A 114,527-nucleotide genomic window follows, 5' to 3' on the forward strand; every position below is an offset into this window, starting at 1 on the left:
CGCGCCGGCCGGGGGCGCGCGGCCCCGGGGGGGGGGCCTCGCGCCTCCCCCGCCCGCCCGCGCCCCCCGATCAGAGCCGGTAGCCCGGCGACGCTCGGCGACGCTCAGCCGCGCTCGGCGACGCTCAGCCGGGCGAGCGCGTGCGGTTGGACCAGGCCGGGCAGCAGCAGCGTCCAGAGGTCGGCCAGCCGCTGGATCAGGTCCTGCCGGTCGGTCAGCACCTGGGAGCTCAGCTGGATGCCGGTGACGGCCCCGGTGATCACCCCGGAGGCCGCGGTCAGGTCGATCCCCGGGTGGAGCTCGCCGGCCTCCTGGGCGCGCGCCAGCAGCTCGCGGACCATGTCCATCCAGCCCTGGTAGGCCGCGAGCTGCGGCTGGGTGAAGCTGCCGTGCTCGATGGTCAGCCGGATGCTGCCGCGCACCAGCGGGTCGGTCTGGAGCGCGCGGGCGAAGGCGTACGCGAGGTCGATCAGGTTCTGCACCGGGCTGTCCGAGGCCGGTGACCAGCCGGAGATGAAGATGCCCTGGCCCTCGATGACGGCGAGCGCCAGCTCCTCCTTGGAGCGGAAGTGGAAGTACAGCGCGCCCTTGGTGACGCCGGCGCGGTCCAGGATCTCGGACATGGTGGCGGCGGCGTAGCCCCGCTCGTCGAACACCTCGGCCGCCGCGAGGAGTACCGCCTGGCGGGTCGCCAGCGCGCGGGCCTGCCTGGCCATCGCAGCCTCCCTGGAAAGTTCTGGTCTCGGCAGCGGCCGATCCTACGGGGGCGGACCTGGTGGCGGACGCATGCCGTCCAGTACGCATCCTACCGAGCCCGCCGCGGGCCCTTCCGGCCCCGGCCGACCACGCGGTGGCGCCGCCGGCCCGGCCCCGGGCGAACGCCGACGGCCGGCCACCCGGGTGGGGTGACCGGCCGTCGGCTCGGGCCGTGGACCGTCAGGCGGCCTGCTGCCAGCTGAACGGCGAGTAGTACGCCGGGCGGCGCTCCAGGCGCTGCCAGCTGGCGATCGGCTCGACCGGTGCGGCGGCTGCGGCCTGCTGCGCGACGGCTGCGCGCGCGGCGAGGACGGCGGTCAGGGCGGCGAGTTCCTCGTCGGTGAGACTGCCGCGGACGATGCGGACGAGGGGTTCGGCGGAAGCGGTCATGTCCTGGTTTCTCCCCCGGTTGCTGTGGTCTGAGGTGGGTGCCGGTACGGAAGGCTGCGGTGCGCGCGTGCGGTGGAGCCGCTCCGCTACATCGGCGGGTTGCCGTGCTTGCGGCTGGGCAGGTCGGCGTGCTTGGTGCGGAGCATGGCCAGGGCGGAGGCGATCACCTGGCGGGTCTCGGCGGGGTCGATGACGTCGTCCACGAGGCCGCGCTCGGCCGCGTAGTACGGGTGCATCAGCTCGTTCTTGTATTCCTTGATCTTCTGGGCGCGCATGGCGTCCGGGTCCTCGGCGGCGTTGATCTCGCGGCGGAAGATGACGTTGGCGGCGCCCTCGGCACCCATCACGGCGATCTCGTTGGTCGGCCAGGCGTAGGACAGGTCGGCGCCGATGGAGCGGGAGTCCATCACGATGTAGGCACCGCCGTAGGCCTTGCGCAGGATGAGCGAGATGCGCGGCACGGTGGCGTTGCAGTACGCGTAGAGCAGCTTGGCGCCGTGGCGGATGATGCCGCCGTGCTCCTGGTCGACGCCGGGCAGGAAGCCGGGGACGTCGAGGAGGGTGACCAGCGGGATGTTGAAGGCGTCGCACATCTGCACGAAGCGGGCGGCCTTCTCGCTGGCGTTGATGTCCAGGACGCCGGCCAGCGACTGCGGCTGGTTGGCGATGATGCCGACGACGTGGCCGTCGACGCGGGCGAGCACGCACAGGACGTTGGTGGCCCAGCGCTCGTGGACCTCCAGGTACTCGCCGTGGTCGACGATCTCCTCGATGACCTTGCGCATGTCGTACGGGCGGTTGCCGTCGGCGGGCACCAGGTCCAGCAGGCTGTCGTTGCGGCGCTCGACCGGGTCGTCGCTGACGACGGAGGGCGGCATCTCGCGGTTGTTCTGCGGGAGCAGCGACAGGAGGTAGCGGACCTCCTCGATGCAGGACTGCTCGTCGTCGTAGACGAAGTGGGAGACGCCGGAGACGCCGGCGTGGACGTCCGCGCCGCCGAGGCCGTTCTGGGTGATCTTCTCGCCGGTCACCGCCTGGACGACGTCGGGGCCGGTGATGAACATCTGCGAGGTCTCGCGGACCATGAAGACGAAGTCGGTCAGCGCGGGGGAGTACGCGGCGCCGCCGGCGCACGGGCCGAGCATCACCGAGATCTGCGGGATGACGCCGGAGGCCTTGGTGTTGCGCTGGAAGATGCCTCCGTAACCGGCCAGGGCGGTGACGCCCTCCTGGATGCGGGCGCCGGCGCCGTCGTTCAGCGAGACCAGCGGGGCGCCGGCCGCGATGGCCATGTCCATGATCTTGTGGATCTTCTGCGCGTGGGCCTCGCCCAGCGCGCCGCCGAAGATCCGGAAGTCGTGCGCGTAGGTGAACACGGTGCGCCCGTGCACGGTGCCCCAGCCGACGATCACGCCGTCGGTGTGCGGCTTCTTGGCCTCCAGGCCGAAGCCCTGGGCGCGGTGCCGGCGCAGCGGCTCGACCTCCTGGAAGGAGCCCTCGTCCAGCAGCAGCTCGATGCGCTCGCGGGCGGTCAGCTTGCCCTTGGCGTGCTGGGCCTCGGTGGCCTTGTCGCTGGGGCCGCGGCGGACCTTCTCGCGCAGCTCGTGCAACTCGGCGACCCGTCCGCGGGCGTCGGCCGGAATCTCGGGAACCTCGCCGTCGACCGGCGCCTCATGCACAACCGTCATCTCGAACCACTCCAAGGGTGAGGGAACTGTCCGACAGCCAACGTCTGCTGTGCCCCCGGCTGCGAATCACTTTCTTCACTTATGACTGTACGAGGGGCCGTGCGCTGGTTTCGGCGTCGATTCCGTACAAGGTCGGGTTCGTTTAGCTGTCAGGCCTGCACAGAAGCGGTCGGTGTGGTCACTGAGCGCTCGGTGTTCGCTTGGATACCGGGGGTTGTCGAACAGATGATGGTCCGATGATCTGAGCATGAATAAAAGCGCAGGTCAGGGCCGTCTCCCGGTACTGTAAGTCGGTCCTCTTGTGGCGCGCTCAAGGTCCGCTCAAGCCCGGCTGTCGGGGGCCCGCCGCCGGGGTGAGGGGGTCGCGAGTCGTAGGGAAGCGCCAAAAACACCGCAGCCCACCCCGTGTGCTGGGGGTGGGCTGTCCGGGCGAGCGTGCGGACCTGCCGCGATCAGCTCTTCCTGCCGTCCTCGGGTTCGTCGCGGTCGCGCAGATCCCGCTCGCGGCGACGGAGATCGGCCTCCCACTGCTTGAGCATGTCCTCGTGATCTTTGTCGTTCTTCTTCAACGAGGCGAGGAACTCGGGGTCGTCGTCGGGGGCCAGCGGGCGTCCGCCGGGGCGGCCGGGGCGGTCGTCGGCCGGGTACCCGGTGCGGGCCCCGGCGGACGCGGCCCGCAGGAAGCCGCGCTGCTTGCCGGCGATCAGCCAGGCGATCGGGCCCAGTGGCGGGAAGAGCAGCACGATCAGCACCCAGACCACCTTGGGCAGGTGCTTCACCTCGTCCTCGGGGGTGGTCAGACAGTCCACGAACGCCCAGACCCAGAGCGCGAGCGGAAGGATGATGGTCAGAAGAATCCTCGGCACGGCTGGGATCTCCCCCCGGGCGACGGCGGCGGCGGGCGCCTACCAGGGGCCCTTGACCGAGCCAGGTTATCGGGTGGCGGATACTGACAGGCATGGCATACGACGATCTCCGCTCGTTTCTCCGCGCCCTCGACCGCGAGGGTGACCTCAAGCGCATCAAGGCCGAGGTGGACCCGCACCTGGAGATCGGCGAGATCGTCGACCGGGTGCAGAAGGCCAAGGGCCCGGCGCTGCTCTTCGAGAACGTCAAGGGCTCGTCGATGCCGCTGGCGATGAACGTCTTCGGCACCGAGCGGCGGCTGGCCAAGGCGCTCGGCCTCAAGGGCCCGGACGACATCTCAGAGAAGATCGCCGGCCTGCTCAAGCCCGAGCTGCCGCAGGGCTTCACCGGCTTCCGGGACGCCTTCGGCAAGCTCGCCTCGATGGCGCACGTCCCGCCCCGGCACGTGAAGTCCGGCGACGCCCCCGTGCAGGAGGTCGTGCTCACCGGCGACGACGTCAACCTGGACGAGCTGCCCGCCCTCTTCACCTGGCCGCTGGACGGCGGCTCCTTCTTCAACCTGGGCCTGACCCACACCAAGGACCCGGACAGCGGCATCCGCAACCTGGGCCTCTACCGGCTCCAGCGGCACGACCGCCGCACCATCGGCATGCACTGGCAGATCCACAAGGACAGCCGCAACCACTACGCCGTCGCGGCCAGGCGCGGCGAGCGCCTCCCGGTCGCGATCGCCTTCGGTTGCCCGCCCGCCGTCACCTACGCGGCCACCGCGCCGCTGCCCGGGGACATCGACGAGTACCTCTTCGCCGGCTTCATCGCCGGGGAGCGGGTCCGGATGGTCGACTGCAAGACCGTGCCGCTCCAGGTCCCGGCCGACGCCGAGGTGGTCCTGGAGGGCTGGCTGGAGCCCGGCGAGATGCTGCCCGAGGGCCCGTTCGGCGACCACACCGGCTTCTACACCCCGCAGGAGCCGTTCCCGGCGCTGAAGATCGACTGCGTGACGATGCGCCGCCGGCCGATCCTCCAGTCCATCGTGGTCGGCCGCCCGCCGACGGAGGACGGCCCGCTGGGCAAGTTCACCGAGCGCTTCTTCCTGCCGCTGCTGAAGATCATCATCCCGGACATCGTCGACTACGACCTGCCCGAGGCCGGCGGCTTCCACAACTGCGTGATCGTCTCGATCGACAAGAAGTACCCCAAGCACGCCCAGAAGACGATGCACGCGATCTGGGGCGCGCACATGATGTCGCTGACCAAGCTGATCATCGTGGTGGACTCCGACTGCGACGTGCACGACTACCAGGAAGTCGCCTGGCGGGCCTTCGGCAACGTCGACTACAGCCGCGACCTCACCGTCGTCGAGGGCCCGGTCGACCACCTCGACCACGCCTCGTACCAGCAGTTCTGGGGCGGCAAGGCCGGCATCGACGCGACCCGCAAGCTGCCCGAGGAGGGCTACACCCGGGACGGCGGCTGGCCCGAGATGGTGTCCTCGGACCCGGCCACGGCCGCCCTGGTGTCGCGCCGCTGGAAGGAGTACGGACTGTGAGCACGGCCGCCGTCGAGACCCCCGGGCGCACGAAGGCCTTCCTGCGCCTGGTGATGATCGAGCACTCGGTCTTCGCCCTGCCCTTCGCCTACATCGCCGCGCTGTCCGCGATGTTCCTCGCGGACGGGCGGGTGCACTGGGGCGAACTGTTCATCGTCACGGTCTGCATGGTCGGGCTGCGCACCTTCGCGATGGCCGCGAACCGGATCATCGACCGCGAGATCGACGCCCGGAACGCGCGGACCGCCACGCGCGAACTCGTCACCGGCGCGGTCTCGTTGAGGACCGCGTACGTCGGCTCGGCCGTCGCGCTGGTGGTCTTCCTCGGCGCGGCCGCGATGCTCAACCCGCTCTGCCTGGCGCTCGCGCCGGTGGCCGTGGTGCCGATGGTCGTCTACCCGTACGGCAAGCGGTTCACCGACTTCCCGCAGGCGATCCTCGGCCTGGCCCAGGCGATGGGCCCGGTCGGCGCCTGGCTCGCGGTGACGGGCAGCTGGTCCTGGGACGCGGTGGTGCTGGGCGTGGCCGTCGGCATCTGGATCGGCGGGTTCGACCTGGTCTACGCCTGCCAGGACGTCGAGTCCGACCGCGAGCACGGAGTGCGCTCGGTGCCGGCGCGGTTCGGGGTGCCGGCGGCGATCCGGGGCGCGCGCGTGTGCCACGTCCTGACGACGCTCCTGCTGGGCTGGTTCGCGGTCCTGACGGACGCCGGGGTGGCGTTCTGGATCGGCCTGGCGGTCGTCGCGGGCGCGTTCGTCTACGAGCACACCATCGTGAAGCCGAACGACCTCTCGAAGCTCAACCGGGCGTTCTTCCAGACGAACGGCTTCGTGGGGATCTCGCTCTTCTTCTTCGCCCTGGTGGACCTGCTCGTCCGCGGGCTCGGGATCTGATCCCGGAGGCCGGTCGAGCGAGCGACCGGGGCGGCAGGCGGACGGCCGTGCCGCCCCGGCCGCTCGGTCGACCGGGGCGGCACGCGTCCCGTCCGGGGCGGTCTCAGCCGTGCAGGAAGCCCTCCAGCGACGCCGCCAGGGCCACCGGGGCCTCGTACATCGGGTAGTGCCCGCTGCCGGCGAGCTCCTCCAACTCGGCGTTGGGGTAGTGGCCGAGGAAGGTGCCGCGCATCACCTCGGCGGTGAGGGCGAGGTCGTGCTCGCCGACGATCACCTTCACCGGCACCGGGTTGCCGTCGATCCGGGGCCGCAGGTCGGCCGTCGTCCAGTCGCGGACGTAGCCGCCGAAGGCCTCGGGGGTGGACAGCCGCAGGGACTGGTCGACCATGCGGTCGAGCCAGACCCGGCCGGCCCGCTGGCCCGTCACCAGGTCCAGGATCGCGAAGCGCTTCTCCCGGTCCTCGGCGGCGCCGTGGAACAGCGCCTCGCCGGCCTCGTCCAGCTGGTACGGCCCGGCGGGCACCGGGGCCAGCCCGACGAGCTTGCGCACCCGCAGCGGCGCCTCGGCGAGCACCTGCTGGGCCGCCTTGCCGCCCATCGAGTGGCCGACCAGCGAGAAGCGGTCCCAGCCGAGCTGGTCGGCCAGGGCGAGCGCGTCGGCGGCGATCTCGGCGAGCGTGTACGCGCCGGGGACGTCCTTGCGCCGCCCGTAGCCGCGGTAGTCGAGGAAGGCGTAGCCGAACGCGTCGCCGTCGAGGTAGTCGAGGAACGGGCCCCAGCCCGCGCTGGTGCCGAACCAGTCGTGCAGGACCAGGACGTGGTGGTCTCCGGTGCCGACCAGGTGGTGAGGGATCGTCATGCCAACGGTCGTTCCCCGCGATCCGCCCGCCCGAACGGACGGTTCGCGGGGAGCGGTCGGCCCGCTACGCCTCGGTGACGAGGGCCTTGTACTGGGCCGCCGAGAGCAGGTCCTTCAGTTCGTCGGCCTTGGTCACGGTGAGCTCGATGATCCAGCCGTCGCCGTACGCGTCGCCGTTGAGCACCTCGGGTTCGTCGCTCAGCTCCGTGTTGATCGCGGCGACCGTCCCGGACAGCGGCGCGTAGAGCTCGCTCACCGACTTGACCGACTCCACCGTGCCGAAGACCTGGCCGGCTTCGAGCTTGTCGCCCACTGAGGGGAGTTCGACGAAGACGAGGTCGCCGAGCTGCTTCTGGGCGTAGTCGGTGATGCCGACGCGGGCCCGGTCCTTCCCCACCGTCTCCACCCACTCGTGGTCGCTGGTGTACTTGAGGTTCGTCGGGATGGTGCTCATGGCGGCCTCCGGGGAGTCGGCATCGGAGCTGACGGGTCGACAGGTCCGAGGAGGAGCCTGCTACAGCCGCCGCCCCTGCGCCGCCAAGCTCACCCGATCGGGTGAAATCAGGCGTCGCGCCGGGCGAAGGCCGGGGCGTGCTCGGGGAGCGGACCGAGGGCGATCGGGCGGGACAGCGCCTGCCGGAAGCCGGGGGCGAAGCGGGCCGGCGGCACGGCGGCTCCGGAAGGGGGCGCGACGACGGGTCGGCCGGCGCCCGTCAGCCCATCAGGAGCAGCCGGTCGCCGACCCGCAGGCGGCCAGGGGCGGCGACCTCGGCGAGGGCGTCGAGCAGGCCGTCGTGGGCGTGCACGACGGCCTTGAGGATCTCCGGCGCGTGCGGCAGCCCGGGCTGCGGGGCGCCGGTCATCGCGCAGCGCTCGCTGGACGCGACGAAGGAGAGCCGGGCGCTGCCGGGGGCCTCGCCGGACGCCTGGCGGCCGAGCCAGGCGTCCTCGACGAACGGCGGGGTGCCGGGCGGGGTGCGCAGCACGATGTTGGGGCGGAACCGGCGCTCGTCGACCACGGCGAACGGGACGGCCTCGCGGACCCAGTCCAGGGTGGCGGTGCTGAGCACGCTGACCGGCAGCCGGTCGAAGTGGGAGACGGCGTCCTCGCGGGCGAGTTCGACGTCCTCGCGCTGGAGGTAGGCGCGCAGGAAGGGGTTCGGGCGGTCGACCGGGCGGCCGAGCGGGTCGAACAGTTCGGGCCCGTCGATCCGGTGGCCGAGCCGGGCGGAGAGGCGGAGCAGTCCGTCCATCCGGCGGAAGCGGCGGGTGTTCTTGCCCGAGCCGAGCTTGCCGGCCGCGTCGCGGACGGCGTAGAGGCGGTCGCCGGCCAGGCCGCGCTCGTCCACCTCGACGGAGTCGAGCCGCTCGCCGCCGGCGGATTTCACGGGGTAGCGCCAGAGTCGCTCGATCACTCCGATGATCTCAGCCATGGCGGGAAAGCGTACTGGCGTTGACGGGGGATGGTCTAGACCAAGTACCGCAAGGGTTACCGCCCGGTCAGCCCAGCCGGGCCACCGCCCGCACCGGCGCGCCGTCCGCCGCGACCAGCCGCAGCGGGAACAGCGAGACCTCCACCGGCAGACCGGCCTCCTGGGCGGCCAGCAGCGGCCGCAGGTCGGTCAGGTTCTCGGCGATCACCCCGCCGCCGGACGCCCCCAGCAGCACCCGGTGCGCGGCGAGCGAGGGCTCGTCGGCGGTGCCGTGGTCGTGCTCGTCGGTGAGGTCGGCGAGCAGGGCGGCCACCGCGGGATCGCCCGGGCCCGGGTCGGGGGTCGGGTCGACGCTGAGCGCGTCCACCCCGACCGTCCGCACCCCGGCGGCGACGATCGCCTCGGCGGCGGCCGGGGTCAGGCTCGGGTGGGCGAGGTAGGCGTCGGTGCCCCAGTGCCGGGCCCAGCCGGTGGCCAGCAGCAGGACGGTGCCCTCGGCGGCCCGCTCCAGTGCGGGCGCCAGCAGCTCGGGGGTGACGGCCGTCCGGGGCTCCAGCCCGCGCAGGTCGGCGACCACGGCCGGGCCGGTGAACCGCTCCAGCGGCAGCCCGTCCAGGGTCGGCCAGGTGACGTCCACGTGGTACGGCGCGTCCACGTGCGTCCCGGACTGCGAGCCGAGGTGCAGGGCCAGCACGTTCACCCCGGCGGTGGCCGTGGTGAGCGCGGGCTCCAGCAGGACGGCCGGATCGCCGGGGTAGACCGGCATCGCGGTGGTCACCTGATGGGTGAGGTCGACGAGGGTCGCTGCCATGCGCCCATCCTCCCAGCCCCCGCCCACCCCGTGGACCCCCCGGTTCCCGGCGCCACCCGGCCCGCCGCGAGGGCCCTGGTGAGCGGAGCGGACGGAGCCGGATAGAAATGCCCCATGGGAACTGCGAAACGTCAGCCGTGGGTGGTCGGGGTCTCGGGGGCGTCGGGAACGCCGTACGCGGCCTCGGTGATCCGTGCGCTGCTGGCCGCCGGCGAGGCGGTGGACCTGATCGTCAGCCGCGCCGCCCGGCTCACCATCCTGGACGAGACCGGCATCTCCTTCCGGGACGCCCACTGGCGCGCCGACCTCGCCGCCTGGCTCGGGAGCGACCGGGGGCTGGACGACGTCCGCTACTGGCCCGCCGGGGACTTCGCGGCCGGCCCGTCCAGCGGCTCGTACCCGGCCAAGGGCATGCTCGTGGTGCCCGCGACCACCGGCGCGGTGGCCGGGATCGCGCTCGGCCTGAGCAAGGACCTGCTGCAGCGCGTCGCCAGCGTCACCCTCAAGGAGCGCCGTCCGCTCGTCGTCTGCGTGCGCGAGACACCACTCAACGGGGTGACGTTGAAGCACTTGGTGGAGCTCGACGCACAGGGGGCGGTCGTGCTGCCCGCCGCACCCGGTTTCTACGCCGGCGGCTCCACCGTGCGCGAACTCGTGGATTTCGTGGCCGGACGGGTGCTGGACGCCGTCGACGTGCCGCATTCCCTGTACCTGCGCTGGGAAGGGGAGTTGGGGGCGGCCGCCCGCAAGACGGCCGACGGCGAGGGCACTGCGGCTGAGGGGGAGTAAGGAGACCGAGGGCGGGAGAGTATGTTCTCTGCGATATCCGGGTCTTTCGGCGCGAGGCGCCTTTGAATCCGGATAATGATCTGTGGGTCTGGAGAGGTTCGGAAGGACGCGGACGGTATATGGACACGGTGGACAGACAACTCATCCAGGCGCTCCGGGAGAACGGCCGCGCGTCCTACGCCGAGTTGGGCCGCCTGGTCGGGCTCTCCGGCCCGAGCGTCACGGACCGGATCAACCGCCTGGAGCAGGCCGGGGTCATCACCGGCTACCGGGCGACGGTCAACCCGGCCTCGCTCGGCTTCGGTGTCACGGCCCTGATCGGCCTTCAACTCACCGACGCGGCGGACCACGAGGACGTCGCGTTCCGGCTGAAGGACCTCAACGAGGTCGAGGACTGCTGGTTCATCGCCGGCGACGACTCCTACATGCTCAAGGTCAGGGTGGCCGACGTGGCCGGCTTGGAATCGGTGGTCAAGCGGATCTCGGGCACGAAGGGCGTGGCCAGGACCCGCACCACCGTCGTACTCTCCACGAAGTGGGAGAACCGGGTGAGTGAACTTCCTCCTGTAGGAGAGTGACGCATGGCACTGGTCGGACTGGAGGAGCTGCGCGCGGCTCGGCAGCGGATCGCCGGGGTCGCCGTGCGCACCCCGCTGGTTCCCGCCCCCTGGGCGGCCGAGGGGGAGCGGCGGCTCTGGCTGAAGCCCGAGAACCTCCAGCCGACCGGGGCCTTCAAGACCCGCGGCGCCTACAACCGGCTCGCCGCGCTCACCGAGGACGAGCGTGCCCGGGGCGTGGTCGCCCAGTCCAGCGGCAACCATGCGCAGGCGGTGGCGTACGCGGCCAGGACGCTCGGCATCAAGGCCGTGATCGTGATGCCGGACACCTCGCCCGCGGTGAAGGTCGAGGCCACCCGCTCGTTCGGCGCCGAGGTGATCCTGGTCGCGCCGCAGGAGCGGGACACCCTGCCCGCCGAGCTGGCCGAGCGGCACGGCTACGTCTGGGTCCCCCCGTACGACGATCCGTTCATCATCGCGGGGCAGGGCACGGTCGGCCTGGAGATCGCCGAGGACGCCCCCGCCGAGCTGGACACCGTCCTGGTGCCGGTCAGCGGCGGCGGCCTGATCGGCGGCACGGCGGCCGCGCTCAAGCTCACCCGCCCCGGCATCCGGGTGATCGGCGTGGAGCCCGAGCTGGCCGCCGACGCCCGGGCCAGCCTGCGGGCCGGCCGCCTGGTCGAGTGGCCGGTCGCCGACACCTACCGGACCATCGCGGACGGGCTGCGCACCCCGTCGCTCGGCGTGCTGCCGTTCGAGCACGTCACCGCCTACGTGGACGACATCGTCACCGTCACCGAGGACGAGATCCGGGCCACCGTGGCCGTGCTGGCCCGACGCGGCCGGCTGGTCGCCGAGCCCTCCGGGGCGGTCGCCCCGGCCGCCTACTTCCACCGCGCCGCCGAGACCGGGGGCCAGGTGGTGGCGGCCGTGGTCAGCGGCGGCAACGTCGACCCGACACTGCTCGCCGAGCTGCTCCGGGCATAGGCGTAACCTCGTTCCGGCAAGGAAACGAATGTCGGAGGAGGCGGGGCACCGCATGGACGCAGGGCTCAAGCGCGAGCTGGAGGCGAAGGTCTACGCGGGTGAGCGGCTGACCCGCGAGGACGGGATCGCGCTCTACGAGAGCGACGACCTGGCCTGGCTGGGCGGGCTGGCCCACCACGTGCGGACGAGGAAGAACGGCGACGTCGTCCACTTCAACGTCAACCGCCACCTCAACATGACCAACGTGTGCAACGCGTCCTGCGCGTACTGCTCGTTCCAGCGCAAGCCGGGCGAGAAGGACGCGTACACGATGCGCATCGAGGAGGCCGTCCGCCTCGCCAAGGCGATGGAGAGCGAGTCCCTCACCGAGCTGCACATCGTGAACGGCCTGCACCCGACCCTGCCGTGGCGCTACTACCCGCGCTCGCTGCGGGAGCTGAAGGCGGCACTGCCGAACGTCTCGCTGAAGGCCTTCACCGCCACCGAGATCCACTGGTTCGAGAAGATCAGCGGCCTGTCCGCCGACGAGATCATGGACGAGCTGATCGACGCCGGCCTGGAGTCGCTGACCGGCGGCGGCGCGGAGATCTTCGACTGGGAGGTCCGCCAGCACATCGTCGACCACGACACCCACTGGGAGGACTGGTCGCGGATCCACCGCCTCGCGCACAGCAAGGGCCTCAAGACGCCCGCCACCATGCTGTACGGCCACATCGAGGAGCCCCGCCACCGGGTGGACCACGTGCTGCGGCTGCGCGAGCTCCAGGACGAGACCGGCGGCTTCCAGGTCTTCATCCCGCTGCGCTACCAGCACGACTTCCACGACTCCAAGGACGGCGTCGTGCGCAACAGGCTGATGGCCCGTACCGAGATGGCCACCGGCGCCGAGGCGCTGAAGACCTTCGCGGTCTCCCGGCTGCTCTTCGACAACGTCCCGCACGTCAAGGTCTTCTGGGTGATGCACGGCGTCACCACCGCCCAGCTGGCGCTCAGCCACGGCGCGGACGACATGGACGGCTCGGTGGTCGAGTACAAGATCACCCACGACGCGGACAACTTCGGCACGCCGAACAAGCTCGGCCGTGACGACCTGCTCGGGCTGATCCGCGACGCCGGCTTCCGCCCGGTGGAGCGCAACACCCGCTACGAGGTCATCCGCGAGTACGAAGGCCCGGACCCGATGCGCCGTGAGTCCCCGCAGGCGATGCGCCTCTGACCCGCTCCACCCGCGCGGATCCACCCGCCGCCCCGGCCGATCGAAGGCCGGGGCGGCGGTTGTCTTCACGGCCTCCGCACGGGGCCCGGGTTTACCAACGGGTGCGGCGTTTGGCAGGATCGAAGGCATGTCCGGTTCTGATCGTGCCACCGCGTACCCGCCGCACCAGCCGTCGCAGGAGCCGGTCGACCTGATGCCACACCAGCAGGACGAGGGCTTCCAGCCGTACCGGCAGCCGGTCCGGCAAGAGGACCACGGCCAGTACCAGCCGTACGGCCAGGCGTCTGACGGGTACTACGAGACGTACGACCAGCCGTACCCGCAGTACCAGCCGTACCAGGCCGAGCCCGTCGCCGAGCCGCTCTCCGAGTCCGTCTACTACGAGGCGGAGCCCGCTGCCGCGCCCGTCCACCACGAGCCCGTCGCCTACGAGCCGGTCCAGCACGAGCCCGTCCACCACGAGCCCGTCGCCTACGAGCCGCTCGCCTATGAGCCCGAGCCCGTCGTGCTCGCCGTCGCGCCCGTCGCTCCCGCGCCGGGTCCCCGGGCGGCCGCCCGGGGACGGCGGCGCAAGGCCAAGCAGAAACGTCACGGCAAGGCCATGATGGCCGGCACCGCGCTGCTGGTCGCCGCCACCGCCGGCTGGTACGCCGTCGGCCAGGACGACGCCAAGCCCGGCATCGCCGCCGCCGACGGCCCAGGGCCGGAGGGCGTCAGCAAGCCCGACCAGCCCGCCCCGGCCCCCGCGGCCGTCCAGGCCGCCTCCAACCGGCAGGCCGCCGCCCCGGCCGCGGACCGCAGCCAGACCCGCGCGGACGGCTCGGTCGCCGCGATACCCGGCCTCGGCGCGACCTTCACCGCGAAGATCCCCGCCGAGACCACCCAGGTCGTGGTCGCCTCCGGCCAGGACAAGAACACCGACAAGAACACCGTCACCCTCTGGACCCGCACCCCCGAGGGCCGCTGGCTGGCCGGCGAGACCTGGCAGGGCCACAACGGCAAGAACGGCTGGACCACCGACCACAACGAGGGCGACCTGCGCAGCCCGATCGGAGTCTTCGGCCTCACCGACGCGGGCGGCCGCAAGGCGGACCCGGGCAGCAAGCTCCCGTACGACAAGGACCCGAGCTTCGTGGTCTCCGGCACGGGCTTCTTCGGCGACCAGCTGGAGGGCTCCTTCGACTACGTGGTCGCGATCAACTACAACCGCGTCGCCGGCAAGTCCCCGCTCGACCCGCGCCGCCCGATGGGCCCCAAGAAGGGCGGCGGCATCTGGCTCCACGTGGACCACGACGGCCCGACCCACGGCTGCGTGTCGATCCCCGAGGACAAGATGGCCCAGTTGATCCGCACCCTGGACCCGGCGGCCCACCCGGTCATCGTGATGGGCGACGCACCCACTCTGGCCGCCTGACCTCGGCGTACGCGGAACCCGGGCGCCGCAAGGGCCCTTGTGGACCTCCTACAGATCGAGAGGGCGGATCCTGTCACCGGTCATGCCATGCTGACCAGCGGGTAACCCGGTTCCATGGCAGTATGAGCGGTTCGCGCATTGTGGCACTCGGCCACTACCAGCCCCCCAAGGTCCTCACCAACGACGACCTGGCGGCGCTGGTCGACACGGACGACGAGTGGATCCGCACCCGCGTGGGCATCCGCACCCGGCACGTCGCCGAGGACGAGACCCTGGTCGACCTCGCCACCGAGGCCGCCCAGAAGGCGCTCGCCAACAGCGGCCGGACGGCGGCCGAGGTCGACCTCGTGGTGGTCGCCACCTGCACCGCGATCGAGCGCAGCCCCAACACCGCCGCGGCCGTCGCCGCCCGGCTGGGCGTGCGCTCGCCCGCCGCGTACGACATCAACACGGTCTGCTCCGGCTTCTCGTACGCCCTGGCCACCGCCGACCACGCGATCCGGGCCGGCGCGGCCCGCCGCGCCGTGGTGATCGGCGCCGAGCGGATGTCCGACACCCTCGACTGGACCGACCGCTCCACCTGCGTGATCTTCGGCGACGGCGCGGGCGCCGCGGTGGTCGAGGCCCAGGAGGACGGTGCCGAGCCCGGCATCGGACCGGTGGTCTGGGGCTCGGAGCCGGAGCGGGGCGACGCCGTGGTGATCACCGGCTGGGACCCGGTGATCAGCCAGCAGGGCCAGTCGGTCTTCCGCTGGGCCACCACCCAGCTCGCCCCGCTGGCCCGCCAGGCCTGCGAGCGGGCCGGGATCGACCCGTCCGAGCTGAAGGGCTTCGTCCCGCACCAGGCCAACCTGCGGATCATCGACGCGATCGCCGGCAAGCTGGGCCTCGGCGAGGACGCGGTGGTGGCCCGGGACGTGGTCCACTCCGGCAACACCTCGGCCGCCTCGATCCCGCTCGCCTTCTCCAAGCTGGTCGAGCGCGGCGAGCTCTCGCCCGGCGACCCGGTCCTGCTCTTCGGCTTCGGCGGCGGCCTGGCCTACGCCGGCCAGGTGGTGCGCTGCCCCTGACGCCATGGCCCCGTGAGGCCGCCCGGATGCGCCGCGGCGCATCCGGACCCGAACACGCCGTGGGCGGGCACCCTGTCGCGGGTGCCCGCCCACCGGCATGTCTGGCGCGCGTGGGGTACGTCGGCGGACCTCCCCCGAGGACACGGCCGTCGTCCGCCGTACCCCGGACAGGAGGCCGGGGCTGCGCGCGGAGCGGATGGTGGATCGGAGAACGGTCCTACTTGGGCGCCTTCTTGCCGGTGACGCCCAGGTACACCAGGGGAGCGAGGTTGGGCTTGAGATCCTTGACCTTGACGCCCCAGGAGGTGAAGGCCTTCTGGTGCTCGGCCGCCGAGGCGAGCAGCGAGACCAGGGCCCCGGCCACGGCGTTCGGGTCGAGCGACTTGTCGGCCTGGCCCTTCGCCTGGAGTTCCCTGACGGCCTCGGCGAGCGGCTTGGCGACCGCGTTGAGGACCGTCATGCGGATCTTGAAGAACCGCTTGTCCCCTTCGGCGGCACCGAGCGTGACCACTCGGAGAATGGCGTCGTTCTTGCGCCAGAAGGCGAGGAATCCGTCGACCAGTTCTTCCGAAGTGGTCGGTCCGGACTTCCCTGCCCAGGACTTTCCGGCCACCAGCTCTTTGAGCTGGTCGGCGTCCTTGGCCATTTCCTCGGCGATTTCGAGGACAGCGCCCTCGACATCCGGGAAGTACTGGTAGAAGGTCGCGGGGGAGGTACCCGCCATACGGGCGACGTCGATGACCTTGACGTCCCGATAGGGCGACGTGCTGAGCATCTCGCGGAGGCAATCGAGCAGCTTCTGCCGCGTCTCCTGTCCGCGTCGCCCGGCGACGCGACCGTCGACGGTGCGAACTTGTCCTGTCATGCCGTCAGCTTACCGTGGCAAGATCTTGGCGCGATTCGGTGATGCGACTATTACTCCGCACGGGGGGTCGGTTATAGCGTCATGAACCGCTTCGGACGGATATTCACCGGGCCTCGAAGCCCCTGTTGAAGCCCCCCCGTGTGCTTTTGACCTCACAGCGTGACGGCGAGTCCGCTGAGGGGTGGTCGGGTGACAGAGCGTGACGATGGCCGAGGATCGCGGGGTCGTCCGGAAGTGGACGGTCCGCGGCTCCGCGCGCAAGCCGCCCCGGAGCGGGCGTCAGGATCCGGCCGTTCCGTCCTCGCTGGTCAGGGGCCTGTCCGGGGCGCCGTGCGGGCCCGAACGGCGCGTTCCGGCGGGTGGGGGAGGTTGGATATGCGTGGGGCGGCATTGGAGAATCGGGTCCGGCACCACGCGGCGGGTGCGGACAACGGGGAGGTGGCAGCGGAGTGGACCAGCTGACGGCGCACGATCCGAGGCGGATCGGGCCCTTCGAGGTGCTGGGGCGGCTCGGCGCGGGTGGGATGGGGCTGGTCTACCTGGCGCGTTCCGCGTCGGGGCGGCGGGTCGCCATCAAGACCGTGCGGGGTGAGCTGGCCGAGGACGAGCTGTTCCGGGTCCGCTTCGCCCGTGAGATCGAGGCGGCCAAGACGGTCGGCGGCTTCTACACCGCGGCCGTGGTGGACGCCGACGCGGACGCCCGGGTGCCCTGGCTGGCCACCGCGTACATCCCGGCCCCCTCGCTGGAGGACCTGGTCGAGGAGTGCGGCCCGCTGCCGGTGGAGGCCACCCGCTGGCTGGTCGCCGGCATCGCGGAGGCCCTCCAGTCCATCCACGCGGCCGGGCTGATCCACCGCGACCTCAAGCCCTCCAACGTCCTGGTGGTCGAGGACGGCCCGAAGGTGATCGACTTCGGCATCGCCGCCGGCGTGTCCAGCACCCGGCTCACCATGACCAACGTCGCGGTCGGCACGCCCGCCTACATGTCCCCCGAGCAGGCCAGGGACAGCCGGACCGTCAGGGGCGCCAGCGACGTCTTCTCGCTGGGCTCGCTGATGGTCTTCTGCGCCACCGGGCACCCGCCCTACCGGGGCACCAACCCGGTCGAGACGGTGTTCCAGCTGCTGCGCGAGGAACCGGACCTGACCGGCATGCCGCCCGAGCTGATGGACCTGGTCCGCGCGTGCATGCAGCAGGCCCCCGAGCGCCGGCCCACGCCGGCGCAGATCCAGACCGAGCTGGCCCCGCACCTCTTCTCCCGGGACGACGCCTCCGGCGAGGCCGGGGACTGGCTGCCGGTCGACGCGCTGGAGCTGATCGAGCGCAAGCGGGGCCGCCGCCCGGCCGCCCCGCCGCCGCGCCCGCCGGCCGCGCCGCCCCAGCCGCCCCCGCACCCGCAGGTGCCGCCCCCGCACCTCCCGCCGCAGCACCCGGCACCGGCCGACCCGCGCACCAACCCGGGCGGGCGGCACGCGCAGCCGCCGGCCGGGCCGGTGCACAGCCTGCCGCGGCCGGGCCAGGCCTCCGAGGCCGAGATCCCGACCGCGAAGGTCGCCTACCCGAACCGGCACCGGGCGCCGACCGGCGGCTCCGTCGAGGTGCAGCTGTCCGGCGCCTCGGTGCGGATAGGTCCGGGGCCCCGGGCCGAGTACGAGCAGCCGGGCCCGAACACCGCCCCGGCCACGACGGACTGGGTCCGCCGGGCCCCCACCCCGCCGCCCCCGCCGGTCGCCCGCTGGCGTCCCTGGCGGTTCCGGATGTCCAACGACGTCTGGGGCACCCCGGTGGTCGCCGACGGCACGCTCTTCGTCTCCAGCTTCGAGGTGCACGCGCTGGACGTCGCCTCCGGCGAGCGCCGCTACAAGACGCGGGACGTCGCCTGGGCGCTCGCGGTGGACGCCGGCCGGGTGCACGCCGCGGACGGCCCCCACCTGTACACGGTGGACGCCGCGGACGGCGCCGAGCGCTGGCGCACCTCGCTGGACGGCTGGGTGTACTCGCTCTCCGCCGCCGAGGGCGTGCTCTGCTGCGGGATCAGGGGCGGCGGCGTCCAGCTCCGCTCGGCCGCCAACGGCGCCGAGCTGTGGCGCGCCGACGACGCCCAGCAGGACTACGAGAACCCCCAGTCGGGACCGGTCCTGGTGGGCGGCGCCGCCTACTACTACGGCGGCGGGCGGCTGCGCTGCGTCGACCCGCGGGGCGCGGGCCTGCGCTGGTCCTTCCAGGTCGGCGAGGACGTGCCCTCGCACCCGGTCGAGCGCGGCGGCGTGCTGTACGTGTCGGCCGGCACCCGGGTGTACGCGCTGGACGCGGCCAGCGGGGCCGAGCGCTGGCGCTTCGAGGCCCCGGTGGTGCTGTTCACCCCGCCCGCCCTGGACGCCGACGCGGTCTACGTGGCCGACTACCTGGGCACGGTCTACGCGCTGGACGCGGCCACCGGCCTGGACCGCTGGCGCGGGGTCACCGGCCGCCGCCAGGGCGCCGACCCGGTGGTGGTCTCGGACGGCATGGTGCTGGTCGGCAACGGCGAGGTGCTGTACGCCTTCGAGGCGGCCACCGGCCGTGAGCGCTGGCGCTACACCGCCCGCGGCGAGATCGTCGGCTCCCCGGCGGTGGCCGACGGCCTGGTCCACCTGGGCAGCCGGGACCACTCGCTGCACACCCTGGACCTGGCGAGCGGTCAGCTGCGCTGGGAGCTCGGCACCAAGGGCGAGCTCACCGGCTCGCCGGTGGCGGTCGGCGGCCGGGTCTTCGTCGGCTCCAAGGACCGCTGCGTGTACGCGCTGGACGCCTTCTACGGAACGGCGGTGCCCGCCCGCTGACGCGCGGGGCGGACACCGCCGGTCGGCCGGGTCGGGCCGGATCAGGCCTTGCGGGCCCCGGGGTGGCGGCTGCACCAGCCGTCCCACGCGGAGGAGACCATCTCCGTCACGTCGTGACGGGCGGTCCAGCCCAGCTCCCGGTGGATCAGGTCGGCGGAGGCCACCACCCGGGCCGGGTCGCCGGGGCGGCGCGGGGTCACCTCGGCGGCGGTGTCGTAGCCGGTGACCTTGCCGATCACCGCCAGCATCTCCTTGACGCTGACGCCCTCGCCGCGGCCGATGTTCAGCACCAGGGAGGTCGCGCCGGCCGGGTCGGCGGCCATCCGCTTGGCGGCCGCCACGTGCGCCGAGGCGATGTCGGAGACGTGGATGAAGTCGCGGACGCAGGTGCCGTCCGGGGTCTGGTAGTCGTCGCCGAAGATCCGCGGGGCCTCGCCGGCGGTGAGCCGCTCGAAGACCATCGGGATCAGGTTGAACACCCCGGCGTCGGAGAGCTCGGGGGAGGCGGCGCCGGCCACGTTGAAGTAGCGCAGGGCCACGGTGGACATGCCGTGGGCCTTGCCGGCCGCGGCGACCAGCCACTCGCCGGCCAGCTTGGTCTCGCCGTACGGGCTCATCGGGGCGCAGGGCGTGGACTCGGTGACCAGGTCGACGTCCGGCATGCCGTAGACCGCGGCGGAGGAGGAGAAGAGGAAACGCTTCACCCCGCCCTCGGCGGCGGCCTCCAGGACGGTCTGGAGGCCGATCATGTTCTCGCGGTAGTACAGGAACGGCTGCTCGACGGACTCGCCGACCTGCTTCTTGGCGGCGAAGTGCAGGATGCCCTCGACGCCGTGCTCGCGGATCGCGGCGTCCAGGGCGGCGCGGTCCAGGGTGGAGCCCTCGATCAGGGGGACGCCGGCCGGGAGCCGGGAGGCGTCGCCGGTGCTGAGGTCGTCCAGGACGGCGACGCGCTCCCCGGCGTCGAGCAGCTGTCGGACGACGTGTCCGCCGATGTATCCGGCACCGCCGGTGATCAACCAAGTCATGGCCCGAATCCTAGGCGCTCGGATTCGATCGCCACGTTCGGGCGAGTCGGAACAACAAAGCGGACAAAACGGTGAAAAGCTGACAAGGATTTCCGTGCGTTCATGACTGCGCCCGCTCGGCGCGGTGACGAATCGGAGGCAGCCAGGTGCGCCGTCACAAGGAACACGCCAGCCCCCTGCCCGCCGGACCGCGGCCGATCGGGCCGTGGGCGCGGGGCTGGCGGCTGCCGGGAGTCGTCGCGATGGCGCTGGTGGCCGTGCTGGCGCCGGCCGGGTGCAGCAGCGGCTCGTCCTCCTCGTCCACCCTCGCCGCCACCGCCTCGCCCCCGGCGACCGCCTCGCCCCCGGCCGCCTCGACGAACGGCGCGACCCAGTTGCAGGAGGCCTACCAGGCGGTGATCGCCAACGTGCTGCCCTCCGTGGTGCAGATCACCACCGGAGACAGCCTCGGGTCCGGGATCGTCTACGACGACAAGGGCGACATCGTCACCAACGCCCACGTGGTCGGCACCGCGACCGGCTTCACGGTGACCCTCGCCAACAGCACCACGGCGCTGGACGCCGGCCTGGTCGCCAGCTACCCCGACTCCGACCTCGCGGTGATCCGGCTGAAGAACCCGCCGAGCGGTCTCAAACCGGCCAGCTTCGGCGATTCGAGCAAGGTCCAGATCGGCCAGATCACCCTTGCCATGGGCAGCCCGCTGGGCCTGTCCGGCAGCGTCACCCAGGGCATCGTCTCGGCCATCGGGCGGACCGTCTCCGAGCCCCAGGCGCCGGGGTCGCCGGGCGCCACGATCAGCAACATGGTGCAGACCTCGGCGGCGATCAACCCGGGCAACAGCGGTGGCGCGCTGGCCGACCTGGACAGCAAGGTGATCGGGATCAACACGCTCGCCGCGACCGAGCCGCAGACCAACGGCGCGGCCGCCCCCGGCATCGGCTTCGCCATCCCGGCGAGCACCATCACCAACATCGCCGACCAGCTGATCAAGCAGGGCAAGGTCACCAACTCCGGCCGGGCCGCGCTCGGCATCACCGCCCGGACCAGCTTCAACCAGCAGTTCCAGCCCACCGGTGCGGTCATCGTGGCGGTCACCCCGGGCGGCGCGGCCGCCTCGGCGGGGCTCCAGGTCGGGGACGTCATCACCAAGATCGGCGACACCCAGGTGGACTCGCTGAACGCGCTCACCACCGCGCTCGCCGCGCTCAGCCCGGGCAGCAAGACCACCGTCACGTACATCCGGAACGGCGAGACCAGGACCGCCGCCGTCACCCTCGGCGAACTGGCACTCGCCCGGACCTCGCCCTGAGCCCCGGTACGGGGACACCGGGCCGCACGCCGCGCAAGGGTTCAGCGGGCCGGGTGCCGTACCGGACCGGCGCCGGGACCCCAGTCTCTGCCACGACGGGGTCCCGGCGCCTTGCCGTGTTCCGGGGGAGGGGCGGTCAGCGGCGGGCGGTGCGGGTGCGCCAGGGCAGCTCGACGGTGACGGTGGTCGGCCCGCCCTCGGGGCTCTCCACCAGGAAGACCCCGTCCACCGCGCGGATCCGCTCGGCCAGTCCGGCCAGTCCACTGCCCGGGTAGGGGGCCGCGCCGCCCTTGCCGTCGTCCTGGACCAGCACCATCAGCTGGTCGTCCGAGCGCCAGACCTCGACCGAGGCGGAGCGGGCGCCGGCGTGCTTGGAGACGTTGGTCAGCAGCTCGCTGACGGTGAAGTAGGCGATGCCCTCGACCGCCGAGTCCGGGCGCTCGGGCTGCCCGTCCGCGCCGGCCAGGTCGACGTTCACCCGGACCCCGCCGGGGACGGTGCAGCGGGCGGCGACCGAGGACAGCGCGGCGTCCAGACCGCGGTCGGTGAGCACCGCCGGGTGGATGCCGCGGGCCAGGTCGCGCAGCTCCTGGAGGGCCAGCTTCACCTCGCCGTGGGCGTTGTCGACCATCCTGGTGGCGGCCGCCATGTCGTCCTCGCTCTCCACCTCGCGCAGCCGCTCCTTGGCCATGCCGAGGTCCATCGCCAGCGCGACCAGCCGGGCCTGGGCGCCGTCGTGCAGGTCGCGCTCGATCCGGCGCAGGTCGGCGGCGGCGGTGTCGACCACGGTGCCGCGGTCGTCCTCCAGCTCGCGCACCCGCTCGGCCAGGGCGCCCGGGAAGAGCAGCGACTCGATCAGGATGCGGTCGACCGCCACCAGCCCGCGGACCACCCAGGGCAGCACCGGCCAGAGCACGATCACCGAGACCAGGGTCAGCGCGAAGCTGAGCACGCCCCACGGCAGCATCAGCACGTTGTAGAGCGCCGAGCGCCAGTTCAGCAGGTCGGTGAGCTGGGCGATGGTGTAGCCGACCATCCCCGGGCGGCGCGGCTTCACCGGCTCCGGCTCGTCGATCCCGGAGCCGTACGCCACCCGGGCCCGCTGCCGGCCCAGCGCGCCCAGGGAGCGGGAGACGGCCAGGCCACCGGCCAGCAGTGGCAGGCCGATCACGGTGATCGACAGTCCCAGGCCGACCGCCAGGGTGGTCACCGCCAGCACGAAGCCGAAGATGCCGAGCGGCAGGTTGAGCAGCAGCCGGCCGACCTGGTGCCACATCCTCGTGCCGTACAGCGGCGGACGCTCCATCCGAGCGTCCTGCTCCTTGATGGCGTCCACGGCGCGGTGCAGCGGCTTCATCCGGATCTACCGTCCCTCTTCGTCGTGCGGGTGGACCAAGCTTCCCGAACGCCGGGCGGTGCAGGCCATGGGGGTGATACATCTTCCCGGCCGGGGGTTAACCCCACCCCGGGCGGGGGTGCCGGAGGTCCGCCGGGGTGTCCGGCGGTCGTCTTGCCAAGCGGGCAGGGTTCGGGCGGAGCGCGGCGGTCCCCTTAGACTCACGCTTTGGCCATGGTTGGGTCCGTGAGAGCAAACGTCGTAGAACTGTCCTGAGGGCGGATTCACGGCCGAGGTGGAGGCGAAGGCATGGAGGGGAAGCACGCGGCTGCCGTCGCGGCCGACCCGGCGGTCGGCAGCGGCTACTTCGACGCGTACGCCGCGATGGGCCTGCTGGCCGTCGTCGGGGTGCTCTTCGTCGCCGTGGCGTTCACCGCCAACCGGCTGCTGCGACCCGTGGTGTACTCGCCCGAGAAGCTCCTCGCCTACGAGTGCGGGGTGGACCCGGTGGGCGAGGACTGGGCGCACACCCAGATCCGCTACTACGTGTACGCCTTCCTGTACGTGATCTTCGCGGTGGACGCGATCTACCTGTTCCCCTGGGCGACCGTCTTCGCCTCCGCCGGGTACGGCGCCGGAACGCTGATCGAGATGTTCCTGTTCATCGGCTTCCTCGCGGTCGGGCTGCTGTACGCCTGGAAGAAGGGTGTTCTGGAATGGACGTGACGCACTCCCACTCCCACGGCGGCGCGCAGGGCGGTCCCGTCCCGCTCGGGCTGCCGGACCCGGCGCGCCCCGGCGCCGTCGAGCGCCGCGGCATAGGCCCGCTGGCCCGGCTCGCGCCGGACCCGGTCAAGGTGGTGCTCAACTGGGGGCGCCGCTACAGCCTCTGGTGCTTCAACTTCGGGCTGGCCTGCTGCGCGATCGAGTTCATCGCCGCGTCCATGGCCAAGCACGACTTCATCCGGATGGGTGTCATCCCGTTCGCACCCGGCCCCCGTCAGGCTGATCTGATGATCGTCTCCGGGACCGTCACCGACAAGATGGCGCCCGCCGTCAAGCGCCTCTACGAGCAGATGCCCGAGCCGAAGTACGTCATCTCCTTCGGCGCCTGCTCCAACTCCGGCGGCCCCTACTGGGACTCGTACTCGGTCACCAAGGGCGTGGACCAGATCATCCCGGTGGACGTCTACGTGCCCGGCTGCCCGCCGCGGCCGGAGGCGCTGCTCCAGGGCATCCTCAAGCTCCAGGAGAAGATCGCCGCCGAGTCCCTGCCGGACCGCTACACCACGCCCGCGGCGGCGCTGCGCCGCCCGCTGGTGGCCGGGCCGCAGGCCGCTTCCGGGGCCGGCACTCCGGCCGCGGGAGCCGGCCCTTCGACCGAGGGAGGGGCCTCGTGACTTCCGCCGAGCAGTACGCGGCGTCGGTCGGGGAGTGGGCGACCGGCGCCGAGGCGTACGGGCTGACCACCGTCGACGTCCCGGCCGAGCACTGGATCGAGGCGCTCACCAACGCCCGCGACGTCCTGGGCCTGGGCTTCTTCGACTGGCTGAGCGCCGTCGACGAGCTCGCCGACGGCTTCTGCGTGGTCGCGCACCTGGCCGCCGTCGAGGCTCCGGGCGTGCGGCACCTCGCGCTGCGCACCCGGCTGCCGCGCGACGGGGCGGCGCTGCCGACCGCCGTCGGGGTGTACGCGGGTGCCGCCTGGCACGAGCGCGAGACCCACGAGATGTTCGGCATCGACTTCCCCGGGCACCCCCACCTCGTCACCCTGCTGCTGCCGGACGGCTTCGAGGGGCACCCGCTGCGCAAGGAGTTCGTGCTCGCGGCCCGGGTCGCCAAGGACTGGCCGGGCGCCAAGGAGCCGGGCGAGTCCGACCACGGCGGCGGGCCGGCCCGGCGCAAGATGCAGCCGGCCGGTGTGCCGGACCCGAACGAGTGGGGGCCGCTCAAGGGCACCCTGCCGCCGGTCGCCGAACGGCCCGCGCGCGGTGCGCGGGCGGCGGGTGCGGCGGCGCGGACGCCCCGGGCGGCCGCCGGTGCCGGTGCTGCCGGTGCTGCCGCCGAGGGCGGTGCTCCGGTGCGGGCGGACCGGCCGCGGCGGACCAGGTCGGTGTCGGAGGGGTCGGCGAGCCAGGCGGCCGCCGAGGCCCCAGCGGCGGTTCCGGCCGAAGGCGGCGCTCCGGTGCGGGCGGACCGGCCGCGGCGGACCAGGTCGGCCTCCGAGGGATCGGCCAGCCAGGCGGTGGGCCAGGGGACCGACCAGCCGGCCGCCGAGCCGACGGCCGGGCCCGCGGCTCCGGTACGGCCCCGGCCCTCCGACGCGCCCCGGTCCGCGGACGCGCCCTGGCACAACCCGGTGCCCGCCCACGACGAGAAGCCTTCGGACGGGAAGCCGTCCGAGGAGAAGCCGTCCGAGGAGAAGCCGTCCGAGGAGAAGCCGTCCGAGGAGAAGCCGTCGGGCGAGCCGGCCGGGCGGCAGGACGAGACCTCGGCCGGAGCGGCCGACCAGGACGGAGACGGCGCGTGAACCTGCTCGACACGGTGCTGCGCTGCGTCGCCACCCTCGTCGTCTTCCTGGTCTTCCCGCTGGTCATCGGCCAGACCGAGCACAAGGTCATGGCGCACATGCAGGGCCGGCTCGGCCCGATGTACGCGGGCGGCTTCCACGGCTGGGCGCAGCTCGTCGCCGACGGCGTGAAGTTCGCGCAGAAGGAGGACATCGTCCCGGCCGGGGCGGACCGCCGGATCTTCCAGCTGGCGCCCGCCGTCTCGCTGCTGCCGTACCTCTTCGTGCTGCTGGCGATCCCGGTCGGCCCGGACGGCTTCGTCGGCCAGGCGGTCGACGCCGGCCTGTTCTTCGTGCTGGCCGTGATGGGCGTCGGCGTGATCGGCAAGCTGATGGCCGGCTGGGCCTCGGCGAACAAGTTCTCGCTGCTCGGCGCGCTGCGCACGGCCGCCCAGCTGATGTCGTACGAGCTGCCGATGGTGCTGGCGGCGGCCTCGGTGGCGATGGCCGCCGGCACGCTGTCGCTGCCCGGGATCGTGGACGCCTGGGAGTGGTACTGGCTGCCCTGGCAGATCATCGGCGCGTTCGTGTTCTTCACGGCCGGTCTGGCCGAACTCCAGCGGCCGCCGTTCGACATGCCGGTCGCCGACTCGGAGATCATCTTCGGCGCGTACACCGAGTACACCGGCCTGCGGTTCGCCCTGTTCCTGCTGTCCGAGTACGCGGGCATCCTGGTGGTGTCCGCGCTGACCGCGGTGCTCTTCCTGGGCGGCTGGCACGGACCGCTGCCGGACCAGCTCGGCTGGCTCTGGATGATCCTCAAGACCTTCGCGCTGGCCTTCGTGGTCATCTGGCTGCGGGTCACCTACCCGCGTCTGCGCGAGGACCAGCTGATGCGCTTCGCGTGGACGGTGCTGATCCCGCTCGCGCTGGTCCAGCTGGCCCTCACCGGCATCATCAAGGTGGCGATCTCATGAGTTTTCCCGGTGTCGGGCTCGCGAAGGGCCTGGCCGTGACGCTGCGGACGATGACGAGGAAGAGCGTCACCGCGCAGTACCCCGACGTGCAGCCGGTGCTGCCGCCGCGTTCGCGCGGCGTCATCGCGCTGCTGGAGGAGAACTGCACGGTCTGCATGCTCTGCGCGCGCGAGTGCCCGGACTGGTGCATCTACATCGACTCCCACAAGGAGACGCTGCCGGCCGCCGAGCCGAACGCCCGGGCCCGCACCCGCAACGTGCTGGACCGGTTCGCCATCGACTTCTCGCTCTGCATGTACTGCGGGATCTGCATCGAGGTCTGCCCGTTCGACGCGCTGTTCTGGTCGCCGGAGTTCGAGTATGCGGAGACCGACATCCACGAGCTGACCCACGAGCGGGAGAAGCTCCGCGAGTGGATGTGGACCGTTCCCGCGCCGCCGGCGCTGGACCCGGCGGCCGAGGAGCCCAAGGAGATCGCCACCGCGCGCAAGGCGGCGGACAAGCTGGCGGCCGCTGCCGCGGCGGCCGCCGCGGCAGCGGCTACCGAGGAGAAGGGTGACGACGCGTGATCGGTGCCACCACGCTTCTCGCGGCGACCGGCTCCCTGGAGCCGGCCGCCCGTTCGTTCCTGTCCCCGACCGGTCAGGAGATCGTCTTCCTACTGGTCGGCATCGCCGTGCTCGGCTCGGCCGTGGTCTCGGTGACCACCAGGCAGCTGGTGCACGCCGCGCTCTGGCTGGTGGTCGCGCTCGGCGGGCTGGCGGTGGAGTTCCTGCTGCTCACGGCCGAGTTCATCGCCTGGGTGCAGGTGCTGATCTACCTCGGCTCGGTGGTCGTCCTGGTGCTGTTCGGGCTGATGCTCACCAAGGCGCCGATCGGGCGCTCGCCGGACGCCGACTCCAAGAACCGCTGGGTGGCGCTGGTCGTGGCGCTGGCCTCGGCCGGGACGCTGGTCACGCTGGTGGTCGACGCCTTCCGGACCTCCTGGATCGACCTCGGCCAGGGCGGCGGCTCGGCCGCCGTCACCGGGGCCAGCCTTTTCCGGCACTGGGTGCTGCCCTTCGAGGCGCTGTCCGTGCTGCTGCTGGCGGCGCTGGTCGGCGCGATCGTGCTGTCCCGCGGCGCCAAGCGGCGGGTGCCGGCGCCCCGGGCGGGCAAGCTGCGCGCCGGGCGGCCGGTCGGGTCCAACGGGACGGTCGCCGCGACGGCGCCGAAGCCGGTTCCGGCGGCCGCCGAGCCGGTGACCGCCGAGCCTTCGACCGCCGAGCAGCCGACGGCCGCGCAGCCGACCGCCGAGCCGTCGACCTCTGAGCAGGAGGGCTGATGCACCTCGCCTACCCCGCCGTCCTCGCCGCGCTGCTGTTCAGCGTCGGCGTGTACGGCGTGCTCGCCCGGCGCAACGCCGTCCTGGTGCTGATGTCCGTCGAGCTGATGCTCAACGCCGTCAACCTCAACCTGGTCGCCTTCGACGCCTGGCTGCGGGACTCGCTGCACGCCGGGCAGGCGCTCACCCTGTTCACCATCACCGTCGCCGCCGCCGAGATCGGGCTGGGACTCGCCATCGTCCTGCTGCTGTTCCGGGCCCGGGGCACCGCGGACATCGACCGGGCCACCGCGCTCGGCGACCCGGCCGAGGCGCTCGCCGTCGAGGAGACGCCGGTCGACGCCGAGGCGCCGGTCGGAGCCGAGGCACTGAAGGGCCGGGCCGCCGCATGAACCTCGCCCTGCCCGTACTCGTTCCGGCGCTGCCCGCGCTCGGCGCCGCCGCGACCCTGGCCGTCGGCAAGAAGGCGCCCGGGCTGGCCCGGCCGCTGGCGATCGTCCCGGTCGCCGTCTCGGCGGTGCTCGCCCTGGTGGTCGCCCTCCAGCTCGGCACCGGCCAGACGCTGGACGCCGCCACCCGGCTCACCCCGACCGGTGGCCCGGACATCGCGCTCGCGCTCCACCTGGACGGCTTCAGCTCGCTGATCTCGGTGCTGGTCGGCTTGGTCGCCACCTGCGTCCAGGTCTACTCGACCGCGTACCTCAAGAAGGACCCGCGCTACCCCTCGTACGCGGCGCTGGTCTCGCTGTTCACCGCGGCGATGTTCCTGGTGGTCTACTCGGGCGACCTGATCGTGCTGCTGGTCGGCTGGGAGGTCATGGGCCTGTGCTCGTACTTCCTGATCGGCCACCACTGGGAGACCGCGGACGCCCGCTCGGCCTCGCTGAAGGCCTTCCTGGTCACCAAGCTCGGTGACGTGCCGTTCCTGTTCGGGATCTTCCTGCTCGGCGCGGACGCCGGCAGCTTCCGCGTCCCGGACGTGCTGGCGGCCGCGACGGAGGGCCGGCTCGGCCACCCCACGCTGACCGCTCTGCTGCTGCTCGCCGGCGTGGCCGGCAAGAGCGCGCAGTTCCCGCTGCACACCTGGCTCCCGGACGCGATGGCCGGCCCGACCCCGGTCTCCGCGCTGATCCACGCCGCCACCATGGTCGCGGCCGGCATCTACCTGGTCGCCCGGCTGCTGCCGGTGTTCCTGCTGTCGGGCGCGGCGCTGGTCGTGCTCGCGGTGATGGCCGCCGTGACGATGATCGGCTCGGCGCTCTGCGCGCTCGCCCAGGACGACCTCAAGCGGGTGCTCGCCTACTCCACCGTCGGCCAGCTCGGCTACATGGCCGGCGCGCTGGCCAGCGGGGACCGCGAGGCCTCGGTCTTCCACCTGGTCAGCCACGGCGCGTTCAAGGCGCTGCTCTTCCTGGCCGCCGGTGTGGTGATCCACGCCGCGCACACCAACTCGATCTCCGCGATGTCCCGCATCCCGGGGCTGCGCAAGCGGGTGCCGGACGCCTACTGGACGATGGGCATCGCGCTGGTCGCCCTGGTCGGGCTGCCGCCGTTCTCCGGCTTCTTCAGCAAGGAGGCGGTGCTGACCGCCGCCGAGCACGCCGCCAAGGGCGAAGCGCTGACCAACGGGCTCGGCCCGGCCTCGGCGGTGCCGCAGGCCGCCGGGTGGATCGTGCTGATCTCCGCCGGGCTCACCGCGCTGCTCACCGCCGCGTACGCGGCCAGGCTCTTCCTGGTCGCGTTCCACAGCCCGGCCGGGGCCGCCGCGGCCGCCCCGCAGGTGCTGCCCGCCGCCGACCGGAGCACCGTCGCGGCCGACCACGAGGCCGACGCGCCGTACTCGCCCGAGCTCGACGAGGCCGACCCGGCCGTCGCCGAACCGCCCGCGATGCGCTGGCCGCTGTGGGTGCTGGCCGTGCCGACCATGGGCTTCGGCATCGCCGGCCTGCGCTCGGACTGGCTGCCCGCGCTGCTGGACGGCGGCTCGCTGCGGCCCTCCGCCGTCACCGCCGTCACCGGGACCGGGCTCGCCGTCGTCGGCGCGCTCGCCGCGTACGGCGCCTGGCGTTCGGCGACCGCCCGACTGGGCACCGGCCGCCCGGCCCCGGCCGTCGCCGGCCGGGTGCCCGAGCAGGGCGCCGCCCCGGCCGCCGAGGTGATCGTCGCCGACCCCGGGCGCACCCTGCTCGGCCCGCTGTTCGGCCCGGCCCGGCACGGCTTCGGCGTCGACCGGCTGTACCACGCGCTGTTCGTCCGCCCGGTGGGCGCCGCCGCCAAGCTGGTCCGCTTCCTCGACCGCGAGGTCGTCGAGACCTACGTGCGCGGCAGCGCGGTGGGCGCCAACCTGCTCGGCCGGGCCGTCCGGCTCGCGCAGACCGGCAACGCCCAGACGTACCTCAGCGTCCTGCTGGCCGCCGTCGTCCTGCTGGCCGTCCTGGTGGCGGTGTAGCCGGTGCTGCTGTCCTCCACCTCCGTCCCCTCGACCGCTGCTGGGAGCCCCCGATGAACGCAGTCCTCATCGCCCTCCTGGTGCTGCCGCTGCTCGGTGCCGCACTCACCCTGGCGCCGGTGTTCGGGCCGGACCGGGCCGTGGCCGACCGGCGGGCACTGCGGCTGAACACCGTCGTCACCGGCGCGGTGTTCCTGCTCACCGTCGCCCTCGCGGCCGGCTTCGACCACGACGAACCCGCCCGGATGCAGGCCACCACCGACGTGTCCTGGATCCCGGCCATGCACGTGCGCCTCCACCTCGGGGTGGACGGCGTCTCGCTGCCGCTGGTCGTGCTGACCGCGCTGCTCACCTTCCTCTGCGCGCTGTACTCGGAGAAGAGGCTGCCGAACGGGGAGGGCGTCCCGTCGGCGCAGGCCTTCGTCGGGCTGTTCCTGCTGCTCGAAGTCGGCATGCTCGCCACCTTCGCGGTGCTGGACCTCCTGCTCTTCTTCGTGGCCTTCGAGATCGTGCTGATCCCGATGTACTTCCTGATCGCCCGCTGGGGGAGCGGGGCGAAGGTGCCGGCCGCCAACCGCTTCATCCTCTACACGCTGCTCGGCTCGGCCGTGATGCTGCTCGGCTTCCTGCTGATCGGCAGCAAGGCGGGCACCTTCGACATGCAGGCCCTGGCCGCCGCGCACGGCAGCGGCCTGAGCCACACCACCCAGGTGATCGCCGCGCTGGCGATCCTGGTCGGGCTCGCGGTCAAGGCCCCGGCCTGGCCGCTGCACAGCTGGCTCCCCGACGCGCACACCGCCGCCCCGACGGTGGGCTCGGTGCTGCTCGCCGGCGTGCTGCTGAAGATGGGCACCTACGGCCTGGTCCGCGTCCTCCTCCCGGTCGTGCCGGACGGCGCCGCCACGCTGGCCCCCTACCTGGGCGCCTTCGCGGCCGTCGGCATCGTCTACGGCTCACTGGCCTGCCTGGCGCTGGCCCGCCCCGGTGCCAAGGGCGACCTCAAGCGCCTGATCGCGTACTCCTCCGTCGGCCACATGGGCTTCGTGCTGCTCGGCATCGCCTCCCTCACCCCGGTGGGCGTCAACGGCGCGCTGTTCGCCAACATCGCCCACGGTCTGATCACCGGTCTGCTGTTCTTCGTCGTCGGCGCGCTCAAGGACCGCTACGGCACCGCCGACCTCGACACCCTCGCCGGCACCACCGGAGCCGCCCTGTACGGCCGGGCCCCGCGGCTCGGCGTGCTGCTCGCCTTCGCCGCCGTCGCCAGCCTCGGCCTGCCCGGCCTGGCCGGCTTCTGGGGCGAGCTGCTCGCCATGTTCGGCGCGTTCGACCCGGCCGACGGCCTGTCGCGCCCCGCGTTCGTCACCTACATGGTCCTGGCCGGCCTCGGCACCCTCCTCACCGCCGCGTACCTCCTGATCGTGGTCAAGCGCGTCTGCATGGGGGACCCCGAGCAGCCCGCACCGGTGGCCGAGCTCGCCGACCTGCGCCCGTACGAGGCCGTCAGCTGGACGCCGCTGGCCGCGCTCACCCTGCTCGCCGGCCTCTGGCCCGCGCTGCTGCTCGGCCTCTCCGATCCCGCCGTCAAGCACCTCCTCGGGGGTGGCTGACCGTGCTCGCAGCCCAGACCGCCGCACTCGGACCTCACTCCACGGGGCAGCACACTGTGACCTCCCTCGCCGTAGCCAACCCGGGCAGCCTGATCCAGTCCGTGGACTGGGTGGCGATCGCGCCCCCGCTGATCGCCGCCGTGGCCTCCCTCGCCGTGCTGCTCACGGACCTGTTCCTGCCCGAGCGGCACAAGCGGTGGCTCGGCCGCCTCACCGCGGCCGGACTCGCCCTCGCCCTCATCGCGCTCCTTCCCCTCACCGGCGGATCACCCCGAGCGACCTTCTGCGTGCAGAACGTAGCAGGGGGGTCTGACAACGGCGGTTGCTCGTACGTCGCCGACCACTTCGCCCTGGTGTTCCAGCTGCTCGCCCTCGGCGGCGCGCTGATCGCGGCGCTGCTGTCGGCGCACACGGTGGAGACCGAGAAGCTGCCGCGCGGCGAGTACTGGTTCCTGCTGCTCTCCAGCGCCACCGGCGCCGCCCTGCTGCCCGCCTCCCGGGACCTCGCCACCATGGTGATCGCCCTGGAGGTCGCCTCGCTGCCCGCCTTCGCCCTGGTGGCGCTGCGCCGGGACGGCCGGGGCGCGGAGGCCGCCTTCAAGTTCTTCGTCTCCTCGGTGACCGCGACCGCCGTGATGCTGCTCGGCGTCGGCTTCGTCTACGCGGCGAGCGGCAGCCTGCACCTCGGCGCCGTCGCCCAGGGCCTGGAGCACGCCCCCGGGCAGCTCAGGCCGCTGGCCGAAGCGGGCGCGGTGCTGACCCTGGTCGGCTTCGCCTTCAAGGTCGCCGCCGTCCCGTTCCACTTCTGGGTGCCCGACACCTACACCGGCGCCCCGCTGCCGGTGGCCGGCTACCTCTCGGTGGTCGGCAAGGCGGCCGGCCTGTCCGGGCTCGCCCTCGCCACCACCGTCGCGTTCCGCCCGTACGCCCACACCTGGGGCCTGGTGCTCGCCGTGCTGGCCGCCGTCACCATGACCGTCGGCAACGTCGGCGCACTGCGGCAGCGCTTCGACACCCGGTACAGCGCGGTGCGGCTGCTCGCCTGGTCCTCGGTCGGCCAGGCCGGGTACCTGCTGGTGCCGCTCGCCGCCGCCGGCTACGCGCCCACCGGCGTCGATCCGCTCGGCGCCACCGCCGCGTACGCGCTGATCTACGGCGTGGTGAACCTCGGCGCCTTCGGGGTGGTCGCCGCCGTCGGCCGCCGCGCCGGGACCAGCGTGGACGACTTCCGCGGCCTGTTCTCCCGCAACCGCTGGACGGCGCTGGCGCTCGCCTTCTTCCTGCTCTGCCTGGCCGGGCTGCCGCCGGGCGTGATCGGCCTGTTCGGCAAGGTCGTGGTGTTCCGCGCTGCGGTCGACGCCGGGCTGGGCTGGCTGGCCGTGGTGATGGCCGTCAACGTGGTCGTCGCCCTGTACTACTACCTGCTGTGGACGGCCCGGCTGTTCGCCCCGGCGGGCGACGCGCCCCTCGGGGAGGCCGCCGCCGGGCACCGCCTGCCGGTGAGCCTCACCGCGACCCTGGGGCTGACCGCCTCGGCGGCCGTGGTCCTCTCGGTGGCGCCGCAGCTGGTCCTCCAGGTGGCGGGCGGCTCGCTGTTCTGAGCCCCCGGCCGGGACCGGGCCGCGGTGCGGCGGGGCGGTCCCGGGGCACCGTCGGGGGGCGCGGTCCTGCGGTGTCGGGCCGCGGTCCGGCGGTGTCGCGTCGGTCACAAGGGAACAAGGTCCCCGGCCCCACCCGTTGACCGGGCAAGAGGGACGAGGCAGAAAGGGCTTCCCCACCGCACCATTGGAGGGCCTGACGTGCACAGCAGGCACAACGGACTGAGGACCGCCGTCCTGCTCGGAGGCCTCTCGGCGCTGATCCTGGTGATCGGCAGCCTCTTCGGCCGCACCGGCTTCGTGATCGCCCTGCTGGTCGCCCTCGGGACCAACGCCTACGCCTACTGGAACAGCGACAAGCTCGCGCTGCGGGCCATGCGCGCCCGGCCGGTCAGCGAGTTCGAGGCACCCGGGCTGTACCGGATCGTCCGTGAACTCTCCACCTCGGCCCGCCAGCCGATGCCCCGCCTCTACATCTCCCCGACCCCGGCCCCGAACGCCTTCGCCACCGGCCGCAACCCGCGCAACGCGGCGGTCTGCTGCACCGAGGGCATCCTGCGGATCCTGGACGAACGCGAACTGCGGGGCGTGCTCGGGCACGAGCTCAGCCACGTCTACAACCGGGACATCCTGATCTCCTCGGTGGCCGGTGCGCTCGCCTCGGTGGTGATGTTCCTGGTGAACTTCGCCTGGCTGATCCCGTTCGGGCGCAGCGAGGACGACGACGGCCCGGGGCTGTTCGGGATGCTCGCCATCATGATCCTCGGCCCGCTCGCGGCCGGGCTGATCCAGCTGGCGGTCAGCCGCTCCCGCGAGTACCAGGCCGACGCCGACGGCGCCCGGATCACCGGCGACCCGCTCGCCCTCGCGAGCGCCCTGCGGAAGCTCGACGCCGGCACCCGGCAGCTGCCGCTCCCGCCCGAGCCGCAGCTCCAGACCGCGAGCCACATGATGATCGCCAGCCCCTTCCGCCCCGGCGAGGCCGGCGCGAAGCTCTTCTCCACCCACCCGCCGATGGCCGAGCGCATCGCCCGCCTGGAGCGGATGGCGGGCCACGGCCGGTAGGGCCCGGGCGCCTCGGGCGCCGTACGCCCCCGAACCCCCGCCTCCGACCGGGTCGGCGCGGCCCCTTGCTCGTTAGGATGAACCCGCGCCCGTCGGTCCGGGCGCGGCATCCGGAGGGAGTGGGCCGTCATGGCAGACCAGAGGCACGCCCCGACGACCGGGGACGCGCCGACCCGGCGACGCGGCCAGGGCGAGCTGGAGGCGCAGGTGCTCGCGGTGCTCCAGCAGGCGCCCGGCCCGGCGGCCGCGGGCTGGGTCCAGGAACGCCTGGACGGCGACCTGGCGTACACCACGGTGATGACCATCCTGTCCCGGCTGCACGCCAAGAACGCCGTGACCCGGACCCGCTCCGGCCGCTCCTACCTGTGGCAGGCCTCCTCGGACGCCGCCGGGCTGGCCGCGCTGCGGATGCGCCGGATGCTCGACGGGGAGGCGGACCGGGACGCCGTCCTGGCCAGTTTCGTCAGCGCGCTGCTGCCGCACGACGAGGAACTGCTCCGGGCGCTGCTGGACGCCGCGTCCGCCGATCCGGCAGCGCCCGACCGTGAGAGCTGATCCGTGGGCCTCTTCGTCTTCCTCCCGCTCGTCCTGCCGCTCACCGCGGTCCCGATCGCGCGTCTGACCGAGCAGCACCTGCACCCGCGCGGCGCGACCCGGTTGATGACCGTGATCAGCGCCGTGATGGCGGTGTGCAGCGTGCTCTGCCTCGGCCTGATCGGCGTGGTGGGCACCGCGCAGATCCCCGGCAACCCGCTGCCGGACAGCTGGTCCGACCCGGAGGTGCGGGCCGCGCTGCCGTACCACGAGACGGTCGGCACGGCCGCGATGTGGCTGCTGGCCCTGGTGGGCCTCGCCTGCGCCCGGACGGTCGTCCGCCACCTGCGGGTGCGGACCCGTGCCCGGCGGGCGCTGAGCGGGCTGCCCGCCGGGCCGGGCGGGTCCGGTGACCTCGCGGTGCTGCCGGACCGCAGCCCGTACGCCTACGCGCTGCCCGGTTCGCCGGGCCGGGTGGTGGTCTCCACCGGGATGCTGGACGGCCTGGCCGCCGACGAACGCGAGGCGCTGCTCGCGCACGAGCGGGCGCACCTGCGCCACCGGCACCACCGGTACCTGCTGGCCACCCAGCTCGCTGCCTGCGTCAACCCGTTCCTGCGGCCCCTGCAGGACGCGGTGGCGTACAGCGCGGAGCGGTGGGCGGACGAGGACTCGGCGCAGGCCGTCGGGGACCGCCGGATCACCGCGCGGGCGGTGGCCCGGGCGGCCCTGGTCTCGCACGCCGTCCCGGCGCCCGGCTTCGCGGCCTTCGCCACCCCGGCCGGCGCGGCCGGTCCGGTGCCGCGGCGGGTCGCCGCCCTGCTCGGCCCGGTGCCGACCTCCCGCAACTGGCCGCCGGCCAAGACCCCGGCGGGCCTGGCGGCGATGGTCGCGGCGATCGGTACGGCGGCGTCGGCGCTGTGCGCGCTCAACGCCGCCATCGCCCTGCTGGTGGTGCTCAAGGCCGTCACCCCGCTGTAGTCCGCCGGGGCCGGAGCGTCGCGGCCAACTCGTCGAGGGCGGCCTCGGCGGCCGCCGGCGACTCGGCGGCGAGCGGCCGGAGGGCGTTCAGCGCCGGGATGTCCGCGGCCCTGGTGAGCTCGGCGCTGGCCACGTGGAGGTTCTCCGGCGGGGACCGTCGCCGGGAAGACCACGGTCTTCGGCCGCCGGGCCCGCTACGGCGCGGTGGCGCTGGTGGACGGGGTGCCCGGCATCCTGATCGCCCAGGGTGGGCGGCTGCGGCTGGTGTTGCGGCTGGCGGTCGCCGACGGCCGGGGGCCGCTACGAGGTGGTGGTCGACCCGGCCCGGCTCGCCGCGCTCGAACCGGCCGTCCTGCCCGGATGAGCGCCGCCGGGGTGAGCACGGCGGGCCGGGCCGGGCCGGGTCAGTCGGCGATCCGGACCAGCATCTTGCCGGTGTTGGCGCCGCGCAGCATGCCGAGGAAGGCGTCCACCACCCGCTCGAAGCCGTCCACGACCGTCTCGTCCGGGACGACGGCGCCCGAGCGCAGGTGCGGGACCAGGAAGTCGTGGAGCTCCGGCCGGGCGTCGAGGTGGTCACGGACCAGGAAGCCCTCCAGTCGCAGGCTTTTCCCGACCACGTCGAAGAGGTTGCGCGGCGCGGCCGGCGGGTCCCCGAGGCGGTCGTACTGGGCGACCGCGCCGCACCAGGCGATCCGGCCGCGCTCGCGCAGGGCGCCGATGGCGGCCTCCAGGTGGTCGCCGCCGACGTTGTCCAGGTAGACGTGCAGCCCCTCGGGGGCGGCCTCGCGCAGGCGGTCCGCGATCGGGCCGTCGTGGTAGTCGAAGGCGGCGTCGAAGCCGAGCCGCTCGACGAGCCGGGCCGCCTTGGCGGCGGAGCCGGTGCTGCCGACGATCCGGCCGGCGCCGAGCAGCCGGGCGAGCTGTCCGGCGGCGGTACCGACGCCGCCGGCGGCCGCCGAGACGAAGAGCGTCTCGCCAGCCCTGAGCCGGGCGATCCTGGTAAGCGCCACCCAGGCGGACAGGCCGGTGCCACCGAGCACCGACAGGTGGGCGCTGAGCGGGACACCGGCGAGCTCGGGCAGCAGGCTCGCCCGCTCCACGGTGACCACCGAGTGGGTGCGCCACGCCTGGCGGTGCTGGACCAGCGCCCCGACCGGCAGGCTGTCGGCCCGGGACTCCACCACCCGGCCGAGGGTGCGTCCCTCCAGCGGGGCGTGCAGCTCCCAGCCGCCCTCCTCCATCTCCTCGCGCATGTACGGGTCGACGGACTGGTAGAGGTTCTCGACCAGGGCCTCGCCCGCTGCGAGGGCCGGGACGGTCTCGTCGACGAAGGCGAAGTTCGCGGCGGTGGGCGCGCCGTCGGGGCGGGACACCAGGTGGACGGCGTGGACGGTGGGACGGGACATCGGGTGCTGCTCCAGGGGCGGGTGATGGCGGGACGTGATCACCGTAGAAAGCGCGGGAGCGGCCGGGCAGAGGCTGCTGCCGATGGAACGGCGGCATCCATGAGCGGGATCGATGGATCGCCGGACGGTCGGGATAGGTTCGGGCGCATGACCGATCTCGCCCCGCACGAGCTGCGGACCCTGGTCGCCGTGGAGGAGGAGCGGAGCTTCACGGCGGCCGCCGCACGCCTGGGCACCACCCAGTCCGCCGTCTCGCACACCGTGCGCGCCTGCGAGCGGAAGCTCGGCACGGTGCTCTTCGAGCGCGGACGCCATGGCGCACGCCCCACCGAGGGCGGCGCGCGGGCGGTGGCGTACGCCCGCCGGATCCTGCGGCTGCTGGACGCGATGGGCCCCGAGGTGCGCGGCGCGGGAGCGGCCGGGCCGCTGACCGGCACGCTGCGGATCGCCGCCTTCCGCAGTGCCGCCGCCCATCTGCTGCCGTCCGTCCTGGCCCGGCTGGCCGAGCGGCACCCCGGGCTCGGCACCCGTGTCCGGATCGTCCGGGAGATCGGCCGCGGCACCGCCGGAGAGGTCGCCGACGGGCGCGCCGACCTGGGGCTGGCCACGCTCGACCCGGGCGGCCCGCCGGCCGTCCCCGGTCTGGTCGCGGTGCCGCTGTACGAGGAGTCGTACGCGCTCGCGCACCCGCTGGGCCACCCGGCGCCGCGCGAGCTCCCGCTGGTCGACTGGGACGAGAACTGCGGTTCGTACACCCGGGACTGGTGGCGGCGGCAGGACTGGATCCCGCCCGCGACGGTGGACGTGGAGGACGACACGGTGGCCCTCTCGCTGGTCGCCCAGGGCCTCGGCATGGCGATCATGCCCCGGACCGCCCTGCTGGGCGCTCCGGCCGCCCTCGCCGTCACCGACCTCGGGCCGCGGCCGCCGAGCCGCTCCGTCGGGTACGTCACCACGCCCGAGCTCGCCGGGACGGCCGCCGTCCGGGCACTGATCCGCGAGCTGCGCGAACTGCCCTTGCCGGAAGGGCTGTCGGCGGCCCGGCCCCCGGCCGGTCAGGCCTCGACGGCTCAGCCGTCAGCGGCTCGGGCCGCCGCGGCTCGGCTGTCCGGGGTTCAGCCGTCGACGGCCTCGCGGAGCCTGCGGAACTCCTCGGCCAGCCCGTCCAGGGTGTAGTGGGCGTTGAGGCCGCTGGGGTTCGGCAGCACCCACACCTCGGTGTCCCCGATGCCCTCCGGCTGCCGCCCGAGCACGGCCCGGCGCTGCCCGAAGGCCGTCCGGTAGGCGCCGATGCCGAGCACGGCGAGGACGCGCGGGCGCAGCCGCAGCACCCGTTCGCGCAGTGCGGCGCCGCCCTCGCGCAGCTCCTCGGCGGTCAGTTCGTCCGCCTTGGCGGTGGTGCGCGGGGCGACGTTGGTGATGCCCAGGCCGAGTGCGAGCAACTCCTGCTGCTCGTCCGGGCGGTACTGGCGCGGGGTGAAGCCGGAGCGGTGCAGGGCGGGCCAGAAGCGGTTGCCCGGGCGGGCGAAGTGGTGCCCGGTGGCGCCGGACCACAGGCCCGGGTTGATGCCGCAGAACAGCACCCGCAGCCCGGGCCCGGAGACGTCCGGGATGGTGCCGTCCTTGGCGGCCAGCAGCTGCTCGGCGGTGGGTTTCATCGGTGCGCTCGGGGTCACCCGGCCAAGTCTGCCCTGCCCTTGGCCGTGCTCTCCGCCGTGGCCGGGGCCGACGTCGGATCCGAAGCCGCATCCGGGGCCGAAGCCGAAGCCACAGCTGGGACCGAAGCCGCAGCCGGGGCCGAAGCCGCAGTGGCCGCCCGGCGGTTGTGCAGCCGGCGCAGGCCGAACACCACCACGGCCGCGTAGGCCCAGCCGACGAAGACGTCGATGATGAAGTGCTCCGCGCCGTAGACCAGGGTGAAGGTCATCGCGAGCGGGTAGGCGACCAGCACCGCCCGCAGCCAGCGCTTGGCGGTGGGCCAGAAGAAGAACAGCAGCATCGCCGGGTAGGCGGAGTGCAGCGAGGGCATCGCCGCGACGTCGTTGGCGAACTGACTGCCGTTCTCCAGCAGCGAGTCGGCCTGCGGCAGCCCGCTCACCGAGATCACCTCCCAGACCACCCGCGACAGGTGCGGCAGGTTGCCCTCCTGGGAGACCAGCCACGGCGGGTCGGCCGGGTAGAGGAGGTAGGTGGCGAAGCCCGCGAAGGTGAGCGCCAGGTAGGCGGCGAGCAGCTGCCGGAAGCGGTGGTGGGCGCGCCGCCAGAGCACCGCGAGCAGCAGGAAGACGACGAAGAAGTGCGAGAGGTAGACGGCCACCGCGGCGTAGTCGTACCAGTGCGGCGAGCCGGAGGTGTAGAGGGCGTGCTGGAGCCGGACGGTCCAGGTCTCGCCGAAGCCGAGCACCTCGTCGAAGCGCAGCTGCGGCAGCCAGTGCGGGGCCCACGGGGTGTGCGCGCCGTAGCCGCGCAGCAGCGAGTACGTCCACACCACGGCCATGACCGGGACCCAGTCGCGCAGGACCAGGAGGAAGCCGCGGGGGCCGTGCCCGCTGTGCACGGCGGCGGTCAGCAGGGCGGCGATCAGCCAGAGGAACAGCACGTCGTTGGCCGCGGGGATGCCCTCGGTGCGCAGGAACCAGAGGAAGCACGTCAGGTAGAGCGGCCAGGCGAGCCACCGGAGTCTCGACCAGCCCGTCACGCGTGGACGGGGCGGAGGCACCGGGCGCGGCTGCCCGGCCCGCACGTCGTGCGGGGCCGGGGGGAGGGTCTTGGTCATGCGCACCGAAACTAGCAACCCAAACTTGGAGGTCTCTGGGTGAAATATGACCGGTTCGTAAGGACGTCCGATCCGGTCGACACCCGGTTCGACGGGCGGTCCGACAGATGGTTCGACAGGTGGTTCGACGGGCGGTCGGGTGCCCGGTCCGAAATCCGGTCGGGCACGGTCGGGAATGGTCAGAGATGGTCGGGGGCGGTCAGGCCACGATGGCCAACTCGTGCGGGGTGTTGTTGAAGCGGCGCCCGCCCGACGGGGTGACGGTGACGATGTCCTCGATCCGCACCCCGAACCGGCCGGGCAGGTAGATCCCGGGCTCGATCGAGAAGCACATGCCGGGCACCAGCGGCCGCTCCTCGCCCTCGACCAGGTACGGAGGCTCGTGCGTGGTGGTGCCGATGCCGTGGCCGGTGCGGTGGATGAAGTACTCACCGTACCCGCCCTCGGTGATCACCCGGCGGGCGATCCGGTCGATCTCCTGGCACGGCACCCCTGGGCGGACCGCCTCGAAGGCGGTCTGCTGGGCCGACCGGACCAGCTCGTGCACCTTCCGCACCTCGTCCGGGACGTCCGGGCCGACGTGCACCGTCCGGGTGGTGTCGGAGCCGTAGCCGTCCTTGAGGCCGCCGAAGTCCAGCACCACGGTGTCACCCGTACGGATGACCCGGTCACCGGCCTCGTGGTGCGGGTCGGCGCCGTTCGGGCCGGAGCCGACCACGGTGAAGTCGACCTGGCTGTGCCCGTACCGGATGAGCAGCGCGGCGAGGTCGGCGGCCACCTCGTTCTCCCGGCGGCCGGCGAAGGGGACCTCCAGGATGCCCCGGTAGGCGGCGTCCGCGGCGCCGCCGGCCGCGGCCAGACGGTCCACCTCCTCGGCGTCCTTGACGGCCCGCAGCATCGGCAGGCTGTCGGTGAGCGAGCTGAAGGAGACGCCGGGCAGCGCGCCCTGGAAGCCGAGCAGGTGCAGCGCCCAGGTGTTGTCGGAGACGCCGTACCGCCCGGCCGGGTCGAGCAGCGGGGCCGCGGTGGCGAACGGGTCCTCGCCGTCGGACCAGTCGAGCAGCCGGACGGCCGGGGCGCCGACCGCCTTCTCGGCGTCCGGACGTTCCAACTTGGGGACCACCAGGGCGGGTTCGCGTCCGGCGGCGAGGACGAGGGCGGTCAGCCGCTCGGTGACCGCGGTGGGCGTGTAGCCGCACAGGTAGGCCAGATCCGGGCCGGGGGCGACGACCAGGCCGGCCAGCCCGGCGGCGGTCGCCTCGGCGGTGGCCCGGGCCATGCGGGCGGTGTGGTCCTCGACGGTGAAGGGGCGGGGCACGGCGGTTCCTCCTCGGGGGCCGGACGGGCTCGGCGAGACGCCATCGGGTCGACTCCATCACTTCCGCGCCGAGTCGGCGAAGCCCTCGGGGAGGGACCGGCGCGATCCGGACGACGGGCCGGCCGCCCCTCGGCGCGCCGGGCCCCGGCGGCCGCGCCGGGGCCCGGCGCGGCGCGCCGCCGACCCGGTCGGGGGCGGGCGGGGGCAGGAGCACGAGGGCCGGGGCGAGGCGGAGAAGGGCGGCGCGGGCCAGACCGCGGAGCGCCATGGTCGTGGTCGTCCGGTACGGCGGGGGTGTGTCCGTGGAATGCATGCGGTCCTCCTGCGTACGGCCCCGGCCGGAAGCACCCGGCTGTACGGGAGACGGGGAGGAGCCGGTGGAGGCCGTACCGGGCCAGTCCATCCGGGTGTCGCGGCCGCCGCATGCCGCAGGCGTCCGAGCGGGTGAACGGCAGCGCGACCGGAGAGGCGGCCCGCGCCGTCATGCGGCCCCGCAGTCTGCTCTGCGGTCTCCGACCGGGCACGGAATCATAAATTCGGGGCCGACTGTCGGTGCGGTGGGACACCATGTCCGCCATGTCCTACGAACTCCAGGCGCTCATTGGAACATTGGAGCTGATGACGGTGGCGTCGGCGGAGGTTCCGGCGGCCAGGGTGGTGCCGTTGGCACAGGGGCTGGCACTGATCCCCGTCACCCCCGCCGTCCTCGCCGCGCTCCAGGGGGACGGCACCGCGCGCAAGCGCGCCGGTGGGGCCGGGTTCGGTTGGCACTCGGACGGCTTCGAGCTCCGGCTGGCCGCCTGGTCGAAGGCCGGCCCGATCGCCTGCGTCGAGGCGGACTACTTCGGCGGCAGCGGCACCCAGCGCGCCGCCGTCTGGGCGGACGGCGTGGTCGCCCTCGGCCCGCTCACCATCGGCGAGTTCGAGGCGTCCCCGGCCGAGGGCACCCCGATCTCCCGCGCCCTCAGACGGCTCGGCGCGCACACCGAGGAGGGCCGGGTGGACGAGTTCGAGTCGGTCGGCCTGGGCCGGCACCGCACCACCGGCGGCTGGGCGGAGCCGACCGCCTGACCCGCCCCCGCCCGCCGGGACCGCCCCGGTCACGCGAACGGCCCCGCTCCCGAACCCGGGAGCGGGGCCGCGCCGTCGTCCGTCGGACCGGCCGACCGGAGGGTCAGCGGTAGTTCACGAACTGGATCGCGAAGTCCAGGTCCTTGCCCTTGAGCAGGGCCTGCACGGCCTGGAGGTCGTCGCGGCTCTTCGAGCTGACGCGCAGCTCGTCGCCCTGGACCTGCGCCTTGACGCCCTTCGGGCCCTCGTCACGGATGATCTTCGCGACCTTCTTCGCGTCCTCCGTGGTGATGCCCTCCTTGACGTTGGCGAAGATCTTGTACTCCTTGCCGGAGAGCTGGGGCTCGTTGGCGTCCAGAGCCTTCAGCGACAGGCCGCGCTTGACGAACTTGGTCTGGAGGATGTCGAGGACGGCGCGCACGCGCTCCTCGCCGTTCGCCTTCATCTCGATCTTCTCGCCGGAGCGGCTGATCTCGGCGCCCACGTTCTTGAAGTCGAAGCGCGTCGCGATCTCGCGGGAGGTCTGGTTGATCGCGTTGTCGACCTCCTGCCACTCGACCTTCGAGACGATGTCGAAACTGGAGTCGGCCATGGGTATAGGTCTCCTTGATGCTCTGGTCTTCACTGGCACGGGTCCGCCCTGCCGGGGTGTCCGCAGGCCCAGCCTATCCAGCGCCACACCGGCCCCGCCCGTAGCAGGCGTCCGAGACTCCTTGATCATCGTGTGATCTATCGAGTGGCGGAGCACCCCCCTGCATCGGGTATGGTTTACCAAGTCGAACGGGGCGAACGCCCCGGGGAACGAAAAATCCTGGCTGGTTGCCCGAGCGGCCAAAGGGAGCAGACTGTAAATCTGTCGCGCAAGCTACGCAGGTTCGAACCCTGCACCAGCCACAGGATAGAGAACAGCCCCCGATCTGCGGAAACGCGGATCGGGGGCTGTTCTGCTTGTTCGAGGCGGGCTCGGGCGGGCTCGGGGTGGGCTTGGTCCGGAGTCGGGGCGGCGGGCGGACTTATTGCACATTGCTTGCAATTACGGGTTGCAGGCAGCAGAGTGGTGCCCGGGGGTGGGAGTCCTTCGACAGAGCTGATCGTCTTCCCAGCCGGCGACCGCCGGGACAACGGCTCGCCCCACCCCCGCCAACAGCCACCGGACGGGGCCGACGCGGAGTGACGGCCCCGTCAAGAGCGTGTCAAGGCCGCTCGTGGCGGCGTCAGGAACGCGTACGGGCCCCGGGGCGGTGGGCGCGCGGACCGCAGGATCGGACCAACTACCGACTGCGGAGGTCCCGTCCGATGTCCAGCGCCACCGCCACCCCGGCAGCCACGGCCGAACCCGCGCCGCCTGATACCGGCGCGGGCGACGAGCGGCACCGGCTCAGCGCGCTCGGCGGGCTGGCCGCGCTCTCGCTGGACGCCATGGCCTCGGTCGCGTACGGGCCGGAGTCGATCGTGCTGGTGCTGGCCGCCGCCGGGGCGTACGGGCTGGGCTTCACGCTGCCGGTCACGGCGGCGATCGCGGTGCTGCTGGCGGTGCTGGTCGCCTCCTACCGGCAGGTGATCGCGGCGTTCCCGGACGGTGGCGGCTCCTACGCGGTGGCCAAGGCGCACCTGGGCCGCCGGACCGCGCTGACCGCGGCCGCCTCGCTGGTCGTCGACTACGTCCTGAACGTCGCGGTCTCGGTCACCGCCGGCGTCGCCGCGCTCACCTCGGCCGTCCCGAGCCTGTACGACGACCGCGTCTGGCTCTGTCTGGGCGTGCTGGCGCTGGTCACCGCGGTGAACCTGCGCGGGATCGCCGAGTCGGCGCGCTGGTTCATGGCGCCGACGGCCGTCTTCGTGCTCTCCATCCTGGCGATCGTCGTGGTCGGCCTGTTCCGGGACGCCCCGGTCAGCACCGCGGCCGCCGCCGGCCACGCCTCGGCCCTCGCCCAGAACGCCACCACCGTCGGTGCGCTGCTGCTGCTCAGGGCCTTCGCGGCCGGCTGTTCCGCGCTGACCGGCGTGGAGGCGGTGGCCAACGCCGTTCCCTCCTTCCGCACCCCGCGGGTCAAGCGCGCGCAGCACACCGAGGTCGCGCTCGGCGCCCTGCTCGGCGTGATGCTGGTCGGGCTGGCGGTGCTGATCGGCCGCTTCCACCTCCAGCCGGTCGAGGGCGTCACGGTGCTCGCCCAGCTCGCCGACGCCTCACTCGGCCACGGGTTCGGCTTCTACGTCGTCCAGTTCGCCACCGTGGTGCTGCTCGGGCTCGCCGCCAACACCTCCTTCGGCGGGCTGCCGGTGCTGCTCGACCTGCTCGCCCGGGACAACTACCTGCCGCACCTGTTCGCGCTGCGCGCGGACCGCCAGGTGTACCGGTACGGGGTGCTGTTCCTGGCCGCGGTCTCGGCGGCGCTGCTGGTCGGCTCCGGCGGGGACGTCAACAGCCTGGTGCCGCTGTTCTCGATCGGCGTGTTCGTCGGCTTCACCGTCTGCCAGGTCGGCATGGTCCGGCACTGGCTGCTGCACCGGCCGTCCGGCTGGCGGTGGAAGGCCGCGCTGAACGGCTTCGGCGCGCTGCTCACCGGCGTCGCGGCGCTGGTCGTCACCGGCACCAAGTTCACCGAGGGCGCCTGGGGCATCGTGCTGGCCCTGCCGCTGCTGGTGGTGCTGTTCGAGGCGGTCCACCGCGGCTACGGGCGGATCGGCGAGCGGCTGGAGCTGGGCCGGGTGCCCGGCCCGGTGACCAGGCAGCGCAGTCTGGTCGTCGTCCCGGTGACCGCGATCACCCGGCTGACCAGGGACGGCCTGTCGGCGGCGCTCTCGCTCGGCGACGAGGTCATGGCGGTGACCGTGGTGCACGAGCCGGCCGTCGCGGAGGCACTGCGCCGGGACTGGGAGCTGTGGCGGCCGGGCGTGCCGCTGGTGGAGGTCCCGGACGTCCACCGCCGGCTGGGCCGGCCGATCGCGGACTTCGTCAACGAGCTGGGGGCGGAGCACGTCTACGACCGGCTGACCGTGCTGATCCCCGAGGTGGAGCCGGCCCGCTGGTGGCAGCGGGCGCTCCAGAACCGGCGCGGCGCCGTGATCGACCGCGCCCTGCGGCGGCACACCGACGCGGTGGTCTGCCGGCTGCGCATGCGGATGTGACCGGGGACGGGGGAGCGGGAACGGGAGAACGGGGAGCGGGGTGGCCCCGGACGGCAGCCTGCCGTCCGGGGCCCGCCGTTTTCCGCTCCCGAGCCGGCCCGAGCCGGCTGCGCGGGCCCCGGCCACGTCTCGGCCCGATCACGACGGTCTCGGTCCGGTGAAGCGCCCGTCAACGTCGCGTCAACGTCGCGCTATCACCCGTATGGAGGGCGTCAGGGCCCCATAACGCGCCCCTGACGGCTGGTTTGCTGCATCTGCCGGTCTTCCGCCGGTGCCGCGCGAGCCCCTCCGGCCCAGGTCGCGGCATCTCCCGAACCACTCTGGTGGAGCCCATGTCCGATCTCATCTACGTCGGTGTCACGGTCGCCGTGTTCGCCGTCATCGCCCTGATCGCGCGGGGGGTGGAGAAGCTGTGAGTGAGCGCAGCGAACGAACCATCGGAGGGCGCGTGTTGCGCCAGGCGCCCAGCGAGCGCAGCGAGGTGGCCGCATGAGTGCCGAGAACATCGCTGGTCTGGTCGTGGCCGTCGCGCTCGTCGGCTATCTCGTCGTGGCGCTGATCTTCCCGGAGAAGTTCTGACATGGGATCCACTCTCGCGGGCTGGCTGCAGGTGCTCGCCCTCGTCGGCGCGCTGGCCCTGTGCTACCGCCCCCTCGGCGACTACATCGCCAAGCTCCTCACCTCCGCCAGGCACCTCAGGGTCGAGCGCGGCATCTACAAGCTGATCGGCGTCGACGGCGACGCCGATCAGCGGTGGCCGGTGTACCTCCGCTCGGTGCTGGCCTTCTCGGCCGTCTCCGTCCTCTTCCTCTACGGTCTGATCCGCCTCCAGGGCTATCTGCTGCTGAGCCTGGGCGTTCCGCAGATGGAGGGCCACCAGGCCTGGAACACCGCCATCTCGTTCGTCGCCAACACCAACTGGCAGTCCTACGCGGGCGAGTCCGCGATGGGCCAGGTGGCGCAGATGGCGGGTCTGGCCGTGCAGAACTTCGTCTCCGCGGCCGTCGGCATCGCCGTCGTCGCCGCGCTGGTCCGGGGCTTCACCCGGAACAGGACGGACCGGGTCGGCAACTTCTGGGTGGACCTCACCCGGATCAACCTGCGGCTGCTGCTGCCGATCTCGATCGTCTTCGCCCTGGTCCTGGCCGCCAACGGCGTGATCCAGAACTTCCACGGCTTCCACGAGGTCACCGGCCTCGCGGGTGGGGTCCAGAAGATCCCGGGCGGCCCGGTGGCCTCCCAGGAGGTCATCAAGCTGCTCGGCACCAACGGCGGCGGCTTCTTCAACGCCAACTCGGCGCACCCGTTCGAGAACCCGACCGGCTTCACCAACCTGGTCGAGGTCTTCCTCATCCTGGTGATCCCGTTCGCGCTGCCGCGGACCTTCGGCCGGATGGTGGGGGACGACCGCCAGGGCTACGCGATCGTCGCCGTGATGGGCCTGTTCTGGATCGCCTCGACCGCCCTGCTGACCTTCGCCGAGGCGCAGCACCAGGGCAGCGCCCTGCAGGCCGCGGGCGCCGCGATGGAGGGCAAGGAGCAGCGCTTCGGCATCGCCGCCAGCTCGCTGTTCGCCGCCTCGACCACGCTGACCTCGACCGGTGCGGTGAACTCCTTCCACGACTCGTACACGCCGTTCGGCGGCGGGCTGACGGTCTTCGACATGATGCTGGGCGAGATCGCGCCCGGCGGTGTGGGCTCGGGCCTGTACGGCATGCTGGTGCTGGCGGTCGTCGCGGTGTTCGTCGCCGGCCTGATGGTCGGCCGCACCCCCGAGTACCTGGGCAAGAAGCTCGGCGGCCGGGAGATGAAGTTCGCCTCGCTGTACATCCTCACCACGCCGACGATCGTGCTGGTCGGTACGGGCGTGGCGATGGCCCTGCCGGGCGAGCGCGCCGGGATGCTCAACTCGGGCGCCCACGGCTTCTCCGAGGTGCTGTACGCCTTCACCTCGGCCTCCAACAACAACGGCTCGGCCTTCGGCGGCATCACCGTCAACACCGACTGGTACGACACCGCGCTCGGCCTGGCGATGATCTTCGGTCGGCTGCTGCCGATCGTCTTCGTCCTCGCGCTGGCCGGTTCGCTCGCCCAGCAGCAGCCGGTCCCGGCCACCCCGGGCACCCTGCCCACCCACAAGCCGCTGTTCGTGGGCCTGCTGTCGGGCGTGATCCTGATCGTCGTCGGCCTCACCTACTTCCCGGCCCTGGCTCTCGGGCCGATCGCGGAAGGTCTGTCCTCCTGATGTCCACCTCCACGCTCAACCCCGCACCGGCCGACCAGGCGGAGGCCGCCGCGCCGCACAGAGTGGCGAGCGGCCTGCTCGACCCGAAGCTGATCGTCGCGTCCCTGCCGGACGCGGTGAAGAAGCTCGACCCCCGGGTGATGATCAAGAACCCGGTGATGTTCGTGGTCGAGGTCGGCTCGGTGGTCACCACCGTCGCCGCGATCGCCGACCCGTCCGTGTTCGCCTGGGTCATCACCATCTGGCTGTGGCTCACCACGGTCTTCGCCAACCTGGCCGAGGCGGTGGCCGAGGGCCGCGGCAAGGCGCAGGCCGACACGCTGCGCAAGACCAAGAGCGACACCATGGCCCGCCGGCTCACCGACTGGCCGGCCACCGGTGCCGAGGAGGAGGTGCCCGGCACCGCGCTGAGGCTCGGCGACCACGTGGTGGTCGAGGCCGGCCAGGTCATCCCCGGCGACGGCGACGTGGTCGAGGGCGTCGCGAGCGTCGACGAGTCGGCGATCACGGGTGAGTCCGCGCCCGTCATCCGTGAGTCGGGCGGCGACCGCAGCGCCGTCACCGGCGGCACCAAGGTGCTGTCCGACCGGATCGTGGTGAGGATCTCCTCCGAGCCCGGCAAGACCTTCATCGACCGGATGATCGCCCTGGTCGAGGGCGCCGCCCGGCAGAAGACGCCGAACGAGATCGCGCTCAACATCCTGCTGGCCTCGCTGACCGTCGTCTTCCTGGTCGCGGTCGTCACGCTCCAGCCGATGGCCACCTACGCGGGTGCCCCGCAGACGATGATCGTCCTGGTCGCCCTGATCGTGGCGCTCATCCCGACCACCATCGGCGCGCTGCTCTCCGCGATCGGCATCGCCGGCATGGACCGCCTGGTGCAGCGCAACGTTCTGGCGATGTCCGGCCGCGCCGTCGAGGCCGCCGGCGACGTCAACACGCTGCTGCTCGACAAGACCGGCACCATCACCCTGGGCAACCGCCAGGCCGCCGAGTTCCTGGCCGCCCCGGGCGTGTCCACCGAGGACCTGGCCGGCGCGGCGCAGCTCTCCTCGCTCGCGGACGAGACCCCGGAGGGCCGCTCGATCGTGGTCCTCGCGAAGACCGGGTACGGCCTGCGGGCCCGCGCCCAGGGCGAGCTGACGCACGCCACGTGGGTCCCGTTCACCGCCCAGACCCGGATGTCGGGCGTGGACCTCGACGAGGCCGGAGGAGTCCACCAGGTCCGCAAGGGCGCGGCCGGCGCGGTCTCCAACTGGGTCACCGAGAACGGCGGTTCGGTCGGCGCCGAGGTCTCCACCCTGGTCGACGGGATATCCGCGGCCGGCGGCACCCCGCTGGTCGTCGCCGAGCGGATCGGCGCCGGGCCCGCCCGCGTCCTCGGGGTCATCCACCTCAAGGACGTCGTCAAGGAGGGCATGCGGGAGCGCTTCGACGAGCTCCGCCGGATGGGCATCAAGACCGTCATGATCACGGGCGACAACCCGCTGACCGCCAAGGCGATCGCGGAGGAGGCCGGCGTGGACGACTTCCTCGCCGAGGCCACGCCCGAGGACAAGATGGCCCTGATCAAGAAGGAGCAGGAGGGCGGCAAGCTGGTCGCGATGACCGGCGACGGCACCAACGACGCCCCCGCCCTCGCCCAGGCCGACGTCGGCGTCGCGATGAACACCGGGACCATGGCGGCCAAGGAGGCCGGCAACATGGTCGACCTGGACTCCAACCCCACCAAGCTGATCGAGATCGTGGAGATCGGCAAGCAGCTGCTGATCACCCGCGGCGCGCTGACCACCTTCTCGATCGCCAACGACGTGGCCAAGTACTTCGCGATCATCCCCGCGATGTTCGCCGGGGTCTACCCGGGCCTGAGCCACCTCAACATCATGGGCCTGCACAGCCCCCAGTCCGCGATCACCTCGGCGATCGTCTTCAACGCCCTGGTCATCATCGGCCTGATCCCGCTCGCCCTGCGCGGCGTGCGCTACCGCCCGTCCGACGCCAGCTCGCTGCTGCGCCGCAACATCGGGGTCTACGGCTTCGGCGGCCTCGTGGTGCCGTTCGTCGGCATCAAACTGATCGACCTGATCGTCCAGTTCATCCCCGGCCTCAACTGACGCGGGGAAGGAGAGAAAACCATGTCCAAGCCCCTGCCGACGACCCTCCGCACCCACTTCACCGCGCTGCGCGCGCTGCTGGTGCTGACCGTGATCCTCGGGATCGCCTACCCGCTGCTGATCACCGGGATCTCCCAGGTTGCCTTCACCGACAAGGCGAACGGCTCGCCGGTGAAGACCGACGGCAAGGAGATCGGCTCCAGCCTGATCGGCCAGAGCTTCAACCTCCCGAAGAAGAACCCCGACGACCCGAACGAGGAGGCCCAGCCGGACCCGAAGTGGTTCCAGCCCCGCCCCTCCGCGGCCGGGACCGGCTACGACGCCTCCTCCTCCGGCGCCGGCAACCTCGGCCCGAACAGCGAGGACCTGCTGAAGGCCGTCAACGACCGCCGCGCCGCCGTCGCCTCCTTCGACGGCGTCGACCCGGCGAGCGTCCCGGCCGACGCGCTGACCGCCTCCGGCTCCGGCCTCGACCCGCACATCTCCGCCGCGTACGCCGAGGAGCAGGTCGACCGGGTCGCGAAGAACCGCGGCCTGCCGGTGGAGACGGTGGCCAAGCTGGTCGACGAGTACACCGAGAGCCGTTCGCTCGGCTTCCTCGGCAACGAGGGCGTCAACGTCGTGCTGCTCAACAAGGCGCTCAGCGAGCAGAAGTGACACCACCTCACACATACGGGTGACCGGGCCGGCCCGGGCACGGGAGCACGCCTCCCGGGCCCGGGCCGGCCGACCCGCGTCCGCAGACGTGCACCACCTCCCGATGGAAAGAGCAGTGCCCATGGCCCGCGACCTCACCCCCGGCACCGGCATCCGCGGCGGCCGACTGAGGGTGTACCTCGGCTCCGCGCCGGGGGTAGGCAAGACCTACCGCATGCTGGACGAGGCCCGGCGCAGACAGCAGCGCGGGGCCGACGTCGTGGTCGGGTACGTCGAGTGCCACGGCAGACGGCACACCGAGGCCATGCTGGCCGACCTGGAGGTCCTGCCGCGTGCCCGACGCTCCTACCGGGACGCCGAGTTCGAGGAGATGGACCTCGACGGCGTGCTCGCCCGCCGCCCGTCCGTCGTGCTCGTGGACGAGCTGGCGCACACCAACGTCCCCGGCGGCCGGCACGCCAAGCGCTGGCAGGACGTCGAGGAACTGCTCGCCGCCGGGATCGACGTCGTCACCACCGTCAACATCCAGCACCTGGAGTCGCTGAACGACGTCGTCCGGAAGATCACCGGCATCCCGCAGCGCGAGACCGTCCCGGACGAGGTGGTCCGCCGGGCCGACCAGATCGAACTCGTCGACATGGCCCCCCAGGCGCTGCGTCGCCGGATGGCCCACGGCAACGTCTACAGGGCGGAGAAGGTGGACGCCGCGCTCTCCAACTACTTCCGGGTCGGCAACCTCACCGCCCTGCGCGAACTCGCCCTGCTCTGGGTGGCCGGGCGGGTGGACGAGGGCCTGCGCGACTACCGGGCCAGCCACAACATCGACCGGGTCTGGGAGGCCCGCGAGCGGGTCGTGGTCGCCCTCACCGGCGGCCCCGAGGGCGAGACCCTGATCCGCCGCGCCGCCCGGATCGCCGACCGCACGGCCGGCGGCGACCTGCTGGCCGTCCACGTCTCCCGCAGCGACGGCCTGGCCGGCGCCTCCTCCGGCGCGCTCGCCCAGCAGCGGCAGCTGGTGGAGACCCTCGGCGGCAGCTACCACGTGGTGGTCGGCGACGACGTCCCCACCGCGCTGCTCGCCTTCGCCCGCGCCCACGACGCCACCCAGCTGGTGCTCGGCACCAGCCGCCGCGGCCGGATCAACCGCTTCCTCACCGGCCCCGGCACCGGGCAGACCACCGTGGACGACTCCGAGGACATCGACGTCCACATGGTCACCCACGCGTTCACCGGCCGCGGCCGGCTGCCCTCGCTCGGCCGCCGCCACTCCCGGCGCCGCACCGTCGCCGGCTACCTGGCCGGCCTGGCGGTGCCCTGGCTGCTCACCGCCCTGCTCTCGCAGGCGCACCACAGCATCAACCTGACCACCGACGCGCTGATCTTCCAGCTCGGCGTGGTCATCGTCGCCCTGCTCGGCGGCGCGGTGTCGGCCCTGCTGGCCTCGTTCGTCGCCTCGGTGCTGCTCAACTACTACTTCATCCCGCCGATCCACAGCCTGACGATCGGCGAGACCAACAACATCGTCGCCCTGGTGGTCTTCGCCGCCATCGCGCTCACCGTCTCCACCGTGGTCGACCACGCCGGCCGGCTCACCAGCCGGGCCGCCCGCGCCACCGCCGAGGCCGAGACCCTCTCCACCCTGGCCGGCAGCGTGCTGCGCGGCGCCGACGCGCTGCCCGCCCTGCTGGAGAAGTCCCGGACGGCCTTCGGGATGCGGACCGTCGTGCTGCTCTCCCGGGCCGACGGCGAGGTGCTCGCGCACAGCGAGGGGGACCACCCGGGCGACGGCGACGGGCCGCACGAGACCACCGAGGTCCCGGTCGGCCGGGACGCCCTCCTGGTGCTCACCGGCCGCCGGCTGCCGGCCGCCGACCAGCGGGTGCTGACCGCCTTCGCCGCCCACGTCGGCGCCGCGCTGGAACGCGACCGGCTGGCGGTGGCCGCCGCCGAGGTCGAGCCGATCAAGGCCGCCGACCGGATGCGCACCGCCCTGCTCGCCGCCGTCAGCCACGACCTGCGCACCCCGCTGGCCGCCGCCCGGGCCTCGGTCGGCTCGCTGCGCAGCCCCGACGTCGAGTTCTCGCCCGAGGACCAGGCCGAACTCCTCGCCACCGCCGACGAGTCGCTGGTCAAGCTCACCCGGCTGGTCGACAACCTGCTCGACATGAGCCGCCTGCAGGCCGGCGCGCTCACCCTGCACCTCACCGAGACCCACCTGGACGAGATCCTGCCCCGGGCGCTCGACAGCCTCCCCGACCCGTACGCGCCGATCCAGCCGCTGGACCTGGACACGACCCCGCCGGTGCTCGCCGACCCGCCGCTGCTGGAGCGGGTGCTCGCCAACGTGATCACCAACGCGCTGCGGTACAACGCCCCCGGCGCGCCCGTCCTGGTCACCGGCAGCCACCACGCCGCCCAGGTCGAAATCCGGGTGATCGACCGCGGCCCCGGCATCGCCCCCGAGGACCGCGACCAGGTCTTCCTGCCCTTCCAGCGCCTCGGCGACACCGACAACACCACCGGCGTCGGCCTCGGACTCGCCCTCTCCCGTGGCCTCGCCGAGGCGATGGGCGGCAGCCTGGAGGTCGAGGACACCCCGGGCGGCGGCACCACCATGCTGCTCACCCTGCCCGCCGCCGACCCCACCATCGAGCGAAGCGAGGCGGACACGTGAGCGAGATCCTGGTCGTCGACGACGAGCCGGCCCTCCTGCGCACCCTGCGGATCAACCTCAGCGCCCGGCAGTACGCCGTCCGCACCGCGGCCACCGGCGGCGAGGCGCTCGACCGTGCCGCGCACAGCGCCCCGGACGCCGTCCTGCTCGACCTCGGCCTGCCCGACCTCGACGGGATGGACGTGCTGCGCGGCCTGCGCACCCACAGCGCGGTGCCGATCATCGTGCTCTCCGGCCGGACCGACGCGGCCGACAAGGTGGGCGCCCTGGACGCGGGCGCCGACGACTACCTCACCAAGCCGTTCCTGATGGACGAGCTGCTGGCCCGGCTGCGCGCCGTGCTGCGCCGGCCGCTGGGCGGCGTGCCGCTGAGCCGACCGGTGATCGGCGACCACACCGTGGACCTCGCGGCCACCGCGGTGAACGGCCCGAACGGCCCGGTCCGGCTCACCCCGACCGAGTGGCGCATCCTGGCCCTGCTGCTCGCCAACCCCGGCCGGCTGGTGCCCGGCCGGCAGATCCTGCGCGAGGTGTGGGGCCCGGCCCAGGAGGGGCGCGGCAACTACCTGCGGGTCTACTTCGCCGGGCTGCGCCGCAAGTTGGAGCGCGACCCGGCCCGGCCGCGGCACCTGGTCACCGAGCCGGGGATCGGGTACCGCTACGTGCCGTGACGGGCCGACGCCGCGGCCTGCGTCAACGGCCCGTCAAGAGCGCCCCGGTGGACGACAGGACGGCGTCAAGGCCGCTCGGGGATGGTGCTCCGTGGGCGTAGTGTCGGTGTCGAACGAGCGGCCCTGCTCCGTGTGGGGGAGGCCTGGGGCCGCTTCGACAGCCGTCCCATGGACGGCCGGCAGGTGGGGGAGGGGCGCGCGACACCCGTCGCGCGCCCCCATCTGCCGTCGGGGCCGGTCCGCCCCGCTCAGCCCTCCCCGCCCCCGCACTGGCGGGGCAGCGCCAGCGCCACCGTGTCCGCGAACTCCCGGACCGCGCTGGTCCGGCTGACCACCCGGCCGCTGTGCACCACCAGCCGGCTGTGTCCGCCCGCGAGCGCCCCGGCCAGGCTGTCCCCGCGCACCGCCAGCAGCTCCGCCGGGAACCCGGCGTCCACCCGGACCGGCGCCAGTCCGAGCGCCGCCCGGGCCTGGTTCGCCACCGCGTCGTACGCCGCCTCCGGGTCCAACTCCCCACCGGCCGCCAGTAGATAGGCCGACTCCAGCGGATCCGCCCGGCCGACCGGGTTGGACGGGTCGCGCAGCGCCCCGCTGCCCGCCGCCAACGGCACCCGAGCCGCCGCCAACTCCCTTACCAGGCCCGGTCGCAGTCCCGCCGGCCGACCCTCCAGCCCGGTGCAGCAGCCGTTCTGCGGCAGGCAGACCACCCGCACCCCGCTGGTCGCCAGCACCGTCGACGCGCCGCGAGCCAGCGCCCCGCACGGGCCGAGCGTCACCCGTGGCCGCAGCGGCGCCAACGCCCCTGCCATCCGGGCGAGTTGGGCGGCGTCGGCGGCGCTGGCGTGCAGGTCCACCGAGCAGTCGGCCTCGCGGGCCGCCTCCAGCAGCAGCTGCACGTAGCCGGAGGGGTCCGGGTCCAGCTCCGGGCAGCCGCCGGCCGCGGTGGCGCCCAGCTTGAGCGCCTCGCGCAGCTGCGCCCGGCCGTCCGCGCCGGCCCGTCCGGTGAGCAGCCGGGGCATCGCCACCGCCTGGAGCTCGGCCAGCCCGCTCAGCGCCTGCTGGGCGGTGAGCACGGCCTCCAGCCGGCGCAGTCCGTGCACGTCGCCGATCCGGACGTGGGTGCGCTGGGCGGTGGCGCCGTAGCCGAGGGAGGTCAGCGCGGCCTCGGTGATCCGCCGGGTGAGGTCGGTCGGGGTGTCCGGCGGCGGGGTGGGCAGGGCGGCGGAGAAGGCGGCGTCGTAGTGGGCGTGCGCCTCGGCGGGGGCCGGGAGCAGCAGGTAGCCGCGCAGGTCGATCCGGGCGCCGGTGGTGACGGTGGGGGCGCCGGGCAGGGCGGGCAGCGGGCCGAGGCTGCCGACGGTGCCGACCGCCTGGATGCGGTCGCCGCTGATCCGGACGTCCACCACCCGCCCGTCGGCGAGTCGGGCGCCGGTGAGCAGCAGGACCGGGCCGTGCCCGAGCGGGTTGGCCGCCGGGCCGGGCCAGGGCTGCGGCCCGTCGGCGGCTGCGCTGTCCATCGCCGGCTCCTTCTCGGGCCGGCCCGTGCGGTCGGCCCCGTACGGCTGGCCCGTACCGCCGGCCAGTCCTCCCGATCAATGAGCGACGAGCCTATGGGCCCGGGAGGCGGGTCGCCGGGAGGCGGGCAATAGTCGTATCGGGTCGGGCCGTGGGGCTCGCGGGCCGATCGAACGCCCGCCCTTGGATCGTCCGTCCGTACCCGTCGCCCACCTGCGGTCTTCGCCGCGGGATACGGATTTCACCTCCGGCCGCGAAACGTGTAATCTCTTCCTCGTTCGCCCCTATAGCTCAGTCGGTAGAGCGTCTCCATGGTAAGGAGAAGGTCTGCGGTTCGATTCCGCATGGGGGCTCGGGTGAGAAGCAGTCAGCTCCGGCTGTGCTGCGGATCACTGTGGCGGTGTAGCTCAGTTGGTAGAGCAAGCGGCTCATAATCGCTGTGTCACCGGTTCAAGTCCGGTCACCGCTACCCCGCGTAGTCGGTCGGGAGATCGCACTCCCGGTCGGCTACTCTTGTTGTGTTCTTATTCGTTGTCCAAGGAAGGCACTCCCGTGGCTGCCACCGACGTCCGCCCGAAGATCACGCTGGCCTGCGTGGAGTGCAAGGAGCGGAACTACATCACCAAGAAGAACCGGCGTAACGACCCGGACCGTCTTGAGATGAAGAAGCACTGCCCCCGCTGCAACTCGCACACCGCGCACCGCGAGACCCGCTGACCCTCCCGTAGGGCGCCGGGCCTGTGTGAATTCAGGTCTTCTACTCCGGGCCGCATCCCTCACTGGGGGTGCGGCCCGGAGTTTTTTCGTATCCATCCGCGTTCCGAGGAGCTGCCATGGCGCTCGACCCCTCCTTCATCGGGCGTAGTTACCCGCCCACCGAGCCGTACGAGGTCGGCCGGGAGAAGATCCGTGAGTTCGCGACCGCGATCGGGGACGCCAACCCGGCGTACGCCGACCCGGAGGCGGCGAAGGCGCTGGGTCACTCCGACGTCATCGCCCCGCCGACCTTCCCCTTCGTGGTCACCTACCGGGCGGCCGCCCAGGTGATCGAGGACCCGGAGCTGGGTCTGGACTTCAGCCGGGTGGTGCACGGCGACCAGAAGTTCGTCTACACCCGCCCGGTGCGGGCCGGTGACCGGCTGTCGGTCGCGGTGACCATCGACAACATCAAGTCGCTGGCGGGCAACGACGTGCTCACCGTGCGCGGCGAGGTGACGGACGCGACCGGCGAGCACGTTGTGACGTCGGTCATGACCCTGGTGGCCCGGGCCGCCGACGAGGCGGGGGAGTGAGCGCGATGGCGATCAGCTACGACGAGGTCGAGGTCGGCACCGAGCTGCCGGCGCAGTCCTTCCCGGTGACCCGCGACACACTGGTGCGCTACGCGGGCGCCTCGGGCGACTTCAACCCGATCCACTGGAACGAGAAGTTCGCCCTGGAGGTCGGCCTGCCGGACGTCATCGCGCACGGCATGTTCACCATGGCCGAGGCGATCCGGGTGGTCACCGACTGGGTCGGCGACCCGGCCGCGGTGGTCGAGTACGGCGTGCGCTTCACCCGGCCGGTGCCGGTGCCGAACGACGGGGTCGGCGCGGTGGTCGAGGTCTCGGCCAAGGTCGCCAAGAAGCTGGACGACCGCAGGGTGCAGGTCGACCTGCTGGCCACCACGGGCGGCCAGAAGGTGCTCGGCATGTCCCGGGCCGTCGTCCGGCTCGGCTGAGCCGCTTCCGCGCGCCGGCGGCCGCGGCCGGAGTGCCCGCACCGGGGCTCCGGCCGCGGCCGCCGGTCCGGTCTTGCCTGGCTAGTGATTGGCCACTAACTTGTTATCCATGGCGAAGTCGAGCATCCGGATGAGTGCGGAGGAGCGGCGCGAGAGCGTCGTCCGCGCCGCCCTGATCGAGTTCGCCAGGGGCGGTTACCACGGCACCTCCACCGAGGCGATCGCCCGCCGGGTGGGCGTCTCGCAGCCGTACCTGTTCCGGCTGTTCCCGGGCAAGCAGGCGATCTTCGCCGCGGCCGCCGAACGCTGCGTCGAGGAGACCTGGCGGGTGTTCGACGAGGCCTCGGCCGGGCTGACCGGCGCGGAGGCCGCCGAGGCGATATCCGGCGCGTACATGGGCCTGGTCGAGGACAGCGACCAGCTCATGATGCAGATGCAGATCTACGTCTCGGTCTTCGCGGCCCGCTCGGCCGGCGAGGAGGAGATCGGGGAGACCGCCCGGCGGCTCTGGGAGAGCCTGTTCGAGCGGGTCAGGATGCGGATCGGCGGGGACATGAGGGACGCCACGCGGTTCTTCGCGCACGGGATGCTGATCAACACCCTGGTGGCGCTGGGCTATCCGCAGGACCACCGGATCTGGACCGGCTTCGCCGAGTGCAAGGACCCGGAGTAGCGTCCGGGCGGCCGCGCGGTGCGTCCGGGCGGCCTTTTTTCGGCCCATGAAAGTTATTGAGCAATAACTACCTAGAGGAACCTGGGGGATGTCATGACGGAGAAACCGGCCATGGGCAGAGCCGCGATCTGGACCCTGGTGATCGTCAGCGCGGCCGGCTTCATGGCCGCCCTGGACAACCTGGTGGTCACCACCGCCCTGCCGTCGATCCGCGAGGAGCTCGGCGGCGGGCTGTCCGAGCTCGAATGGACGGTCAGCGCCTACACCCTGAGCTTCGCCGTGCTGCTGATGTTCGGCGCCGCCCTCGGCGACCGCTTCGGCCGCCGCCGGATCTTCCTGGTCGGCCTGGCGGTCTTCACCGCCGGCTCCGCCGCGGCCGCGCTGTCCCCCGGCATCGGCGAGCTGATCGCCGCCCGCGCCGTCCAGGGGGCCGGGGCCGCGGTGATGATGCCGCTCACCCTCACCCTGCTCACCACCGCGGTGCCCCCGGCCAGGCGGGGGCTGGCCTTCGGCATCTGGTCGGGCGTCAGCGGCCTCGCCGTCGCGGCCGGGCCGCTGATCGGCGGCGCGCTGACCGAGCACTTCTCCTGGCAGTGGATCTTCTGGGTGAACGTCCCGGTGGGCCTCGTCCTGCTGCCGCTGGCCTTCCTGCGGCTCGGCGAGAGCCGGGGCGCGGGCCGGGCCCTGGACGTGCCGGGAACCCTGCTGGTCAGCCTGGGGATGTTCGGGGTCGTCCTCGGCCTGATCCGCGGCAACCCGGACGGCTGGACCAGCCCGCCGGTCCTCGGCGCCCTGATCGGCGGAGCTCTGCTGCTGATCGCCTTCGTCTGGTACGAGCAGCGGGTGGCCGCCCACCCGATGCTGCCGATGCGGCTGTTCCGCAGCCGGACCTTCTCCGCCGTCAACGCGGCGAGCCTGCTGATGTACCTGGGGATGTTCGGCTCGATCTTCCTGATCAGCCAGTACCTCCAGGGGGTCGGCGGCTTCAGCCCCCAGGAGGCGGGCATCCGGATGCTGCCGTGGACGGCGATGCCGCTGCTGGTCTCGCCGGTCGCGGGCATCGTCTCCGACCGGATCGGCGGCCGCCCGATCGTGGTCGCCGGGCTGGCGCTGCAGGCGGTGGGCCTGGTGCTGTTCGGGCTGGTCGCGGACGGGAGCACCGGCCTCGACTACCTCGCCCTGATCCCGGCCATCGTGATCTGCGGGGTCGGCATGTCGCTGTACTTCGGCCCGACCGCCCAGCTGGTGATGGTCGGCGTCCGGCCGCAGGAGCAGGGGATCGCCTCCGGCGCCAACAACGCGCTGCGCGAGGTCGGCGGGGCGCTCGGGGTCGCCGTGCTCGCCGCGGTGTTCTCGGCACAGGGCGGCTACCAGTCGGCCCGGGCCTTCACGGACGGGCTGGTGCCCGCGCTGTACGTCGGCGGGGCCGCCGTCGGGCTCGGCGCGCTCGCCGCGGTGCTCATCCCCCGGCGGGGCAAGGCGCCGGCCGCGGCCGCGGTGGAACAGCCGGCGCCCGAGATGGTCAAGGCCTGACAGCGGCGCCGGGAGGCCGTTTCCCGGGAAGGGCCTTCCCCGGGAAGCGGCCTCCCGGCGCCCCCGTACGCTGGTGGGCGTGCTGGTAGAAAACGACGCCCCCCTCGCCCCGCTGACCACGCTCCGGCTCGGCGGCCCGGCCCGCCGCCTGGTGACCGCCCACACCGACGACGAGGTGATCGCGGCCGTCCGCGAGGCCGACGCGGCCGGCGAGCCGCTGCTGGTCCTCGGCGGCGGCTCCAACCTGGTGATCGGCGACGCCGGCTTCTCCGGCACCGCGCTGCGGATCGCCACCGAGGGCTTCGCCCTGGACGGCACCGCGCTGGAGGTCGCGGCCGGCGAGACCTGGTCCGAGGTGGTCCGCCGGACCGTGCTGGACCACCACCTGGCGGGCATCGAGTTCCTGGCTGGCATCCCCGGCTCGGCCGGCGCCACCCCGGTGCAGAACGTGGGCGCGTACGGCCAGGAGGTCGCGCAGGCGATCACCGAGGTGGTCGCGTACGACCGCACGGTCGACGAGGTGGTCGTGCTCCCGAACGCCGAGTGCGCGTTCTCCTACCGGCACAGCCGCTTCAAGGCCGAGCCGGACCGCTACGTGGTGCTGCGGGTGCGGTTCCGCCTGGAGGACGCCGACGGGCTCTCCACCCCCGTCCGCTACGCCGAGACCGCCAGGCACCTGGGCGTCGAGCAGGGCGACCGGGTGGCGGTCGACACGGCCTGGAAGGCGGTGCTGCTGCTGCGCGCCGGCAAGGGCATGGTGCTGGACCCGGCGGACCACGACACCTGGTCGGCCGGCTCCTTCTTCACCAACCCGGTGCTCACGGCCGCCCAGTACGAGTCCTTCCGCACCCGCCCGGGCGCCGAGGACGCCCCCGCCTACCCGGCCCCGGAGGGCTGCACCAAGACCTCGGCGGCCTGGCTGATCGACCGGGCGGGCTTCGGCAAGGGCTACGGCAGCGGCCCGGCGACGCTCTCCACCAAGCACACCCTGGCGCTCACCAACCGCGGCTCGGCCACCGCCGAGGACCTGCTGGCACTGGCCCGGGAGATCCGGGACGGCGTCCGCGAAGCCTTCGGGGTGGAGCTGGTGAACGAGCCGGTGATGGTGGGCGTCACGCTCTGAGCGGGCGCCGGGGGTGCGCCGAACGGGCGCTAGGCGGGCACGGCGGCTGGCTCGGCGGGGGCACGGTCGCCCACCAGCCAGGCGTCGATGTCCGCCAGCAGCTCCCTGCGGACGGCCTCCGGCGCGACCGAGCCGCGCACCGACTGCCGCGCCAGCTCGGCGAGCTCGGCGTCGGAGAAGCCCAGCACGTCCCGGACCAGCTCGTACTGGGCGGCCAGCCGGCTGCCGAACAGCAGCGGGTCGTCGGCGCCCAGGGCGAGCGGGACCCCGGCGTCGAAGAGCCGGCGCAGCGGGACCTCCTCGGGGCGCTCGTAGACGCCGAGCGAGACGTTGGAGGACGGGCAGACCTCGCAGGTGACCTGCCGGTCCGCCAGCCGCTCCATCAGCCGGGGGTCCTCGGCGGCCCGCACGCCGTGGCCGATCCGGCCGGCGCCCAGGTCGTCCAGGCAGTCCCGGACGGACTCCGGGCCGGACAGCTCGCCGCCGTGCGGGGCCGCCAGCAGTCCGCCGTTGCGGGCGATCGCGAAGGCCCGGTCGAAGTCCCTGGCCATGCCCCGGCGCTCGTCGTTGGAGAGGCCGAAGCCGACCACCCCGTGGTCGGCGTAGCGGACGGCCAGCCGGGCCAGCGTCCGGGCGTCCATCGGGGACTTCATCCGGTTGGCCGCGACCAGGACCCGGATGCCCACGCCGGTCGCCGCGGCGGCGTGCTCCACCGCGTCCAGGATCAGTTCCAGGGCGGGGATCAGTCCGCCCAGCCGGGGCGCGTACGAGGTCGGGTCGACCTGGATCTCCAGCCAGCGGGAGCCGTCCCGCCGCTCGTCCTCGGCGGTTTCCAGGACCAGCCGGCGGATGTCCTGCTCGTCCCGCAGCACCGAGCGGGCGGTGTCGTACAGCCGCTGGAAGCGGAACCAGCCCCGTTCGTCGGTGGCCCGCAGTCGGGGCGGTTCGCCGGAGCTGAGCGCCTCCGGCAGCCGGACGCCGTGCTTCTCGGCCAGCTCCAGGAGGGTGGCGGGCCGCATCGATCCGGTGAAGTGCAGGTGCAGGTGGGCCTTCGGCAGGCCCCTGACGTCTCGCGGGTTCAACAGGCGTTCCATTCGCCGATACTGCCGTATGCGACCCCCGGACGGGAACCGCCTCCTTCCAATCCCCCGGAGGGGTGAAAGGAGGCGGTGTGCCGGGTGAATCCCGTATGTCGGATTGACGTCAGTACAGGAGCGACGTCAGTCGCGGGCCTCGCCGAGCAGCTTCTGGATCCGGCTGATGCCCTCGACCAGGTCCTCGTCGCCGAGCGCGTAGGAGAACCGCAGGTAGCCGGGGGTGCCGAAGGCCTCGCCCGGGACGGCGGCGACCTCGACCTCGTCCAGGATCAGGCTCGCCAGCTCGGCGGAGCTCTGCGGACGCAGGCCGCGGATCTCCTTGCCCAGCAGACCCTTGACCGACGGGTAGGCGTAGAAGGCGCCCTCGGGCTCGGGGCACAGGACGCCCTCGATCTCGTTGAGCATCCGCACGATCGTCCTGCGGCGGCGGTCGAAGGCGGTGCGCATCTCGTGCACCGCGGACAGGTCGCCGGCGACGGCGGCGATCGCGGCGCGCTGGGCGACGTTGGAGACGTTCGAGGTGGCGTGCGACTGCAGGTTGGTCGCGGCCTTGATGACGTCCTTGGGGCCGATCACCCAGCCCACCCGCCAGCCGGTCATCGCGTAGGTCTTGGCCACGCCGTTGACCACGATGCACTTGTCGGCCAGCTCGGGCAGCAGGGCGGGCAGCGAGGTGAACTTCGCGTCGCCGTAGACCAGGTGCTCGTAGATCTCGTCGGTGAGCACCCACAGGCCGTGCTCCAGCGCCCAGCGGCCGATCGCCTCGGCCTCGGCCTCGGTGTACACCGCGCCGGTCGGGTTGGACGGCGAGACGAACAGCACCACCTTGGTGTTCTCGGTGCGGGCGGCCTCCAGCTGCTCGACCGAGACCTTGTAGCCGGTGGTCTCGTCGGCCACGACCTCCACCGGGACGCCGCCGGCCAGCTGGATCGACTCCGGGTAGGTGGTCCAGTACGGGGCCGGGACGATGACCTCGTCGCCCGGGTCGAGGATCGCGGCGAAGGCCTCGTAGATGGCCTGCTTGCCGCCGTTGGTGACCAGCACCTGCGAGGCGTCCACCTGGTAGCCGGAGTCGCGCAGCGTCTTGGCGGCGATCGCGGCCTTCAGCTCGGGCAGGCCACCCGCCGGGGTGTAGCGGTGGTTCTTCGGGTCGCGGCAGGCCTCGACGGCCGCCTCGACGATGTAGTCCGGGGTGGGGAAGTCGGGCTCGCCGGCGCCGAAGCCGATGACCGGACGGCCGGCGGCCTTGAGGGCCTTGGCCTTCGCGTCCACGGCGAGGGTCGCGGACTCGGCGATCGCACCGATCCGGGCGGAGACCCGGCGGTCGGCGGGGCGGATGGACTGGTCGGGCTGCGGGGTGGAAGCGCTCATGCCTGCATCGTCGCAGAACCGGGACCTACCGGGCATCGGGGTATCGCGATCCGTACGCTCCCGTCCGGATGGCGGCCCCGGAGGTCCGTCGAAAGGGGTCCCCCGGACCGGACGTCCGACGCCGGACGGGCGGCTCCGGAAGAAGACGTTCGACCAAACGCCCCTCGACCACGTACACTCGCTGCTCGACGGCCCGCCGAAAAGAACCGGAGCTTTCACCGCCTGTGCAGACAGCGGGGGGAGATGCGGTAGGTTGGTCGCCACAGGAGCCGCGAGGCACCGTAGGGCAATAGCTCAATTGGTAGAGCACCGGTCTCCAAAACCGGCGGTTGGGGGTTCGAGTCCCTCTTGCCCTGCTGCTAGATCCGTTTTCAGCCCGTTCGCTCCACAGGAGTGAGCGGGCTTGATGCGGAGATGGCACCGATCAGCACCGCTAGCCGACTGGTCGTGCCCAAACCGGGTGCGCGGCGAAGTTCGGCAGGACCCGGATTCAGGTGAGGACGAGTGACGGAGACCACGGGCTCCACCGCAACGCCTGAGAGCGGCAACCCAGAGGGTGCCGACGGCGCCGCCGAGACGGCATCGGCCGAGGGCGACAAGAAGTCGGGCAAGCAGAAGAAGTCCGGCAAGCGGGCCAAGAAGGGCCTGTTCGCCAGGATGGGCCTGTTCTACCGCCAGATCATCGCCGAACTGCGCAAGGTCGTCTGGCCGACCCGCAACGAGCTCACCAACTACACCGCCGTCGTGGTCACCTTCGTGGTGGTCGTGATGGCCTTCGTGGCCGGCCTGGACTACGGCTTCTCCAAGCTCAGCCTCCTGGTCTTCGGCTGACCGGCCGCACCACCTCTCGAACAGCTTCCCGACCCGGGCCGAATCCTCGGCCCGGGTCGAGCTGTCGGCGCCGGACGTACGCGCGGTTACCGTGGACTCGGTACTGTTGAAGTCTCCGAGACCTCACCTGGCGCCCGCGCGAGCGGTCGTACGCCGGTCCGGTCGAGGAGCGCGCCACCTTCACCATCTCCAGGAAAGAAGCCGCCACCGTGTCTGAGTCCCCCCTGTACGACGCCGACGAGACCGTCCGCGAGGCGGATGTCGCCGCCGAGCTGGACGCGGCCGAGCTGGCTGACGACGCCGAGCCCGCCGAGCAGATCGTGGACGCCGCGGACAGCGACGAGGACGAGGTCGAGGCGTACGACGAGGCCGAGGCGGGCGAGCCCGCCGAGGAGGCCGCGTCGCACGTGGAGGGCGACAGCGAGTCCGCCGCCGCCGAGGAGTCCGTCGAGGAGGAGCCGGCCGACGAGGTCGAGGTCGACCCCGTCGCCAAGTTCCGCGAGGACCTGCGCTTCATGCCGGGCGAGTGGTACGTGATCCACACCTACGCCGGCTACGAGAACCGGGTGAAGCAGAACCTGGAGCAGCGCGCCGTCTCGCTGAACGTCGAGGAGTACATCTTCCAGGCCGAGGTGCCGCAGGAGGAGGTCGTCCAGATCAAGAACGGCGACCGCAAGACCATCCGCCAGAACAAGCTTCCCGGCTACGTCCTGGTGCGCATGGACCTCACCCCCGAGTCCTGGGGCGTCGTGCGCAACACCCCGGGTGTCACCGGCTTCGTCGGCAACGCCTACGACCCGTACCCGCTGACGCTGGACGAGGTCGTCAAGATGCTCGCCCCCGACGTCGAGCGCCAGGCCGCCAAGGAGGCCGGCAAGCCGTCGCCGGTCAAGCCGAGCGAGATCCAGGTCCTGGACTTCGAGGTCGGCGACTCGGTCACCGTCACCGACGGCCCGTTCGCGACCCTCCAGGCGACCATCAACGAGATCAACCCGGACTCGAAGAAGGTCAAGGGCCTGGTCGAGATCTTCGGCCGGGAGACCCCGGTCGAGCTCTCCTTCGACCAGATCCAGAAGAACTAGTCATACGGACTTCGGATTCGGGGCGGGGCCGCGGGCCCTGCCCCGAATCCGTTTTGGTCCAGCGGCGCGGACGCGTTAGCCTGGTCCGATGTGTGTGCTGGCGGCCGGGTGTCGCCCCGGTTCCGCACGCACCAGCAATCACCTCTCGGAAGGACCCGGAGAGACATGCCTCCCAAGAAGAAGAAGATCACGGGGCTTATCAAGCTCCAGATCAACGCCGGCGCGGCCAACCCGGCGCCGCCGGTCGGCCCCGCGCTGGGCCAGCACGGCGTGAACATCATGGAGTTCTGCAAGGCCTACAACGCTGCGACCGAGTCGCAGCGCGGCATGATCGTGCCGGTGGAGATCACGGTCTACGAGGACCGTTCCTTCACCTTCATCACGAAGACGCCGCCGGCCGCGCGCCTCATCCTGAAGGCCGCCGGTGTCGACAAGGGCTCCAGCGAGCCGCACAAGACCAAGGTCGCCAAGCTCACCAGCGCCCAGGTCCGTGAGATCGCCACCACGAAGATGCCCGACCTGAACGCGAACGACCTGGACGCCGCGGAGAAGATCATCGCCGGCACCGCCCGGTCGATGGGCATCACCGTCGAGGGCTGAGCGCCCCCGTCCCGCCAGGGACAAAACGGCTCAGCCGTCCCCCGTGGTAGGGCCTGCGCAGGCCCGTCGAACACCACAACTCCAATCACCATTCAGGAGCAGCCATGAAGCGCAGCAAGGCCCTGAAGGCCGCGGACGCCAAGGTCGACCGCGAGCGCCTTTACGCCCCCCTCGAGGCCGTCCGCCTCGCCAAGGCGACCAGCACCACCAAGTTCGACGGCACCGTTGAGGTCGCCATGCGTCTGGGCGTCGACCCGCGCAAGGCCGACCAGATGGTCCGCAGCACCGTGATCCTCCCGCACGGCACCGGTAAGACCGCTCGGGTCCTGGTCTTCGCGACCGGCGAGCGTGCCGAGGCCGCGCGTGCTGCGGGCGCCGACATCGTCGGTGCCGACGAGCTGATCGACGAGGTCGCGAAGGGCAAGCTGGACTTCGACGCCGTCGTCGCCACGCCGGACCTCATGGGCAAGGTCGGCCGCCTCGGCCGCGTGCTCGGCCCCCGTGGTCTGATGCCGAACCCGAAGACCGGCACCGTGACCCCGGACGTCGCCAAGGCTGTCAACGACATCAAGGGCGGCAAGATCGAGTTCCGCGTCGACAAGCACTCGAACCTGCACTTCATCATCGGTAAGGCCTCCTTCACCGACGAGCAGCTGGTCGAGAACTACGCCGCCGCGCTGGACGAGGTGCTCCGCGCCAAGCCGTCCGCCGCCAAGGGCCGGTACATCAAGAAGACCGCCTTCTCCACCACCATGGGCCCCGGCATCCAGGTGGACCCGAACCGCACCCGCAACCTCCTCGTCGAGGAGGACCCGGCCGCGGTCTGAGCCCCAGTGCTCTAGAGCAGTCCGTACGGCGGGCCCGCATCCCTCTCACCGGGGGTGCGGGCCCGCCGTCGTTCCCGGGCGCGGCCGGGGCGGGGCCGAACGGAGCCGGGGCGGGGCCGGTGGGCCGCAACGGTTGCCTGATCGGGACACCGGCGGATGGGAACGGCGGGCCGAACCGTCGTACGCTCTGCCGGTCAGCACGTGGAGAACCTGTGACCGCCGGAGTGTGCCGTGCCACCCGCCCCCCGCCCCGCCGTTCTCGTGGCAGCCCTGCTGCTCGCCACCACCACCGGGTGCAGTCTGCTGGCCGCCCCGACCACCGGCACCCCCGGGAGGCCGGCGCCCGTGCCGCCCAAGCAGGTGGTGCTCACGGCCGCACAGGCGCTGGACGACTCGGGCAGCGCTCGGATCGACGTGGTCCAGGAGGGCCCGGGGGGCCGGCGCACCGCGAGCGGCTCCCTGGTCTGGGGCGCGGCGGACGAGGCCCGGCTGGCCGTCACCGACGAGCTGGGCAGCGGACTGCTGACCGTCAAGGACGGCACGCTCGACCTCGTCTACCAGGGCGGCGCGGCCAAGCATGCGGAGCGGCGGAGCGCCGAGGCGGTCGACCCCGCGGCGGGCCCCGATCCGGAGGGCTTCGCGGGCGGCTGGACGACGGCGCTGATCACCAACCCGGGCAGCCGGGCGTACGAGGTCGCCCAGGGCGTCACACTCCGCTCGCTCGGCGGCGAGCAGCTGGCCGGGGTGACCGTGGCGCACTACCAGGGTTCCGCGCCGCTGGCCGAACTCTTCGGCAAGGACGACGAGTTGAGTCCGAAGCAGCGCGCCGCCACACTGGACTGGTACCGGCAGCACGGGGTGGCGACGATCGGCTACGACGTCTGGATCGGGCCCGGCATGCAGCTGCTGCGGCTGCGTGAGACGGTCCGGGGGAGCGCGGGAACCACGGTGACCACCACCGATGTCTCGGCTCCGGGGGCGGCGGACACGGCAGCGACGACCCCGGCCGGGTGACGGGGAGGCCGACGGGGGGCGAGGGAGGGGATATCCGGTGTGTGGGTAATCCGGTGATCCGTTAGAGTCCGCGTGAAAAGTACACGAGAAGAGCTGACAATCAGTTCTTCCATGGCTTATCAGGAAACTCTCGGGGGTAGCTCCATGCGCGCTCTGCGCCTCGCCTCGGCCGTCGCGACGGTGGCCGTCCTGCTCGGTGCGGCCACCGCCTGCGGCAGTGACGCCAAGGGCGGCGACACCAAGGCCGGCGACGCCAAGACCGGCGAGGCCAAGCCCGCTGACACCAAGTCCGCCGACGCCAAGCCCGCCGACCCGCTCGCCGCGGCCCTCAACGCGGACCCGAAGGCCGCGCTGGCCGCCGCGGCCGTGGTGATGCAGAAGGCCGGCAACGGCAAGATCACCATGGCCCCGACCGACCCCACCGACCCGGGCGGCACCGGCGACGCGGACTGGAAGGACCCGGCCAAGGCGGCCGTGGACATGGCCAGCGACATCGAGGGCAAGAAGGTCCGGATCCGGGTGCTCGGCACGGACGCCTACCTCGGCGGCGGCGACGACATCGCCCCGGCCCTGGGTGGCAAGCACTGGGTCAAGATGCCCGCTGACCAGACGGGCGACAGCTTCCGGATGGTCGGCCAGATGACCAACCCGGTCATCCTGCTCACCGTCGGGGCCCAGAGCGGCAAGCTCTCCAAGGTCGGCCAGGAGGCCGTGGACGGAGTCCAGACCACCCACCTGCGGGCGGAGCAGGACACCGCCGCGCTGGTGGCCGGGATGACGTCGCTCTCGGCGGACCAGCGCAAGTCCGCCCAGAAGACGCTGGAGGAGGACGGCAAGACCCTCACCATCGACTTCTGGCTGAACGCCAAGCAGGAGCTCGTCCAGTACAAGGAGTACGGCGACGCCAACGGCGAGAAGAAGGCCGTCACCATCAAGTACTCCGACCTCGGCAAGGCCGCCGCGATCGCGGCACCCGCCGCGAGCGACCTCGGCAAGGAATCCGACCTGCTCAAGCTGCTCGGCTGATCCGGCCGGACCGGACGCCGAGCCCACCCGCACCGACCGGCTGCACCCCCGGGCGCATCACGCGCCCGGGATCCTCAAGGGGGGAATCATGGCTGGAACCCGCAACACCGCCGCCGTCGCCGTCGTCATCGCCGCCCTGGCGCTGACCGCGACCGCGTGCGACAACAACGACGACAAGAAGGCCGCCCCGGCCGCGCCGACCACGGCCGCCGCCGCCCCGGCCACCCCGTCGGCCGCCGCCCCGACGACCGACGCGAAGCCGGCGAAGGTCAGCCCGGCGGTCTTCCTGGAGCAGGTCACCCAGAAGACCAGCGCGGCCAAGTCGGCCAGGATCGACGAGCTGATCGAGTTCGGCGAGGTCACCATGAAGGGCCAGGGCGCCGCGTCCTGGGCCGACGGCCTGGAGGCCGACCTCACGATGGACCTGTCGGGCTCCCCGATGGCCAAGGTCCTGGAGCCGCTCACCGGCGGGCCGAAGGTGCGCTACCTGTACACCAAGGACGCGATGTTCATGCACCTGGGCGGCAAGGTGGTGGAGAGCGGAGGCCCGAGCTGGGTGCGCTACAGCAAGGCCGACATGGCCAAGGCGTCCGGCGGCGCGACCGACCAGCTCCAGAGCGCGGACCCGGTGCAGGCCGTCCGGACGCTGATCGCCGGCGGCAAGGTCACCGAGGTCGGACCGGAGACGGTGAACGGCAAGGCCACCACCCACTACACCGGCGTGCTCAGCGCGGCCGACGTGGCCAACGCCACCAGCCAGGGCATGACCCAGGCGCAGGTCGACAAGATCAAGCAGAGCCTGGACACGGCCGGCGTCACCACCGACAAGATCGACATCTGGGTCGACGCCGACAAGCTCGTCGTCAAGCGGACCGAGCAGGCCGAGACCAAGGTCGGCACGATGAACGTCTCCGTCAGCTACTCGGACTACGGCACCCCGGTGAACACCACCGCCCCGGCGGACTCCATGGACCTCGCCGAGCTCCAGAAGGCCGCCGCCGGCAGCTGATCCCCGCGGCCGGTGTCCCGGTACCGGGACACCGGCTCCGCCGACCCGGCGGAATCCAACGGGCCCCGGGGGGCCGCCGCCGGGCGGGCCGGGGACGGGTGACAAGGTGGCCCGAACGAGGCCGCCGTCGGACGGGGCCGGGCGAGAGGGGAACGGGCGATGGCGGGACGGCAGCGGTTGGCGGCAGTGGCCGTCGTCGTCCTGCTGGCGAGCGGCCTGAGCGGGTGCGGCGGGGGCGGCGGCGCGACCGCCACGCCGTCCGGCAGCCCGAGCCCGACCAGCGCCTCGCCCTCCACCGCCTCCCCGAGCGCCCAGGCCAAGCCGACCGACCGCTCGCCGCACGGGGTGCTGCTCTCCGCCCAGCTGGCCATGCAGACCGCCCGCCGGGCCAAGGTCAGCTACCGGCTCGGCGCGGACGCCGGGTCCGGCCCGCTGTTCTGGCAGCCCAAGACCGCGCTCCAGATCAAGCGCTCCACCCCGGCCGAGGCCGAGCAGCTGATCGTCGTGGACACCGTCGCCTACCAGGGCGGGGACGCCGCCACCGCCGCCCGGCAGGGCGGGAAGCACTGGGAGCGCTTCACCGTCCCGCCGGACGCGGAGGGCCACAAGGAGATCCCGTACGCCGGGCTGATCGACCTGCTGAACCCGGTCGAGGCGCTGACCGCGGCCACCGCCGAGGGGACGGACCCGGTCTTCGTCGGCGAGGAGAAGTTCGAGGACTCGACCGTCGAGCATTACCGGGTCGCCACCACGGCCGAGAGGTACGCGGCCGCCCAGACCCAGCTGACCCGGTCCCGCCGGGACGGCCTGCGGACCGCGCTCGCGCCCGGCGGCTCGCTCTCGCTCACCCTGGACCTCTGGCTCAACGACAAGGACCAGCTGGTCCGGCTCCAGCGCACGGGCAGCGGGGACAGCGGCCGGGCGGACGACTCGGTGCTCTACACCGACCACGCCGGGGCGCTGCTCTCGGCACAGGCGCCGGCCGAGTCGGACACCGTGGACACCGGCGTCCGGACGGTCTCCCCGCTGGCCCGCTGAAGCCGCGTCGGGGGTGCTCCGTCCGAGGGCGATTTGCACCTTGCGAACGCCTCCGGCTAGTCTGGCCGAAGCCAAAGACCGCTGGTTGTCACCACGCGCCCGTCAGGGAGCAGGTGACCGAAGGATCTGCGCTTCGTCGCAGGCAGCCCGCGCAGGTGTGTCTGGAGCTTCGACCTCCGGGTTCCGCGTTCACGCGGTCGCCCGTCGAGGTCGTTCCGAGCCCCGTGCCCCTGCGCACCGGGGCTCGTTGCGTTTACGCAGGAGCTTTCCTTCCGTCCGGTCGGTCCGCGGCGACCTAGGTCGACTTTCGCGGTCGGCCCGACTTCGACATCACGGAAGGAGGCGTAAGCCTATGGCCAGGCCCGACAAGGCTGCCGCCGTCGCCGAGATCACGGACAAGTTCCGTGGCTCCTCCGCGGCGCTGCTCACCGAGTACCGCGGTCTCTCGGTGAAGCAGGTCAAGACCCTGCGTCGCTCGCTCGGCGACAACGCCGAGTACGCCGTGGTGAAGAACACGCTGACCAAGATTGCGGCCAATGAGGTCGGGATCACGGAGCTCGACGACCTGTTCACTGGTCCGACGGCTGTCGCCTTCGTCACCGGTGACCCGGTGGAGTCGGCGAAGGCTCTGCGTGACTTCGCCAAGGAGAACCCCGCTCTCATCATCAAGGGCGGTGTCCTTGACGGCAAGGCGCTGTCCGCCGATGAGATCAAGAAGCTCGCGGACCTCGAGTCCCGCGAGGTGCTGCTCGCCAAGCTGGCGGGTGCCCTGAAGGCCAAGCAGTCCCAGGCTGCCGCGCTCTTCCAGGCCCTGCCGTCGAAGCTCGTCCGCACCGTGGACGCGCTGCGCGACAAGGTCGAGCAGGGCGGTGCCGGTACGCCGGCTCCCGCCGCCGAGGACGCTGCCGCCGAGTAATTCGGCAGGCTCACGCCTCGCTGCGGGCCCGTACGCCCGCCCCACCCGTACATCCGGCACCAACCTGCCGATTTAGTGGAAGGACGCCATCATGGCGAAGCTGTCCCAGGACGAGCTGCTCGCGCAGTTCGAGGAGCTCACCCTCATCGAGCTGGCCGCCTTCGTGAAGGCCTTCGAGGAGAAGTTCGACGTCACCGCCGCCGCCCCGGTCGCCGTTGCCGCCGCCGGCGTTGCCGGCCCGGCCGCCGAGGCCGCTGACGAGCAGGACGAGTTCGACGTCATCCTCGAGGCCGCCGGCGACAAGAAGATCCAGGTCATCAAGGAGGTGCGCACCCTGACCTCCCTCGGCCTGAAGGAGGCCAAGGACCTCGTTGACACCGCTGGTGCCAAGGTCCTGGAGAAGGTTGCCAAGGACGTTGCCGAGAAGGCCAAGGCCGCCCTCGAGGGTGCCGGCGCCAAGGTCACCGTCAAGTGACTTCTCGCCCCCTCTGAGGGGGCCTGAAGCCGGGCCGATCACCCTTGTGGGTGGTCGGCCCGGCTTTTTCGCGTTTCCGGGCCGGGGCCGGGCCCCGTCGGGCCGTCCACGGCCCGGTTCCCCCGACCGGCGGGTCCGGGCCGCCGGTGTGGCCGACGGCCCACTCGGCAGCGTCGGTGCCGGGGGGTATGGTGATCACCGTCGTCGAGGGCGGCCCCACCACGGTTTCTGTAACGCGGAGGGGGTCCGGGCCGATAGACCGATCGAGGCCCGCACCGCCGGTGGGCCCTTGACGAACCCGGCGCGGCGCGCGATTCTCAAGGCGCGAGTCCGCCCGGTTGGTCCGCTGCTGGATGCATAACCAGTGGCTCCGGCGGGAAATGACTCTACGTGAGTTAGAGCAGTACCCGGTGGGCGCCCGCGCTCGCCGGCTACCGGGAGGAGTCTCCGATTCGGTCTCCGAATCAGAGCTGGACAGCAGTGTCGCCTTTGGCTACACTGTCCCTTTGCGCTGCCTGTTAGCTTCTCCGTGACTCGTCGCCCGGAGTTTGCGTTGCCCTGAAGGGGTCTGGCACCGCCTCCGCAAAGCGGCTCTGACCTGGGTTTCGACTCCGGCAGAGGCCAGTGGCGAGGGAGGCGGCACCAAGCCCAAGCAGGCCCGGCTGGTACGCGCGTAGTGAGCTCCGAGCCCTCGGAAGGACCCCCCTCTTGGCCGCGCCGCGCAACGCCTCGAACAATTCCGCCGCATCCACCGCCCCGCTCCGCGTCTCCTTCGCGAAGATCAAGGAGCCCCTCGAGGTCCCGAACCTCCTGGCCCTGCAGACCGAGAGCTTTGACTGGCTGCTCGGCAACGCGGCCTGGAAGGCCCGGGTCGAGGCGGCGCTGGAGAGTGGTCAGGACGTCCCCACCAAGTCCGGTCTGGAGGAGATCTTCGAGGAGATCTCCCCGATCGAGGACTTCAGTGGGTCGATGTCGCTGACCTTCCGCGACCACCGTTTCGAGCCGCCGAAGAACTCCATTGACGAGTGCAAGGACCGCGACTTCACGTTCGCGGCCCCGCTCTTCGTCACGGCCGAGTTCACCAACAACGAGACCGGTGAGATCAAGTCTCAGACGGTCTTCATGGGCGATTTCCCGCTCATGACCCACAAGGGCACGTTCGTGATCAACGGCACCGAGCGTGTCGTCGTGTCGCAGCTGGTCCGCTCCCCGGGTGTGTACTTCGACTCCACCCTGGACAAGGTGTCCGACAAGGACATCTACTCCTGCAAGGTCATCCCCTCGCGTGGTGCCTGGCTGGAGATGGAGATCGACAAGCGCGACATGGTCGGCGTCCGCATCGACCGCAAGCGCAAGCAGTCCGTCACCGTGCTGCTCAAGGCGCTCGGCTGGACCAACGAGATGATTCTCGAGGAGTTCGGCGAGTACGAGTCGATGCGCGCCACCCTGGAGAAGGACCACACCCAGGGCCAGGACGACGCGCTGCTGGACATCTACCGCAAGCTGCGCCCGGGCGAGCCGCCCACGCGCGAGGCCGCGCAGACGCTTCTGGAGAACCTCTACTTCAACCCGAAGCGCTACGACCTCGCCAAGGTCGGCCGTTACAAGGTCAACCGCAAGCTGGGCAACGCCGAGTCGCTGGACTCCGGCGTGCTCACCGAGCCCGACATCATCGGTGCGATCAAGTACCTGGTGAAGCTGCACGCGGGCGAGACCGAGTGGCGTGACGACGAGGGCCGCGACATCGTGGTCGAGGTCGACGACATCGACCACTTCGGCAACCGCCGCCTGCGCAACGTCGGCGAGCTCATCCAGAACCAGGTCCGTACGGGTCTCGCCCGTATGGAGCGCGTCGTGCGCGAGCGCATGACCACCCAGGACGTCGAGGCGATCACGCCGCAGACCCTGATCAACATCCGGCCGGTCGTCGCCTCCATCAAGGAGTTCTTCGGCACCAGCCAGCTGTCGCAGTTCATGGACCAGACGAACCCGCTGTCGGGCCTGACCCACAAGCGCCGTCTGTCCGCGCTGGGCCCCGGTGGTCTGTCCCGTGAGCGGGCCGGCTTCGAGGTCCGTGACGTGCACCCCTCGCACTACGGCCGCATGTGTCCGATCGAGACCCCCGAAGGCCCGAACATCGGTCTGATCGGCTCGCTGGCCTCGTACGGCCGGGTCAACGCGTTCGGCTTCATCGAGACGCCGTACCGCAAGGTCGTCGACGGTGTGGTCACCGAGAAGGTCGACTACCTGACCGCCGACGAGGAGGACCGCTACGTCATCGCCCAGGCGAACGCGCCGCTGACCGCGGACCTGCACTTCGCCGAGCCGCGCGTCCTGGTCCGCCGCCGTGGCGGCGAGATCGACTACATCCCGGGCACCGAGATCGACTACATGGACGTCTCGCCGCGCCAGATGGTGTCGGTCGCGACCGCCATGATCCCCTTCCTCGAGCACGACGACGCCAACCGCGCGCTCATGGGCTCGAACATGATGCGCCAGGCGGTGCCGCTGCTGAAGAGCGAGGCTCCGCTGGTCGGTACCGGCATGGAGTACCGCTGCGCCGTCGACGCCGCGGACGTCATCACCGCCGAGAAGGCCGGTGTCGTCCAGGAGGTCTCGGCCGACTACGTCACCGTGGCCAACGACGACGGCACGTACACCACGTACCGCGCCGCCAAGTTCACCCGCTCCAACCAGGGCACCTCCTTCAACCAGAAGGTGCTCGTGGACGAGGGCGCCCGGGTCGAGTCCGGCCAGGTGCTGGCCGACGGCCCGTGCACCGACGAGGGCGAGATGGCCCTCGGCAAGAACCTGCTCGTGGCGTTCATGTCGTGGGAGGGTCACAACTACGAGGACGCGATCATCCTGTCGCAGCGCCTCGTGCAGGACGACGTCCTCTCCTCGATCCACATCGAGGAGCACGAGGTCGACGCCCGTGACACCAAGCTCGGCCCCGAGGAGATCACCCGGGACATCCCGAACGTCTCCGAGGAGGTCCTGGCGGACCTCGACGAGCGCGGCATCATCCGCATCGGCGCCGACGTCGTCACCGGCGACATCCTGGTCGGCAAGGTCACCCCGAAGGGTGAGACCGAGCTGACCCCGGAGGAGCGCCTGCTCCGCGCGATCTTCGGTGAGAAGGCCCGTGAGGTCCGCGACACCTCGCTGAAGGTCCCACACGGTGAGTCCGGCAAGGTCATCGGCGTGCGCGTGTTCGACCGCGAGGAGGGCGACGAGCTTCCCCCGGGTGTCAACCAGCTGGTCCGCGTCTACGTGGCCCAGAAGCGCAAGATCACCAACGGTGACAAGCTCGCCGGCCGTCACGGCAACAAGGGTGTCATCTCCAAGATCCTCCCGGTCGAGGACATGCCGTTCCTCGAGGACGGCACCCCGGTCGACATCATCCTCAACCCGCTGGGTGTCCCGTCCCGAATGAACCCGGGACAGGTCCTGGAGATCCACCTCGGCTGGCTCGCCCAGCAGGGTTGGGACGTCTCCGGCCTCGCCGACGAGTGGGCCCAGCGCCTGCAGGCGATCGGCGCGGACAAGGTCGAGGGCGGCACCAACCTCGCCACCCCGGTCTTCGACGGCGCCCGCGAGGACGAGATCACCGGTCTGCTGGACAACACCACCCTCACCCGTGACGGTGAGCGCCTGGTGAACTCCACCGGCAAGGCCCGCCTGTTCGACGGCCGCTCCGGCGAGCCGTTCCCGATGCCGATCTCGGTCGGCTACATGTACATCCTCAAGCTGCACCACCTGGTCGACGACAAGCTGCACGCCCGTTCGACCGGTCCGTACTCGATGATCACCCAGCAGCCGCTCGGTGGTAAGGCGCAGTTCGGTGGTCAGCGCTTCGGTGAGATGGAGGTGTGGGCCCTCGAGGCGTACGGCGCGGCCTACGCGCTCCAGGAGCTGCTCACCATCAAGTCCGACGACGTCCTCGGCCGAGTCAAGGTCTACGAGGCCATCGTCAAGGGCGAGAACATCCCCGAGCCCGGCATTCCCGAGTCCTTCAAGGTCCTCATCAAGGAAATGCAGTCGCTCTGCCTCAACGTGGAGGTGCTGTCCTCGGACGGCCAGTCCATCGAGATGCGGGACTCCGACGAGGACGTGTTCCGCGCCGCCGAGGAGCTCGGCATCGACCTGTCCCGGCGCGAGCCGAGCAGCGTCGAAGAGGTCTGACGGAGGCTGGGCCGGCCGCAGCAGCGGCCGGCCCGCCCCCAGGCCCCCCTCAGACCACATGAACGACTCTCGACTTACGAAAGAGGGCTTGACGACCAGTGCTTGACGTCAACTTCTTCGACGAGCTCCGCATCGGCCTGGCCACCGCCGACGACATCCGCCAGTGGTCGCACGGCGAGGTCAAGAAGCCGGAGACCATCAACTACCGCACCCTGAAGCCCGAAAAGGACGGCCTCTTCTGCGAGAAGATCTTCGGCCCCACCCGGGACTGGGAGTGCTACTGCGGTAAGTACAAGCGCGTCCGCTTCAAGGGCATCATCTGTGAGCGCTGCGGCGTCGAGGTGACCCGCGCCAAGGTGCGCCGCGAGCGGATGGGCCACATCGAGCTGGCCGCCCCGGTCACCCACATCTGGTACTTCAAGGGCGTGCCGTCCCGTCTGGGCTACCTGCTCGACCTGGCGCCGAAGGACCTCGAGAAGGTCATCTACTTCGCCGCCTACATGATCACCTGGGTCGACGACGAGCGCCGCCAGCGCGACCTGCCGTCCCTGGAGGCGCACGTCTCGGTCGAGCGCCAGCAGATCGAGAACCGTCGCGACTCCGACCTCGAGGCCCGCGCCAAGAAGGCCGAGACCGACCTGGCCGAGCTGGAGGCCGAGGGCGCCAAGGCCGATGTGCGCCGCAAGGTGCGCGAGGGCGCCGAGCGCGAGATGAAGCAGCTGCGCGACCGCGCGCAGCGCGAGCTCGACCGCCTCGACGAGGTGTGGGCCCGCTTCAAGAACCTCAAGGTCCAGGACCTCGAGGGCGACGAGCTGCTCTACCGCGAGCTGCGCGACCGCTTCGGCACCTACTTCTCCGGCTCGATGGGCGCGGCGGCCCTCAAGGACCGCCTCGAGACCTTCGACCTGGCGGAGGAGTCCGAGCGCCTGCGCGAGATCATCCGCACCGGCAAGGGCCAGAAGAAGACCCGTGCGCTCAAGCGCCTCAAGGTCGTCTCCGCGTTCCTGCAGACCACCAACAAGCCCAACGGCATGGTGCTGGACTGCGTCCCGGTCATCCCGCCGGACCTGCGTCCGATGGTGCAGCTGGACGGTGGCCGCTTCGCGACCTCCGACCTGAACGACCTGTACCGCCGCGTCATCAACCGCAACAACCGCCTGAAGCGCCTGCTCGACCTCGGTGCCCCCGAGATCATCGTGAACAACGAGAAGCGCATGCTCCAGGAGGCCGTCGACGCGCTGTTCGACAACGGCCGCCGCGGCCGTCCGGTCACCGGCCCGGGCAACCGCCCGCTGAAGTCCCTCAGCGACATGCTGAAGGGCAAGCAGGGTCGTTTCCGTCAGAACCTGCTCGGCAAGCGAGTCGACTACTCGGCCCGTTCGGTCATCGTCGTCGGCCCGCAGCTCAAGCTGCACCAGTGCGGTCTGCCGAAGGCCATGGCGCTGGAGCTCTTCAAGCCGTTCGTGATGAAGCGCCTGGTCGACCTGAACCACGCGCAGAACATCAAGTCGGCCAAGCGCATGGTCGAGCGTGCCCGTCCGGTCGTGTGGGACGTGCTCGAAGAGGTCATCGCCGAGCACCCGGTCCTGCTGAACCGTGCGCCCACCCTGCACCGCCTCGGCATCCAGGCCTTCGAGCCGCAGCTGGTCGAGGGCAAGGCCATCCAGATCCACCCGCTCGTCTGCACCGCGTTCAACGCGGACTTCGACGGTGACCAGATGGCCGTCCACCTGCCGCTCTCCGCGGAGGCGCAGGCCGAGGCCCGCATCCTGATGCTGTCCTCGAACAACATCCTGAAGCCGGCCGACGGTCGCCCCGTCACCATGCCGACCCAGGACATGGTGCTCGGTCTGTTCTTCCTGACCTCGGACCGCGAGAACGTGAAGGGCGCCGGTCGCACCTTCTCGTCGACCGCCGAGGCGATCATGGCCTTCGACGCCCGGGACCTGGACGTCCAGGCCCCGATCGAGCTGCGCCTGCCGGCCGGCACCGTCCCGCCGCGCGGCTGGACCGCCCCGGTGGACGAGGACGGCCAGTCGACCTGGTTCGACGGCGAGCCCTTCCGCCTGACCACCACCCTGGGCCGCGCGCTCTTCAACGAGCTGCTGCCCGAGGACTACCCGTTCGTCGACTACGAGGTGGGCAAGAAGCAGCTCTCCGCGATCGTCAACGACCTGGCGGAGCGCTACCCCAAGGTCGTCGTCGCGGCGACCCTGGACAACCTGAAGGCGGCCGGCTTCCACTGGTCGACCCGTTCGGGTGTCACCGTCTCGATCTCGGACGTCATCGTCCCGCCGAGCAAGCCCCAGATCCTGGAGGGCTTCGAGGCGAAGGCGGAGAAGGTCCAGAAGCAGTACGAGCGCGGTCTGATCACCAACGACGAGCGCAAGCAGGAGCTCGTCGGCATCTGGACCCAGGCGACCAACGAGGTCGCGGACGCCATGGCCGCGAACTTCCCGAAGACGAACCCCATCTTCATGATGGTCGACTCGGGTGCTCGTGGAAACATGATGCAGATGCGCCAGATCGCCGGTATGCGTGGTCTGGTGTCGAACGCCAAGAACGAGACCATCCCGCGACCCATCAAGGCGTCGTTCCGTGAGGGTCTGTCCGTGCTGGAGTACTTCATCTCCACCCACGGTGCCCGTAAGGGTCTGGCCGACACCGCCCTCCGTACCGCCGACTCCGGTTACCTCACCCGTCGTCTGGTCGACGTCTCCCAGGACGTCATCATTCGCGAGGAGGACTGCGGCACCGAGCGCGGCCTGAAGCTGGCGATCGGCTCCGTGGGTGCGGACGGCGTGCTGCGCAAGGCCGACGACGTCGAGACCAGCGTCTACGCCCGCATGCTCGCCGAGGACATCACGGTGGACGGCAAGCTCCTCGCCACCGCCAACACCGACCTCGGTGACGTCCTGATCGACGAGCTGATCCGCCACGGCATCGGCGAGGTCAAGACCCGCTCGATCCTGACCTGTGAGTCGGCCGTCGGCACCTGCGCCATGTGCTACGGGCGCTCGCTGGCCACCGGCAAGCTGGTCGACATCGGTGAGGCGGTCGGCATCATCGCCGCCCAGTCCATCGGTGAGCCCGGTACCCAGCTGACCATGCGTACCTTCCACACCGGTGGTGTGGCCGGTGACGACATCACCCAGGGTCTGCCCCGTGTCGTCGAGCTCTTCGAGGCCCGTACCCCGAAGGGCGTGGCTCCGATCTCGGAGGCCGCCGGCCGGGTCCGGATCGAGGACACCGAGAAGACCCGCAAGCTGGTCATCACGCCGGACGACGGCAGCGACGAGATCGCCTACCCGGTCTCGAAGCGCGTGAAGCTGCTCGTCAGCGAGGGCGAGGCGGTCGAGGTCGGCCAGAAGCTGACCATGGGTGCCACCAACCCGCACGACGTCCTGCGCATCATGGGCCAGCGTGCCGTCCAGGTCCACCTGGTCGCCGAGGTCCAGAAGGTCTACAACTCGCAGGGTGTGTCGATCCACGACAAGCACATCGAGATCATCATCCGGCAGATGCTCCGCCGCGTGACGATCATCGAGTCGGGCGACGCCGAGCTGCTGCCCGGCGAGCTGGTCGAGCGCGGTCGCTTCGAGCAGGAGAACCGCCGCGTCGTCGCCGAGGGCGGTCACCCCGCCTCCGGCCGTCCGCAGCTGATGGGTATCACCAAGGCCTCGCTGGCCACCGAGTCCTGGCTGTCGGCCGCCTCCTTCCAGGAGACGACCCGGGTCCTCACCGACGCGGCGATCCACGCCAAGTCGGACCCGCTGCTGGGCCTCAAGGAGAACGTCATCCTCGGTAAGCTCATCCCGGCCGGTACGGGTCTGCCCCGCTACCGCAACATCCGGGTCGAGCCGACCGAGGAGGCCAAGGCCGCGATGTACTCGGCCGTCGGCTACGACGACTACGACCTGTCGCCCTTCGGCGCCGGCTCCGGCCAGGCGGTCCCGCTGGACGACTACGACTACGGCCCGTACACCGGCTGAGTCGCGTAGCACCGACCGCAGGGCGGTCACCCCGATCGGGGTGACCGCCCTGCGGCGTTCCCGGGCCCTTTCGGGGCCGCGTGGGCGGCGGACGGAATCCGATTAGGTCATTCGGCCGAAGTCACGTAAGCTCGTGTTCACCGACGCGGGGTGGAGCAGCTCGGTAGCTCGCTGGGCTCATAACCCAGAGGTCGCAGGTTCAAATCCTGTCCCCGCTACTCAGTACGAAGGGCCCGGAGGCATTCAGCCTCCGGGCCCTTCGGCGTTCCCGGGGCGGGCGACTCCGTCGTGCGGGGGAGGGGCGGGAACCGCTCCGGCGGGGGAGGTGGCGGGGGAGGCGGCCGCGGGAGGGTTCTCGGCGTCGGGACGAGGGCTCACGAAGGGGTCGGGGATGAAGCGGGTGCTGGGCGCGGTGGCGATCACGGCGGGGGTCGTGCTGGGGATGCAGGGGTGCCTGCCGTTCGGGGGCGAGGACGAGCACCGGACGCTGAGCTACGGGGTGGCGGAGCCGGTCCGGGAACTCGTCGTCGAGGGGATCAACGGCGGTGTGGTGGTGAACGGCGGCGGCGACGGCGTGCACGTGGTCGAGCGGCAGAACTACTCGGGGGACGTACCGAAGAGCAGCCACGAGGTGGCGGACGGCGTGCTGAAGCTGACGTACGACTGCGATCACTGCGGGATCGGCTACACGGTGCAGGTGCCGGCCGGGACCAAGGTGCGGGTCAAGCAGGGCAACGGCGGCGTCAGGCTGTCCGGGCTGGCCGGCGAGGCGGAGGCCGAGGTGACCAACGGCGGCGTCGAGGCCGACGGGCTGCGGTCCCCGAAGGTGCGGCTGACCGCGGTGAACGGCGGGGTGCGGGCCGACTTCGCGGTGGCGCCGTCGACGGTCGAGGCGAGCACCACGAACGGCGGGGTGCGGCTGCGGGTGCCGGCCGGGGAGGCCTACGCGGTGGACGCCCGGGCCTCGGTCGGCGGGGTGGAGGTGGGCATCCCGTCGAAGCCGGGGGCGGAGCGCCGGATCACCGCGCGGGCGGACACCGGCGGTGTGACGGTCACCGGTGCCTGACCGGGCCGTTCCGGAGGCCCTGCCGCTGGGGCATGATCTTCTCCGCGGGGGCGGCGTCCCCGGCTACGGGGGAGGTGCGGTGGTGGAGCGCGCGGCGCGGTGGCGGACGGGGCGGATCCGGTGGGAGTGGGCGACCGGCCCGAGCCCGTACGTCCTGGACACCTTCCTGGCGGTCTGCTCGGCGGTGGTGTCGGTCTGGTCGGTCTACCACGACGACACGGACTGGCCCTGGTGGGTCTACCTGCTGGCGGTGTCCACCGCGCTGTTCCTGCCCTGGCGGCGGCGGATCACGCTGCCCCTCATGGTCGTGGGCAGCGTGCCCGCGGTGCTGGTGACGGTGCTCGCGCACTCGGCGAACCCGCAGCTGCCGCTGTACGCGGTGATCGGGATGTACACCGTGGCGGAGCGCTTCCCGGACTGGCAGCGCTGGCCGGTGCTGGCGTTCGTGGTGGTCGCCAACGTGATCGGCACCCATTCGCCGAACGGCGCGCTGTTCAGCGTGCTCACCTCGGCCGGCTCCTTCGTGTTCGGCTCGCTGGTGCGCGCCCAGCGGCAGTTGGCCCGGGTGCAGGCGGAGCGGGCCCGGGAGGCCGGTGAGCGGGCGGCGAGCGACGCGGCCCGGGCGGTGGCGGAGGAGCGGGCCCGGATCGCCCGGGAGATGCACGACATCCTGGCGCACGCTGTCTCGCTGATGGTGATCCAGGCCGAGGCCGGGCCGGTGGTGGTGCGCAGCGATCCGGACCGGGCGATCCGCGCGTTCGACACCATCGCCGACGCGGGCCGGGACGCGATGGTCCAGCTGCGGCGGGTGCTCGGGGTGCTGAAGGACCCGGAGGCGGGCCGGCAGCTGGCGCCCCAGCCCCGGCTGGCCGAGCTCGCCGGGGTGGCCGATCGGGTGCGCGCGGCGGGGCTGCGGGTGGACCTCGAACTCCCGGCGGAGCAGGACCGGCTGCCGGCCGACGTGGAGGCGGCGGCGTTCCGGATCGTGCAGGAGGCGCTGACCAACACGGTCAAGCACGCCGGGGCGGACCGGGCGGCGATCCGGGTCCGGCGGGCCGGGGAGGTGCTGGAGGTCGTGGTCTCGGACAACGGCCGTGGGGTGCCGGCGCCCGCCGGCCGTACCGTGGTCGGCTGGTCCGGCGGCCGCGGGCTGGTCGGCATCCGCGAGCGGGCGGCGGCCTGCGGCGGGCGGGCCGAGGCCGGGCCGGGCCCGGAGGGCAGGGGTTTCCTGGTGAGCGCCCGGCTGCCGCTGGGCACGGGCGAAGTGGTGGAGGGAGTGGGCGGATGACGCCGATCCGGGTGGTCGTCGCGGACGACCAGGAGCTGGTGCGGGCCGGGTTCGGGATGATCCTGGACGCGCAGCCGGACATCGAGGTGGTGGCCGAGGCCCGCGACGGCGCCGAGGCGGTCGAGGCGGTGCGCGCGCACGGCCCGGACGTGCTGCTGCTGGACGTCCGGATGCCGGTGATGGACGGGCTGGAGGCGGCCCGCCGGGTGTGCGCCGAGTTCCCGGCCACCAAGGTGATCATGCTGACCACCTTCGACATCGACGACTACGTCTTCGACGCGCTGTACGCGGGCGCCAGCGGCTTCCTGCTCAAGGACGTCCGGCGGGACGACCTGGCGCACGGGGTGCGGATGGTCGCCTCGGGGGAGGCGCTGCTCGCGCCCTCGGTGACCAGGCGGCTGATCGGCGAGTTCGCGGCCCGCCGGCCGGGGGCGCCGGAGCGGGCGGTGCGGCCGCCGTCGCGGCTGCTGGAGCAGCTGACCCTGCGCGAGCAGGAGACGCTGCGGCTGATCGCGCGCGGGCTGTCCAACGCGGAGATCGCGGCCGAGCTGGTGGTCAGCGAGCACACGGTGAAGACGCACGTCAGCAATGTGCTGAGCAAGCTCGGGCTGCGGGACCGGGTGCACGCGGTGGTGTTCGCGTACGAGGCCGGGGCGGTGGTGGCGGGGGAGTCCTGACGGGCTCCCCCGTGCGAGGGAGGCGGCCCTTTCGCCGGTGCGGGCGATCCGGGACGAGGGCGCGGGCGGCCAGGCTCTGCGGTGTCGGAACGGACCACACCACCGGAGGTCAGGATGAACGCCACGTCGGACGCCCGCACCACCCGCCTCGCCCGCCTCACCCCGTACGCCGTCGTCGGCGCCCCCGCGCTGATGGCGCTCTACGGCGGCATCCGGCTGGTGCCGGGCTCCCGGGCGCCGGGCCCCGGCTGGACGGCCGGCCACGCGGCGATGTTCGCCGGGCTGCTGCTGTTCGTCCCGGTCCTGCTCGCCCTGCACCGGCGGCTCGCCCCGCGTGGCACGGCCGGGCGGGTCGGGGCCGGGGCGGCCCTGGGGACGGCCTTCGCGGGGCTGCTCTGCTCGCTGGCGCAGATCGGCATCGACCTGGTCGTCGGGCTGGTGGCGGCGGACAAGGCCGAGCAGTCCCGGCTGTTCGACCGGGTGCAGGGCGTCCCCGGCGTGCTGCCGGCCGTCTACCAGGTCGGGCCGCTGCTCTTCTACGTCGGCCTGCTGGCGCTGCTGACCGCGGCGGCGGCGGGCCGCTCCCGGACGCTGCGCTGGTGGAGCCCGGCGCTGGTGCTGCTCGGCACCCTGGCCAGCGGCGTCGACCTGGCCCTCGTCCCGCTCGCCGCCGCCTGCTACCTGCTCGCCCTGGCCCCGCTGGCCCGCCCGGCCGCCGCGCCGCGGGCCGCGCTGGCCTGATCCGCGCGCTTCGGCCCGAAACGGCCCCCGCCGGATTTTCGGTGGCCGCCGGCGGGCCGTCGGCCGTACCGTCCGGGGTATGAACGCGAAGCGCCCCCTGGTCGCCGTGCTCACCGGCGCGGGCATCTCGACGGACTCCGGCATCCCCGACTACCGCGGCCCGAAGGGGCTGTGGCAGAAGGACCCGTCGGCGCAGGAGCTGGTCACCATCGAGCCGTACCTGGACGATCCGCGGGTGCGCCGGCGGGCCTGGCGGATGCGGCTGGAGACGGCCGCCCCGGCCGCCGAGCCGAACGCCGGGCACCGCGCGCTGGTCGACCTGGAGCGCTCCGGGCTGCCGACGCGGGTGCTCACCCAGAACATCGACGGGCTGCACCAGAAGTCCGGGCTGACCGCCCGCAAGGTGCTGGAGCTGCACGGCAACCTCCGGGAGACGCAGTGCCTGCGCTGTCGGATGGTCGGCCCGATGGCGGAGGCGCTGGCGCGGGTCGAGGCGGGGGAGCCGGACCCGGAGTGCCGGGAGTGCGGGGGGATCCTCAAGCCGAACATCGTGATGTTCGGCGAGAACCTGGACCCGGAGGTGCTCGGTCAGGCCGACGCGATCGTCCGGGCCTGCGACGTCTTCATCGCGGTCGGCACCAGCCTCCAGGTGTTCCCGGTGGCGGCGCTGCCGTACAACGCGGTGAAGACCGGGGCGAAGCTGATCATCGTGAACGGCGAGCCCACCCCGTACGACGAGGCCGCGGCCGAGGTGATCCGGGAGCCGATCTCGGAGGCGCTGCCGAAGCTGGTGCGCCGACTTGTACGGGAACGGGCCTGATCAGGGGCCGGAAGGTCGTATTCCCGGATGTACCGCGTGCGTACGATGATCGTTCCGGCTTCCCCCTTCTGGCCTGGAGTGATCGACCGATGACGACGACGGCGAAGTTCGACCCCTGGTCGGCGGAGTTCGTGGCCCACCCGTACGACGCGTACGCCGAACTGCGCGAGCACGCGCCGGTGACGTACTTCGAGCCGACGAACCAGTGGCTCGTCTCGCGCTTCGAGGACGTCAGCGCCCTGCTGCGCGACCGGCGACTGGGCCGCACCTACACCCACCGCTTCAGCCACGAGGAGTTCGGCCGCACCGCGCCCGACCCGGCGCACGAGCCCTTCCACACCCTGAACGACCACGGGCTGCTGGACCTCGAGGGGCCGGACCACACCCGGCTGCGCCGGCTGGTCTCCAAGGCCTTCACCCCGCGCATGGTCGAGGGCCTGCGCCCCACCGTGCGCCGGCTGGCCGGGGAACTGGTCGACGAGCTGCTCGCGGCCGGCGGCGGCGACCTGATCGCCGCCGTCGCCGAGCCGCTGCCCGTCGCCGTGATCGCCGAGATGCTCGGCGTGCCGGAGGGCGACCGGCACCTGCTGCGGCCGTGGTCCGCCGACATCACCGGGATGTTCGAGCTCAACCCGAGCGAGGAGGTCGCCCGCCGGGCCGTCACCGCCAGCATCGAGTTCTCCGACTACCTGCGCACCCTGATCCGCGAGCGCCGGGCGAACCCGGGGACGGACCTGATCAGCGCGCTCATCCAGGCCCAGGAGGGCTCCGACGCGCTCAGCGAGCAGGAGATGATCTCCACCTGCGTGCTGCTGCTCAACGCCGGCCACGAGGCGACCGTCAACACCACCGGCAACGGCTGGTGGGCGCTGTTCCGAAACCCCGGGGAGCTCGCCCGGCTGCGCGGCTCGGTCGACGAGCTGCTGCCCACCGCCGTCGAGGAGCTGATGCGCTGGGACACCCCGCTGCAGATGTTCGAGCGCTGGGTGCTGGAGGACATCGAGGTCCGGGGCGTCACCATCCCGCGCGGCGCCGAGATCGCCCTGCTCTTCGGCTCCGCCAACCGCGACCCCGAGCGCTTCGCCGACCCGGACCGCCTCGACCTCGGCCGCACCGACAACCCGCACATCACCTTCGGCGCGGGAATCCACTTCTGCCTCGGCGCCCCGCTTGCCAGACTGGAGCTCACCGAGTCCTACGGCACGCTGCTGCGCCGGGCCCCGGGCCTGCGGCTGGTCCGTGAGCCCGAGTGGAACCCGGGCTACGTGATCCGCGGGCTCAGGGAGCTGCTGGTCGAGGTGTGACGGAGGAGGGGGAGCTGCCGTGGGCAAGGCGACGGGGGCGCTGTTGGGTCTGGCGATCGGGGACGCGCTGGGCAAGGAGACCGAGTTCCACGAGGTCGAGGAGATCGCCTGGAACCATCCCGACTGGCGGCGACTCCCGCTGCCCGAGCGGGCGCTGGTCACCGACGACACCCAGATGACGCTCGCCCTCGCCCGTGGCCTGCGCACCGCCCTGGAGCGCGGGCCGCTCACCCCGCTGCGGCTGGAGCGACCGGTCCGCGAGGAGTTCGTCGACTGGTGGCGCTCCCCGCAGAACAACCGCGCCCCCGGCATGACCTGCCTGCGCGCCTGTCAGCGGCTCAGCCACCCCGAGCACCGCTGGCAGCAGGCCAGCGACGTCGGCTCCAAGGGCTGCGGCGCCAACATGCGGGTCGCCCCGGTCGGACTGGTCCGCGGCCTGGACGCCCGGCAGCTCTCCGGCGCCGCCCAGCTGCAGTCCGCGCTCACCCACGGCCACCCGACCGCCCTCGCCGCCGGCGACCTCACCGCGTACGCCGTGCGGCGGCTGGCCGAGGGCGTCCGGCCGGCCGACCTGCCCGCGGCGCTGCGGGCGTACGCGCTGGCGAGCCGGGAGCGGTACGACGAGTTCTGGCTCGGCGACCTCGCCGACCGCTGGCACGACCCCTCCCCGCAGGCCGGCACGGCCCGGGGCTGGGAGGAGTGCCTCACGGTGCTCGACCGACTGGACGCCGCGCTCGCCGCGCCCGACGTCGAGGCCGACCCCTGCCTGGCGACCGGGGAGGGCTGGATCGCCGAGGAGGCCCTCGGCACCGGCCTGCTCTGCTTCCTGCTGCTGCCCGACGACCCGGTGGCGGCCGTCCGCCGGGCCGCGTACTCCAGCGGCGACTCCGACTCGCTGGCCTGCCTGACCGGCGCCTTCGCGGGCGCCCACCACGGCGAGGCGGCCTGGCCGGCCGACTGGGTGGAGCGGATCGAGCACCGGGACGAACTGCTGGAGTTCGGGGCGCTCTGGGACTGATCCGGGGCCCCGCCGGGCGGGGCGGGCCGGGCGGAACCGGTCGGCGGGGCGGCGCGTCGAAGGGCCATGACGAACCGCAGCACCGCACCCCGTCGCACCCTCCGCCGCCCGGCGGCGCTGCTCCTCGCGGCCGCGCTCGCCGCGCCGCTGCTCGCCGGTTGCGGCAGCACCGGAGCCGCCGCGCCCGTGGAGCTCCGGGCGTCCGCGCCCGCGAGCCGGCCGGCCGTGGACCCGGCCCGGGTGGCCGCCACCGCGGCGGCCACCGACGCCTTCGGCCTGGACCTCCTGCACGCCCTGACCGCCCAGCCGGACGCCGCCGGGAGCAACCTGGTGGTCTCCCCGTCCGGCCTGGCCACGCTGCTCGCCATGCTGCTGCCCGGTGCCCGCGGCACCACCGCCGGGGAACTGGCCAAGGCCCTGCACACCGGGCTCGACCCGCGGCAGTACGCCTACGCCACCGGCGCGCTGAACCGGCCGGTCCCGGCCACCGGCAAGCTCACACTGCGCCGCAGCGACGACCTCTGGACGCAGCAGGGCCTGGCCGTGGAACCGGACTACCTGGCCACCCTCGCCGCCGCCTTCGACACCGGCGTGCACCAGGCCGACTTCGCCAAGGACCCGGACGGGGCCCGCAGAACCGTCAACGGGGCCGTGGAGAAGGCCACCGACGGCCGGATCAAGGACCTGTTCGGCCGGGACGCGATCACCTCGAACACCCGGCTGGTGCTCACCGACGCGCTGTACCTCAAGGCCGAGTGGGCCTCCGCCTTCAAGCCCTCGCACACCGCCGACCGCCCGTTCCACAAGCTCGACGGGTCCACCCCGGCCGTCCCCACGATGGGCCAGACCGGGGAGTTCAAGTACGCCGACGGCTCCGGCGGGATCGTCGGCGAGCCCTGGCAGGCCGTCGAACTGCCATACGCGGACGGCGGGCTGGCGATGGACCTGATCCTCCCCGGGCAGGGCGGCTTCACCGCCTTCGCCAAGGGCCTGGACCAGCCCCAGCTGGACCGCATCCTCGGCGCGCTCACCGAGCGGCCGGTCGACCTCCGGCTGCCGCGCTTCCACTTCGGCACCTCGAAGGAACTCACCCCCGCGCTGCGCTCGCTCGGGGTGGAGGCGGCCTTCGACCGGGCCGACTTCGGCGGCATCGCCAAGGACCCGCTGGCCGTCGGCACCGTGGTGCAGAAGGCCACCATCGAGGTCGGCGAGCAGGGCACGGTCGCGGCGGCCGGCAGCGGTGCCGGGATCGACGTGGCGGCGGCGCCGAACGTCGAACGGCCGGTCGAGATGCACCTCGACCGGCCATTCCTGTTCCTGATCCGGGACACCCGGAGCGGGGCGCCGCTGTTCCTCGGCCAGGTCACCGACCCGCAGGCGCCGTAGGGCCCGTCCTCACACTCGCGCCCGCGCTACCAGGCCGGGTAGCGCCCGCCGAGCCCGGGGTGCAGCGGGTCGCGGCTGCCGAACAGCACCAGCAGGTCGTCGGCGACCTGCCGCAGCTCCGCCCGGCCCTCGACCGCCCCGGCCCACTCGGCGGGCAGCGCCGCCGCGCCGTACGCGGCCCCGACCAGGTTGCCGCAGACCGCGCCGGTCGAGTCGCTGTCCCCGGAGTGGTTCACCGACAGCAGCAGCGCGGTGCGCACCGGGTCGGGGTCCAGGGTGGCCGCCAGCAGCGAGTACACCGCGATGGCCAGGCACTCCTCGGCGACCCAGCCGAGCCCGACCCGCTCCACCGTCTCCGCGGCCGGCTCGGCCTCCTGGGCGAGCCGCACCGCCCGGGCCAGCGCCTGGACGGTCTCCTTGGAGCTCGGCAGCTCGCGGATCTGCTCCACCGTCTCGCCGACCGCCGCCCACGGCTCGGTGCCGTCCGCGAGCCGCTCGATGAGCGCCGCGAAGGCGCCCGCCGCGAGGTAGCCGGTCGGGTGGCCGTGGGTGAGCTGGGCGCACTGCACCGCCAGTCCGAAGGACTGCTCGACGCCCAGCCGGGCCAGCCCGAACGGCGCCGAGCGCATCACGGTGCCGCAGCCCTTGGAGCCCGGGTTGATCGGCCCGGTCAGCCCGATCGCCGACGGCGCCTCGAACACCGGGTGCTCGGACACCCCGCTCAGGCAGGCGTTGCCCGGCGCCCGCCGCGCGTACAGGAAGGGCCGGCTCAGCAGCCAGCCGTCGTACGGGTGGGGCTGCGGCTCGGTGTCCGGCGCGCCCTGGTACTGGGTCCGCAGCCAGCGGCGGTAGGCGCCGTGCACGGCCTCCGGCACCGAGCCGCCGCCGCCCGTCCAGCCGCGGACGAAGCCGCGGATCAGACCCTCGGCGGTGAACAGCGTCATCTGGGTGTCGTCGGTCACCTCGACCGGTCCGGGCCCGGCCGGCAGCGCGGTCACGCCCTGCGGCCCGTACCGGTCCTGGATCTGGTGGAGCTGCTGGAACTCCACCGGCCAGCCCAGCGCGTCGCCGATCGCTCCACCGAGCAGTGCTCCGCGCACCCGGTCCCGGTACCCCGATTCCGCCGCCGGTTCCGTCACGTCGAGTCCCCCTTCGTTCCTGGCGGACTACGTTCTATCAGGTCCCCGGGAAGCGGGGCGGCTCTTGTGGATCTTGCGCGGGTCGGGCCGGGACCGGTGGGGCCGGCCGGGCCCACCGGCGCCCTCAGTGGCGGATCGCCCCGGCGCGCCCGTGCAGCGTGGCCCGGTCGGCGGCGGCGCGTCCGGCCGCCCAGCCCACCCCGTCGCTGACCCGCACCCGCTGCGAGACCAGCTTCGGGAACAGCCGGCCGACCTCCTCGTCCACCGCCTCGGAGCGGGCGGCGAGCGCGGGCAGCAGCCGCTCGTCGGGCAGCAGCTGCTCCTCGGTGCCGTCCTCGCGCAGGTGCCGCCCGGCCGCGGCGGCGCTGGTGGCGCGCTCGGTCGCGGCGGTCAGCCGCTCCCGGATCCGCGCCGCGTACGCGACCAGGAAGGACTGCCGGAACGCCTTGCTGCGCGAGTCCCTGCGGGAGCCCGCCTTGTTCATCGCGTGGGTGGCCTGCACCAGCAGCGAGGTGTAGAGCAACTCGACGCCGTCCAGGTCGCCGTCGAAGCCGACCACGGTGCAGAAGCCGAACTCCTTCGCCCACACCACCCGGCACCGGTTGGCCGCCGCGACCGCGTCCAGCAGCATCGTCTTGGGGCCCTCGTACGGGTTGTCCACCCCGATCCGCAGCGCCGCCGGGGTGTCGCGGTCGGTGCCGTCCACGGCCAGCAGTGCCTCGTCGATGCTGTGCTGGGCCATCAGCTGCTGGGCCTTGGCGGTCAGCGCCTCGGCCTCCTCCGGGTACTCGGTGGACTCGGCCTTGGCCAGCAGCGCCCGGATCCGCGCCAGCATCCGCGGCTCGCCGGCCGCAGGCGCCGAGCGCCGCGGCCGCACGGCCTGCCCGGGGGCGGGCCCCACCGGGGCGATCGGCGGCAGCCGGCCCCAGGTGCGCAGCAGCTCCAGGACGGCGGTGGCGAGCGCGAAGCGGTCCAGCCGGTGCCGGTCGGCGAAGGCACCGAGGTACTCCTCGTCGCCGGACCACCACACCTCGGCCTCCAGCTCGCGCAGCTGCTCCAGCCAGCGCCGGTCCAGGGCGGCCGCCGGGTGGCGGCGGCCCTCGGCGGCGATCAGGTCCACCGCGAGGGCCAGGTGGACGGGCTTCAGCTCGCGCCGCACCACCCGGACCAGGTCGGCCGGCCGCCACCCGGCGGACCAGCAGCGGCCGACGGCGGTGTCCGCGTGGCCGAGCAGCGCCCGGCCGACCTCGGGCCACTGCCCGGCCGAGGCGGCCAGCAGCGACGCCCCGGTGTCCAGGGCGAGGTCCAGTGCGTCCTCGGGGGCCGTCAGCACCGACCGCACCGCCTGCTCCAGCAGCGGTCCGGCGGTCCCGGCCTGCTGCGCGCGCTCGCCCACGGTCTGTCCCTGCTCTCCTCGACGGTCCGGCCTCCTGCCCATGATGCCGGAGCCGTGGCGGGAACCCGCCGGGGAGCGGGCCGGGCCGGTGCGGCGGCCCGGCTCAGCGCTCGATGGCCTTGGCCAGGATCTCCGGCGTGCGCTCCAGCAGCCGGCTCGCCGCCATCCGCACGCCCAGCGCCGCGACCAGGGCGCCGTAGAGCGGGCCGATCAGCAGCACCGGCCAGCTCGGCCCGTCCGAGGCCAGCGCCCAGGCGAGGTAGCCGCCGACCGGCAGCGCCAGCACCGTGACGCCGAACATCGAGCCGAACTGGTTGAGCAGGATCAGCCCGCCCTGCCCCGGGGCGGCGTTGCGCATCGGGTTGCTGTCGGCCGGCATGGTGTACGGCGCCAGCACGCTGAACATCGAGCCCAGCGCGATCCCGCAGCCGAGCAGCGCCAGCGCCAGGCCGAGCGCCGACGGCAGCTCGCCCCACCGGCCGGTGACGGCCGCCAGCACCAGCCCGAGCACCACCGTCACCGGGACGGCGTACGACAGCACCGCGTACGCCCGGCCGCGCAGCTCGGACCGGGCGTCGGCCGGGGTGCGCAGGGTGGCGGCGACCATCCAGAACGCCGAGCCGTCCATGCCGAACAGGTTGAGCATCTGCAGCCCGAGGAACACCCCGGTCATCGCCAGCAGGTACACGCTCGCCCAGCCCTGGACCATCGACAGCACGCAGATCACCAGCGTCATCCCGATGCTGGTGAACAGCGCCGCCTTGGCCCGCGGCTCGCGCCAGGCGTACCGCAGGTGGCGCTGCATCACCGCGCCGGTCCGCCCCTGGGGCAGGAAGCCCCACCCGCGCGCGTTGCGCACCCCGCGGGCCACCTCCAGGGTGGAGGAGTCGGCCGTCACCATCAGCTCCTGGAGGCTCCGCCGCCACCAGCGCAGCAGCAGCGCCAGCAGCGCGGCGGTCGCGGCGAGCTGGAGCAGCGCGAGCCCGTACCGGCCCTCGCCCGCGGTGCGCGGCGCGTCCGCCGCGCTGATCGGCGGGATCCAGCGCAGCACGGAGGCGATCGGCTTCAGCGGGGTGAGGTCGATCGGCCCGCCCCGGCGGCCGAGGATGCTCTGCGAGCCGACGTTGGCGACCTGCACCAGCAGCGCGAAGGCCAGCCCGCCGAAGATCGCGAAGTCCTTGCCGCGGCGGCTGGAGAGCATCCGGGCGTTGCCCGCCGCGACCGCCCGGGAGAGCGTGACCAGGCAGAGCACCGCGAGCGGCACGCCCGCCACCGCGACCGCGGCCGAGGCGCCTCCCGCCGCGCCGGCCAGCACCGCGCCGGTGACCAGCACCAGGGTGATCAGCGGCCCCGGCCCGATCAGGGCGGCCAGCAGCGAGCCGCGCAGCAGCGGGCCGGGCCGCAGCGGCAGCATGGTCAGCCGGGTCGGGTCGGCGCTCTCGTCGCTGGAGAAGAGGAACAGCGGCAGCGCGGCCCAGCCCAGGGTCAGCACGCCGAGCAGCATCACCCCGGCGTCCCCGGAGCCGGTGTACCGCCCGTTCAGCGCGGCCATCGCGACGGCGATGCCGGCCGCGAAGGCCAGGCCCACGACGCCGCCGATCACGTAGACGGTGGTCCGGCCGGGGCTGCGCCGCAGCCCGTTGCGCAGCAGCCGCAGCTTGAGCGCCACCAGGGCACGGACCACCGTCCGCCCGTCCGGCACCGGAGCCGTGACCCCGCCCGTCACCGGAGCCGTGACCCCGCCCCTCACCGGTCGACTCCGGCCTGGCCGCCGCCGAGCCAGCCGAGCACCTGCCCGTCGTCCTCGCGCACGCCGATCAGCTCCAGGAAGGCCTCGTGCAGGCTGCGCCCGCCCCGGACGGAGTCCAGCGGGCCCTGGGCGATCACCCGGCCGGCGTTGACCACCGCGACCCAGTCGCAGAGCTGTTCGACCAGCTCCATCACGTGGCTGGAGAACACCACCGTGGAACCGGCCGCCGCGTACCGCTTGAGCACGCCGCGGATGGTCTGGGCGGAAACCGGGTCGACGCCCTCGAAGGGTTCGTCCAGGAATAGCACGTCCGGGTTGTGCAGCAGGGCGGCGGCGAGGCCGATCTTCTTGCGCATGCCGGTGGAGTAGTCGGCGACCAGCTTGTCGGCGTCCCGGCCGAGGTCCAGGACGGCCAGCAGCTCCTCGGCCCGCCGGTCCACCTCGGCGCCGGGCAGGCCGCGCAGCCGCCCGGTGTACTGGAGCAGCTCGCGCCCGCTGAGCCGCTCGAACATCCGCAGGCCCTCGGGCAGGATGCCTATTCGGGCCTTGACCGTGACCGGGTCCGCCCACACGTCGGTGCCGTGGACCAGGACGGTGCCCTGGTCGGGCCGGAGCAGCCCGGTGACCATCGACAGCGTGGTGGTCTTGCCGGCGCCGTTCGGCCCGACCAGGCCGACGAACGCCCCGGCCGGAAGCTCCAGGCTCAGCCCGGCCACGGCTGCCTGGGTGCCGAAGTGCTTCCAGAGCCCCTGGATGCTGACGGCGGACTGGGTTCCCGGTCCGGGGAGGTCGGAGGACGGCGGCGCTGACGCCTGCATGGCGGCCTTCTCTGCTCGTGGTGGGACATCGTCGTGGCTGGGGACCAGCCTGGCATTGCTCGAACGGGCTGTCGCCCGAGTTGAGCATCCCTTGAGACCGTCCGCCGAACGGCCCAGGCGCGCCGCCCCGACGTCCTCTTCCCTGTCACTGGTCCGATTCGGCAACTACCCGGTCCCGTCGTTCGTCCTGCACTATGAGTGAGCAGTGACGTGCGCGGGGGTGCCGCGCTACCGGGAGGTGGCGGATGTCCGTACAACGATGGGGCGAGCCCGGTTCCGGCTATCCGCCCGGCAGGCAGCCGGCGGCGGGCTGGCAGCCGGCGCCCCCGCAGGCCGTGATGCGGGCGGGCCACGCCGACCGGGACCGCACGCTGGACGTCCTCAAGGCCGCGTTCGCCGAGGGACGGCTCACCATCCAGGAGTACGAGCAGCGCCACGAGGCGGCGGCCGGGGCGCAGACCTACGGCCAGCTGGCCGCCCTGGTGGCCGACCTGCCTTCCGGGCCGATGACGGCGCCGCCGATGACCGCGCCGCAGCCGGTCCCGGCGACCTTCCTCCCGCCGCCCCCGCCGCCGCCCCGCCCCACCAATGTGCTCGCGGTCACGTCGTTGGTGCTCAGCCTGGTCTGCGTCTCGCTGCCCGCCGTGGTCACCGGCCACATCGCCCGGTCGCAGATCCGCCAGCGCAACATGGACGGCGACTGGGCGGCCGTCCTCGGCCTGGTCATCGGTTACATGGGCACCGCTTTCTGGACCTTGTTGATCCTGCTGGGTACCGTCTGACCCGCTGGTACCGCCTCCGTCGTCGGTGGACCGCACCGGGCCGGACCGACTCGGCGGGCCTCCACCGGGAGGGTGCCATTAGTCCCTCAGGGCTCGGTTCGGTACGGTCTTCTCGTCCATGGCTGACCGTTGCCTGTTACATCTCGTCGATGCGAGCACCCACCGCGCCCGGCCGTGGGCGCCGCACGCCGAGTTCGGACCGACCCCGAAGGCCCATTTCCAGATGATGATCACTGCCGTCAAGAGCATCGCCGAGCGGCTCGCGTCCTCACCCCGGCGGCTGTGGGCGGTCGCGTTCGCGATCCTCTTCGCGCTGAGCGCCTCCTGGTCGCTGACGACTCCGATCGGCGGCGCGCCCGACGAACCCGCGCACATCATCCGGGCGGGCGCGGTCGCCCGGGGCCAGGTCAACGGCGAGGAGGTCATGACCCCGCACACGGTCGGCGGGATCCAGGGCTACTGGGCCGAGAGCGGGGTGGTGCTCCCGCGGATCTACGAGGACCTCGCGGAGACCCACTGGTGCTACGCCTTCAAGTCCTGGCAGTCGGCCGACTGCGCGCCCCCGCTCAAGCAGCGCTCCGGGACGGCCGAGGTGACCACCTCGGCGGGTCGCTACCACCCGGCGTACTACTTCGCCGTCGGCTGGCCCAGCCTGCTGCTCCCCGGCAAGACGGCCTTCTACCTGATGCGCCTGATCTCGGCCGCGATCTGCTCCGCCCTGGTGGCGAGCGCGGTGGTCTCGGCGGCCGAGTGGCGCCGGCGGTCCCTCAGCATCCTCGGCGTGGTGGCGGCCACCACCCCGATGTCGCTGTTCATGTTCGGCGTGGTCAACCCGAGCGGCCCGGAGATCGCCGCGGGCATCCTGGTCTGGAGCTCCGCCGTGGCGCTGCTGATGAACCCGGACCCGCAGCTCCTGAGCCGCCGCGTCGCCCGGCTCGGCATCGGCGCGGTGGTGCTGATCAGCATCCGGCCGTTGGGCCTGATCTGGCTCAGCGGGGCGGTCTTCTTCGCCCTGCTGCTCGGGCGCAGGGGCGTGCTGGGCGACATCCTGCGCCATCGGGCGACCTGGGCCTGGGGCGCCGTGGCCGCGGTCTCGGCCGGCGTGGCCCTCGTCTGGTCCTCGACCCATCCGGACAACTCGACCATCAACGCCCCGAGTAACTTCACCCCGCTGTCCGCGGCCCGTCAGACCTTCGACAACGGTCTGCTGTACATGAAGCAGATGATCGGCTACTTCGGCTGGCTGGACGCCGAGCCCCCGGCCGCGACGCTGCTGCTGTGGTGCGCCGTGGCGATCGCCCTGGTGCTGCTGGCGCTCTGCTACGCGCGGCTCAGGGACACCCTGGCCGTCCTGGGGATCCTGGTCGGGATCGTGGCCATACCCCTGGTGGCCCAGGCCATGCAGGCGCAGAAGGTCGGCATGATCTGGCAGGGCCGCTACCTGCTCCCGTTCGCCGTCGGGTTGCCGATCGTGTGCGCCGCGATCTGCCACGAGCGGCTGCCGCGGGGCGGTTTCGCCTGGCGCCGGCTGATGGTGCTCTGCTCCTTCGCGCTGGCCCTGGCCGACTTCGCGGGGTTCATCTGGGCGCTGCGCCGCAACACGGTCGGTACCGGCGGTTCGTTCTTCATCAGCCCGGCCCACTGGTCGCCGCCGTTCGTGGGCTGGCAGCCCTGGGTGCTGGTGTACGGGGCGGGCGTGCTGGCGCTGGGGCTGCTCGTCGCCCTGTCGGACCGGAAGGGGACGGACCGGCCGCAGGACGAGTCGGCGTCGGCCGGGACGTCCGGGGACGGTGCCGACGACGGGAGCACCCCGCTCGCCGCCGCCCGCGCGGAGGCGTAGGGTTTCGCCCTGCGGGGGGCTCTCGGCCGTGATATGGGCGGCACCGGCGCCGGTTCCCGTCCCGTTTCGAGGCCAGGCCCCGCGACCTGCGGCGTTGCATTTGTTTTGACCGCGCCCGATGCGCTAGGTACGCTCTGACCTTGTGCCTGGGGTGTCCCCGGGTCCTTGTGCGTGCATGCACACCGGTCGCCGCGCCGAGCCGGAGCGCCTCCCAGCGCGCCGCGCGTAGAGCGCCGTCGCTGTACATCAGCCATGGGATTCCGTGTCGTAACAAGCCCAACACACCCGACCGCGTGGGTCGACCACGGGGCCGGGTGCGAGGGAGACACCGCAGGTTAGTTTCACCAAGCCTTGGCACACAGAAAACGGAGAAACGGTGCCTACGATCCAGCAGCTGGTCCGAAAGGGCCGGCAGGACAAGGTCGAGAAGAACAAGACTCCCGCGCTGAAGGGCTCCCCGCAGCGCCGTGGGGTCTGCACGCGTGTGTACACGACCACCCCGAAGAAGCCGAACTCGGCTCTCCGCAAGGTCGCCCGTGTGCGCCTCACCAGCGGGATCGAGGTCACCGCTTACATCCCGGGCGAGGGCCACAACCTGCAGGAGCACTCCATCGTGCTGGTGCGCGGTGGTCGTGTGAAGGACCTTCCTGGTGTCCGCTACAAGATCATCCGCGGTTCGCTCGACACCCAGGGTGTCAAGAACCGCAAGCAGGCTCGCAGCCGCTACGGCGCCAAGAAGGAGAAGTAAGAATGCCTCGTAAGGGCCCCGCCCCGAAGCGCCCGGTCATCATCGACCCGGTTTACGGCTCCCCGGTCGTCACCCAGCTGGTCAACAAGATCCTGCTGCACGGCAAGCGCTCCACCGCCGAGCGGATCGTCTACGGCGCCCTCGAGGGCGTCCGTGAGAAGACCGGCTCGGACCCGGTCGTGACGCTGAAGCGCGCGCTGGAGAACGTCAAGCCGGCCCTCGAGGTCAAGTCCCGCCGTGTCGGTGGCGCGACCTACCAGGTTCCGGTCGAGGTCCGTCCGGGCCGCGCCAGCACCCTGGCGCTGCGCTGGATGGTCGGTTACTCCCGCGCCCGTCGCGAGAAGACCATGACCGAGCGCCTGATGAACGAGATCCTCGACGCCAGCAACGGCCTGGGCGCTTCCGTGAAGCGTCGCGAGGACACCCACAAGATGGCCGAGTCCAACAAGGCCTTCGCGCACTACCGCTGGTAGTCCGTACCCCGTCACTAGACAGAGAGAGAACGAGCCACCATGGCTGCAACCTCCCTTGACCTCGCCAGGGTCCGCAACATCGGGATCATGGCGCACATCGACGCGGGCAAGACCACCACCACCGAGCGGATCCTGTTCTACACCGGTGTCTCGTACAAGATCGGTGAGGTCCACGATGGCGCTGCCACCATGGACTGGATGGAGCAGGAGCAGGAGCGCGGCATCACGATCACGTCGGCCGCGACGACCTGTCACTGGACGGTCGACGACGTCGACAACACGATCAACATCATCGACACCCCGGGTCACGTCGACTTCACCGTCGAGGTGGAGCGTTCGCTGCGCGTCCTCGACGGTGCCGTGACGGTGTTCGACGGTGTCGCCGGTGTCGAGCCCCAGTCCGAGACCGTGTGGCGGCAGGCTGACCGCTACGGCGTCCCGCGCATCTGCTTCATCAACAAGCTGGACCGCACGGGCGCGAACTTCTTCTTCTGCGTCCAGACCATCGTGGACCGCCTCGGCGCCACCCCGCTGGTCATGCAGCTCCCGATCGGTGCCGAGTCGGACTTCCAGGGCGTTGTCGACCTGGTCCGCATGAAGGCGCTGGTCTGGTCCGCCGAGGCCGCCAAGGGCGAGATGTACGACATCGTCGACATCCCGGCCGACCTGCAGGAGCAGGCCGACGAGTACCGCGAGGCGCTCATCGACACGGTCTCGAACGTCAGCGACGAGATCATGGAGCTCGCCCTCGAGGGCGAGGAGATCCCGGTCGAGCTGCTGCAGGCCGCGATCCGCAAGGGCACCCTGAACTCGGACTTCACCCCGATCTTCTGCGGTACCGCCTTCAAGAACAAGGGCGTCCAGCCCCTGCTCGACGCGGTCGTCAAGTACCTGCCGTCCCCGCTGGACATCGAGTCCATCGAGGGCACCAAGCCGGGCGACGACACCGTCAAGATCTCCCGCAAGGCCTCGGACGACGAGCCGCTCGCCGCGCTCGCGTTCAAGATCATGTCGGACCCGCACCTCGGCAAGCTCACCTTCGTCCGGGTCTACTCGGGCCGCCTGGAGTCCGGCACCTCGGTGCTGAACGCCGTCAAGGGCAAGAAGGAGCGCATCGGCAAGATCTACCGCATGCACGCGAACAAGCGTGAGGAGATCGAGTCGGTGGGCGCCGGCGACATCATCGCCGTCATGGGCCTGAAGCAGACCACCACCGGTGAGACGCTGTCCGACGAGAAGAACCCGGTCATCCTGGAGTCCATGGACTTCCCGGCCCCGGTCATCCGCGTCGCGATCGAGCCCAAGTCCAAGGGTGACCAGGAGAAGCTGGGTGTCGCCATCCAGCGTCTCGCCGAGGAGGACCCGTCCTTCCAGGTCAACACGGACGAGGAGACCGGCCAGACCATCATCGCGGGTATGGGCGAGCTGCACCTCGAGGTGCTGGTCGACCGTATGCGCCGTGAGTTCAAGGTCGAGGCCAACGTCGGCAAGCCGCAGGTCGCGTACCGCGAGACCATCCGCCAGGCGGTCGAGCGCATCGACTACACCCACAAGAAGCAGACCGGTGGTTCCGGTCAGTTCGCCAAGGTGCAGATCGCGATCGAGCCGCTCGAGCAGGCCGAGGGCTACGAGTTCGTCAACAAGGTCACCGGTGGCCGCGTCCCCCGGGAGTACATCCCGTCGGTCGACGCCGGTTGCCAGGAGGCCATGGAGTTCGGCATCCTCGCCGGCTACCCGCTGCAGGGTGTCCGCGTGAGCCTGCTCGACGGCCAGGCCCACGACGTCGACTCCTCCGAGCTCGCGTTCAAGATCGCCGGTTCGATGGCCTTCAAGGAAGGCGCGAAGAAGGCCAAGCCGGTCCTTCTCGAGCCGATGATGGCCGTCGAGGTCACCACGCCCGAGGACTACATGGGCGACGTGATCGGCGACATCAACTCTCGTCGTGGCCAGATCCGGTCCATGGACGAGCGTCACGGTGCCCGCGTCGTCTCGGCGCTGGTGCCCCTCTCCGAGATGTTCGGCTACGTCGGTGACCTGCGCAGCAAGACCTCTGGTCGCGCGAGCTACTCGATGCAGTTCGACTCGTACGCCGAGGTTCCGAAGAACGTGGCGGACGACATCATCGCCAAGGCCAAGGGCGAGTGACGTCCCGATAATCGGGACGATTACGAAGCCTTAGGCTATTAGGAGGCAATCCGGGAGGATCCGGTCGGATCCTCCCGGGGCCTCCGGCCCCCCCAGCAGCGGGACGGCACGGGATGTCCTCCGGACAACCCGCACCAAAACCGATTTCAGACCAACTGGCGTCAGCACGGCGTACAGGAACTGTCCTCAGGAGGACTCAGTGGCGAAGGCGAAGTTCGAGCGGACGAAGCCCCACGTCAACATCGGCACCATCGGTCACATCGACCACGGCAAGACCACGCTGACCGCGGCCATCACCAAGGTGCTGCACGACGCGTACCCGGAGATCAACCCCTTCACGCCGTTCGACCAGATCGACAAGGCCCCGGAGGAGCGTCAGCGCGGTATCACCATCTCGATCGCGCACGTCGAGTACCAGACCGAGGCGCGCCACTACGCCCACGTCGACTGCCCGGGTCACGCCGACTACATCAAGAACATGATCACCGGTGCCGCCCAGATGGACGGCGCCATCCTCGTGGTCGCCGCCACCGACGGCCCGATGCCGCAGACCAAGGAGCACGTCCTCCTGGCCCGCCAGGTCGGCGTTCCGTACATCGTCGTCGCCCTGAACAAGGCCGACATGGTGGACGACGAGGAGATCCTGGAGCTCGTCGAGCTCGAGGTCCGCGAGCTGCTCTCCGAGTACGAGTTCCCGGGCGACGACCTGCCGGTCGTCCGCGTCTCCGCGCTGAAGGCGCTGGAGGGCGACAAGGAGTGGGGCGAGAAGCTCCTCGGCCTGATGCACGCCGTCGACGAGGCCATCCCGACCCCGGCCCGCGCCGTGGACCAGCCGTTCCTGATGCCGATCGAGGACGTCTTCACGATCACCGGTCGTGGCACCGTCGTCACCGGTCGTATCGAGCGCGGCATCCTCAAGGTCAACGAGACTGTCGACATCATCGGCATCAAGGAGACCAAGACCACCACCACGGTCACCGGCATCGAGATGTTCCGCAAGCTGCTCGACGAGGGCCAGGCCGGTGAGAACGTCGGTCTGCTGCTCCGTGGCATCAAGCGCGAGGACGTCGAGCGCGGCCAGGTCATCATCAAGCCGGGTTCGGTTACCCCGCACACCGACTTCGAGGCCCAGGCCTACATCCTGTCGAAGGACGAGGGTGGCCGCCACACCCCGTTCTTCAACAACTACCGCCCGCAGTTCTACTTCCGTACCACGGACGTGACCGGCGTCGTGACCCTCCCCGAGGGCACCGAGATGGTCATGCCGGGCGACAACACCGCCATGACCGTCGCGCTGATCCAGCCCGTCGCCATGGAGGAGGGCCTGAAGTTCGCCATCCGTGAGGGTGGCCGCACCGTCGGCGCCGGCCAGGTCACCAAGATCGTCAAGTAATCTGACGCTCTGACCTGCCTGCCTCGTACAGGCTCGGTCCGAAGGGCCCCGCGCACTCCGAGTGAGCGGGGCCCTTCGGCGTGTCGGGATATCGAATCGACGGCGATCAGGTAACAGGTCCGTTGAGAGTGGGCTCAGAGCAGACTGCTATCCTGCCGCTCATTGGCTCTCCCTCGCCGCCGTCCGCGATGCTCCGGGTGCGGAGGGAGAAGGTTCCGGCCGGTGGGGTCGACTCGGCGGTCCATGCCTCCCAACCGCTTTCGGATCACATGGGGACAGGCGAAGAAGGATGCTCAACGCAGGAGATCAGGGAGCCGGGTCGGCCGGCGAGCCGGCGCCGCTCTTGTCGGTCGTCATGCCGATCTACAACGAGCAGGAGGCGCTGCCGCTGACCGTGCACCGCCTGCGCCCGATCCTCGACGGGTTGGGGATCACGTACGAGGTGGTCGGCATCGACGACGGCAGCACCGACGCCACCCCGGTGCTGATGCAGAAGATCCGCCAGGACTGGCCGGAGTTCCGCATCGTCCGCTTCGCCCGCAACTCCGGGCACCAGGCCGCGCTGACGGCCGGCATCCACCGCGCCTTCGGCGACTACGTCGTCTCCATCGACGCCGACCTCCAGGACCCGCCGGAGAAGATCCCCGAGATGCTCTCGCTCGCGCGGGAGCAGGGCCTCGACGTGGTCTACGGCGTTCGCGGCGACCGCGGCACCGACACGGTCTTCAAGCGCCGCACCGCCGGTGGCTACTACTGGCTGATGCGCAAGCTCGTCGGCAAGAAGATGCCGAACCAGGCCGGCGACTTCCGCCTGCTCAGCCGCGCCGCGGTGGACGCGCTCAAGGCGATGCCCGAGCACCAGCCGGTCTACCGGCTGCTGGTGCCGTGGCTCGGATTCCCGAGCGGCGAGGTCGTCTACGTGCGCGAGGAGCGGGTCGCCGGTTCGACCCACTACCCGCTGTCCAAGATGGTCCGCCTGGCCGTCGACAGCGTCACCAACTTCTCGGCGAGCCCGCTGCGGCTCGCCACCTGGCTCGGTCTGCTGAGCTTCCTGGTCTGCTTCGCCCTCGGTGTCTACACCGTGGTCGCGTACGCGCTCGACAAGACCGTCCCCGGCTGGTCCTCGCTGTTCATGGGCATGCTGTTCCTCGGCGCCGTCCAGCTCGTCTGCATGGGTCTGCTGGGTGAGTACGTCGGGCGCATCTACTCGGCGGCCCAGGCCAGACCGGCCTACTTCGTCGGCTACGACTCGGCGGACGGGCCCGACCCCGCGACGGCTCGTCGCAGCGCCTCCTACACGGGCTGACCCGGAGTCGTTCCGCCGCCGGTCGACGGACCGCGGCCGGCCTCCGCCAGGCTGCCGTGCTGCGAGCTGTGAGCTCGGACGAGAGAACGGACACCATGCATACGAACAGCACCGCGACCGGAGCCGCCCCGGCCACCGGAGGACGTCCGGGGGTCCCGGCGCCGTCCGGCGGGCTGTCCGGCGGCACGACGGACGGGGGCTCCGGGGCGCACGTCCTCTGGCGCTTCCTGCCCGCCGTCTCGGCCTACCTGCTCCTGGTGGGGCTGCTGCTGGCCGCGGACACCAGGGTCGGCGACATCGCCCGGTACACCTTCTACGCGGGCTGGGGCGTGGTGCTCCCGGGCACCCTGGTCTTCCGGGCCCTGCGCAGGCGTCCGCACACCCTGCTGGAGGACCTGGTCTTCGGCGCGGTGACCGGGCTGGTGCTGGAACTGGCGGCGTGGGCGGTCCTCGTCCGCGCCGGCCTGCAGTCGGTGGCCGTCGGCTGGCCGCTCGCGGTGGTCGTCCCGTTCGCGCTCGTCCCGGGCCTGCGCCGGCACTGGCGACCCAGTGGCTACCGGCGGCTGTCCCTCGGCTGTTCCTGGTCGACGGCCGCGGTGGTGGGCCTGACCAGCTTGTACTACTACCAGGTCTTCCTGTCGAAGTTCCCGGTCCTGGCGACGGACGAGCGGTCCCGGCTGTTCGGCGACATGCCGTACATGCTGTCGCTGGCGGCGGACGCCAAGCAGCACGTGCCGCTGACCGTGCCGCAGGTGGCGGGGGAGCCGCTCCACTACCACTGGTTCACGTTCGCGCACATGGCGATGACCGACATGGTCGGCCACATCGACCTGCCGGTGGTCGAGACCAGGCTGCTCGTCCCCGCGTTCGCCGCGCTCGGTGTGTTGATCATGACCGTGGTTGCCCAGCGGATCACCGGTCGGGCGTGGGCGGGACCGCTGGCCGCGCTGCTGCTCTTCGCGGTGGGGGAGTTCACCGCGGTGTACCCGAACACCGTGATGAGCTGGACCTTCGGCGCGCCGGCCGTCCGGCTGATGTCCTGGTCGAGCATGTCGCTGACGTACAGCCAGCCGCTGCTGATCGCGCTGGTCGGCGTGGTCGCCGACGGGCTCCGCCGGGTCACCCGTCCGGGCGGCGAGGACGGGCCGTTCCAGGCACCGCAGTTCGGGCGGGGCGTCTTCGTCCTGACGGCGATGTTCGCGACCGCCTCCAGCGCGGCCAAGGCGAGCACCCTCCCGGTGGCCCTCGCGGGTCTGGCCGTCGCCGGTCTGGCGGTCGTGATCAGGAGCAGGCGCATCCCCTGGACGGTCGTCGGGCTGGGCGGGGCCATCGCGGGAGCGCAGCTCTTCGCGACGGCGGTGATCTTCGACTTCGAGAGCTACGGCCTGGAGGTCATCCCCTTCGGCAACATCCAGAAGTACTGGGCCGAACCCCTGGAGGGCCGGCCGGTGCTGGCCCAGAGCGGCTTGGTCGTGGCCGTCCTGATCGCCTTCTTCCTGAACCACCAGATCAAGCTCCTGGGCGCGGTGCCGCTGCTGTGGCGCCGCCGGCTCCGGCTGGAGCCGGCGCAGTGGTTCCTGCTCGGCGCGGCGGTGGCCGGACCGGCGGCCTACCTGGTGGTCAACGGCTACAACGCCAGCTACTTCACCATCTCCGCGATGCCCTTCGGGGCGGTGCTGTCCGCCTGGGGGTACTGCGAGGCCTTCGAGCGGGCCAGGCTGCCCAGGGCCGGCAAGGCCGCCCTGGCCGTCGGCGCGGTGGCCCTGACCGGGCTGCTCACCTGGCTCTCGTACCGGTACTCGGCGACCTGGGAGACCTTCCTGCACGAGCACACCGGCGACGGCACCGGCACCGAGCCGTACACGCCGCTGCTGCCGGCGCTGAGCGTGGCGGCCGCGTTCGCGGTGCTGGCGCTCCTCCTGGGGCTGCTCTGGCGGCTGCTCTCCCGGGGCGCGCGCGGCCTGCGGCGCCGGGGCGGGGTCGTCCTGCTGACCGCCGGACTGACGCTCGGCACCCCGGGCCTGGCCCTCGACGCCGTCCAGGCCCAGGAGATGATGTGGGACGGCAGCTGGGTGATGCCGGCGAGCCAGGTGAACGCCGCCCGCTGGATCCGCTCGCACAGCGAGCCCTCGGACATCCTGGCGACGAACAGCCACTGCTGGCAGTACGAGGACTACGCGGACGGCCTGCCGTGCGCCAACTACCGTTCGCACTGGCTCAGCGGCTACTCGGAGCGCTCGGTCCTGATCGAGGGCTGGGCCTACGCACCGAGGCTGATGGCCACCGCGAACGGGGCGTCGGCCTCCGGCTCGCCGTTCTGGGACACCGAGCTGTTCCAGCTCAACGAGGCCGCGTTCTACGCGCCGACGCCGGACATCCTGAAGCGGCTGCACCGTGATCACAAGGTCCGCTACCTGGTGGTCCAGCGGAAGGCGGGCGAGGAGTCGCCGCAGCTCAGGAACCTCGCCAAGCAGGTGTTCGACAACGGCCGGGTGGCCGTGTACGAGCTCTCCTGACCCGACGAACGAAGCAGTGGGCAACCCATGGTCTCCACCGACAACGCGCCGGCGCCGGCCCCCGACGGCCGGGCCGCCGCACCGGCCGGCACCGCCAAGCGGCAGTTGCCGTCGTTCCTGGTCATCGGCGTGCTCAGCACGCTCTTCTACCTCGGCCTGTACGTGGTGGCCCGGCAGGTCGTCGACCGGCAGGCGGCCAACCTGATCGCCCTGGCGGTGAGCGCGGTCGCCAACACCGCCGCCAATCGGCGCTTCACCTTCGGCATCACCGGCTCGGAGGGCGCGGTGCGCCACCAGCTCCAGGGCGCCGTCGCCTTCCTGATCGGCCTGGGCCTGAGCAGCGGCGCGCTCGCCCTGCTGGCCCTGCTCGCGCCGCACGCCTCGCGGGTGGTCGAGGTGGCCGGCCTGGTCGTGGCCAACGGCCTCGCGACGGTGGCCCGGTTCGTCCTCCTCAAGGTGTGGGTCTTCAGGACCCGTTGAGGGGGACGAACCGGGCCACCGGGGGCCTGACGTCGTACGGTCGTCAGGGCGCGGGGACCGGCTCCCCGGCCGGCTCGGCCGGTACCGGGACGGCGGCCTTGCGGGCCCGGCGTTCGGCCAGCGCGCGCACCGGCCGCGGCGTCCAGTCCTTCGCCTTCAGCGCGGGCTTCTCGACCAGGTACCAGGAGAGCGCGGCGAGGAGGACCGTCCCGCCGAGGGACAGCAGGAGGTAGACCTTCATGCCGTGCGTGTTGCCCCCGAGCGCGGCGACGGCCTGTTCGACGGTGAAGCCGTACACGTAGATGCCGTACGAGAAGTCCCGCTTGACGCCGATCCGTTGGAACGGCCGGGGCAGCCGGACCGCCAGCCAGAAGAGCAGGTACGCGAAGGCCGGGTAGCCGAACGCGAACAGCCCGCCGTAGCGCAGGCTGGCGACGAGCACGACGACGGACAGCAGCGCGAGCCCGGCGTGGATCGGGATCCGCTCCTTGTACAGCTGCACCGTGGCGCCGAGCAGGAAGACGAACGCCAGGTAGACGAAGTACTGGGTGTAGACCTGGCCGAAGACCGGCACATGGATGTAGAAGCCCATGTGGTGCGGGTAGTTGACGAAGCCGGGGGTCGTCCGCCAGTCCTCGAAGACCAGGATCCAGCCGACCAGGGTCAGCAGCGGCACCGTCTTCTTCGCGCGCAGCAGCACGCCGCCGGCGGCCAGCAGGCCCATCATGACGTAGCAGAGCATCTCGTAGTCGAGCGACCAGAGGGAGCCGTTGATGCCGGGGTCGTGGTTGGTGCCGGCCTTCACGCCGTCGTCGATCACGTTCGAGATGTCGAACCCGGTGGAGAGCGAGGCGTTCCAGGCGCCCGCCAGGTATCTCAGCGGCCCGTGCGAGTGCGACCAGTAGCCGTCGAGCGAGTGGTGGGTCCGGTAGTACAGGGCGGGTGCCACCAGCAGGACGCAGACCAGGAGCGACGCCCAGAGCCCGGGCAGGATGCGCAGGGCGCGGTGCCAGGAGTAGCGGCCGATCGTGCTGCGCATGGCACTTCCGGTGATCATGAACCCGGAGAGCGCGAAGAAGCCGACCACCGCGAGCCGGCCGAGGTCGATCTGGCCGCCGCTGAACTGGGAGAGCGGAGCGGGCCGGCCGAACCCGAGCGGGTAGGCGTGGGAGTAGACGACGGCTACCGCGAGGGTCGTCCGGATCGCGCCGAAGCTGTTCACGCGGCCGGACAGACTGCCTCCCCTCAGCCACGCAGGGCGTCGGGTGTCGACGCCCCCACGTATGCCGTGTGAGGGTCCCGCAGGGTGGGTCATGGTCCGTCCGATCCGGCCGGCTGGGGAGCGGCCTGGGAATGGGCCTGTGATGGGGGGCAGGGGGAACGGCTGAGGGGACGGGTGCACCTGCGCTCGTCCCCTCGGCCGGTCGGGCTCCGCTACTGCTGCTTCAGCGAGTCCGTGTAGGCCTTGCAGGCCTGGTAGTCCGGCAGCAGACCGGTGGCGAGGGCCTCCGAGAGGGAGGGCGCCACCGCGTCGCGGGCGGAGAGCTGCGGGGCGTCGGTCGGCCACTCGATGCCGAGCTCCGGGTCCAGCGGGTGCACGCCGTGCTCGCCGGTCGGGTTGTACGTCGCCGAGCAGAGGTAGGTCAGCGTGGCGTCGTCGGTGAGGGCGCAGAAGCCGTGGCCGAGGCCCTCCGGGATGTAGACGGCCTTGCGCTCGGTGTCGTCCAGCCGGACGAACTCCCACTTGCCGAAGTTCGGCGAGCCGACCCGCAGGTCGACGATGACGTCCAGCACCGCGCCGCGGGTGCAGGCCACGTACTTGGCCTGGCCGGGCGGGACGTCGGCGAAGTGGATGCCGCGGACGACGTCCTTGGCGGAGAGCGACAGGTTGGCCTGGGCCAGGTTCAGCGGGTGGCCGACGACCTCGGCGAGCCGGTCGAAGCGGTACCACTCGGTGAAGTGGCCGCGGGCGTCGCCGTGCACCTGCGGGGTGATCTCGAAGGCGCCCTCGATGGAGAGCTCGCGGAACTTCACTTGGCGGCCGCCTCTTCGAGCAGGCCCAGCAGGTACTGGCCGTAGCCGCTCTTCAGCAGCGGCTCGGCGAGCTCGCGCAGCTGGGCGTCGTCGATCAGGCCGGCCCGCCAGACGGCCTCCTCGATGCAGCCGATCTTGAAGCCCTGGCGCTCCTCGATGACCCGGACGAACTCCGAGGCCTGGACCATCGACACGAACGTGCCGGTGTCCAGCCAGGCGGTGCCGCGGTCGAGGATCGTCACGTGCAGGTCGCCGGTCTGCAGGTAGGCGTCGTTGACGGCGGTGATCTCCAGCTCGCCGCGGGCGCTCGGCTGCAGGTTGCGGGCGATCTCGACCACCCGGTTGTCGTAGAAGTACAGGCCCGGGACGGCGTAACGGGACTTGGGCTCGGTCGGCTTCTCCTCGATGGAGAGGACCTGGCCGCTCTCGTCGAACTCGACCACGCCGTACGCGGTCGGGTCGGCCACCGGGTAGGCGAAGACCCGGCCGCCCTTGATGTCCGAGTGCTCGGTGAGCCGGGTGCCCAGGCCGCTGCCGTGGAAGATGTTGTCGCCGAGGATCAGGGCCACCGGCTCGTCACCGATGAAGTCCGCGCCGAGCACGAAGGCCTGGGCGATGCCCTCGGGCTTCTCCTGGACGGCGTACTGGAGCTTCAGGCCGAACTGGGAACCGTCGCCCAGCAGCCGTTCGAACTGGTCCCGGTCGTTCGGGGTGGTGATGATCAGGATTTCGCTTATCCCGGCCATCACGAGGGTCGAGAGGGGGTAGTAGATCATCGGCTTGTCGAAGACCGGGAGGAGCTGCTTCGACACCGCACGGGTCAGCGGCCACAGCCGCGAGCCGGTGCCGCCGGCCAGGAGGATTCCACGCATGGGTGCACCCTATTCGAGATCGGTGAACGCGGGAGGGGCCGGGTCGGGAGGGTGTTCGGGCGGCGGTAGACTACGCGCATTATGCGCATCCTCGTGACCGGCGGCGCCGGATTCATCGGTTCGGAGTTCGTCCGTCAGCTCCTCGGGGCTGACGAGAATGCCCGGATCACGGTCTTTGACAAGCTCACCTACTCGGGTGTCCTGGAGAACCTGGCCCCGGTGGCCGGGCACCAGGGCTACACCTTCGTCCAGGGCGACATCTGCGATGTGGACGCCGTCGACCAGGTCATGCCGGGTCACGACGTGGTGGTGCACTTCGCCGCCGAGTCCCACGTGGACCGCTCGATCGCCGGTGCGGGCCCGTTCGTGCTGACCAACGTCGTGGGCACCCAGGTGCTGCTCGACGCGGCCCGCAAGCACGGCGTCGGCCGTTTCGTGCACATCTCCACCGACGAGGTGTACGGCTCGATCAACGAGGGCTCCTGGACCGAGACCTGGCCGCTGGAGCCGAACTCCCCGTACTCCGCCTCCAAGGCCTCCTCCGACCTGCTGGCGCTGGCCTACCACCGCACCCACGGCATGGACGTCGTGGTGACCCGCTGCTCCAACAACTACGGGCACTACCAGTTCCCGGAGAAGGTCATCCCGCTGTTCACCACCAACCTGATCGACGGCAAGAAGGTGCCGCTGTACGGCGACGGTGGCAACGTCCGCGACTGGCTGCACGTCTCGGACCACTGCCGGGGCATCGAGCTGGTCATGCGCGGCGGCCGGGCCGGTGAGGTCTACAACATCGGCGGCGGCACCGAGGCCACCAACAAGGAGCTGACCGGCCTGCTGCTCGAGGCCGCGGGCGCCGGCTGGGACATGGTCGAGCACGTCGAGGACCGCAAGGGCCACGACCTCCGCTACTCCATCGACATCAGCAAGATCCGCGAGGAGCTCGGCTACGAGCCGCAGGTCCGCTTCGAGGACGGCCTCGCCGCGACCATCGCCTGGTACCGCGAGAACCGCGCCTGGTGGGAGCCGCTGAAGCAGAAGGCGGCCCTGGCCAAGTGACCGCGAACGCCGCCGCGCCCGTGCGCTGGCTGGTCACCGGCGCGGCCGGGATGCTCGGGCAGGACCTGCTGTCGGTGCTGGGCGCCGACGAGGCCGCCGAGGTCACCGCGCTGCGCCGGGCGGACCTCGACATCACCGACGCGGCGGCCGTCCAGGCCGCCGTCGAGGGCCACGACATCGTGGTCAACTGCGCCGCCTGGACGAACGTCGACGCCGCGGAGACGGAGGAGGACGCCGCCACCGCCGTCAACGGCACCGGCGTGCGCCTCCTCGCCGAGGCGTGCGCCAAGGCCGGCGCGCGGCTGCTGCACGTCTCCACCGACTACGTCCTTCCGGGTGACGCCACCGAGCCCTGCCCGGAGGACGCCCCGACCGCGCCGGTGAACGCGTACGGCCGCAGCAAGCTGGTGGGGGAGCGGGCGGTCGCCGAACTGCTCCCCGAGCACGGCTACGTGGTGCGCACCGCCTGGCTGTACGGCGAGCACGGCCCGAACTTCGTGGCCACCATGCTCAAGCTCGCCGCCCAGCGGGACACCCTGGACGTGGTGGACGACCAGCACGGCCAGCCGACCTGGTCGTACGCGCTGGCCGGCCGCCTGGTCGAGCTCGGCCGGGCCGCGCTCGCCGGGCAGGCCCCGGCCGGGATCTACCACGGCACCGCGAGCGGCCGCACCACCTGGTGCGGGCTGGCCCGCGAGAGCTACGCGCTGAGCGGGCTGGACCCGGAGCGGATCCGCCCGACCACGTCGGAGGCCTTCGTCCGTCCGGCCGCCCGTCCGGCCTTCAGCGTCCTGGCGCACGACCGCTGGGCCGCCGCCGGGCTGGCCCCGCTGCCCGAGTGGCGGGCCATGCTGGCCGAGGCCCTGGCCCGGCCCGTCTTCGCCGAACTGGCCGCCACGGCCCGGACCACGGAGAGCGACAGACCTCAGTGAAGAACGCACTGACGAAGGTGGCTGCCGCGCTACCGCCGGGAACCCTGGCGGTGGCCGGCGGCACCGTCGTATTGGGCGCCGCCTCCTACATCCACCTCGGGGTGGCGGGTCACAGCCTGTCCGTCGACGACATGGCGAACGTCTCGCTGCTGTGGACGATCGTGATGTCGGTGGGCATCGGCGTCTTCTTCCCGATCGAGCAGGAGCTCACCCGGATCGTCGCGGCGCGGGCGGCGCTCGGCCACGGTGCCGCGCCGGTCCTGCGCCGGGCGACCCTGCTCACCGGCGGGATCCTCGCGGTGACCCTGGCCGTCCTCGGCGCCGCCTCCGGCCCGATCGCCCGGGCGATGTTCCACGGGGACCGCTCGCTGGTGCTGGCCCTCGGCGGCGCCTTCACCGGCATGGCCGTCTGCTACCTCACCCGCGGCGTGCTGGCCGGCCTCGGCCGCTTCGGCGCGTACGGCACCCAGCTCGGCCTGGACGGCGGCCTGCGGATCGGCCTGGCCTTCGCCTGCGGCATGGCCGGGGTGCACTCGGCGCTCGCGTTCAGCCTGATCCTGGCCGTCGCGCCGATCCTGGCCACGATCCTCACGCTGCCGCCGCTGCTGCGCGCGGTGAAGCCCGGCGAGCAGATCGGCTGGTCCGAACTCTGCTCCGGCCTCGGCCTGTTGATCTGTTCGACGCTGCTCTCGCAGGTCGTGGTGAACGCGGCCGTGGTGAGCACCAAGCTGCTCGCGCCGTCCGACTCCGCGCTGATCGCCGCCCTGCTCAACGCGCTGGTGCTGGCCCGGGTGCCGCTGTTCGTCTTCGGTTCGCTCCAGGCCTCGCTGCTGAACGGCCTCTCCGCCGCGATCGCGGTCGGGGACCGGGCCGCGTTCACCGGGATGCTCAAGAAGATCGGCGCCGTGGTGGGCGCGCTCGGCCTGCTCGGCGGGATCCCGGCGGTCGCCCTCGGCCCGTGGCTGATCCAGGTGCTGTTCGGCGCCAAGCCGGTGCTCGGCTGCCTCGACTTCTTCTGGTTGTCCGCCGGAACCGTGGCGTACATGTTCGCGATGGTGCTCGGCCAGGCGCTGATGGTATTCAAGCGTCACAACCTTCAGCTGCTCTGCTGGGCGGTCGGCACCGCGGTCCTCGCCGGGGTGACCTTCCTGCCCGGCGACGTGTCCACCCGCGTGATCCTCGCGTACACCGCGGGCTCCGTGGCCACGGTCCTCGGTATGCTGGCGGTCCTGAGGCAGAGTTTCGCCCGTTCGGCGACGAATTCCGCAGGCCTCGTCCAGCAGCCGGGGGACTCGAACGCCGCGGTGTTGAGCAGCCGGACGGCCGGTGAGTGACCGTGTCCGCCCCTCATCTTCAGATCGCCGCGCAGCAGCGCGGGCCAGACCCCATTGATGGAGCCTCCGTGTCCCAGTACGACGATGTTTGGCTGGTGATCCCGGCCTACAACGAGGGCCAGGTGATCGCCGACGTTGTGGAGGGGGCGCGAAAGACGTTCCCGAACATCGTGGTGGTCGATGACGGCAGCGGCGACGACTCGGCCAAGCACATCATGGAGACGGGCGCGCACCTGGTGCGCCACCCGGTCAACCTCGGCCAGGGTGCCGCCCTCCAGACCGGCCTCGCCTACGCCCTGGCCCAGCCCGGTTCCAAGTACTTCGCCACCTTCGACGCCGACGGCCAGCACCAGACCGCCGACGTGGAGAAGATGGTCGCCCTGCTGCGGGAGGGCGACGTGGACGTCGTCCTCGGCTCGCGCTTCATCGAGCAGAACGGGCAGGTGCCGTGGATCAAGCGGGTCGTCCTGCGGACCGCGGCGACCGTCAGCCCGACCGCTCGCAAGCTCAAGCTGACCGACGCCCACAACGGCCTGCGCGTGCTCAACCGCGAGGCCGCCGGTCGGCTGCGGATCACCATGAACGGCATGGCGCACGCGTCGGAGATCGTCAGCTACCTCGCCGGCTCGGACCTCCGGGTCGCCGAACTCCCGGTGGACATCCTGTACACCGACTACTCACGCGCCAAGGGTCAGTCCCTGATCAACGGCGTCAACATCATCTTCGACATCTCGCTGCGGGAGCGTAGCCGCCGATGAAATTCTTCTGGATCCAGCTGGTTCTCATTCTCGGCTCGGTCTCTCTCGCCTTCATGTTCATCCGGCGTTGGGACCGTGCCAACACCCGCGCCTGGAAGCGCATCGCGTTCTCGGTCTTCGTGCTGGTGAACATCTACGCGGTGCTGCGTCCCACCGACGTGACCTGGCTGGCCCACCAGCTCGGCGTCGGCCGCGGCACCGACCTGGTGCTGTACGTGATGGTGCTGGCGATGGGCTTCCTGACCCTGAACACCTTCCTGCGCTTCCGCTCGCTGGAGAAGAAGCTCACCGACCTGGCGCGCACCGTGGCGATCAACGAGGGCGCCCGCCTGAACGAGGAGCGCTTCGACCTGGACCTGCCGGTCTCGGCGCCGGTCGACCGCAGCAAGGCCTGATCCCGTGGCGACCTTCGAGTTCATGCTGCCGTACTACGGCGACGTGGCGCTGATGCAGGCCGCGGTGCGGAGCATCCTCGCGCAGACCGACCGGGACTTCCGGCTGACCGTCATCGACGACGGCAAGGAGCCGGACGTCCCGGGCTGGTTCGCCTCGCTCGGCGACGACCGGGTGACGTACCTGCGCAACGAGCAGAACCTGGGCATCACCAAGAACTTCCAGAAGTGCGTGGAGCTGTCCACGGCCGACCACGTGGTCATCATGGGCTGCGACGACCTGCTGCACCCGCACTACCTGGAGACCGTCCGCTCGATCCTCAAGGCCAATCCGGACCTGGGCATGGTCCAGCCGGGCGTCGAGGTCATCGACGGCAACGGCGAGGTCAGCCGTTCCGGCCTGGCGGACAACGTCAAGGAGAAGATCTACGCGCCGACCGTCAAGGGCCGGCGGCTGATGGGCGGCGAGGAGCTGGCCGCGAGCGTGCTGCGCGGCAACTGGCTCTACTTCCCGTCGATCTGCTGGCGGGGCGAGGCGCTGCGCGCGGTCAACTTCCGTGACGAGTACTCGGTGATCCAGGACCTGGCCCTGGTCGTCGACCTGCTGGAGCGGGGCGAGCAGATGATGGTGGACAACACCACCGTCGTCTTCCAGTACCGCCGGCACGCCGTCAGCGAGTCCTCGGTGCAGGCCTTCTCCGGCACCCGGTTCACCGAGGCGGAGCGGTACTTCAACGCGGTGGCCGAGCGGATGGACGCCCGCGGCTGGCCGAAGGCCGCCCGTGCGGCCCGGTTCCGCAGCGCCTCCCGGCTGCACGCGCTGACCATGCTGCCGGGCGCGCTGAAGCGCGGCCAGCGGGCCGGTGCCAAGGTGCTGGTCCGCCACGCGCTGACCGGCGGGGAGCGGCACTGACGCCGCGCGAGTCCTGATACGGCACTGGGCCGGTAGTCCGATTCGGACTACCGGCCCAGTGCCGTATCAGGGTCGGGTGAGGGTCACTCGGGCAGGTCCGCGGAGAACCCGGGGAGCAGTTCACCCTTGCGCGGGTACGGGTTGACCTTGGGGCAGATCAGCTTTCCGAGGTCGACCTTCGGGTCCGACGGGTTCAGGAGCCCCGGGGCCTCGTTGCACTTGGGCGCGTAGCGGGAGCAGTGCCCCTTGGTGTCGGCGGTGGTCTGCGAGATCCAGGCCAGCATGCCGGTGCCCTCGTGCGGGTCGGGCATGTACTTGCTGGCGGTGGCGGAGCCCGCCATGCCGAAGAGCAGGCCCAGCGCGCAGATGGCGCCGATGGCCACGGCGCGCGGGTTGAGGCCCAGCGGGAGCCGGCGGACGGTCTCCTCGGCCGTCTCGGCGGCGGCCGAGGAGGCGCTCCGACGGCGGCGGGCGATCAGGTAGCACGCCAGGCCGACCAGGACCAGCAGGCAGTAGAGCAGCTGCGCGCTGGTGCGCGGGTAGAGCATGACGGCCTGGTCGCGCTCCATGTGGGAGGCGTACCAGTAGCGCATCAGCAGGGCGCTCGCCGAGCAGGCGGCGGCGGTCAGGACGGCGGCCCGGGCTATCCCGAGGGCCAGCGCCACACCCAGGCCGACCAGCAGCAGGATCGTGAAGAGGCCGACCCCGCCGAGCTCGCCGGGCAGCGGCCAGGTGCTCTGGCCGTCGGTGCCGGGAAGGTCGTCGCGCCACATCGCGAAGTAGGTCGGCTCGGTGTAGGTGTCGAAGTAGCAGTAGCGGTCGACCGTGCTTCCGGCGGACCCGAGCAGCCGGACCAGGTAGAGGGACGAGGCGACCAGGAAGATCCCGGACGCGGCACCGATCGCGGTCAGGGCGTTGAGCAGGCCGGGGGTCCCGCCGGTGCGGCGGGCACGCAGCAGCAGCGCCGCGGTGAGCACCACCACTCCGACGGCGGACCACACGAACCAGCCGGAGTAGAGGTTGAACAGCAGTGCGATGCCGAGGCCGAGCACGGCGCCGCGGACGGCGACGGTGCGGCGCGGGAGCTCCGGGGCGCGCTGCAGGAGCTGCATCAGCTTGGCCAGCAGGGGGACGAAGGCGACGAGCACGAAGGTGGTGTACGGCTTGTACGGCTGCGCCATCGGCAGCGCGGCGGTGACGCCGATCCCGAGCGCCCAGAGCGGGGGCAGCAGCAGCCGCCAGGACAGGTACGCGAGCGGGCCGAGCAGCGCGACGAACACCAGGTCGGCGAGCTTGAGCGCGTAGCCGATGTCTCCGTGGGTGAGGTGCTCGGCGACGAAGGCGACGATGTGCGGGAACATCGGCGGGT

At 72.0% G+C, this 114,527-nt stretch carries 101 protein-coding genes and 5 tRNA genes (1 of these 106 running past the window's edge); 78 read left to right on the forward strand and 28 right to left on the reverse strand.

Annotated elements, in window-relative coordinates; translation table 11 throughout:
* Positions 1-104 precede the first annotated feature (104 nt).
* From ACWDBB_RS03960 to ACWDBB_RS03975, 4 genes are all read right to left on the reverse strand, one after another.
* On the reverse strand, positions 105-716 hold the full coding sequence (locus ACWDBB_RS03960; protein ID WP_449788109.1) for a ScbR family autoregulator-binding transcription factor: 612 nt from the start codon (positions 714-716) through the stop codon (positions 105-107).
* Positions 717-936: 220 nt separating this feature from the next.
* Positions 937-1,146 carry an acyl-CoA carboxylase epsilon subunit gene (locus ACWDBB_RS03965; RefSeq protein WP_392867631.1) on the reverse strand — a complete coding sequence of 70 codons (210 nt, stop codon included), beginning with the start codon at positions 1,144-1,146 and terminating at the stop codon, positions 937-939.
* An 86-nt stretch (positions 1,147-1,232) separates the two neighbouring features.
* Complete coding sequence (locus tag ACWDBB_RS03970; RefSeq protein ID WP_449788110.1) at positions 1,233-2,834, reverse strand: acyl-CoA carboxylase subunit beta; 1,602 nt, start codon at positions 2,832-2,834, stop codon at positions 1,233-1,235.
* A 452-nt stretch (positions 2,835-3,286) separates the two neighbouring features.
* Positions 3,287-3,700 carry a PLD nuclease N-terminal domain-containing protein gene (locus ACWDBB_RS03975; RefSeq protein WP_449788111.1) on the reverse strand — a complete coding sequence of 138 codons (414 nt, stop codon included), beginning with the start codon at positions 3,698-3,700 and terminating at the stop codon, positions 3,287-3,289.
* Between the two features lie 92 nt (positions 3,701-3,792).
* On the opposite strand from ACWDBB_RS03975, the gene ACWDBB_RS03980 reads away from it, so the two are divergent.
* Both ACWDBB_RS03980 and mqnP read left to right on the forward strand, forming a co-directional pair.
* Positions 3,793-5,250: a menaquinone biosynthesis decarboxylase gene (locus ACWDBB_RS03980; protein WP_392867623.1), complete on the forward strand. Its 1,458-nt coding sequence runs from the start codon at positions 3,793-3,795 to the stop codon at positions 5,248-5,250.
* The gene (gene mqnP / locus ACWDBB_RS03985; RefSeq protein ID WP_449788293.1) at positions 5,229-6,143 is read left to right on the forward strand and encodes a menaquinone biosynthesis prenyltransferase MqnP; all 915 of its coding nucleotides are present in this window, start codon (positions 5,229-5,231) and stop codon (positions 6,141-6,143) included. Before ACWDBB_RS03980 ends, mqnP begins: the two co-directional genes overlap by 22 nt.
* 103 nt (positions 6,144-6,246) lie before the next feature.
* Here the strand turns inward: mqnP and ACWDBB_RS03990 are convergent, their stop codons facing one another.
* The 4 genes from ACWDBB_RS03990 to ACWDBB_RS04005 form a co-directional block, all read right to left on the reverse strand.
* Positions 6,247-7,002 (reverse strand): alpha/beta fold hydrolase, encoded by a 756-nt coding sequence (locus ACWDBB_RS03990; protein ID WP_449788112.1) that lies wholly within the window; start codon positions 7,000-7,002, stop codon positions 6,247-6,249.
* Positions 7,003-7,066: 64 nt separating this feature from the next.
* On the reverse strand, positions 7,067-7,456 hold the full coding sequence (gcvH, locus tag ACWDBB_RS03995) for a glycine cleavage system protein GcvH (RefSeq protein WP_449788113.1): 390 nt from the start codon (positions 7,454-7,456) through the stop codon (positions 7,067-7,069).
* A 259-nt stretch (positions 7,457-7,715) separates the two neighbouring features.
* The gene (locus tag ACWDBB_RS04000) at positions 7,716-8,435 is read right to left on the reverse strand and encodes an MOSC domain-containing protein (protein ID WP_449788114.1); all 720 of its coding nucleotides are present in this window, start codon (positions 8,433-8,435) and stop codon (positions 7,716-7,718) included.
* Positions 8,436-8,502: 67 nt separating this feature from the next.
* Complete coding sequence (locus tag ACWDBB_RS04005; protein ID WP_449788115.1) at positions 8,503-9,246, reverse strand: cyclase family protein; 744 nt, start codon at positions 9,244-9,246, stop codon at positions 8,503-8,505.
* Between the two features lie 114 nt (positions 9,247-9,360).
* On the opposite strand from ACWDBB_RS04005, the gene ACWDBB_RS04010 reads away from it, so the two are divergent.
* From ACWDBB_RS04010 to ACWDBB_RS04035, 6 genes are all read left to right on the forward strand, one after another.
* The gene (locus ACWDBB_RS04010; RefSeq protein WP_449788116.1) at positions 9,361-10,035 is read left to right on the forward strand and encodes a UbiX family flavin prenyltransferase; all 675 of its coding nucleotides are present in this window, start codon (positions 9,361-9,363) and stop codon (positions 10,033-10,035) included.
* 119 nt (positions 10,036-10,154) lie between these two features.
* Positions 10,155-10,613, forward strand: a complete 459-nt coding sequence (locus ACWDBB_RS04015; RefSeq protein WP_030055719.1) for an Lrp/AsnC family transcriptional regulator — start codon at positions 10,155-10,157, stop codon at positions 10,611-10,613.
* 3 nt (positions 10,614-10,616) lie between these two features.
* Positions 10,617-11,579 (forward strand): threonine ammonia-lyase, encoded by a 963-nt coding sequence (locus ACWDBB_RS04020; protein WP_392867594.1) that lies wholly within the window; start codon positions 10,617-10,619, stop codon positions 11,577-11,579.
* A 52-nt stretch (positions 11,580-11,631) separates the two neighbouring features.
* On the forward strand, positions 11,632-12,795 hold the full coding sequence (gene mqnE / locus ACWDBB_RS04025; RefSeq protein WP_449788117.1) for an aminofutalosine synthase MqnE: 1,164 nt from the start codon (positions 11,632-11,634) through the stop codon (positions 12,793-12,795).
* Positions 12,796-12,922: 127 nt separating this feature from the next.
* Positions 12,923-14,209: a L,D-transpeptidase family protein gene (locus tag ACWDBB_RS04030; protein WP_449788118.1), complete on the forward strand. Its 1,287-nt coding sequence runs from the start codon at positions 12,923-12,925 to the stop codon at positions 14,207-14,209.
* Between the two features lie 122 nt (positions 14,210-14,331).
* Positions 14,332-15,279: a beta-ketoacyl-ACP synthase III gene (locus ACWDBB_RS04035; protein WP_449788119.1), complete on the forward strand. Its 948-nt coding sequence runs from the start codon at positions 14,332-14,334 to the stop codon at positions 15,277-15,279.
* 217 nt (positions 15,280-15,496) lie between these two features.
* Here ACWDBB_RS04035 and ACWDBB_RS04040 read toward each other — a convergent pair whose 3' ends face one another.
* A complete protein-coding gene (locus ACWDBB_RS04040) occupies positions 15,497-16,144 on the reverse strand; it encodes a TetR family transcriptional regulator (RefSeq protein WP_049651546.1) in 648 nt (215 codons plus the stop codon).
* A 449-nt stretch (positions 16,145-16,593) separates the two neighbouring features.
* Between ACWDBB_RS04040 and ACWDBB_RS04045 the strand changes: the two genes are divergently transcribed.
* Positions 16,594-18,966, forward strand: a complete 2,373-nt coding sequence (locus ACWDBB_RS04045) for an outer membrane protein assembly factor BamB family protein (protein ID WP_449788120.1) — start codon at positions 16,594-16,596, stop codon at positions 18,964-18,966.
* 41 nt (positions 18,967-19,007) lie between these two features.
* Here the strand turns inward: ACWDBB_RS04045 and galE are convergent, their stop codons facing one another.
* Entirely contained in the window at positions 19,008-19,994 is a 987-nt protein-coding gene (gene galE / locus ACWDBB_RS04050; protein ID WP_449788121.1) for a UDP-glucose 4-epimerase GalE, read from the reverse strand.
* Between the two features lie 242 nt (positions 19,995-20,236).
* On the opposite strand from galE, the gene ACWDBB_RS04055 reads away from it, so the two are divergent.
* Positions 20,237-21,304 (forward strand): S1C family serine protease, encoded by a 1,068-nt coding sequence (locus ACWDBB_RS04055; protein WP_449788294.1) that lies wholly within the window; start codon positions 20,237-20,239, stop codon positions 21,302-21,304.
* A gap of 136 nt (positions 21,305-21,440) precedes the next feature.
* On the opposite strand, the gene ACWDBB_RS04060 is transcribed toward ACWDBB_RS04055, so the two are convergent.
* Complete coding sequence (locus tag ACWDBB_RS04060; RefSeq protein ID WP_449788295.1) at positions 21,441-22,610, reverse strand: sensor histidine kinase; 1,170 nt, start codon at positions 22,608-22,610, stop codon at positions 21,441-21,443.
* A 339-nt stretch (positions 22,611-22,949) separates the two neighbouring features.
* Between ACWDBB_RS04060 and ACWDBB_RS04065 the strand changes: the two genes are divergently transcribed.
* The 13 genes from ACWDBB_RS04065 (at position 22,950) to ACWDBB_RS04125 (ending at position 35,687) form a co-directional block, all read left to right on the forward strand.
* Positions 22,950-23,366, forward strand: coding sequence for an NADH-quinone oxidoreductase subunit A (locus tag ACWDBB_RS04065; protein ID WP_392867575.1), 417 nt, complete (start codon positions 22,950-22,952; stop codon positions 23,364-23,366).
* The gene (locus ACWDBB_RS04070) at positions 23,357-24,040 is read left to right on the forward strand and encodes an NADH-quinone oxidoreductase subunit B (protein ID WP_449788122.1); all 684 of its coding nucleotides are present in this window, start codon (positions 23,357-23,359) and stop codon (positions 24,038-24,040) included. The genes ACWDBB_RS04065 and ACWDBB_RS04070 overlap by 10 nt, the downstream gene beginning before the upstream one ends.
* A complete protein-coding gene (locus ACWDBB_RS04075) occupies positions 24,037-25,170 on the forward strand; it encodes an NADH-quinone oxidoreductase subunit C (protein WP_449788123.1) in 1,134 nt (377 codons plus the stop codon). Before ACWDBB_RS04070 ends, ACWDBB_RS04075 begins: the two co-directional genes overlap by 4 nt.
* Positions 25,167-26,126 carry an NADH-quinone oxidoreductase subunit NuoH gene (gene nuoH / locus ACWDBB_RS04080; RefSeq protein WP_449788124.1) on the forward strand — a complete coding sequence of 320 codons (960 nt, stop codon included), beginning with the start codon at positions 25,167-25,169 and terminating at the stop codon, positions 26,124-26,126. The genes ACWDBB_RS04075 and nuoH overlap by 4 nt, the downstream gene beginning before the upstream one ends.
* Complete coding sequence (locus ACWDBB_RS04085) at positions 26,123-26,695, forward strand: NuoI/complex I 23 kDa subunit family protein (RefSeq protein WP_392867566.1); 573 nt, start codon at positions 26,123-26,125, stop codon at positions 26,693-26,695. Before nuoH ends, ACWDBB_RS04085 begins: the two co-directional genes overlap by 4 nt.
* Positions 26,692-27,450: an NADH-quinone oxidoreductase subunit J gene (locus tag ACWDBB_RS04090; protein WP_449788125.1), complete on the forward strand. Its 759-nt coding sequence runs from the start codon at positions 26,692-26,694 to the stop codon at positions 27,448-27,450. The genes ACWDBB_RS04085 and ACWDBB_RS04090 overlap by 4 nt, the downstream gene beginning before the upstream one ends.
* Entirely contained in the window at positions 27,450-27,842 is a 393-nt protein-coding gene (gene nuoK, locus ACWDBB_RS04095) for an NADH-quinone oxidoreductase subunit NuoK (protein WP_449788126.1), read from the forward strand. The genes ACWDBB_RS04090 and nuoK overlap by 1 nt, the downstream gene beginning before the upstream one ends.
* Positions 27,839-29,899: an NADH-quinone oxidoreductase subunit 5 family protein gene (locus ACWDBB_RS04100; protein WP_449788127.1), complete on the forward strand. Its 2,061-nt coding sequence runs from the start codon at positions 27,839-27,841 to the stop codon at positions 29,897-29,899. The genes nuoK and ACWDBB_RS04100 overlap by 4 nt, the downstream gene beginning before the upstream one ends.
* A gap of 53 nt (positions 29,900-29,952) precedes the next feature.
* Positions 29,953-31,509 (forward strand): complex I subunit 4 family protein, encoded by a 1,557-nt coding sequence (locus ACWDBB_RS04105; RefSeq protein WP_449788128.1) that lies wholly within the window; start codon positions 29,953-29,955, stop codon positions 31,507-31,509.
* A gap of 56 nt (positions 31,510-31,565) precedes the next feature.
* Positions 31,566-33,110 carry an NADH-quinone oxidoreductase subunit N gene (locus ACWDBB_RS04110; protein WP_449788129.1) on the forward strand — a complete coding sequence of 515 codons (1,545 nt, stop codon included), beginning with the start codon at positions 31,566-31,568 and terminating at the stop codon, positions 33,108-33,110.
* A gap of 198 nt (positions 33,111-33,308) precedes the next feature.
* Positions 33,309-34,172 (forward strand): zinc metalloprotease HtpX, encoded by an 864-nt coding sequence (gene htpX, locus ACWDBB_RS04115; protein WP_392867550.1) that lies wholly within the window; start codon positions 33,309-33,311, stop codon positions 34,170-34,172.
* Between the two features lie 129 nt (positions 34,173-34,301).
* Positions 34,302-34,727, forward strand: coding sequence for a BlaI/MecI/CopY family transcriptional regulator (locus ACWDBB_RS04120; RefSeq protein WP_449788130.1), 426 nt, complete (start codon positions 34,302-34,304; stop codon positions 34,725-34,727).
* Positions 34,728-34,730: 3 nt separating this feature from the next.
* Positions 34,731-35,687, forward strand: coding sequence for a M48 family metalloprotease (locus ACWDBB_RS04125; RefSeq protein WP_449788131.1), 957 nt, complete (start codon positions 34,731-34,733; stop codon positions 35,685-35,687).
* Here ACWDBB_RS04125 and ACWDBB_RS04130 read toward each other — a convergent pair.
* Positions 35,674-35,820, reverse strand: a complete 147-nt coding sequence (locus ACWDBB_RS04130; protein ID WP_449788132.1) for a hypothetical protein — start codon at positions 35,818-35,820, stop codon at positions 35,674-35,676. The two genes, ACWDBB_RS04125 and ACWDBB_RS04130, sit on opposite strands and share 14 nt — an antisense overlap.
* 271 nt (positions 35,821-36,091) lie before the next feature.
* Complete coding sequence (locus ACWDBB_RS04135) at positions 36,092-37,096, reverse strand: NADP-dependent oxidoreductase (RefSeq protein WP_449788133.1); 1,005 nt, start codon at positions 37,094-37,096, stop codon at positions 36,092-36,094.
* Positions 37,097-37,243: 147 nt separating this feature from the next.
* Here ACWDBB_RS04135 and ACWDBB_RS04140 point away from each other — a divergent pair, with 147 nt between their 5' ends.
* On the forward strand, positions 37,244-38,272 hold the full coding sequence (locus ACWDBB_RS04140) for a LysR family transcriptional regulator (RefSeq protein ID WP_449788134.1): 1,029 nt from the start codon (positions 37,244-37,246) through the stop codon (positions 38,270-38,272).
* Here ACWDBB_RS04140 and mug read toward each other — a convergent pair.
* The 3 genes from mug to ACWDBB_RS04155 all read right to left on the reverse strand — a co-directional run bounded on the left by mug (position 38,212) and on the right by ACWDBB_RS04155 (position 41,151).
* Positions 38,212-38,754: a G/U mismatch-specific DNA glycosylase gene (gene mug, locus ACWDBB_RS04145; RefSeq protein ID WP_449788296.1), complete on the reverse strand. Its 543-nt coding sequence runs from the start codon at positions 38,752-38,754 to the stop codon at positions 38,212-38,214. The genes ACWDBB_RS04140 and mug overlap by 61 nt on opposite strands.
* 14 nt (positions 38,755-38,768) lie before the next feature.
* Positions 38,769-39,872 (reverse strand): phosphatase PAP2 family protein, encoded by a 1,104-nt coding sequence (locus ACWDBB_RS04150; protein ID WP_449788135.1) that lies wholly within the window; start codon positions 39,870-39,872, stop codon positions 38,769-38,771.
* A 199-nt stretch (positions 39,873-40,071) separates the two neighbouring features.
* The gene (locus ACWDBB_RS04155) at positions 40,072-41,151 is read right to left on the reverse strand and encodes a M24 family metallopeptidase (protein ID WP_449788297.1); all 1,080 of its coding nucleotides are present in this window, start codon (positions 41,149-41,151) and stop codon (positions 40,072-40,074) included.
* 615 nt (positions 41,152-41,766) lie between these two features.
* Between ACWDBB_RS04155 and ACWDBB_RS04160 the strand changes: the two genes are divergently transcribed.
* Complete coding sequence (locus ACWDBB_RS04160) at positions 41,767-42,261, forward strand: hypothetical protein (protein ID WP_449788136.1); 495 nt, start codon at positions 41,767-41,769, stop codon at positions 42,259-42,261.
* Positions 42,262-42,364: 103 nt separating this feature from the next.
* On the opposite strand, the gene ACWDBB_RS04165 is transcribed toward ACWDBB_RS04160, so the two are convergent.
* Positions 42,365-42,853, reverse strand: a complete 489-nt coding sequence (locus ACWDBB_RS04165) for a YajQ family cyclic di-GMP-binding protein (RefSeq protein WP_355262984.1) — start codon at positions 42,851-42,853, stop codon at positions 42,365-42,367.
* Positions 42,854-43,074: 221 nt separating this feature from the next.
* Between ACWDBB_RS04165 and ACWDBB_RS04170 the strand changes: the two genes are divergently transcribed.
* From ACWDBB_RS04170 to ACWDBB_RS04205, 8 genes are all read left to right on the forward strand, one after another.
* Positions 43,075-43,155 (forward strand) — tRNA-Tyr (locus ACWDBB_RS04170).
* A 402-nt stretch (positions 43,156-43,557) separates the two neighbouring features.
* Positions 43,558-45,390 carry an APC family permease gene (locus ACWDBB_RS04175; protein WP_449788137.1) on the forward strand — a complete coding sequence of 611 codons (1,833 nt, stop codon included), beginning with the start codon at positions 43,558-43,560 and terminating at the stop codon, positions 45,388-45,390.
* Positions 45,391-45,879: 489 nt separating this feature from the next.
* The gene (gene kdpF, locus ACWDBB_RS04180) at positions 45,880-45,969 is read left to right on the forward strand and encodes a K(+)-transporting ATPase subunit F (RefSeq protein WP_045693083.1); all 90 of its coding nucleotides are present in this window, start codon (positions 45,880-45,882) and stop codon (positions 45,967-45,969) included.
* 1 nt (position 45,970) lies between these two features.
* Complete coding sequence (gene kdpA, locus ACWDBB_RS04185; protein WP_449788138.1) at positions 45,971-47,635, forward strand: potassium-transporting ATPase subunit KdpA; 1,665 nt, start codon at positions 45,971-45,973, stop codon at positions 47,633-47,635.
* Positions 47,635-49,749 (forward strand): potassium-transporting ATPase subunit KdpB, encoded by a 2,115-nt coding sequence (kdpB, locus tag ACWDBB_RS04190; protein WP_449788139.1) that lies wholly within the window; start codon positions 47,635-47,637, stop codon positions 49,747-49,749. Before kdpA ends, kdpB begins: the two co-directional genes overlap by 1 nt.
* Positions 49,750-49,770: 21 nt before the next feature.
* A complete protein-coding gene (kdpC, locus tag ACWDBB_RS04195) occupies positions 49,771-50,406 on the forward strand; it encodes a potassium-transporting ATPase subunit KdpC (protein WP_449788140.1) in 636 nt (211 codons plus the stop codon).
* A gap of 121 nt (positions 50,407-50,527) precedes the next feature.
* Positions 50,528-53,080: an ATP-binding protein gene (locus ACWDBB_RS04200; RefSeq protein ID WP_449788141.1), complete on the forward strand. Its 2,553-nt coding sequence runs from the start codon at positions 50,528-50,530 to the stop codon at positions 53,078-53,080.
* Positions 53,077-53,751: a response regulator gene (locus ACWDBB_RS04205; RefSeq protein ID WP_392914359.1), complete on the forward strand. Its 675-nt coding sequence runs from the start codon at positions 53,077-53,079 to the stop codon at positions 53,749-53,751. Before ACWDBB_RS04200 ends, ACWDBB_RS04205 begins: the two co-directional genes overlap by 4 nt.
* 248 nt (positions 53,752-53,999) lie before the next feature.
* Here the strand turns inward: ACWDBB_RS04205 and ACWDBB_RS04210 are convergent, their stop codons facing one another.
* Complete coding sequence (locus ACWDBB_RS04210) at positions 54,000-55,268, reverse strand: hydrolase (RefSeq protein ID WP_449788142.1); 1,269 nt, start codon at positions 55,266-55,268, stop codon at positions 54,000-54,002.
* A 278-nt stretch (positions 55,269-55,546) separates the two neighbouring features.
* Between ACWDBB_RS04210 and ACWDBB_RS04215 the strand changes: the two genes are divergently transcribed.
* The 8 genes from ACWDBB_RS04215 (at position 55,547) to ACWDBB_RS04250 (ending at position 60,315) form a co-directional block, all read left to right on the forward strand.
* Positions 55,547-55,619 (forward strand) — tRNA-Thr (locus ACWDBB_RS04215).
* A 43-nt stretch (positions 55,620-55,662) separates the two neighbouring features.
* A tRNA-Met gene (locus ACWDBB_RS04220) sits at positions 55,663-55,735 on the forward strand.
* Positions 55,736-55,818: 83 nt separating this feature from the next.
* Positions 55,819-55,983, forward strand: a complete 165-nt coding sequence (gene rpmG / locus ACWDBB_RS04225; protein ID WP_006604855.1) for a 50S ribosomal protein L33 — start codon at positions 55,819-55,821, stop codon at positions 55,981-55,983.
* Between the two features lie 116 nt (positions 55,984-56,099).
* The gene (locus ACWDBB_RS04230) at positions 56,100-56,558 is read left to right on the forward strand and encodes an FAS1-like dehydratase domain-containing protein (RefSeq protein WP_392867466.1); all 459 of its coding nucleotides are present in this window, start codon (positions 56,100-56,102) and stop codon (positions 56,556-56,558) included.
* A 5-nt stretch (positions 56,559-56,563) separates the two neighbouring features.
* Positions 56,564-56,986 (forward strand): MaoC family dehydratase, encoded by a 423-nt coding sequence (locus ACWDBB_RS04235; RefSeq protein ID WP_097237453.1) that lies wholly within the window; start codon positions 56,564-56,566, stop codon positions 56,984-56,986.
* A 109-nt stretch (positions 56,987-57,095) separates the two neighbouring features.
* Positions 57,096-57,659: a TetR/AcrR family transcriptional regulator gene (locus ACWDBB_RS04240; RefSeq protein WP_449788143.1), complete on the forward strand. Its 564-nt coding sequence runs from the start codon at positions 57,096-57,098 to the stop codon at positions 57,657-57,659.
* A gap of 93 nt (positions 57,660-57,752) precedes the next feature.
* Positions 57,753-59,192: an MFS transporter gene (locus tag ACWDBB_RS04245; protein ID WP_449788144.1), complete on the forward strand. Its 1,440-nt coding sequence runs from the start codon at positions 57,753-57,755 to the stop codon at positions 59,190-59,192.
* A 70-nt stretch (positions 59,193-59,262) separates the two neighbouring features.
* Entirely contained in the window at positions 59,263-60,315 is a 1,053-nt protein-coding gene (locus ACWDBB_RS04250; protein ID WP_449788298.1) for a UDP-N-acetylmuramate dehydrogenase, read from the forward strand.
* A gap of 29 nt (positions 60,316-60,344) precedes the next feature.
* Here the strand turns inward: ACWDBB_RS04250 and ACWDBB_RS04255 are convergent, their stop codons facing one another.
* Together ACWDBB_RS04255 and ACWDBB_RS04260 are read right to left on the reverse strand one after the other, a co-directional pair.
* Complete coding sequence (locus ACWDBB_RS04255) at positions 60,345-61,409, reverse strand: adenosine deaminase (RefSeq protein WP_392867456.1); 1,065 nt, start codon at positions 61,407-61,409, stop codon at positions 60,345-60,347.
* Positions 61,410-61,535: 126 nt separating this feature from the next.
* Positions 61,536-62,783, reverse strand: a complete 1,248-nt coding sequence (locus ACWDBB_RS04260; protein WP_449788145.1) for a pyridoxal phosphate-dependent aminotransferase — start codon at positions 62,781-62,783, stop codon at positions 61,536-61,538.
* Positions 62,784-63,066: 283 nt separating this feature from the next.
* On the opposite strand from ACWDBB_RS04260, the gene ACWDBB_RS04265 reads away from it, so the two are divergent.
* The 22 genes from ACWDBB_RS04265 to ACWDBB_RS04370 all read left to right on the forward strand — a co-directional run bounded on the left by ACWDBB_RS04265 (position 63,067) and on the right by ACWDBB_RS04370 (position 88,078).
* Positions 63,067-63,139 (forward strand) — tRNA-Trp (locus ACWDBB_RS04265).
* A 148-nt stretch (positions 63,140-63,287) separates the two neighbouring features.
* Positions 63,288-63,614, forward strand: a complete 327-nt coding sequence (secE, locus tag ACWDBB_RS04270) for a preprotein translocase subunit SecE (RefSeq protein WP_449788146.1) — start codon at positions 63,288-63,290, stop codon at positions 63,612-63,614.
* Positions 63,615-63,823: 209 nt separating this feature from the next.
* On the forward strand, positions 63,824-64,696 hold the full coding sequence (nusG, locus tag ACWDBB_RS04275; RefSeq protein WP_449788147.1) for a transcription termination/antitermination protein NusG: 873 nt from the start codon (positions 63,824-63,826) through the stop codon (positions 64,694-64,696).
* Positions 64,697-64,861: 165 nt separating this feature from the next.
* Positions 64,862-65,296 (forward strand): 50S ribosomal protein L11, encoded by a 435-nt coding sequence (gene rplK / locus ACWDBB_RS04280; protein ID WP_359897545.1) that lies wholly within the window; start codon positions 64,862-64,864, stop codon positions 65,294-65,296.
* 104 nt (positions 65,297-65,400) lie between these two features.
* On the forward strand, positions 65,401-66,123 hold the full coding sequence (rplA, locus tag ACWDBB_RS04285; RefSeq protein ID WP_030290441.1) for a 50S ribosomal protein L1: 723 nt from the start codon (positions 65,401-65,403) through the stop codon (positions 66,121-66,123).
* 231 nt (positions 66,124-66,354) lie between these two features.
* Positions 66,355-67,137, forward strand: a complete 783-nt coding sequence (locus ACWDBB_RS04290; protein ID WP_449788148.1) for a hypothetical protein — start codon at positions 66,355-66,357, stop codon at positions 67,135-67,137.
* Between the two features lie 144 nt (positions 67,138-67,281).
* Positions 67,282-68,163 carry a hypothetical protein gene (locus ACWDBB_RS04295; RefSeq protein ID WP_449788149.1) on the forward strand — a complete coding sequence of 294 codons (882 nt, stop codon included), beginning with the start codon at positions 67,282-67,284 and terminating at the stop codon, positions 68,161-68,163.
* Positions 68,164-68,251: 88 nt separating this feature from the next.
* On the forward strand, positions 68,252-69,172 hold the full coding sequence (locus tag ACWDBB_RS04300; protein WP_449788150.1) for a hypothetical protein: 921 nt from the start codon (positions 68,252-68,254) through the stop codon (positions 69,170-69,172).
* A 159-nt stretch (positions 69,173-69,331) separates the two neighbouring features.
* Positions 69,332-70,210, forward strand: coding sequence for a hypothetical protein (locus ACWDBB_RS04305; protein WP_449788151.1), 879 nt, complete (start codon positions 69,332-69,334; stop codon positions 70,208-70,210).
* 352 nt (positions 70,211-70,562) lie between these two features.
* Complete coding sequence (gene rplJ / locus ACWDBB_RS04310) at positions 70,563-71,126, forward strand: 50S ribosomal protein L10 (RefSeq protein ID WP_207809823.1); 564 nt, start codon at positions 70,563-70,565, stop codon at positions 71,124-71,126.
* Positions 71,127-71,217: 91 nt separating this feature from the next.
* Positions 71,218-71,601 carry a 50S ribosomal protein L7/L12 gene (rplL, locus tag ACWDBB_RS04315; RefSeq protein WP_449788152.1) on the forward strand — a complete coding sequence of 128 codons (384 nt, stop codon included), beginning with the start codon at positions 71,218-71,220 and terminating at the stop codon, positions 71,599-71,601.
* 708 nt (positions 71,602-72,309) lie between these two features.
* Positions 72,310-75,786 carry a DNA-directed RNA polymerase subunit beta gene (gene rpoB, locus ACWDBB_RS04320; protein WP_449788153.1) on the forward strand — a complete coding sequence of 1,159 codons (3,477 nt, stop codon included), beginning with the start codon at positions 72,310-72,312 and terminating at the stop codon, positions 75,784-75,786.
* A gap of 98 nt (positions 75,787-75,884) precedes the next feature.
* Positions 75,885-79,778, forward strand: coding sequence for a DNA-directed RNA polymerase subunit beta' (locus ACWDBB_RS04325; protein ID WP_449788154.1), 3,894 nt, complete (start codon positions 75,885-75,887; stop codon positions 79,776-79,778).
* Between the two features lie 144 nt (positions 79,779-79,922).
* Positions 79,923-79,996 (forward strand) — tRNA-Met (locus tag ACWDBB_RS04330).
* A 173-nt stretch (positions 79,997-80,169) separates the two neighbouring features.
* The gene (locus ACWDBB_RS04335) at positions 80,170-80,844 is read left to right on the forward strand and encodes a DUF4097 family beta strand repeat-containing protein (RefSeq protein ID WP_449788155.1); all 675 of its coding nucleotides are present in this window, start codon (positions 80,170-80,172) and stop codon (positions 80,842-80,844) included.
* Between the two features lie 79 nt (positions 80,845-80,923).
* Positions 80,924-82,132, forward strand: a complete 1,209-nt coding sequence (locus ACWDBB_RS04340; RefSeq protein WP_449788156.1) for a sensor histidine kinase — start codon at positions 80,924-80,926, stop codon at positions 82,130-82,132.
* Entirely contained in the window at positions 82,129-82,809 is a 681-nt protein-coding gene (locus ACWDBB_RS04345; RefSeq protein WP_392867426.1) for a response regulator, read from the forward strand. Before ACWDBB_RS04340 ends, ACWDBB_RS04345 begins: the two co-directional genes overlap by 4 nt.
* A 114-nt stretch (positions 82,810-82,923) precedes the next feature.
* Complete coding sequence (locus ACWDBB_RS04350) at positions 82,924-83,550, forward strand: hypothetical protein (protein ID WP_449788157.1); 627 nt, start codon at positions 82,924-82,926, stop codon at positions 83,548-83,550.
* A gap of 79 nt (positions 83,551-83,629) precedes the next feature.
* On the forward strand, positions 83,630-84,370 hold the full coding sequence (locus ACWDBB_RS04355) for an SIR2 family NAD-dependent protein deacylase (RefSeq protein WP_449788158.1): 741 nt from the start codon (positions 83,630-83,632) through the stop codon (positions 84,368-84,370).
* 89 nt (positions 84,371-84,459) lie between these two features.
* The gene (locus ACWDBB_RS04360; protein ID WP_449788159.1) at positions 84,460-85,674 is read left to right on the forward strand and encodes a cytochrome P450; all 1,215 of its coding nucleotides are present in this window, start codon (positions 84,460-84,462) and stop codon (positions 85,672-85,674) included.
* A 19-nt stretch (positions 85,675-85,693) separates the two neighbouring features.
* The gene (locus ACWDBB_RS04365) at positions 85,694-86,692 is read left to right on the forward strand and encodes an ADP-ribosylglycohydrolase family protein (protein ID WP_449788160.1); all 999 of its coding nucleotides are present in this window, start codon (positions 85,694-85,696) and stop codon (positions 86,690-86,692) included.
* Between the two features lie 66 nt (positions 86,693-86,758).
* Positions 86,759-88,078: a serpin family protein gene (locus ACWDBB_RS04370; RefSeq protein WP_449788161.1), complete on the forward strand. Its 1,320-nt coding sequence runs from the start codon at positions 86,759-86,761 to the stop codon at positions 88,076-88,078.
* 26 nt (positions 88,079-88,104) lie between these two features.
* Here ACWDBB_RS04370 and ACWDBB_RS04375 read toward each other — a convergent pair whose 3' ends face one another.
* The 4 genes from ACWDBB_RS04375 to ACWDBB_RS04390 form a co-directional block, all read right to left on the reverse strand.
* Positions 88,105-89,217: an ADP-ribosylglycohydrolase family protein gene (locus ACWDBB_RS04375; protein WP_449788162.1), complete on the reverse strand. Its 1,113-nt coding sequence runs from the start codon at positions 89,215-89,217 to the stop codon at positions 88,105-88,107.
* 124 nt (positions 89,218-89,341) lie between these two features.
* A complete protein-coding gene (locus tag ACWDBB_RS04380; RefSeq protein ID WP_449788163.1) occupies positions 89,342-90,613 on the reverse strand; it encodes a DUF2786 domain-containing protein in 1,272 nt (423 codons plus the stop codon).
* 103 nt (positions 90,614-90,716) lie between these two features.
* On the reverse strand, positions 90,717-92,363 hold the full coding sequence (locus ACWDBB_RS04385; RefSeq protein ID WP_449788164.1) for a transporter: 1,647 nt from the start codon (positions 92,361-92,363) through the stop codon (positions 90,717-90,719).
* Positions 92,360-93,181 carry an ABC transporter ATP-binding protein gene (locus ACWDBB_RS04390; protein ID WP_449788165.1) on the reverse strand — a complete coding sequence of 274 codons (822 nt, stop codon included), beginning with the start codon at positions 93,179-93,181 and terminating at the stop codon, positions 92,360-92,362. Before ACWDBB_RS04390 ends, ACWDBB_RS04385 begins: the two co-directional genes overlap by 4 nt.
* A 245-nt stretch (positions 93,182-93,426) precedes the next feature.
* Here ACWDBB_RS04390 and ACWDBB_RS04395 point away from each other — a divergent pair, with 245 nt between their 5' ends.
* From ACWDBB_RS04395 to ACWDBB_RS04435, 9 genes are all read left to right on the forward strand, one after another.
* The gene (locus ACWDBB_RS04395) at positions 93,427-93,963 is read left to right on the forward strand and encodes a DUF1707 and DUF4190 domain-containing protein (RefSeq protein WP_449788166.1); all 537 of its coding nucleotides are present in this window, start codon (positions 93,427-93,429) and stop codon (positions 93,961-93,963) included.
* 118 nt (positions 93,964-94,081) lie between these two features.
* A complete protein-coding gene (locus ACWDBB_RS04400; RefSeq protein ID WP_449788167.1) occupies positions 94,082-95,803 on the forward strand; it encodes a DUF2142 domain-containing protein in 1,722 nt (573 codons plus the stop codon).
* Positions 95,804-96,179: 376 nt separating this feature from the next.
* Positions 96,180-96,551: a 30S ribosomal protein S12 gene (gene rpsL / locus ACWDBB_RS04405; RefSeq protein ID WP_014144289.1), complete on the forward strand. Its 372-nt coding sequence runs from the start codon at positions 96,180-96,182 to the stop codon at positions 96,549-96,551.
* 2 nt (positions 96,552-96,553) lie between these two features.
* Positions 96,554-97,024, forward strand: a complete 471-nt coding sequence (rpsG, locus tag ACWDBB_RS04410) for a 30S ribosomal protein S7 (RefSeq protein WP_030055803.1) — start codon at positions 96,554-96,556, stop codon at positions 97,022-97,024.
* Positions 97,025-97,063: 39 nt separating this feature from the next.
* Positions 97,064-99,169, forward strand: coding sequence for an elongation factor G (fusA, locus tag ACWDBB_RS04415; RefSeq protein WP_449788168.1), 2,106 nt, complete (start codon positions 97,064-97,066; stop codon positions 99,167-99,169).
* A 199-nt stretch (positions 99,170-99,368) separates the two neighbouring features.
* Positions 99,369-100,562 (forward strand): elongation factor Tu, encoded by a 1,194-nt coding sequence (tuf, locus tag ACWDBB_RS04420; protein ID WP_355253441.1) that lies wholly within the window; start codon positions 99,369-99,371, stop codon positions 100,560-100,562.
* Between the two features lie 355 nt (positions 100,563-100,917).
* A complete protein-coding gene (locus ACWDBB_RS04425; RefSeq protein ID WP_392867389.1) occupies positions 100,918-101,868 on the forward strand; it encodes a glycosyltransferase family 2 protein in 951 nt (316 codons plus the stop codon).
* 95 nt (positions 101,869-101,963) lie between these two features.
* Positions 101,964-104,384 carry a hypothetical protein gene (locus ACWDBB_RS04430; protein ID WP_449788169.1) on the forward strand — a complete coding sequence of 807 codons (2,421 nt, stop codon included), beginning with the start codon at positions 101,964-101,966 and terminating at the stop codon, positions 104,382-104,384.
* Positions 104,385-104,411: 27 nt separating this feature from the next.
* Positions 104,412-104,864 (forward strand): GtrA family protein, encoded by a 453-nt coding sequence (locus tag ACWDBB_RS04435; protein WP_449788170.1) that lies wholly within the window; start codon positions 104,412-104,414, stop codon positions 104,862-104,864.
* A 43-nt stretch (positions 104,865-104,907) separates the two neighbouring features.
* Here ACWDBB_RS04435 and ACWDBB_RS04440 read toward each other — a convergent pair whose 3' ends face one another.
* The 3 genes from ACWDBB_RS04440 to rfbA all read right to left on the reverse strand — a co-directional run bounded on the left by ACWDBB_RS04440 (position 104,908) and on the right by rfbA (position 107,770).
* On the reverse strand, positions 104,908-106,086 hold the full coding sequence (locus ACWDBB_RS04440; RefSeq protein ID WP_449788171.1) for an acyltransferase family protein: 1,179 nt from the start codon (positions 106,084-106,086) through the stop codon (positions 104,908-104,910).
* A gap of 212 nt (positions 106,087-106,298) precedes the next feature.
* Entirely contained in the window at positions 106,299-106,898 is a 600-nt protein-coding gene (rfbC, locus tag ACWDBB_RS04445; protein ID WP_402406044.1) for a dTDP-4-dehydrorhamnose 3,5-epimerase, read from the reverse strand.
* Positions 106,895-107,770, reverse strand: a complete 876-nt coding sequence (gene rfbA / locus ACWDBB_RS04450; protein WP_392867373.1) for a glucose-1-phosphate thymidylyltransferase RfbA — start codon at positions 107,768-107,770, stop codon at positions 106,895-106,897. Before rfbA ends, rfbC begins: the two co-directional genes overlap by 4 nt.
* Before the next feature lie 81 nt (positions 107,771-107,851).
* Here rfbA and rfbB point away from each other — a divergent pair, with 81 nt between their 5' ends.
* From rfbB to ACWDBB_RS04480, 6 genes are all read left to right on the forward strand, one after another.
* Positions 107,852-108,829, forward strand: a complete 978-nt coding sequence (gene rfbB / locus ACWDBB_RS04455; RefSeq protein WP_392867370.1) for a dTDP-glucose 4,6-dehydratase — start codon at positions 107,852-107,854, stop codon at positions 108,827-108,829.
* Complete coding sequence (gene rfbD, locus ACWDBB_RS04460) at positions 108,826-109,761, forward strand: dTDP-4-dehydrorhamnose reductase (protein WP_449788172.1); 936 nt, start codon at positions 108,826-108,828, stop codon at positions 109,759-109,761. Before rfbB ends, rfbD begins: the two co-directional genes overlap by 4 nt.
* A complete protein-coding gene (locus ACWDBB_RS04465) occupies positions 109,758-111,095 on the forward strand; it encodes a lipopolysaccharide biosynthesis protein (protein ID WP_449788173.1) in 1,338 nt (445 codons plus the stop codon). The genes rfbD and ACWDBB_RS04465 overlap by 4 nt, the downstream gene beginning before the upstream one ends.
* 68 nt (positions 111,096-111,163) lie before the next feature.
* On the forward strand, positions 111,164-111,853 hold the full coding sequence (locus tag ACWDBB_RS04470) for a glycosyltransferase family 2 protein (protein ID WP_402406050.1): 690 nt from the start codon (positions 111,164-111,166) through the stop codon (positions 111,851-111,853).
* Positions 111,850-112,248, forward strand: coding sequence for a DUF2304 domain-containing protein (locus tag ACWDBB_RS04475; protein WP_402406052.1), 399 nt, complete (start codon positions 111,850-111,852; stop codon positions 112,246-112,248). Before ACWDBB_RS04470 ends, ACWDBB_RS04475 begins: the two co-directional genes overlap by 4 nt.
* A gap of 4 nt (positions 112,249-112,252) precedes the next feature.
* A complete protein-coding gene (locus ACWDBB_RS04480) occupies positions 112,253-113,158 on the forward strand; it encodes a glycosyltransferase family 2 protein (RefSeq protein ID WP_449788174.1) in 906 nt (301 codons plus the stop codon).
* Positions 113,159-113,241: 83 nt separating this feature from the next.
* Here ACWDBB_RS04480 and ACWDBB_RS04485 read toward each other — a convergent pair whose 3' ends face one another.
* Positions 113,242-114,527: the 3' portion of a hypothetical protein gene (locus ACWDBB_RS04485; RefSeq protein ID WP_449788175.1), read on the reverse strand. It continues 466 nt past the right edge of the window; 1,286 of the gene's 1,752 nt are visible here — the last part of the coding sequence; its start codon lies off the right edge, out of view; its stop codon occupies positions 113,242-113,244.

The sequence above is a fragment of the Kitasatospora sp. NPDC001095 genome (assembly GCF_053598615.1).

Coding starts and splice junctions, on each gene's coding strand:
- ACWDBB_RS03960 (WP_449788109.1), bottom strand. CDS start 716: ATGGCCAGGCAGGCCCGCGCGCTGGCGACCCGCCAGGCGGTACTCCTC.
- ACWDBB_RS03965 (WP_392867631.1), bottom strand. CDS start 1,146: ATGACCGCTTCCGCCGAACCCCTCGTCCGCATCGTCCGCGGCAGTCTC.
- ACWDBB_RS03970 (WP_449788110.1), bottom strand. CDS start 2,834: ATGACGGTTGTGCATGAGGCGCCGGTCGACGGCGAGGTTCCCGAGATT.
- ACWDBB_RS03980 (WP_392867623.1), top strand. CDS start 3,793: ATGGCATACGACGATCTCCGCTCGTTTCTCCGCGCCCTCGACCGCGAG.
- ACWDBB_RS03990 (WP_449788112.1), bottom strand. CDS start 7,002: ATGACGATCCCTCACCACCTGGTCGGCACCGGAGACCACCACGTCCTG.
- gcvH (WP_449788113.1), bottom strand. CDS start 7,456: ATGAGCACCATCCCGACGAACCTCAAGTACACCAGCGACCACGAGTGG.
- ACWDBB_RS04000 (WP_449788114.1), bottom strand. CDS start 8,435: ATGGCTGAGATCATCGGAGTGATCGAGCGACTCTGGCGCTACCCCGTG.
- ACWDBB_RS04005 (WP_449788115.1), bottom strand. CDS start 9,246: ATGGCAGCGACCCTCGTCGACCTCACCCATCAGGTGACCACCGCGATG.
- ACWDBB_RS04010 (WP_449788116.1), top strand. CDS start 9,361: ATGGGAACTGCGAAACGTCAGCCGTGGGTGGTCGGGGTCTCGGGGGCG.
- ACWDBB_RS04015 (WP_030055719.1), top strand. CDS start 10,155: ATGGACACGGTGGACAGACAACTCATCCAGGCGCTCCGGGAGAACGGC.
- ACWDBB_RS04020 (WP_392867594.1), top strand. CDS start 10,617: ATGGCACTGGTCGGACTGGAGGAGCTGCGCGCGGCTCGGCAGCGGATC.
- mqnE (WP_449788117.1), top strand. CDS start 11,632: ATGGACGCAGGGCTCAAGCGCGAGCTGGAGGCGAAGGTCTACGCGGGT.
- ACWDBB_RS04030 (WP_449788118.1), top strand. CDS start 12,923: ATGTCCGGTTCTGATCGTGCCACCGCGTACCCGCCGCACCAGCCGTCG.
- ACWDBB_RS04035 (WP_449788119.1), top strand. CDS start 14,332: ATGAGCGGTTCGCGCATTGTGGCACTCGGCCACTACCAGCCCCCCAAG.
- ACWDBB_RS04040 (WP_049651546.1), bottom strand. CDS start 16,144: ATGACAGGACAAGTTCGCACCGTCGACGGTCGCGTCGCCGGGCGACGC.
- galE (WP_449788121.1), bottom strand. CDS start 19,994: ATGACTTGGTTGATCACCGGCGGTGCCGGATACATCGGCGGACACGTC.
- ACWDBB_RS04055 (WP_449788294.1), top strand. CDS start 20,237: ATGGCGCTGGTGGCCGTGCTGGCGCCGGCCGGGTGCAGCAGCGGCTCG.
- ACWDBB_RS04060 (WP_449788295.1), bottom strand. CDS start 22,610: ATGGAGCGTCCGCCGCTGTACGGCACGAGGATGTGGCACCAGGTCGGC.
- ACWDBB_RS04065 (WP_392867575.1), top strand. CDS start 22,950: ATGGAGGGGAAGCACGCGGCTGCCGTCGCGGCCGACCCGGCGGTCGGC.
- ACWDBB_RS04070 (WP_449788122.1), top strand. CDS start 23,357: ATGGACGTGACGCACTCCCACTCCCACGGCGGCGCGCAGGGCGGTCCC.
- ACWDBB_RS04085 (WP_392867566.1), top strand. CDS start 26,123: ATGAGTTTTCCCGGTGTCGGGCTCGCGAAGGGCCTGGCCGTGACGCTG.
- nuoK (WP_449788126.1), top strand. CDS start 27,450: ATGCACCTCGCCTACCCCGCCGTCCTCGCCGCGCTGCTGTTCAGCGTC.
- ACWDBB_RS04100 (WP_449788127.1), top strand. CDS start 27,839: ATGAACCTCGCCCTGCCCGTACTCGTTCCGGCGCTGCCCGCGCTCGGC.
- ACWDBB_RS04105 (WP_449788128.1), top strand. CDS start 29,953: ATGAACGCAGTCCTCATCGCCCTCCTGGTGCTGCCGCTGCTCGGTGCC.
- ACWDBB_RS04120 (WP_449788130.1), top strand. CDS start 34,302: ATGGCAGACCAGAGGCACGCCCCGACGACCGGGGACGCGCCGACCCGG.
- ACWDBB_RS04135 (WP_449788133.1), bottom strand. CDS start 37,096: ATGTCCCGTCCCACCGTCCACGCCGTCCACCTGGTGTCCCGCCCCGAC.
- ACWDBB_RS04140 (WP_449788134.1), top strand. CDS start 37,244: ATGACCGATCTCGCCCCGCACGAGCTGCGGACCCTGGTCGCCGTGGAG.
- mug (WP_449788296.1), bottom strand. CDS start 38,754: ATGAAACCCACCGCCGAGCAGCTGCTGGCCGCCAAGGACGGCACCATC.
- ACWDBB_RS04150 (WP_449788135.1), bottom strand. CDS start 39,872: ATGACCAAGACCCTCCCCCCGGCCCCGCACGACGTGCGGGCCGGGCAG.
- ACWDBB_RS04155 (WP_449788297.1), bottom strand. CDS start 41,151: ATGGCCCGGGCCACCGCCGAGGCGACCGCCGCCGGGCTGGCCGGCCTG.
- ACWDBB_RS04160 (WP_449788136.1), top strand. CDS start 41,767: ATGTCCTACGAACTCCAGGCGCTCATTGGAACATTGGAGCTGATGACG.
- ACWDBB_RS04165 (WP_355262984.1), bottom strand. CDS start 42,853: ATGGCCGACTCCAGTTTCGACATCGTCTCGAAGGTCGAGTGGCAGGAG.
- ACWDBB_RS04175 (WP_449788137.1), top strand. CDS start 43,558: ATGTCCAGCGCCACCGCCACCCCGGCAGCCACGGCCGAACCCGCGCCG.
- kdpF (WP_045693083.1), top strand. CDS start 45,880: ATGAGTGCCGAGAACATCGCTGGTCTGGTCGTGGCCGTCGCGCTCGTC.
- kdpA (WP_449788138.1), top strand. CDS start 45,971: ATGGGATCCACTCTCGCGGGCTGGCTGCAGGTGCTCGCCCTCGTCGGC.
- kdpB (WP_449788139.1), top strand. CDS start 47,635: ATGTCCACCTCCACGCTCAACCCCGCACCGGCCGACCAGGCGGAGGCC.
- kdpC (WP_449788140.1), top strand. CDS start 49,771: ATGTCCAAGCCCCTGCCGACGACCCTCCGCACCCACTTCACCGCGCTG.
- ACWDBB_RS04200 (WP_449788141.1), top strand. CDS start 50,528: ATGGCCCGCGACCTCACCCCCGGCACCGGCATCCGCGGCGGCCGACTG.
- ACWDBB_RS04210 (WP_449788142.1), bottom strand. CDS start 55,268: ATGGACAGCGCAGCCGCCGACGGGCCGCAGCCCTGGCCCGGCCCGGCG.
- ACWDBB_RS04230 (WP_392867466.1), top strand. CDS start 56,100: ATGGCGCTCGACCCCTCCTTCATCGGGCGTAGTTACCCGCCCACCGAG.
- ACWDBB_RS04235 (WP_097237453.1), top strand. CDS start 56,564: ATGGCGATCAGCTACGACGAGGTCGAGGTCGGCACCGAGCTGCCGGCG.
- ACWDBB_RS04240 (WP_449788143.1), top strand. CDS start 57,096: ATGGCGAAGTCGAGCATCCGGATGAGTGCGGAGGAGCGGCGCGAGAGC.
- ACWDBB_RS04245 (WP_449788144.1), top strand. CDS start 57,753: ATGACGGAGAAACCGGCCATGGGCAGAGCCGCGATCTGGACCCTGGTG.
- ACWDBB_RS04255 (WP_392867456.1), bottom strand. CDS start 61,409: ATGGAACGCCTGTTGAACCCGCGAGACGTCAGGGGCCTGCCGAAGGCC.
- ACWDBB_RS04260 (WP_449788145.1), bottom strand. CDS start 62,783: ATGAGCGCTTCCACCCCGCAGCCCGACCAGTCCATCCGCCCCGCCGAC.
- rplK (WP_359897545.1), top strand. CDS start 64,862: ATGCCTCCCAAGAAGAAGAAGATCACGGGGCTTATCAAGCTCCAGATC.
- rplA (WP_030290441.1), top strand. CDS start 65,401: ATGAAGCGCAGCAAGGCCCTGAAGGCCGCGGACGCCAAGGTCGACCGC.
- ACWDBB_RS04295 (WP_449788149.1), top strand. CDS start 67,282: ATGCGCGCTCTGCGCCTCGCCTCGGCCGTCGCGACGGTGGCCGTCCTG.
- ACWDBB_RS04300 (WP_449788150.1), top strand. CDS start 68,252: ATGGCTGGAACCCGCAACACCGCCGCCGTCGCCGTCGTCATCGCCGCC.
- ACWDBB_RS04305 (WP_449788151.1), top strand. CDS start 69,332: ATGGCGGGACGGCAGCGGTTGGCGGCAGTGGCCGTCGTCGTCCTGCTG.
- rplJ (WP_207809823.1), top strand. CDS start 70,563: ATGGCCAGGCCCGACAAGGCTGCCGCCGTCGCCGAGATCACGGACAAG.
- rplL (WP_449788152.1), top strand. CDS start 71,218: ATGGCGAAGCTGTCCCAGGACGAGCTGCTCGCGCAGTTCGAGGAGCTC.
- ACWDBB_RS04335 (WP_449788155.1), top strand. CDS start 80,170: ATGAAGCGGGTGCTGGGCGCGGTGGCGATCACGGCGGGGGTCGTGCTG.
- ACWDBB_RS04345 (WP_392867426.1), top strand. CDS start 82,129: ATGACGCCGATCCGGGTGGTCGTCGCGGACGACCAGGAGCTGGTGCGG.
- ACWDBB_RS04350 (WP_449788157.1), top strand. CDS start 82,924: ATGAACGCCACGTCGGACGCCCGCACCACCCGCCTCGCCCGCCTCACC.
- ACWDBB_RS04355 (WP_449788158.1), top strand. CDS start 83,630: ATGAACGCGAAGCGCCCCCTGGTCGCCGTGCTCACCGGCGCGGGCATC.
- ACWDBB_RS04360 (WP_449788159.1), top strand. CDS start 84,460: ATGACGACGACGGCGAAGTTCGACCCCTGGTCGGCGGAGTTCGTGGCC.
- ACWDBB_RS04370 (WP_449788161.1), top strand. CDS start 86,759: ATGACGAACCGCAGCACCGCACCCCGTCGCACCCTCCGCCGCCCGGCG.
- ACWDBB_RS04390 (WP_449788165.1), bottom strand. CDS start 93,181: ATGCAGGCGTCAGCGCCGCCGTCCTCCGACCTCCCCGGACCGGGAACC.
- ACWDBB_RS04395 (WP_449788166.1), top strand. CDS start 93,427: ATGTCCGTACAACGATGGGGCGAGCCCGGTTCCGGCTATCCGCCCGGC.
- ACWDBB_RS04400 (WP_449788167.1), top strand. CDS start 94,082: ATGGCTGACCGTTGCCTGTTACATCTCGTCGATGCGAGCACCCACCGC.
- rpsG (WP_030055803.1), top strand. CDS start 96,554: ATGCCTCGTAAGGGCCCCGCCCCGAAGCGCCCGGTCATCATCGACCCG.
- fusA (WP_449788168.1), top strand. CDS start 97,064: ATGGCTGCAACCTCCCTTGACCTCGCCAGGGTCCGCAACATCGGGATC.
- ACWDBB_RS04425 (WP_392867389.1), top strand. CDS start 100,918: ATGCCGATCTACAACGAGCAGGAGGCGCTGCCGCTGACCGTGCACCGC.
- ACWDBB_RS04430 (WP_449788169.1), top strand. CDS start 101,964: ATGCATACGAACAGCACCGCGACCGGAGCCGCCCCGGCCACCGGAGGA.
- ACWDBB_RS04435 (WP_449788170.1), top strand. CDS start 104,412: ATGGTCTCCACCGACAACGCGCCGGCGCCGGCCCCCGACGGCCGGGCC.
- rfbA (WP_392867373.1), bottom strand. CDS start 107,770: ATGCGTGGAATCCTCCTGGCCGGCGGCACCGGCTCGCGGCTGTGGCCG.
- rfbB (WP_392867370.1), top strand. CDS start 107,852: ATGCGCATCCTCGTGACCGGCGGCGCCGGATTCATCGGTTCGGAGTTC.
- ACWDBB_RS04475 (WP_402406052.1), top strand. CDS start 111,850: ATGAAATTCTTCTGGATCCAGCTGGTTCTCATTCTCGGCTCGGTCTCT.